At 68.8% G+C, this 108,015-nt stretch carries 91 protein-coding genes, 1 tRNA gene and 1 pseudogene (1 of these 93 running past the window's edge); 50 read left to right on the top strand and 43 right to left on the bottom strand.

Annotated features, from left to right (window positions below; translation table 11 throughout):
• Positions 1-166 precede the first annotated feature (166 nt).
• The 7 genes from ACOOHC_RS19325 to ACOOHC_RS19295 all read left to right on the top strand — a co-directional run bounded on the left by ACOOHC_RS19325 (position 167) and on the right by ACOOHC_RS19295 (position 7,645).
• Entirely contained in the window at positions 167-1,441 is a 1,275-nt protein-coding gene (locus ACOOHC_RS19325) for an ISL3 family transposase (protein ID WP_420451721.1), read from the top strand.
• 66 nt (positions 1,442-1,507) lie between these two features.
• Complete coding sequence (locus ACOOHC_RS19320) at positions 1,508-1,978, top strand: hypothetical protein (protein ID WP_420451988.1); 471 nt, start codon at positions 1,508-1,510, stop codon at positions 1,976-1,978.
• Between the two features lie 462 nt (positions 1,979-2,440).
• A complete protein-coding gene (locus ACOOHC_RS19315) occupies positions 2,441-2,677 on the top strand; it encodes a hypothetical protein (RefSeq protein ID WP_420451987.1) in 237 nt (78 codons plus the stop codon).
• Positions 2,678-2,714: 37 nt separating this feature from the next.
• Positions 2,715-3,440 (top strand): hypothetical protein, encoded by a 726-nt coding sequence (locus ACOOHC_RS19310; protein WP_420451986.1) that lies wholly within the window; start codon positions 2,715-2,717, stop codon positions 3,438-3,440.
• Positions 3,440-4,768 (top strand): hypothetical protein, encoded by a 1,329-nt coding sequence (locus tag ACOOHC_RS19305; protein WP_420451985.1) that lies wholly within the window; start codon positions 3,440-3,442, stop codon positions 4,766-4,768. The genes ACOOHC_RS19310 and ACOOHC_RS19305 overlap by 1 nt, the downstream gene beginning before the upstream one ends.
• Positions 4,761-6,269 (top strand): SCO6880 family protein, encoded by a 1,509-nt coding sequence (locus ACOOHC_RS19300; protein ID WP_420451984.1) that lies wholly within the window; start codon positions 4,761-4,763, stop codon positions 6,267-6,269. Before ACOOHC_RS19305 ends, ACOOHC_RS19300 begins: the two co-directional genes overlap by 8 nt.
• Before the next feature lie 188 nt (positions 6,270-6,457).
• Complete coding sequence (locus ACOOHC_RS19295; protein ID WP_420451983.1) at positions 6,458-7,645, top strand: hypothetical protein; 1,188 nt, start codon at positions 6,458-6,460, stop codon at positions 7,643-7,645.
• A gap of 104 nt (positions 7,646-7,749) precedes the next feature.
• Here ACOOHC_RS19295 and ACOOHC_RS19290 read toward each other — a convergent pair whose 3' ends face one another.
• From ACOOHC_RS19290 to ACOOHC_RS19265, 6 genes are read right to left on the bottom strand one after another with little or no spacing between them, the layout of a single operon-like run.
• Positions 7,750-8,238, bottom strand: a complete 489-nt coding sequence (locus ACOOHC_RS19290) for a signal peptidase II (protein WP_409923385.1) — start codon at positions 8,236-8,238, stop codon at positions 7,750-7,752.
• A complete protein-coding gene (locus ACOOHC_RS19285; protein WP_409923384.1) occupies positions 8,235-9,023 on the bottom strand; it encodes a cation transporter in 789 nt (262 codons plus the stop codon). The genes ACOOHC_RS19290 and ACOOHC_RS19285 overlap by 4 nt, the downstream gene beginning before the upstream one ends.
• Before the next feature lie 7 nt (positions 9,024-9,030).
• Positions 9,031-9,378, bottom strand: a complete 348-nt coding sequence (locus ACOOHC_RS19280; protein WP_409923383.1) for an ArsR/SmtB family transcription factor — start codon at positions 9,376-9,378, stop codon at positions 9,031-9,033.
• Between the two features lie 57 nt (positions 9,379-9,435).
• Positions 9,436-11,145 carry a hypothetical protein gene (locus tag ACOOHC_RS19275; RefSeq protein ID WP_420451750.1) on the bottom strand — a complete coding sequence of 570 codons (1,710 nt, stop codon included), beginning with the start codon at positions 11,143-11,145 and terminating at the stop codon, positions 9,436-9,438.
• On the bottom strand, positions 11,142-11,450 hold the full coding sequence (locus ACOOHC_RS19270; RefSeq protein ID WP_409923381.1) for a helix-turn-helix domain-containing protein: 309 nt from the start codon (positions 11,448-11,450) through the stop codon (positions 11,142-11,144). The genes ACOOHC_RS19275 and ACOOHC_RS19270 overlap by 4 nt, the downstream gene beginning before the upstream one ends.
• Positions 11,451-11,454: 4 nt before the next feature.
• Positions 11,455-12,555 (bottom strand): tyrosine-type recombinase/integrase, encoded by a 1,101-nt coding sequence (locus ACOOHC_RS19265; protein WP_409923380.1) that lies wholly within the window; start codon positions 12,553-12,555, stop codon positions 11,455-11,457.
• A 210-nt stretch (positions 12,556-12,765) separates the two neighbouring features.
• Between ACOOHC_RS19265 and ACOOHC_RS19260 the strand changes: the two genes are divergently transcribed.
• Positions 12,766-13,869: a toprim domain-containing protein gene (locus ACOOHC_RS19260; protein ID WP_420451982.1), complete on the top strand. Its 1,104-nt coding sequence runs from the start codon at positions 12,766-12,768 to the stop codon at positions 13,867-13,869.
• A gap of 153 nt (positions 13,870-14,022) precedes the next feature.
• On the opposite strand, the gene ACOOHC_RS19255 is transcribed toward ACOOHC_RS19260, so the two are convergent.
• Positions 14,023-15,297, bottom strand: a complete 1,275-nt coding sequence (locus tag ACOOHC_RS19255; RefSeq protein WP_420451721.1) for an ISL3 family transposase — start codon at positions 15,295-15,297, stop codon at positions 14,023-14,025.
• A gap of 158 nt (positions 15,298-15,455) precedes the next feature.
• On the opposite strand from ACOOHC_RS19255, the gene ACOOHC_RS19250 reads away from it, so the two are divergent.
• Positions 15,456-17,291: a M23 family metallopeptidase gene (locus ACOOHC_RS19250; RefSeq protein ID WP_420451981.1), complete on the top strand. Its 1,836-nt coding sequence runs from the start codon at positions 15,456-15,458 to the stop codon at positions 17,289-17,291.
• Between the two features lie 76 nt (positions 17,292-17,367).
• Here ACOOHC_RS19250 and ACOOHC_RS19245 read toward each other — a convergent pair whose 3' ends face one another.
• Positions 17,368-18,327: a hypothetical protein gene (locus ACOOHC_RS19245; RefSeq protein ID WP_420451980.1), complete on the bottom strand. Its 960-nt coding sequence runs from the start codon at positions 18,325-18,327 to the stop codon at positions 17,368-17,370.
• A 16-nt stretch (positions 18,328-18,343) separates the two neighbouring features.
• The gene (locus ACOOHC_RS19240) at positions 18,344-19,189 is read right to left on the bottom strand and encodes a hypothetical protein (protein WP_420451979.1); all 846 of its coding nucleotides are present in this window, start codon (positions 19,187-19,189) and stop codon (positions 18,344-18,346) included.
• Positions 19,190-19,478: 289 nt separating this feature from the next.
• Between ACOOHC_RS19240 and ACOOHC_RS19235 the strand changes: the two genes are divergently transcribed.
• From ACOOHC_RS19235 to ACOOHC_RS19220, 4 genes are read left to right on the top strand one after another with little or no spacing between them, the layout of a single operon-like run.
• Positions 19,479-21,641: a type IV secretory system conjugative DNA transfer family protein gene (locus ACOOHC_RS19235; RefSeq protein ID WP_420451978.1), complete on the top strand. Its 2,163-nt coding sequence runs from the start codon at positions 19,479-19,481 to the stop codon at positions 21,639-21,641.
• The gene (locus tag ACOOHC_RS19230; RefSeq protein ID WP_420451977.1) at positions 21,638-22,174 is read left to right on the top strand and encodes an ArdC family protein; all 537 of its coding nucleotides are present in this window, start codon (positions 21,638-21,640) and stop codon (positions 22,172-22,174) included. The genes ACOOHC_RS19235 and ACOOHC_RS19230 overlap by 4 nt, the downstream gene beginning before the upstream one ends.
• 30 nt (positions 22,175-22,204) lie before the next feature.
• Positions 22,205-23,437: a hypothetical protein gene (locus ACOOHC_RS19225; protein WP_420451976.1), complete on the top strand. Its 1,233-nt coding sequence runs from the start codon at positions 22,205-22,207 to the stop codon at positions 23,435-23,437.
• A complete protein-coding gene (locus ACOOHC_RS19220) occupies positions 23,434-23,736 on the top strand; it encodes a hypothetical protein (protein WP_420451975.1) in 303 nt (100 codons plus the stop codon). Before ACOOHC_RS19225 ends, ACOOHC_RS19220 begins: the two co-directional genes overlap by 4 nt.
• A gap of 85 nt (positions 23,737-23,821) precedes the next feature.
• On the opposite strand, the gene ACOOHC_RS19215 is transcribed toward ACOOHC_RS19220, so the two are convergent.
• The 4 genes from ACOOHC_RS19215 to ACOOHC_RS19200 are packed head-to-tail and all read right to left on the bottom strand — an operon-like array spanning position 23,822 to position 27,002.
• Entirely contained in the window at positions 23,822-24,397 is a 576-nt protein-coding gene (locus tag ACOOHC_RS19215) for a YdeI/OmpD-associated family protein (protein WP_420451974.1), read from the bottom strand.
• A gap of 11 nt (positions 24,398-24,408) precedes the next feature.
• Complete coding sequence (locus ACOOHC_RS19210) at positions 24,409-25,281, bottom strand: alpha/beta fold hydrolase (protein ID WP_420451973.1); 873 nt, start codon at positions 25,279-25,281, stop codon at positions 24,409-24,411.
• Between the two features lie 24 nt (positions 25,282-25,305).
• Positions 25,306-26,073, bottom strand: a complete 768-nt coding sequence (locus ACOOHC_RS19205; RefSeq protein WP_420451972.1) for an ABC transporter permease — start codon at positions 26,071-26,073, stop codon at positions 25,306-25,308.
• A complete protein-coding gene (locus tag ACOOHC_RS19200) occupies positions 26,070-27,002 on the bottom strand; it encodes an ATP-binding cassette domain-containing protein (RefSeq protein WP_420451971.1) in 933 nt (310 codons plus the stop codon). Before ACOOHC_RS19200 ends, ACOOHC_RS19205 begins: the two co-directional genes overlap by 4 nt.
• Positions 27,003-27,055: 53 nt before the next feature.
• Here ACOOHC_RS19200 and ACOOHC_RS19195 point away from each other — a divergent pair, with 53 nt between their 5' ends.
• The 3 genes from ACOOHC_RS19195 to ACOOHC_RS19185 all read left to right on the top strand — a co-directional run bounded on the left by ACOOHC_RS19195 (position 27,056) and on the right by ACOOHC_RS19185 (position 29,354).
• Positions 27,056-27,541 carry a MarR family winged helix-turn-helix transcriptional regulator gene (locus tag ACOOHC_RS19195; protein WP_420451970.1) on the top strand — a complete coding sequence of 162 codons (486 nt, stop codon included), beginning with the start codon at positions 27,056-27,058 and terminating at the stop codon, positions 27,539-27,541.
• 227 nt (positions 27,542-27,768) lie between these two features.
• A complete protein-coding gene (locus ACOOHC_RS19190) occupies positions 27,769-29,040 on the top strand; it encodes an IS256 family transposase (RefSeq protein ID WP_420451164.1) in 1,272 nt (423 codons plus the stop codon).
• Positions 29,041-29,177: 137 nt separating this feature from the next.
• The gene (locus ACOOHC_RS19185) at positions 29,178-29,354 is read left to right on the top strand and encodes a hypothetical protein (protein ID WP_420451969.1); all 177 of its coding nucleotides are present in this window, start codon (positions 29,178-29,180) and stop codon (positions 29,352-29,354) included.
• Between the two features lie 167 nt (positions 29,355-29,521).
• Here the strand turns inward: ACOOHC_RS19185 and ACOOHC_RS19180 are convergent, their stop codons facing one another.
• Entirely contained in the window at positions 29,522-30,703 is a 1,182-nt protein-coding gene (locus ACOOHC_RS19180; RefSeq protein ID WP_420451968.1) for a hypothetical protein, read from the bottom strand.
• 296 nt (positions 30,704-30,999) lie between these two features.
• Positions 31,000-35,304 carry a MobF family relaxase gene (gene mobF / locus ACOOHC_RS19175; protein WP_420451967.1) on the bottom strand — a complete coding sequence of 1,435 codons (4,305 nt, stop codon included), beginning with the start codon at positions 35,302-35,304 and terminating at the stop codon, positions 31,000-31,002.
• A 192-nt stretch (positions 35,305-35,496) separates the two neighbouring features.
• On the opposite strand from mobF, the gene ACOOHC_RS19170 reads away from it, so the two are divergent.
• The 3 genes from ACOOHC_RS19170 to ACOOHC_RS19160 all read left to right on the top strand — a co-directional run bounded on the left by ACOOHC_RS19170 (position 35,497) and on the right by ACOOHC_RS19160 (position 37,974).
• Positions 35,497-35,904 carry a hypothetical protein gene (locus ACOOHC_RS19170; protein ID WP_420451966.1) on the top strand — a complete coding sequence of 136 codons (408 nt, stop codon included), beginning with the start codon at positions 35,497-35,499 and terminating at the stop codon, positions 35,902-35,904.
• A 323-nt stretch (positions 35,905-36,227) separates the two neighbouring features.
• On the top strand, positions 36,228-36,878 hold the full coding sequence (locus ACOOHC_RS19165; protein ID WP_420451965.1) for a hypothetical protein: 651 nt from the start codon (positions 36,228-36,230) through the stop codon (positions 36,876-36,878).
• Between the two features lie 10 nt (positions 36,879-36,888).
• Complete coding sequence (locus tag ACOOHC_RS19160) at positions 36,889-37,974, top strand: ImmA/IrrE family metallo-endopeptidase (protein WP_420451964.1); 1,086 nt, start codon at positions 36,889-36,891, stop codon at positions 37,972-37,974.
• 67 nt (positions 37,975-38,041) lie between these two features.
• Here the strand turns inward: ACOOHC_RS19160 and ACOOHC_RS19155 are convergent, their stop codons facing one another.
• From ACOOHC_RS19155 to ACOOHC_RS19120, 8 genes are all read right to left on the bottom strand, one after another.
• On the bottom strand, positions 38,042-40,447 hold the full coding sequence (locus ACOOHC_RS19155; protein ID WP_420451963.1) for a hypothetical protein: 2,406 nt from the start codon (positions 40,445-40,447) through the stop codon (positions 38,042-38,044).
• Positions 40,444-42,105 (bottom strand): Eco57I restriction-modification methylase domain-containing protein, encoded by a 1,662-nt coding sequence (locus tag ACOOHC_RS19150; RefSeq protein ID WP_420451962.1) that lies wholly within the window; start codon positions 42,103-42,105, stop codon positions 40,444-40,446. The genes ACOOHC_RS19155 and ACOOHC_RS19150 overlap by 4 nt, the downstream gene beginning before the upstream one ends.
• Entirely contained in the window at positions 42,102-42,752 is a 651-nt protein-coding gene (locus tag ACOOHC_RS19145; protein WP_420451961.1) for a type III restriction endonuclease subunit M, read from the bottom strand. Before ACOOHC_RS19145 ends, ACOOHC_RS19150 begins: the two co-directional genes overlap by 4 nt.
• A gap of 1,064 nt (positions 42,753-43,816) precedes the next feature.
• A complete protein-coding gene (locus ACOOHC_RS19140) occupies positions 43,817-44,935 on the bottom strand; it encodes a serine/threonine-protein kinase (RefSeq protein WP_420451960.1) in 1,119 nt (372 codons plus the stop codon).
• Positions 44,935-45,396, bottom strand: coding sequence for a hypothetical protein (locus ACOOHC_RS19135; protein WP_420451959.1), 462 nt, complete (start codon positions 45,394-45,396; stop codon positions 44,935-44,937). The genes ACOOHC_RS19140 and ACOOHC_RS19135 overlap by 1 nt, the downstream gene beginning before the upstream one ends.
• 348 nt (positions 45,397-45,744) lie before the next feature.
• Positions 45,745-47,211, bottom strand: coding sequence for a hypothetical protein (locus ACOOHC_RS19130; RefSeq protein WP_420451958.1), 1,467 nt, complete (start codon positions 47,209-47,211; stop codon positions 45,745-45,747).
• 129 nt (positions 47,212-47,340) lie between these two features.
• Entirely contained in the window at positions 47,341-47,877 is a 537-nt protein-coding gene (locus ACOOHC_RS19125) for a DUF2690 domain-containing protein (protein ID WP_420451957.1), read from the bottom strand.
• Between the two features lie 84 nt (positions 47,878-47,961).
• Positions 47,962-49,794: a serine/threonine protein kinase gene (locus ACOOHC_RS19120; RefSeq protein ID WP_420451956.1), complete on the bottom strand. Its 1,833-nt coding sequence runs from the start codon at positions 49,792-49,794 to the stop codon at positions 47,962-47,964.
• A gap of 32 nt (positions 49,795-49,826) precedes the next feature.
• On the opposite strand from ACOOHC_RS19120, the gene ACOOHC_RS19115 reads away from it, so the two are divergent.
• On the top strand, positions 49,827-50,534 hold the full coding sequence (locus ACOOHC_RS19115; protein WP_420451955.1) for a hypothetical protein: 708 nt from the start codon (positions 49,827-49,829) through the stop codon (positions 50,532-50,534).
• Positions 50,535-50,756: 222 nt separating this feature from the next.
• Positions 50,757-50,819 (top strand) — tRNA-Ala (locus tag ACOOHC_RS19110).
• Between the two features lie 114 nt (positions 50,820-50,933).
• Here ACOOHC_RS19110 and ACOOHC_RS19105 read toward each other — a convergent pair.
• Positions 50,934-51,038, bottom strand: a pseudogene (locus ACOOHC_RS19105) (alpha/beta fold hydrolase); the annotation flags it as partial.
• 114 nt (positions 51,039-51,152) lie between these two features.
• Complete coding sequence (locus ACOOHC_RS19100; protein ID WP_420451954.1) at positions 51,153-51,980, bottom strand: helix-turn-helix domain-containing protein; 828 nt, start codon at positions 51,978-51,980, stop codon at positions 51,153-51,155.
• Positions 51,981-52,103: 123 nt separating this feature from the next.
• On the opposite strand from ACOOHC_RS19100, the gene ACOOHC_RS19095 reads away from it, so the two are divergent.
• Positions 52,104-52,505, top strand: coding sequence for a RidA family protein (locus ACOOHC_RS19095; protein ID WP_420451953.1), 402 nt, complete (start codon positions 52,104-52,106; stop codon positions 52,503-52,505).
• A gap of 126 nt (positions 52,506-52,631) precedes the next feature.
• Here the strand turns inward: ACOOHC_RS19095 and ACOOHC_RS19090 are convergent, their stop codons facing one another.
• Positions 52,632-53,408 (bottom strand): nucleotidyltransferase domain-containing protein, encoded by a 777-nt coding sequence (locus ACOOHC_RS19090; RefSeq protein WP_420451952.1) that lies wholly within the window; start codon positions 53,406-53,408, stop codon positions 52,632-52,634.
• 566 nt (positions 53,409-53,974) lie between these two features.
• On the opposite strand from ACOOHC_RS19090, the gene ACOOHC_RS19085 reads away from it, so the two are divergent.
• The gene (locus ACOOHC_RS19085) at positions 53,975-55,135 is read left to right on the top strand and encodes a M24 family metallopeptidase (RefSeq protein ID WP_420451951.1); all 1,161 of its coding nucleotides are present in this window, start codon (positions 53,975-53,977) and stop codon (positions 55,133-55,135) included.
• A gap of 245 nt (positions 55,136-55,380) precedes the next feature.
• Here ACOOHC_RS19085 and ACOOHC_RS19080 read toward each other — a convergent pair whose 3' ends face one another.
• Both ACOOHC_RS19080 and ACOOHC_RS19075 read right to left on the bottom strand, forming a co-directional pair.
• Positions 55,381-56,901, bottom strand: coding sequence for an MFS transporter (locus ACOOHC_RS19080; protein ID WP_420451950.1), 1,521 nt, complete (start codon positions 56,899-56,901; stop codon positions 55,381-55,383).
• Positions 56,902-56,953: 52 nt separating this feature from the next.
• Positions 56,954-57,157, bottom strand: a complete 204-nt coding sequence (locus tag ACOOHC_RS19075; protein WP_420451949.1) for a hypothetical protein — start codon at positions 57,155-57,157, stop codon at positions 56,954-56,956.
• On the opposite strand from ACOOHC_RS19075, the gene ACOOHC_RS19070 reads away from it, so the two are divergent.
• Genes ACOOHC_RS19070 through ACOOHC_RS19060 form a run of 3 tightly spaced genes read left to right on the top strand, consistent with a single transcriptional unit; the run spans position 57,132 to position 59,438 of the window.
• Positions 57,132-57,530, top strand: a complete 399-nt coding sequence (locus ACOOHC_RS19070; protein WP_420451948.1) for a hypothetical protein — start codon at positions 57,132-57,134, stop codon at positions 57,528-57,530. The genes ACOOHC_RS19075 and ACOOHC_RS19070 overlap by 26 nt on opposite strands.
• A gap of 18 nt (positions 57,531-57,548) precedes the next feature.
• Positions 57,549-58,976, top strand: coding sequence for a DHA2 family efflux MFS transporter permease subunit (locus tag ACOOHC_RS19065; RefSeq protein ID WP_420451947.1), 1,428 nt, complete (start codon positions 57,549-57,551; stop codon positions 58,974-58,976).
• A 9-nt stretch (positions 58,977-58,985) separates the two neighbouring features.
• Positions 58,986-59,438 carry a winged helix-turn-helix transcriptional regulator gene (locus ACOOHC_RS19060; protein ID WP_420451946.1) on the top strand — a complete coding sequence of 151 codons (453 nt, stop codon included), beginning with the start codon at positions 58,986-58,988 and terminating at the stop codon, positions 59,436-59,438.
• Positions 59,439-59,529: 91 nt separating this feature from the next.
• Here the strand turns inward: ACOOHC_RS19060 and ACOOHC_RS19055 are convergent, their stop codons facing one another.
• The gene (locus tag ACOOHC_RS19055) at positions 59,530-60,717 is read right to left on the bottom strand and encodes an MFS transporter (protein ID WP_420451945.1); all 1,188 of its coding nucleotides are present in this window, start codon (positions 60,715-60,717) and stop codon (positions 59,530-59,532) included.
• A gap of 172 nt (positions 60,718-60,889) precedes the next feature.
• Between ACOOHC_RS19055 and ACOOHC_RS19050 the strand changes: the two genes are divergently transcribed.
• On the top strand, positions 60,890-61,657 hold the full coding sequence (locus ACOOHC_RS19050; protein ID WP_420451944.1) for a GntR family transcriptional regulator: 768 nt from the start codon (positions 60,890-60,892) through the stop codon (positions 61,655-61,657).
• A gap of 84 nt (positions 61,658-61,741) precedes the next feature.
• On the opposite strand, the gene ACOOHC_RS19045 is transcribed toward ACOOHC_RS19050, so the two are convergent.
• Together ACOOHC_RS19045 and ACOOHC_RS19040 are read right to left on the bottom strand one after the other, a co-directional pair.
• The gene (locus ACOOHC_RS19045) at positions 61,742-62,188 is read right to left on the bottom strand and encodes a hypothetical protein (protein ID WP_420451943.1); all 447 of its coding nucleotides are present in this window, start codon (positions 62,186-62,188) and stop codon (positions 61,742-61,744) included.
• 114 nt (positions 62,189-62,302) lie between these two features.
• Positions 62,303-63,631 carry a S8 family serine peptidase gene (locus ACOOHC_RS19040; protein WP_420451942.1) on the bottom strand — a complete coding sequence of 443 codons (1,329 nt, stop codon included), beginning with the start codon at positions 63,629-63,631 and terminating at the stop codon, positions 62,303-62,305.
• A gap of 102 nt (positions 63,632-63,733) precedes the next feature.
• Between ACOOHC_RS19040 and ACOOHC_RS19035 the strand changes: the two genes are divergently transcribed.
• A complete protein-coding gene (locus ACOOHC_RS19035; RefSeq protein ID WP_420451941.1) occupies positions 63,734-66,310 on the top strand; it encodes a CHAT domain-containing protein in 2,577 nt (858 codons plus the stop codon).
• Between the two features lie 126 nt (positions 66,311-66,436).
• Here ACOOHC_RS19035 and ACOOHC_RS19030 read toward each other — a convergent pair whose 3' ends face one another.
• Both ACOOHC_RS19030 and ACOOHC_RS19025 read right to left on the bottom strand, forming a co-directional pair.
• Positions 66,437-66,901, bottom strand: coding sequence for a hypothetical protein (locus tag ACOOHC_RS19030; RefSeq protein WP_420451940.1), 465 nt, complete (start codon positions 66,899-66,901; stop codon positions 66,437-66,439).
• On the bottom strand, positions 66,898-67,461 hold the full coding sequence (locus ACOOHC_RS19025; protein ID WP_420451939.1) for an RNA polymerase sigma factor: 564 nt from the start codon (positions 67,459-67,461) through the stop codon (positions 66,898-66,900). The genes ACOOHC_RS19030 and ACOOHC_RS19025 overlap by 4 nt, the downstream gene beginning before the upstream one ends.
• Positions 67,462-67,667: 206 nt before the next feature.
• Here ACOOHC_RS19025 and ACOOHC_RS19020 point away from each other — a divergent pair, with 206 nt between their 5' ends.
• Entirely contained in the window at positions 67,668-68,369 is a 702-nt protein-coding gene (locus tag ACOOHC_RS19020) for an RDD family protein (RefSeq protein WP_420451938.1), read from the top strand.
• 27 nt (positions 68,370-68,396) lie between these two features.
• Here ACOOHC_RS19020 and ACOOHC_RS19015 read toward each other — a convergent pair whose 3' ends face one another.
• Both ACOOHC_RS19015 and ACOOHC_RS19010 read right to left on the bottom strand, forming a co-directional pair.
• Positions 68,397-68,873 (bottom strand): Fur family transcriptional regulator, encoded by a 477-nt coding sequence (locus tag ACOOHC_RS19015; RefSeq protein WP_420451937.1) that lies wholly within the window; start codon positions 68,871-68,873, stop codon positions 68,397-68,399.
• Positions 68,874-68,965: 92 nt separating this feature from the next.
• The gene (locus tag ACOOHC_RS19010) at positions 68,966-69,808 is read right to left on the bottom strand and encodes a TauD/TfdA family dioxygenase (protein WP_420451936.1); all 843 of its coding nucleotides are present in this window, start codon (positions 69,806-69,808) and stop codon (positions 68,966-68,968) included.
• A 10-nt stretch (positions 69,809-69,818) separates the two neighbouring features.
• On the opposite strand from ACOOHC_RS19010, the gene ACOOHC_RS19005 reads away from it, so the two are divergent.
• The 7 genes from ACOOHC_RS19005 (at position 69,819) to ACOOHC_RS18975 (ending at position 75,366) form a co-directional block, all read left to right on the top strand.
• Entirely contained in the window at positions 69,819-70,526 is a 708-nt protein-coding gene (locus ACOOHC_RS19005) for a TetR/AcrR family transcriptional regulator (RefSeq protein ID WP_420451935.1), read from the top strand.
• Between the two features lie 70 nt (positions 70,527-70,596).
• Positions 70,597-71,424 (top strand): ABC transporter ATP-binding protein, encoded by an 828-nt coding sequence (locus ACOOHC_RS19000; RefSeq protein ID WP_420451934.1) that lies wholly within the window; start codon positions 70,597-70,599, stop codon positions 71,422-71,424.
• On the top strand, positions 71,421-72,218 hold the full coding sequence (locus ACOOHC_RS18995) for an ABC transporter permease (RefSeq protein ID WP_420451933.1): 798 nt from the start codon (positions 71,421-71,423) through the stop codon (positions 72,216-72,218). The genes ACOOHC_RS19000 and ACOOHC_RS18995 overlap by 4 nt, the downstream gene beginning before the upstream one ends.
• Positions 72,219-72,288: 70 nt before the next feature.
• On the top strand, positions 72,289-73,209 hold the full coding sequence (locus ACOOHC_RS18990) for an ABC transporter permease (protein ID WP_420451932.1): 921 nt from the start codon (positions 72,289-72,291) through the stop codon (positions 73,207-73,209).
• 80 nt (positions 73,210-73,289) lie between these two features.
• Positions 73,290-74,477, top strand: a complete 1,188-nt coding sequence (locus ACOOHC_RS18985) for an ABC transporter substrate-binding protein (protein WP_420451931.1) — start codon at positions 73,290-73,292, stop codon at positions 74,475-74,477.
• Positions 74,478-74,557: 80 nt separating this feature from the next.
• Complete coding sequence (locus tag ACOOHC_RS18980; RefSeq protein ID WP_420451930.1) at positions 74,558-74,824, top strand: hypothetical protein; 267 nt, start codon at positions 74,558-74,560, stop codon at positions 74,822-74,824.
• Between the two features lie 5 nt (positions 74,825-74,829).
• The gene (locus ACOOHC_RS18975) at positions 74,830-75,366 is read left to right on the top strand and encodes a phytanoyl-CoA dioxygenase family protein (RefSeq protein WP_420451929.1); all 537 of its coding nucleotides are present in this window, start codon (positions 74,830-74,832) and stop codon (positions 75,364-75,366) included.
• 22 nt (positions 75,367-75,388) lie between these two features.
• Here the strand turns inward: ACOOHC_RS18975 and ACOOHC_RS18970 are convergent, their stop codons facing one another.
• Positions 75,389-76,303 (bottom strand): SCO6745 family protein, encoded by a 915-nt coding sequence (locus tag ACOOHC_RS18970; RefSeq protein ID WP_420451928.1) that lies wholly within the window; start codon positions 76,301-76,303, stop codon positions 75,389-75,391.
• A gap of 101 nt (positions 76,304-76,404) precedes the next feature.
• Between ACOOHC_RS18970 and ACOOHC_RS18965 the strand changes: the two genes are divergently transcribed.
• The gene (locus ACOOHC_RS18965; protein WP_420451927.1) at positions 76,405-79,047 is read left to right on the top strand and encodes a flavin-containing monooxygenase; all 2,643 of its coding nucleotides are present in this window, start codon (positions 76,405-76,407) and stop codon (positions 79,045-79,047) included.
• Positions 79,048-79,114: 67 nt separating this feature from the next.
• A complete protein-coding gene (locus ACOOHC_RS18960) occupies positions 79,115-79,309 on the top strand; it encodes a hypothetical protein (protein ID WP_420451926.1) in 195 nt (64 codons plus the stop codon).
• 48 nt (positions 79,310-79,357) lie between these two features.
• On the opposite strand, the gene ACOOHC_RS18955 is transcribed toward ACOOHC_RS18960, so the two are convergent.
• The 4 genes from ACOOHC_RS18955 to ACOOHC_RS18940 form a co-directional block, all read right to left on the bottom strand.
• Positions 79,358-80,200 (bottom strand): SDR family NAD(P)-dependent oxidoreductase, encoded by an 843-nt coding sequence (locus tag ACOOHC_RS18955; RefSeq protein WP_420451925.1) that lies wholly within the window; start codon positions 80,198-80,200, stop codon positions 79,358-79,360.
• Positions 80,200-81,102, bottom strand: a complete 903-nt coding sequence (locus ACOOHC_RS18950; protein WP_420451924.1) for a TIGR03564 family F420-dependent LLM class oxidoreductase — start codon at positions 81,100-81,102, stop codon at positions 80,200-80,202. Before ACOOHC_RS18950 ends, ACOOHC_RS18955 begins: the two co-directional genes overlap by 1 nt.
• 64 nt (positions 81,103-81,166) lie before the next feature.
• The gene (locus ACOOHC_RS18945; RefSeq protein ID WP_420451923.1) at positions 81,167-82,432 is read right to left on the bottom strand and encodes a class I SAM-dependent methyltransferase; all 1,266 of its coding nucleotides are present in this window, start codon (positions 82,430-82,432) and stop codon (positions 81,167-81,169) included.
• A 261-nt stretch (positions 82,433-82,693) separates the two neighbouring features.
• A complete protein-coding gene (locus ACOOHC_RS18940; RefSeq protein WP_420451922.1) occupies positions 82,694-83,200 on the bottom strand; it encodes a disulfide bond formation protein B in 507 nt (168 codons plus the stop codon).
• Between the two features lie 71 nt (positions 83,201-83,271).
• Between ACOOHC_RS18940 and ACOOHC_RS18935 the strand changes: the two genes are divergently transcribed.
• The 3 genes from ACOOHC_RS18935 to ACOOHC_RS18925 are packed head-to-tail and all read left to right on the top strand — an operon-like array spanning position 83,272 to position 87,106.
• On the top strand, positions 83,272-83,799 hold the full coding sequence (locus ACOOHC_RS18935; protein ID WP_420451921.1) for a (2Fe-2S)-binding protein: 528 nt from the start codon (positions 83,272-83,274) through the stop codon (positions 83,797-83,799).
• On the top strand, positions 83,796-86,111 hold the full coding sequence (locus ACOOHC_RS18930; RefSeq protein ID WP_420451920.1) for a xanthine dehydrogenase family protein molybdopterin-binding subunit: 2,316 nt from the start codon (positions 83,796-83,798) through the stop codon (positions 86,109-86,111). The genes ACOOHC_RS18935 and ACOOHC_RS18930 overlap by 4 nt, the downstream gene beginning before the upstream one ends.
• A complete protein-coding gene (locus ACOOHC_RS18925) occupies positions 86,108-87,106 on the top strand; it encodes an FAD binding domain-containing protein (protein ID WP_420451919.1) in 999 nt (332 codons plus the stop codon). Before ACOOHC_RS18930 ends, ACOOHC_RS18925 begins: the two co-directional genes overlap by 4 nt.
• A 120-nt stretch (positions 87,107-87,226) precedes the next feature.
• Here ACOOHC_RS18925 and ACOOHC_RS18920 read toward each other — a convergent pair whose 3' ends face one another.
• The gene (locus tag ACOOHC_RS18920) at positions 87,227-88,177 is read right to left on the bottom strand and encodes a class II glutamine amidotransferase (protein ID WP_420451918.1); all 951 of its coding nucleotides are present in this window, start codon (positions 88,175-88,177) and stop codon (positions 87,227-87,229) included.
• A gap of 224 nt (positions 88,178-88,401) precedes the next feature.
• The gene (locus ACOOHC_RS18915; RefSeq protein ID WP_420451917.1) at positions 88,402-89,421 is read right to left on the bottom strand and encodes a 1-aminocyclopropane-1-carboxylate deaminase; all 1,020 of its coding nucleotides are present in this window, start codon (positions 89,419-89,421) and stop codon (positions 88,402-88,404) included.
• Between the two features lie 117 nt (positions 89,422-89,538).
• On the opposite strand from ACOOHC_RS18915, the gene ACOOHC_RS18910 reads away from it, so the two are divergent.
• From ACOOHC_RS18910 to treZ, 9 genes are all read left to right on the top strand, one after another.
• Positions 89,539-91,863, top strand: coding sequence for a transketolase-like TK C-terminal-containing protein (locus ACOOHC_RS18910; protein ID WP_420453830.1), 2,325 nt, complete (start codon positions 89,539-89,541; stop codon positions 91,861-91,863).
• Between the two features lie 35 nt (positions 91,864-91,898).
• On the top strand, positions 91,899-92,306 hold the full coding sequence (locus ACOOHC_RS18905; RefSeq protein WP_420451916.1) for a VOC family protein: 408 nt from the start codon (positions 91,899-91,901) through the stop codon (positions 92,304-92,306).
• Between the two features lie 218 nt (positions 92,307-92,524).
• Positions 92,525-93,043 carry a DUF421 domain-containing protein gene (locus ACOOHC_RS18900; RefSeq protein WP_420451915.1) on the top strand — a complete coding sequence of 173 codons (519 nt, stop codon included), beginning with the start codon at positions 92,525-92,527 and terminating at the stop codon, positions 93,041-93,043.
• 85 nt (positions 93,044-93,128) lie between these two features.
• Positions 93,129-95,501, top strand: coding sequence for a glycogen debranching protein GlgX (glgX, locus tag ACOOHC_RS18895; protein WP_420451914.1), 2,373 nt, complete (start codon positions 93,129-93,131; stop codon positions 95,499-95,501).
• Positions 95,498-97,708 (top strand): alpha-1,4-glucan--maltose-1-phosphate maltosyltransferase, encoded by a 2,211-nt coding sequence (locus ACOOHC_RS18890; protein ID WP_420451913.1) that lies wholly within the window; start codon positions 95,498-95,500, stop codon positions 97,706-97,708. The genes glgX and ACOOHC_RS18890 overlap by 4 nt, the downstream gene beginning before the upstream one ends.
• Positions 97,708-101,076 carry a maltose alpha-D-glucosyltransferase gene (gene treS / locus ACOOHC_RS18885; protein WP_420451912.1) on the top strand — a complete coding sequence of 1,123 codons (3,369 nt, stop codon included), beginning with the start codon at positions 97,708-97,710 and terminating at the stop codon, positions 101,074-101,076. Before ACOOHC_RS18890 ends, treS begins: the two co-directional genes overlap by 1 nt.
• Entirely contained in the window at positions 101,073-102,818 is a 1,746-nt protein-coding gene (locus ACOOHC_RS18880) for a 4-alpha-glucanotransferase (RefSeq protein ID WP_420451911.1), read from the top strand. Before treS ends, ACOOHC_RS18880 begins: the two co-directional genes overlap by 4 nt.
• Entirely contained in the window at positions 102,815-104,764 is a 1,950-nt protein-coding gene (glgB, locus tag ACOOHC_RS18875; RefSeq protein ID WP_420451910.1) for a 1,4-alpha-glucan branching protein GlgB, read from the top strand. Before ACOOHC_RS18880 ends, glgB begins: the two co-directional genes overlap by 4 nt.
• Position 104,765: 1 nt before the next feature.
• Entirely contained in the window at positions 104,766-106,628 is a 1,863-nt protein-coding gene (treZ, locus tag ACOOHC_RS18870; RefSeq protein ID WP_420451909.1) for a malto-oligosyltrehalose trehalohydrolase, read from the top strand.
• A 78-nt stretch (positions 106,629-106,706) separates the two neighbouring features.
• Here the strand turns inward: treZ and treY are convergent, their stop codons facing one another.
• Positions 106,707-108,015 carry the 3' portion of a malto-oligosyltrehalose synthase gene (gene treY, locus ACOOHC_RS18865; protein WP_420451908.1) on the bottom strand. The gene runs 1,097 nt beyond the window's last position, so the window shows 1,309 of its 2,406 coding nt (coding positions 1,098-2,406); its start codon lies off the right edge, out of view — the gene reads right to left on this strand; the stop codon is at positions 106,707-106,709.

The raw sequence follows: 108,015 nt of genomic DNA, 5'->3' as shown, positions 1-108,015 counted from the left end.
CGGACGTGCCGCGATGGGGCGGAGCTGCTGCGCTCGACTGGATTACGGATATGTCGCTCTTCTGCTCTGTCCGTGGGTGAGTTGAGGGCCTATCCGCGGGTGCACCCCGCCTGATTCCTAGGTTTCGCGCTGTCGAAGGCTCGAAACTGAAAGGACGGCAGACGGGGTGCTGAACACCAAGGTATGGGAGAAGGCGTGCGGGTTGACGCGCACGGTCGTGGAAGGGGTCCGTGTCGACGACACCGATGGATCGATCGTGGTGTCGGCACGACCTGATGCGAGGGCTCGTGGCCGCTGCGGACACTGCCATCGACGTTCGCCTCGCTACGACCGTGGTGATGGTCGTCGGCGGTGGCGGGCGTTGGACGCCGGCACGACGAAGGTGTTCATCGAAGCCGACGCACCCCGGGTGCGTTGCCGCACGCACGGACCGACGGTGGTGGCAGTGCCGTGGGCTCGTCATGGGGTCGGCCACACCCGCGACTTCGACGACTTGGCGGCGTGGCTGGCGGTGCGCACCTCGAAGTCCGCGACGTGTGAGTTGTTGCGGGTGGCGTGGCGCACCATCGGTGCGATCGTCACGCGGGTCAATGCAGATGTCGAGGCGCGTGTTGATCGTCTCGACGGGTTGCGACGGATCGGGATCGATGAGATCTCCTACAAGCGCGGACACCGCTACCTGATCGTCGTGGTCGATCACGACACCGGCCATCTGGTGTGGGTCGGCCCTGGCCGCACCGACGCCGACTTGGAGGTGTTCTTCGACGAACTCGGCAACGAACGCGCTGCGGAGTTGACCCACATCTCTGCGGACATGGCGGGCTGGATCGCCCGCGTCGTCGCCAAGCGAGCCCCGAACGCCGTGCGCTGCGCCGATGCGTTTCACGTCGTCGCGTGGGCCATCGAAGCGCTCGACGTCGAGCGTCGCCGAGCCTGGAACCAGGCATCGGGACGAAACGCGATCACGACCGTCATGTCCCAGCGAGGACGCGCACGAGGCACCTCGCTCGGCATCGCACGCGCCCGCTACGCGCTCTGGAAGAACCCCGGCGATCTCACCGAGAACCAACGCGCCCAGCTCGACTGGATCGCCAAGATCGACCCTCGGCTCCATCGCGCTTACCTGCTCAAGGAAGGACTGCGGTTCGTGTTTGCCGTCAAGGGTGACGCCGGCAAGCACGCGCTCGACAGGTGGTTGTCGTGGGCGCGCCGGTCGCGAATGCCGGCCTTCGTCGAACTCGCCCGCAAGATCGTGAAGCACCGAGTGGCGATCGATCACGCCCTCGACTCCGGGCTCTCCAACGCCCTGATCGAGTCGACCAACACCAAGATTCGGCTCCTCACCCGCATCGCGTTCGGCTTCCACGGACCCGAACCCCTCATCGCCCTCGCCCTGCTCGCGCTTGGCAGCCACCCACCCGCCCTCCCAGGCCGAACCTGACCCACGGATACAGCAGAAGAGCGGGATAAGTGTGCCGGTCGGGATGAGGAAGTCCCATGCCGGGTAGTGGTGGTGGGGGTCGTCGAGGGTGCCTTCGCCGATGACGGCTCTCGGTGCGGGGAGTGCCCAGGAGCCGGTGACGTCGGTCGATGCGCACAGCATCGTGTCGTTCTCGTCGGCGGTGGCGAGCTTGTCGTTGTAGATGTCGAGCCACTTGGTCTGGTACTCGCGGACGGTGAGGGTGTTGCCGGCGTCGGGTCGTGGGACCTGGTCCATGATCTGGTCGTCGCCCCAGGCTGCTGGGTAGTACCAGTTGACCGGGACCGCTTCGATGAGGTTGACGTGGTCGGCGAGGATGGCGGTGACGTTGACGCCGGCGACCTGGTCCTGGACGTGGGGAGGGGCGGTGTCCGCGGTCGGGTAGAGCATGGTGTCGATCTCCGCTTCGCTGGCCCAGTGCGTCCAGGTCGTGGTGATGTACTGGTAGGCGCCGGCCGCGGAGGCGTGTGCGTTGCGGACGGTGTAGTCGCCGCTTGATTCGAGGGTGCGGATGGTGTCGAGGATGACGCCGAGTTGGCCGCAGGCGTAGGGAGCGGTGGCGCTCCCGCCGTTGGCGAACACGAGCGGGATCGATATCACGAACCCGACGACGGCGACGAAGAGGGCGGCGACGATCTTCACGTCTTTCCATGCCCCGCGAGCGGCTGTTGCGTTACGTCGTCGGGGACCCGTGTAACGCGTGGCGCCGGGGTGGGCCTTGGGGAGGTGAACGGCCCGAGATCGGACGGGCCCGCACCTCCAGGGGAGTTCGTCATGACCGACCAGACCATCGAACACCGGACACCACGTTCACGTCGCCCAGGCACCCGTTGTCGTCGGGTCGAAGGCTCGGGGCTCCGGCGTCGGGCGTTGACGTCGACCGTGGCCGGTGTCGGGATCGCGATGGTGCCCGGACGGGCGCTTGCTCAGATTGACGACACGGCGCCTTCGAATGCGGGGTTGCCGGGTGCCGAGCTGGTGTCGCAGATCATGGGGTGGGGCAAGTGGGTCGGCCTGGTGGTGTGCATCCTGGCGATCGTCTACGGGGCTGCGACGTGGCGCGGGATGGGTGGCAACACGGGTCGTGGTGTCGAGGGGAAGATGTACGTGGCGGCGGGAGCGATCGGTGCGATGGTGATCGGCCTGGCCACGATCGCGGTCAACACCCTCTACAGCGCCGGGAACGCCGGCGGCTGAGCCGGACACGGTTTACGAAGAATCGGGACGCTGAGCGATGTCGATGTGGAAGCTCGCCGGGGCCGTCGTGCTTGTGGCGATGTTGGTGGCGTGGACGGTGCAGTCGATCGTGATGGGTTCACCGTCGACGTCGCCGCCGGTCGCCTCCGCGCCGATCGCGACCGTCGACTTGGTCGCGGACGAGTCGACCGAGTCGGGCGATCGGTCGGTCGCCGCGGTCGGCGACGTCGCCGGGGTGCCGGTCGGCTATCCCCGGTCGACGGCGGGGGCGACGACCGCTGCGGTGAACTGGGTCGCGTCGGTTCCGTCGTTCGTGCAGATGGGTCCTCTCGTGTTGTCGGACTCGATGGACGCGTTGCTGTCGACGACCGCCGATCGCGCTCTGTTCGACGACACCGTTGCGCTCTACTTCGAGCTGCTCGACGAGTTCGGGCCCGAGTTCCGGAAACGGCTGTGGACCGAGGCGCCGCTGCGCTCGTCGCTGGTTTCGTCGACGTCGGAGCGGGTAGAGGTGGCGGTGTGGTCGGTGCTGGTCACCGGCGACACCGTCGACGGTCCGGTCGAAGTGCTGTGGCGGACGCACCGGCTGGAGCTGGTGTGGGAGCGCTCGGACTGGAAGATCGCGTCGATCTCGATCGTCGAGGGTCCGACACCGATCGGTGTGGAGACGGCGGTGCCGTCCGCCCCGGGTGAATTCGCCGAGCTGAACGACTGGACGCCGGCGGTGTTCGCCGACACGACCGCATCCGGGAAGGAAAAGTGATGCTGGCGATCCCGATAATCGGCGACGTCTTCGACTTCATCACGACACCGTTCCGTGCCGCGGCGGGATGGGCGTGGGACACCGTGGTCGAGGGCATCACGAACTGGGTAATGAACGGCGTGCTGACGCTGCTGATGGCGGTGTGGAACTTCCTCGACACGTCCTCCACTCCGCAGCTCGACTCGGCCTGGTTCTCCGGCGACGAGTCGGCACCGTTCCGTGTCGCCACGTGGCTGGGCGTGCTGATGCTGTCGGTCCTGCTGTTGCTGGCGGTGATCCGGGCGGTGAGCGCCGGTTCTCCCGGCCAGGTCATCCAAGCGGTCGGGCGGGACTTGCCGGTAGCGGTGTTCGCGATGGCGTCGCTGATCGCCGTCACCGCCGCGGCCATCCGGGTCGCCGACGGGTTCTCCGACTACGTGTGGGCGCGCACCCGGCCCCAGGCCGCCGAAGCACTGTCGAACGTCGCCGAGGTGTTGATGTCGACCGGCACGAGCCTGTTCTTCCTCGGCCCGTTGATCGGGATCGCGTTGATCATCGCGATGTTGTTCATGTGGATCGTGCTGCTGGTCCGCACCTCGTTGATCTACCTCGTCGTGATCTACGCCGTGGCGTTCGGGCTGCCGTCGATGCTGTTCCCGCCATTGCGTGACACCGCCAAAAAGGTGCTCGAACTGCTCGCTGCGTTGGTGTTGGCGAAGCCGATCATCGTGCTCGCCGTCTCGGTCGGGGCGAACATGCTCGCCGCACTCGGCGACGCCGGCGAACCCGGTGCTGGCGTCGGGGACAACGCAGCCCGGGAGATCGGGGTGTTGATCGTGGGGGTGATCGTGTTCGGGCTGGCGGCGTTCATGCCGTTCGTGTTGTGGAAGCTGATGCCGTTGATCGCGGCGGCCGTCGTGGCGCAGGGCATCGCGTCGGCACCGATGCGAGCGGCGACGCAGGGGATGCAGATGCAGTACTACGGCCGTCAGGTCACCGGTCGCCTCGCCGGGAGCGGATCCCGTGGCGGCGCTCAGGCCACCGGATCGTCGGGTGCTGCCGCTGGTCTCGGCGGAGCCGGGCCGGCGGGAGCGGGGACCTCGTCACTCGCGAGTGGAGGCGCGAGTACCGCTGGCGGTGGAGCGGCCACGGCCGCGAGCGGTCCGGCCGCTCCGGTGGTCGGCGCAGCGGTCGCCACGAAGGCAGCAGCCGACGGTGCGCGTTCGTCGGTGACGTCGGCGGTCTCGACGATGGGACGGTCGTCGGACTCGGTGGCGGTTGGGACGTCGTCCCCGCGACGGTCGGGCGCCGACTCGGGAGGTTCGGGTGTGGAGGGTCGCGATGGGTGAGTCGAGACGCGCTCGCGGTTATCGGTTCGGTGAGCGTCGTCGGTCCGGTCTTTTCGGAACGGTCCCGCCTGCACTGGCCGCTGCCGGCGGTCTCTCGCTCATCGCAGGGTGGGCGGCGGTGTCCGGGTACGTCCCGATCCCGGCGGCGCTGCTGGTAGCGGTCGCGGCGGCGTGGCTGTGGTTCGGCAAGCTCCACGGCCAGCCGGTTCACGAGATCCTTCCGTGGGCGATCGCGTGGTGGTGGCGCAAGTTGCGTTCGCGGAACCGGTGGTATCGACCCGTCGCTTTGGTGGTCGACGGTGAGGATCAACCGACCGTGGTTCCTGATGTGTTGGCGGGACTCGACCTGTACGAGTTCGAGGTGTCGTGGTTGTCGCCGGGCCAGGACGTGCCGATCGGTGTGGTCCATGATCGTGCTGCAGGATCGGTGACGGCGGTGTTGCGGGTGTCGGGTGACGGCCAGTTTGCGCTCGTCGACTCGGTGGGTCAGGACATGCGCATCGACGAGTGGGGCGCAGCGATCGGTGGGTTCGCACGTGAGCGGTCGCCGGTGTCGAGGGTGACGTTCCACGACTGGACGTCGCCGCAACCGATCCGTGACACCGTCGCCAGACTCGAAGACCGCTGGGCCGACGAGCCCGAGCACCCGTCGCGCCCCGGCTACCTTCAACTGCTCCGGGATACCTCGGCCACGGTCGTGAACCACGAGGTGCTCGTCGAGGTGACCGTCGATCTGGCACGGCTGAGCCGGCACCGTCGGGAGAAGCCGCTGACCGCCGGGCTCCGCTCCGTGGCCGAGCAGACCCGACTCTTCGCCAGCCGACTGGCGACGGCCGGTCTCCGTGTCGAGGGACTGTTGTCGGCCGCGGATCTCGTCTCGGCGACCCGGGTCCGCGGCAACCCGGCCGTCGTCGAACAGCTCATCACGCTACGGCGCTCGCTTGCGGCTGCGACGGGGCGGTCGGCGCCGACCTTCGGTCCGATGGTGATCGACGACCAGCTCTCGGCGGTCGTCGTCGACGGGGTGTGGCACCGGTCGTGGTGGTTCGCATCGTGGCCACGACGTGAGGTCGTCGGCGCGTGGATGGACCCGTTGATGTTCGACTCCGGTTGCACCCGATCACTGACCACGGTGTTCGAGCCGGTCCCGCCGAAGGCATCCGACGCTCACGTCGACAAGGAACGAACCCAGCGCGAAGCGAACCTCGAGACCCGACGCCGGAAGGGCTACATCGTGCGTCGCAAGGACGAGAAAGCGATCGCCGAGGTCGAGGCTCGCGAGGACGAGCTGTCCGCCGGGTTCGCGGAGTGCTACTACACCGGGCTGCTCACTCTTGCGGCTGTCGATGCCGAGACGCTCGAACAGCAGGCTGCCGATCTCGAACAGATCGCCGCGAACGCCGGCGTGGAGCTGCAACGACTCGTCGGCCGCCAGGCCGCCGGCTGGGTCGCTTCGCTACCGCTCGGACGAACCGTCGCCCGCCGGATCGGAGCGGCATGATCCGTCGGCGCCGACACGTCGAGCCGTCTGGCGACGCGTCGCCGTCGCCGGTGATCGCATCGACGAGGGCGTCGGGGATCGTGGGGTTGCGGCTTCCGCGACACCGTGGCACCACGGCGCACGTTGCGTCGATCTATCCGTTCCACGGCGGGCGCGCACTCCAGGACACGCTCGCTCCGTACGTCGGGGTGAACGTCACCGACGGCAACAGCGCCTGGTCCTATGACCCGTTCGAGCTCTACGGACGCGACCTCGGCGGCGGAGTCGTGCTGACGAACTCGAACATGTTGATCCTCGGCGAACCCGGCAACGGGAAATCGTCCGCTGTCAAGACCATGCTCAATCGCCAGGCCGCCTTCTACGGGCACCGACGGTTCATCTCGATCTCGGACCCGAAAGGCGAGTACGGCCCACTCGCCGAAGCGCTCGGCATGCCGATCGTCAAGCTCCACCCCGGAGGCACCGATCGGCTCAACCCGCTCGACCCCGGCCCCGGCGAACGGGCCGAATCGCTCCGCAACCGTCAGGAGTTGTCGACGGGTCTCCTGTCGACGGTGATGCGCCGAGATCTCGATCCGATCGAGGAGGCCCTCCTGACCACCGCCATCGAAGTGCTCGATGACGCACACCGAGACGGTGCAGCCCCGACGCTCGTCGATCTCGCCCACCTCCTCGCCAACCTGCCCGAGGACATCGCATCGCTCGACGAGCTCAAGCTGCTCGCCTCGACCGAGATCTCCGGTGCCGTGACCCAGTTGCGGTTGGCGCTGGCGAAGTTGTTGGACAAGACGTTGCGTGGCATGTTCGACGGTCCCTCCACCTTCACGGTCGACCAGACCGGCCAGCAGGGCGTCGTCGTCGACCTCTCGGCGGTGTTCTCCAACCCCGACGCGCTTCCGCTCGTGCAGATGGCGACCTCGGCGACGCTGGCCGGGCAGATGGCGGCGATGAAGCACGACGGCCGGCGCGGCATCCTCGTCGACGACGAGGTGTGGGCGACGATGGCCTCGGAGCGTGCAGCGAAGGCGCTGCAGGCCCGACTGAAGCTGTGCCGCGATCTCGGCGTCTGGAACGTCCTCATCACGCACCGGCTCTCCGACTTTGCCGCCCAGGCCGACAGCGGTACCTCCGCTGCGAAGGTCGCCGAAGGACTCCTCGGCGACGTCCAGACACGGGTGGTGTTCCGCCAAGCCACCGACCAACTCGAACTGTCCCGCCGTGCGCTGCAGATGAACGACCGCCTCATCAACATCCTCCCCCGACTCACCCGCGGTCGCGCCGTGTGGTGCGTCGCGGGGCGGTGGGCGGTCGTGCAACACGTCATCGGCGCCGACGAGGTCGCCATCTGCGACACAGACCAGGGGATGAAGCCATGACCGGGGTCGTAGGGGCCGAACTCCGGGGTGCTTGTCGGTCTGGTCTGGCTGACTGGTCCGGGGTTGGTGAACTGGGGGTCACCGTAGCGGATGAGTGTGCCGTGTCAGGTCTGGGGTTGCTGTGTGGCGCTGGTTGCTTCGATGGTCGGCGAGATCGAATGGTCGGCGGTCGTGGCGGTGATTGCCCACCAAGCGATGCCGGTGGTGATGTAGATGTCGGCGATGTTGAAGGTGGGCCACCAGCCGGTGTGCAGCATGTCGACCACGGAGCCGGCTTCGAGCCGATCGATGGTGTTCGCGAGCGCTCCGGCGATGATGAGCGTGGCGGGCCCGGTGGGTGTCCGGTTGTTCCATGCGGCTCGGAGGATTGCGAGCGCGATCGTGAGGGTTGCGGCGGTGATCAGCAGGGGTGGGATGTTGGTGAACAGCCCGAATGCGGTGCCGCTGTTGTAGCTGAGTTGCAGGTCGATGGGTCCGGGAAGCGTGGTGGGTGCGTCGTCGAGTGTGGCGGTGGCCCAGATCTTGGTGGCGAGATCGATCGTGATGAGCGCGGCGATCCAGGCGAGCATGGTGCGACGTCGGGTCGGGTTCATCGGCTGATCTTGAGGATGCGTCGGGCGCCGTTGGCGACGACGGCGAAGATCACGGCGCCGGCGATGAGGTCGGGGATGCCGGAGTCGGTGAGTGTGACGCCGATCGCTGCAGCGATGACGAGTCCGTTGACCTTGATGTCGTTGGCAGTGAAGATCCAGCTGGCTTGTAGGTGTGCTTCGCCGGACCGGACGCGATGCAGCACGAGCAGTGTGATGATGTTGCCGGCGAGCGCGAGCACGGACATCACGATCATCGAGGTCGGGTCCGGGAGTTCGTTGTCGGCGAAGAATCGTCGTAGGACCTCGGCGAGACCGAGCGCGGCGAGGCCGATCTGGAGGTATCCGCTCGTGCGTGCGAGTTGTTTCTTGCGTGCGGCAGCGGTCCCGACGGCGGCGAGGCTGAGCGCGTACACGCTGGCGTCGGCGCCCATGTCGAGTGCGTCGGCGATGAGTCCCATGGAGCGGCTGATCAAGCCGACGGTGAGTTCGCCGACGAAGAAGCCGGCGTTGATCACGAACGCAACGATCAGCGCGTTGCGTTCGCGTCGGGTGTCGGGGGCGGGCCCGATCTCGCTGGTGTCGTCGACGAACTCGGCGCCAAGGTTGAGGGTTTGGAGTGCGGTGTCGATGGTGTCGGTGTCGGTCGTGTGGTCGATCAGCACGTCACGTTGGTCGAGGTCGACTTCGATGCGGTTGATCTGGTCGATGTCGGACAGTGCCATGCGCACGAGTTGTTCTTCGGCGGCGCAGTCCATGCCGGCGACGTGGAAACGGCTGACGGTCATCGGCTGCTCACGCGTTGGGGTTGGTGGTGTAGTTCGGACAGAGATCGATGTGTTCGCCGGTGACTGCGAGGAGTCGTTCGGCCGAGCGGACCACGTCGATGACTTCGTCGTGGGCAATGCGGTAGTGGACCTCGCGGCCGACGCGCCGATCGGTCACGAGTCCGCATTCTCTGAGGCACTTGAGGTGACCGGAGATGTTGCCCTGGGAGCCGTTCAGCGCAGTCACGATGTCGCTCACGCGTTGTTCACCGTCGGCGAGTGTGGTGATGATCGCGAGGCGTGTCGGGTCGCCGAACCCGCAGAACAGTTTCGCTGCGGTCGCGATGGGTGCAGCGTGTTGAATCGTGGCGCTCATGCCGGCGGATTGTATCGGCCTGCGCCGATGTATTGGTCCGGGCCGATGCGTCGTGGGTCAGTCGTGCCCGGCTTGGTCGCTGAGAGCGGCGTGGTGTGCGTGGTTGGCGTAGATGTTGGCTTGGGCGACGGAGAGGCCGAACAGGTCGCTGATCTGTCGGAGGTCGCCGCCGGTCGCGAACGCTTCGTCGAGGATGCGGTCTTGGCGGATCTGTTGGGCGGGTGTGCCGAGCAACCGGGTGTGCCAGGAGCTGTCGACCGGGCGTGTGTGGTGGGCGCTGCGGATGTTGATGAACAGGTGCTCGTTGGCGGTGTTCGGCCAGGTGTAGTGCCGGTGGAAGAGGTAGGTGTCGAGGCGTTCGAGGACGGCGTCGGCCAGCACGATGGTCTGGTCGCCGAGGTGGAGGCGCCGGTCGTAGATGTCGGTGAGTCCGATGTGGCGCAGGTCCTTGACGCGGATGGCGTGGTAGCAGAGCAGCGCTGCGGTGAGTGCCCGGGCGGTGTTCGGCGAGTCGAGCAGGTTGCGGATGGTGGCGAGACCAACGGGGGCGGGGATCGGGTGGTTGGTGTGGGGTTGGCGGATGTGGGTGGTGGGGTTGGTGAACACGACCTTGCGGCCCTTGAGGGTCCGGAAGATCGAGCGGAGTCCTTGGAGCATGTGGGTGCGCTGCCATCCGCTCGCCGGCAGCGCTGTGTAGATGTCGTCGCGGGTGACCTCGCGCAGCGAGGTGTGCCTGGTGGCCCAGGTTTCGACGGCGGGCATCGCCGATCGGAGCTGTTGACCAATGGTGAGATCGCTGCGCGGCTTGCTGCGAGGCGGGGTGGTGCTGCCGTGGCGCATGACGTCGAACCACACGCCGAGTTCGGCGGCGATGGTTTCGGGCAGGCCGTTGGTCTTGGTGGCGAACCAGCCAACGATCGATGGTGGTCGGTCGTCGTCGAGCATGCCAGCGGCGTCGAGGGCGTCGCTCAGCGCGACGGTCGACACCTTGAGTTTGGCGATCGCGTCGATGTCGCTGCAGCGAATTGGTGCGCCGATCGTTTCTTGCTGGCCGAGCAGGATGTGCACGCCGTGTTGAACGGTGACGATCTTGCGGCGGTCCCAGCCGTGAGCTCGGCCGAACTCGTCGACGTGTTGATCCAACAGCAACGCCAGGTTCGCGTCGCGGGGATCGAGGTGACCGACCCGGCGGGCGACGCTGAGGTCACGTTCGAAACGGAACAGCGGCAATTGCAGGTGAGTGACCGGGAACCGGGCGAGAGTCCCGACCGCAACCGGTGGTGGCGGCGACTTCGGGCGTCGCGCCGAGGCAGCTTTGCCCATATCGGCGAACCACAGCTGTTGTCCGTTCCGGTTCGCGGCGATCAGATCGGGGAGCGGCAACGGCGGCTTCGTCGCCAGGACCCGGGTGCGTTGCTTGGTGCAGAGCCGGCAGGCGCCGTAGATGTTGATGGGGACTTCGCGGCTGCAGCACGAGCAGACTCCGAGCTTGCGCTTTTCTCGCCAGCCGTTGCACGCGGTGCATCGCCAGGCTCGATGCTTGGACGCACCCCACGCGAAGCAGTCCGGACAGGTGTCGATCGTGACATGGCCCATCCGGTGGCAGCGACCGCACAGCCCGTTGGTGAAGTAGTCCGTCGTCGATCCGCACTCGAGACAAGGTGGCGGAACGGCGGATCCGCCGGGCCAACACCCGAAGCAGAACTTCACCGTGGTGAACGCGACGGGCCACTCGCCGCATGTGGCGCAGAAGCTCTGCCAGCTCACCCCGGCGGCAGCGTTCGGTTCTTCCCCAACCTCGGCGTGACCGTCGCACCAGCGGCGCGCTTCTTGCGCGGTTTGCGGGCCTCGACCTTGTCCGGCTCGCGGATCAACAACTGGTCCGGGTCGCAATCGAGGACCGAGCAGATCACGTCGAGGTCCTCGAGCCGGATCGTGGTTGGCGTTCCCGCCCACAACGACGACATCTTCCCGGCCGAGATCTCCAAGCCGGCGTCCGCGAGCCGGCGTCGCATCTCGGTCGATTTCCAGATGCCCTGTTCGGCAGCGGTCAGTCTCAGATTCCAACGCATCAGTTCACTCCTGTTCGTTGTCCCGGTTCGGGTCGAGGCGGTCGGCAATCCGCTGGTTCGCTTCGGTCCAGGCGCGTTCGATGTGATCGCCGTGCACATGGATGTAGCGGGTCGTGGTCGACAACCACTCGTGGCCGAGCAGTTCCTGGATTGCTTTGAGGTCGACGCCGCGCTGGTAGAGCGACGACGCGCAGAAGTGGCGCAGCGTGTGCGGCGTCAACCGACCGTCGGACCACGCCGGCAACCAACGACCAACCGCTGCGGCGAGTCCGTCACGCAGCGCCTGGTCACCGATCCGGCTGCACGCACCGGTCAGCTTGTCTCGCCGTTCACTCGGGAACAGCGGAGCGTTCGGGTCCTCATAGGCGTCGTCGAACTGGTGGCGAATGTCGCCCAACCACCAATCCATCAGATCCGCCGCGCCGTTGATCGCCGGCACCAGTCGACTCTTGGGTCCGCGGCCTCGGCTGCCTTTGCCGAACCGGACATGGATCTTGCCGAACTCGCCCAAATCACGTCGCCAGTCACGGATGTCGAGCATGTAGGTCTCCTGGATCCGCAGACCGCACCGGCGCCACAACGACGCCGCCATGTAATCCCGTGTCGCCGGCAAGAACTTGCGCGCCTCGGGCAACCACTCACGCCACGCTGCGAACAACACATCGATCTCCTCAATCGACGGCGGTACCCGCACGTTGCTGTAGTCGGCTTTGGTCGGCCGGTTGAACTCGTCGATGATCTGGATCACCACGTGGCCGGTCAAACGTTCGATGTCACCGGAGTAGCGGGCAACGAGGAACGAGTAGAACCGCGCCAGCGACCACGCCTTGTGCTGCACCGTCAACCGGGCCCGATGCAACTCCTTGCGTTGATGGACCAAGAACCGATCAGCGTCGGCCGGCTGCGCCGTCCACACCGGTCGCCCCAGGAACCGGATGAACTCGAAGATCGCACCTCGGTCCTCCACCACCGTCGAGTCACCCGAACCTGCACCCACCGTCGCAAGCAGATACTGATCGACCAGTTCCTGCTCGAAATCCTCAACCTCACCAGGCGCGACAAGCGCCTTCGGGGCGTCCAAGGAGCGGACCACAGCCAACGCCATAGCGTCTCCTCCTGTTCAGCCGGTCGAGCGAATCACCCCGATACCCGGCAAGCCTTCAGGAATCCCGACCAGTTGTCAAGGTTCAGACGAAGTCGGTCAACCGGCACGGCGACTGACCCGCATGCCCACGTTGGAACTCCGGACCGTTCGCGATTCCGGGAAGTTCCTACAACAGACCAGGCGATGGTCGCGTAACGGGATGAGTTCACCATGGGTGACGCACATCGGATCGATCGAGACGAACTGCTCGCCCGAGTCGACCTCGGGGCGGTCCTCGACGCCGTCACCCCCGGCACCGGTAGCGGTCCGCGGCGACGGTGGCGATGTCCGTCGCCGAGCCACGAGGACGTCCACCCGTCGGTGACGGTTTCGATCGACCAGCACGGTGTCCAACGCTGGCGGTGCTGGTCGGGTGGGGAAGGCGGCACGGCGATCGATGCGGTGATGAGCGCCCGCTCGATGGAGGTCGGTGACGCGATCCGATGGCTCGCCGAGCACCACACGAACCTCGACATCCTCCCCCGCCAACCTTTACCTCGGCCTCGGCCGATCGGGCGACCCGCCCCCGAGGTGATCGAGTACGTCGAGCGCTGCGAGAAACTGCTGTGGTCCGGATCGGGTCGGCGAGTCCGCGACTGGCTCCACGTACGCGGCCTCCACGACGACGTGCTGCGAGCCAACCGTGTCGGCGCCGACCCCGGCCGCCGATTCCTCCCACGTGTGAAAGGCCTGCCAGCCGGATGGCCCGCCGCCGTGTTCCCCGCCCTCGACCGCAACGGTGCGGTCACCTACTTCCAAGCCCGATTCGTCGAACCACCGGATGGCCGCGGCAAGTACGACAACCCGTCGCGAACGTTGGCGTCCAACCCACGAGTCGCGTGGACGCAGATGCCAGCCAGAACAGCACGTCACGCGGGCGTGCTGATCGCTGCGGAAGGAATCCCAGATGCACTCATCGCTGCTCAGGCCGGCTTCGCCTCGGTCGGCATCCTCGGCTCGGCGTTTCCCGACGTGCGGGTTGCCGACCAGATCACCTCGTATGCGCATTGCGACGCTGCCACCGTTGCCGTGTGCTTCGACAACGACCCATCAGGATCTGGAGCGAAAGGCGCGGCCCGTTTGCGGGACCTCCTCGACGAACGACGCGTCGACGTTCGGGTCATAGTCCCGCCCGAGAGAATGGACCTCACCGAATGGGCCGCAGCCGAGCCCACCTGGACGAACTCGTTCGACGGAATTGGCGCCGAGTTCGGCCATGCCCAGGAAGTAGCGAGCATCCCCAAGGCCGATGTCTCGATCGATCTCTCCTTGTGACGCAGATGCCGAGGGGTTTCTGGTCGGACCGCTCGGTAGGGCGAAGTCGCCGGGCCGAGACGCCATCGGCAGGAGTCGCGAGCGAGCCGTGTCAACGAGGATCGAGTCCGCTGGACAGCACGTGAAAAGTCGCTCTTCTGCTGTATCCGTGGGTCAGGTTCGGCCTGGGAGGGCGGGTGGGTGGCTGCCAAGCGCGAGCAGGGCGAGGGCGATGAGGGGTTCGGGTCCGTGGAAGCCGAACGCGATGCGGGTGAGGAGCCGAATCTTGGTGTTGGTCGACTCGATCAGGGCGTTGGAGAGCCCGGAGTCGAGGGCGTGATCGATCGCCACTCGGTGCTTCACGATCTTGCGGGCGAGTTCGACGAAGGCCGGCATTCGCGACCGGCGCGCCCACGACAACCACCTGTCGAGCGCGTGCTTGCCGGCGTCACCCTTGACGGCAAACACGAACCGCAGTCCTTCCTTGAGCAGGTAAGCGCGATGGAGCCGAGGGTCGATCTTGGCGATCCAGTCGAGCTGGGCGCGTTGGTTCTCGGTGAGATCGCCGGGGTTCTTCCAGAGCGCGTAGCGGGCGCGTGCGATGCCGAGCGAGGTGCCTCGTGCGCGTCCTCGCTGGGACATGACGGTCGTGATCGCGTTTCGTCCCGATGCCTGGTTCCAGGCTCGGCGACGCTCGACGTCGAGCGCTTCGATGGCCCACGCGACGACGTGAAACGCATCGGCGCAGCGCACGGCGTTCGGGGCTCGCTTGGCGACGACGCGGGCGATCCAGCCCGCCATGTCCGCAGAGATGTGGGTCAACTCCGCAGCGCGTTCGTTGCCGAGTTCGTCGAAGAACACCTCCAAGTCGGCGTCGGTGCGGCCAGGGCCGACCCACACCAGATGGCCGGTGTCGTGATCGACCACGACGATCAGGTAGCGGTGTCCGCGCTTGTAGGAGATCTCATCGATCCCGATCCGTCGCAACCCGTCGAGACGATCAACACGCGCCTCGACATCTGCATTGACCCGCGTGACGATCGCACCGATGGTGCGCCACGCCACCCGCAACAACTCACACGTCGCGGACTTCGAGGTGCGCACCGCCAGCCACGCCGCCAAGTCGTCGAAGTCGCGGGTGTGGCCGACCCCATGACGAGCCCACGGCACTGCCACCACCGTCGGTCCGTGCGTGCGGCAACGCACCCGGGGTGCGTCGGCTTCGATGAACACCTTCGTCGTGCCGGCGTCCAACGCCCGCCACCGCCGACGACCATCACCACGGTCGTAGCGAGGCGAACGTCGATGGCAGTGTCCGCAGCGGCCACGAGCCCTCGCATCAGGTCGTGCCGACACCACGATCGATCCATCGGTGTCGTCGACACGGACCCCTTCCACGACCGTGCGCGTCAACCCGCACGCCTTCTCCCATACCTTGGTGTTCAGCACCCCGTCTGCCGTCCTTTCAGTTTCGAGCCTTCGACAGCGCGAAACCTAGGAATCAGGCGGGGTGCACCCGCGGATAGGCCCTCAACTCACCCACGGACAGAGCAGAAGAGCGTGAAAAGTGCGGTCGCGCGCTCGGTCGCGGACCCCAGCCGAGAACGATGCCCAAGACGTCGGGCCAGCATCAGCGGTTGCCGACCACTACCGTTGCCGGCGTGCGGCGGTGGAGCAGGATCGTGGCGGCAGTGTTCGCCGTGCTGTTGGCGAGCACGCACGTGCTTCCGATCCCCGGGGCAGAGGCGGCTCCCTCGTTCAGCATTCCGTTCTCGTGTGAGCAGACCTCGTGGCGTGCATGGACTCGGCCCGGTCACGTCCCGAGCGAGAACGCAATCGACTTCTTCATCCCGGGAAGCGGCGATGTCGGTCAGCCCGTGCGGGCCAGTGCTTCGGGGACGGTGGTGTTCCCGGCGTACACCAGCTCCGCGAATCCGCTGGCGATCAATCACGACGGCGGTTCGGTCACCAGTGGTTGGTCGTCTCTGTATCTGCACATGAGCAGCCCGGTCGCGAACGGGACGGTAGTTGAGCGAGGCGACATTATCGGGTACGTGAGCGACGTCGGCTCGCCGGGTTCGGTGCACCTCCACTACGAGCAGCGTCTCAATTGGGGCGTGGTGGCGTCGACGTTCTCGAACTGGACCCCGCCGTACGGGTCGGCGATGACTGATCCGAACTCTGTGTCGGTGCCGGATTCTGACTCATGCAGTGGTGTGGTCGGTGAGGGTTCGCTGATCTCGGCGACCGATACCGGGGAGGTATACGTGATCGCAGGTGGCGCTCCCGTCTACATCGGCGACCCTTCGCTCTTGACCCGACCCGTGGCGCAGAGGACGAGGGCCGAGATTCAGGCTCTACGCCGGACGCCGTCGGACGGAACTCTGATCCGAACTGCGAACGGCCCCGACATCGGCCGAGTGTACGTGATGGCTGGCGGCGCGCCGCTGCACATTGCGGACGGGTCGATCATCGGGCAAACACCGATTGACGTCGATCACCGAGCGGTCGATTCGGCCGGCTCGGCACAGTGGTCGAACATCGCCACGTCGCCAGCCGACGGAACCCTGATTCGTACGGCGAACGGACCGTCGCTCGGAAGGGTGTATGTGATGGCCGGCGGCGCGCCGCTCTATATCGCCGACGGCTCGATGCTCGGTGGGGTGACACCGACCAACGTCGATCACGGCGTTGTCGATGCTCCCGGAACTCGATTCTGGACGAATGTGCGACTGTCGCCAGCCGACGGAACCCTGATTCGTACGGCGAACGGACCGTCGCTCGGAAGGGTGTATGTGATGGCCGGCGGCGCGCCGCTCTATATCGCCGACGGCTCGATCCTTGGCGGGGCGATACCGACCAACGTCGACCACCGTGTCGTAGACGCTGCCGGTCAGGGATTGTGGGACAACGTGCAAAGCTCGCCGGTCGACGGCACGTTCGTCCGAACTGCGAACGGGCCGGATGTCGGGCGCGTCTATGTGATCGCTGGTGGCGCGCCGCTCTACATCGCAAACGGCGCAGTCTTGGACGGAGCGACGCCGACTAACGTTGATCACCGCGTCGTTGATGCCGCCGGCCAAGATCTGTGGGACAACATGCGCTTCTACCCGGCGGATCAGACTCGGCTGCGAGAGTGGCCGAACGGCGCTAGCTATTCGGTGCTGGACGGTGTCGCGGTGCCAGCACCGGCGAGTTCAGGCAGTTTCGTTCTCGTCGACCCGCAGACGATCGCACGCGCTGGCGAAGATCGACCGTGGGATCACCTCAAAGAGTACGACCCGCCCGGGTCGGATGACGGAGGTGGCGGCGGAAGCGGCGAAGGTAACGGCACCCGACCTGACGGGGGCGGTGACGACGATGTGCTTGCTCCCGGCGGTATCCACTCAACTGCCAATGGACAGATGAAATCCGCATCACGCTGCTCGATCGCCGACTGCTGAACCCGATCGACCATTCGTCGCCGCTACCGGGTGCGGTACTGCGCAGGAGTATTCGGGGGCCAAGGATAGATCGAGGTCAGAGTTCGATGCCGGGGAGATCAAGTTGGGGTCCGGTGGGGTGGATTGGCTCGGGAGCGGTGTGCGGGATGGCGCCGGGGATGCCGAGTTGGGTGGTGAGCCAGTCGAGGCCGTCGGGGTCGGCGTGCCTGGTGGCCCAGCCGTCGATGTCGGCTTCGAGGCGGTCGGTCGTTCGGTAGCCCACGAGCGGGACGGTGAGTCCGGTTCGGTTGTTGACGGCCTGGAGAAGTTGGTCGCCGGTGTTGTAGCTGACTCGCCAGGTGTCGGGGTTGTGGCGGGTGCGCCATCGCATTCCGTAGTCGATGTCGGGGCCTCGGAGTCGCGGTGAGTGCTGGGTTCGGGCGGTGATCGTCTCGGTGGCTCGGCGGAGGGTCCGGTGGCCGACGAAGAGGCCGGCGTCGACGGCGCGGGCGATGGCGGGATCGAGGTCGACGTCGCCGGTGACGGGTGCGCCGATGGCTCGTTCGAGGTCGTGGTGGGTGAGTGCTCGTCCGGGTTCGTTGACGACAAAGACCTCGTCAGGACGAAGTCCGGTCCGGGTTGCGGCGAGGACGGCGAGGTAGTCGGCTCGGGTGACGAGGATGGAACGTTGGGCGCGTGCCAGGAGAGGGTCGGGTGGGGTGCCGGTGCCGGCGTCGACGATGACGACGCCGGGTTGTTCGACGAGCCAGCCGGCGAGCAGGCGGAGTCGCTCGGGTCGGTGGTTGCCGTGGTCGGGGTCGAGGCGTCCGGCGCCGATGAGGCGTGTGGTGTCGTCGATGGGGTCGGTGAACTCGATGAGCCGCTCAGGCTCGAGGTCGGTTGTGAGCCAGGCGCGCACCCCGAGTTCTCGATCGGCGGCTCCGAGCACGGTGGCGCAGTCGCTGGCGAGGTCGACGAGGAGCACGTCGTCGGGTTCGTGAATTGCAGCCGCGCATGCGGTGACGGTGGTGCCGGCCCCTCCCTTGGCTGCCCACATGACGACGAGGGTGTTGTCATGCCGCATGTTCGACGAGCTCGGCGAGTTTGGTGGCGGTGCGGTGGACGGCGACTCGGTCGGCGGGGCTGGACGCGCCGAGTGGCGTGACGCGGTGGTCGACCAGACGCTGCCATCGTTGCAGGCTGACGGTTCCGGTTCGAACAGCGTCGGCGATGCGTGAGAGTTCGATGCGGCACAGCGCATGGTTCTCGACGTCGTGGAGTTCGTCGGCCCAGCGGCGGTGGTGTTGTTCTTCGACGATCTCGTCGGTGAGGGCGATGATGCGGTTGTCGCCGCCACTTCGGTTGTACCGATGGCGTCGGCGCTCACTGGCGTCGAATTGCCTGCGGGTTCGGAACAGGGCGCCGGCGATCTCTTCGAGGAACGGCTTGGGTCTGCCCCGGTGGTCGATGGGTGGTGTCGGGTCGATCGTCGCGAGGACGTGGCCGAGCGCAGCCCAGTAGTTGGTGGTCTGGGTGCCGGAGGTGCCTTCGGTGGTGGCGCAGCGTTGGGCGTGGCGGACGACTCCGTAGAAGAGGGGTCGACACGCCGAGAGCAGCACGGTGGTGGCGTCGTCGTCGCCGGTCTGGTGGAGGGCGATGAGCGCCGCGAGGATGGGGTTCTGGTCGATGGTTCTGCGCCGGCAGGTGTCGAGCATGTCGGCGATGTCGATGCCGGCGATGGCGGGGTGGGCGGCGCTCCAGCGGTTGGTGATGGTGCGGTGGCGTCGTGGTGCCAGGCAGTGCTGGAGTCGGCGTTGGAGATGGATGGTGACGGTGTCGTCTTTCATGGGTGGACCTCGTTGGGTGTGGTGGATGTGATGAGGTCCACCTTCCGGAAACGGTCTCCCGGAAACCCCCACAGGTCATGTCCGGCCGTATGGAGGAATTCGTGCCTGTTGAGCTGGGGCTTCGCACGATCCGGGGGGTGATCGGCGGGATCCGGGGGTGAGATTTCTCGGTCGTCGGTGATCCGTGGGGTGATCGTCCCGTGCGATCGCGTGGACCGGCCGGGGCGCCGGTTTGAGCAGGTGGTTTGGGCGGGTCGGGGGGTGATCCGGGTGGTGGTTCGGACCGGCGCCGACGATTTTCTTTCGGCGTCGAGTGGATCTGTGGGGGTTTCCGGGAGGGCGTTCGTGCTTGGTGGTCGCCATGAGCACCACCACCACCACTTCGCCGTCGTCGGCACCGACGTCTCCGTTGGAACAGATCCTGATCGCACTCGTCGCAGGCGCTGCGGCGCTCGCCGTCGTGGTGTGGGCCGGTGCGTGGCTGGCCGCCGCATCGACGGGCGAACCGCGACTCGGTGCGGGTCTCGGGGATGCGTTCGCTGCGCTACCGGGCCTGTTCTCGGACCCTCGGTCGCCGGCGTCGGCCTGGCCCGATCCGGCACCCGATCGGTTGCCGGGTCCGGCTGTGTATTGGGTGGCGACGTCGCTTGCCGCCGCGCTCGCTGTGGGGGTGGTCGTCGTCGTGCGGCGGGTGTGGTTGTCGATGTCGGGGTCTCGCCGTCGCCTCGGAGTCGATGCGCATGCTCGGTTCGCGACCAAGCGTGAGTTGCGGCCGTTGATGGTGCGCGAACCGGTGCCGGGTCGGTTCGTGTTCGGGACGTGGCGGGGCTGGTTGCTCGCCACGGAGAGCCGACGCTGGGCACCGAGCGCCCGCAGCGGTATCGGGCGGTGGTGGGCGAGAGCGACTGGGGAACTGCGTCGGGGTCAGGCCGGCGACGTGACGTCGATCGCGATATGCGGGCCGACTCGGTGCGGCAAGACGTCGCAGTGCGCAGTGCCGGGGTTGTTGGACTGGGCCGGGCCGGCGATCGTGCTGTCGGTCAAGCGCGACCTGATGGACACCACCATCGAGCGCCGCCGAGACCTCGGCACGGTGCGCGTCTTCGACCCGGGCGGGTTCCTGTCGGCGTCCCGCTCCCACATCACCGTCGAGCCGCACGAGGTCGGTCGGTGGTCGCCGTTGAGGTCGGCGCACACCCCGTCGGGTGCGAAACGTGCGGGGGAGGCGTTGGCGGCTTGGACACCGCAGGCCGGTGTCGAGGGTGGCATGGACTTCTGGTCGACGCAGGGCAAGTTGCTGTTCACCGGCCTGCTCGGTGTCGCGGCGTTGACCAGGCGGCCGTCGATGCACGACGTGTCGCGCTGGGTGTTCGACATGGCGATGCCCGGCACGAAGAAGGCGTGCCCACCAAAGGAGATCGTCAAGGCCGCCTACATGAACCCGGAGACGAGACAGGCCGCGGAGGCTGCGTCGCGTCACCTCGGGGCGATCTGGAACAAGCCGGACAAGAAGATCGTCGCATCGGTGTACGCCACTGCGCAGACGGTGTGTGATCCGTGGCTCGACCCCGCTGTCGTCGCGGCTACCGACTTCGACGACGACAGCGAGGAGACGGGTGACACCGAGGGGACCGGTGAGTGGCTCGACCTCGACTGGTTGATGGACACCGGCACGGACGGCAAGAACGCGAACACGCTCTATCTGCTCGTGTCACTCGACGACTACAAGCGGCTCTCCCCGGTGCTCGCCGGGCTGCTGTCGGATCTGAAGTCGCAGGCGTACGAGTGGGAGATGCGCGGCGACCGGCTCCCCGCGCCGCTGTTGATGTTGATCGACGAAGCCGGCAACATGCCCCTCGACTGGCTGCCCGAGGTGTCGTCGACGTGCGCGGGGATCGGCATCCAGTTGGTGACGATCTGGCAGTCGTACGCCCAGATCCACGAGGCGTACGGCAAGCGGGCCGACACGCTGCTCACCAACCACGCCACGAAGCTGTTCTTCCCCGGCGCGTCGGACGACTCGACGCTCGGCTACGTGTCGAAGATCGTCGGCGACGAGGAGGTCGAGCGACGTTCCTGGTCCAACGATCTCGGTGGTGGGGGACGCCAGTCGATCTCGGGGCAGAAGAACAGCGAGGCGCTCGTCCCCTACTTCCTGTCGCGGTTGCCGGAGTACGGCTCGGCACTGATGATCCACTCGAACGTGCCGCCCGCCCACGTGCACGGTCGACCGTGGTGGAAGATCCGCCGCCTCGCCGAGATGGTGCCCACACCACCACCGAAGGACGAATCGACCGGAGAGTGGGGGCCGTGGCGGCCGACACCGGAGCGGCGATGTCGCAGCGCCGGGCCGCAGCGTCCGGCGGGCGAGCTCGTCCGAAATCGTGATGCCGTGCCCGACCTGCTCCAACCGGCGGCATCCGTACCGCCCGACCAGAGGGTCGGAGAGGCGACCGAGCCGGGCACCGACTCGGCGACGACGGACGCCGAGGTCGACAGCGACGAGAGCGAGGTCGTGCGATGAGCCGACACCGAGTCGACCACGCCAAGGCGGTCGCCGAACTCCACGAAGCACTCACTGCCCGCCTGGCGCAGATGACGACCAGCGACGACTGGCTGACCTACCTCACCCACGCCCGCAAGTTCCACCGCTACTCACCCCAGAACCAACTGCTGCTCGCCCTCCAGGGCGCCGAGGGGTCGGTCGCCGGCTATCGGAACTGGCAACGCATCCCCGCCCACGGCGGAGGCACCTGCCAGGTCCGCAAGGGCGAGACCGGGCTGAAGATCCTCGCCCCGCTCCAGGGCCGCAGCAAAGAGATCGACGAGGTGTCCGGCGAGGAGGTCACCAGACACTTCTTGCGCGGGTTCCGCACCGTCAAGGTCTTCCACCAGGGCCAACTCGTCGCGCCACCGGACATCGGCCAGGACGCGATCATGCCGAAACTGCTCACCGGCGAGAACCGTCGACACGACATCTGGTCGGCCGTCACCGAACAGCTCACCGACGCCGGCTTCGACGTCGCCCTCCACTCCCGGACTCCGATGGAACGCTAGAACGGGCAGACGAACTACACGACCCGGACGGTGCTGATCGCCGACGACCTCGAACCCCCTCAGCAACTGAAGACCCTGCTGCACGAGTGGGCGCACGTGACCCTCGGTCACGAGAACCGGGCCGGCCTCGCCCGAGACGTACGCGAGGTCGAAGCCGAGTCCGTGGCGTTCCTGCTCGGTCAGACGATCGGCCTCGACACCGAGGTGTACTCTGTGCCCTACATCGCCGGATGGGCCGGCGGTGATCTCGACCTCGTCGCCGCGACCGCCCAACAGGTCCTCACGACGACCAAGCAACTTGTCGACACGCTGCAACGTGACGTCGGCGTCAAGCTCGTCCACGACCCGCTCGACCACGCACTGCCCGAGACCGAGACGAACGTCGTCGAGCTGGCGCCATCGACCACCGCCAGCGAACCTGACATGGCCGACCGAACGAGCCTGGGCGAACAGCCGGCGCTGGCCGACCAGCCTGCGATGTTCGAACGTGACAGTCCGGAGCAGGGCTCGGCGCTCGATGCCGCCGACAGCTCCGACGCCGAGTTCCTACGCGCACTCGGCCACGAACTCGAAGCCGAACAGGCGACCGAGTTCGCCGACGTCATCTACCGAGCCGACGGAACGAACCGGGCAGCCGAGATCCTCGCCGAGTCGGGACGAACCGCCCTCCAGACCGGACGGATCATGCAGCGCTTCGGCATTCCCGACCACCGCATTCGCGACGCCCTCGACCACGACGTCACCGCAACGGATCGGGCGACCGGGCCGCTGTACCCGAGGTCGGAGGTCGACCCGGCGCTGGCCGTCATCGCCCCCGACCTCACCACCGAACGCGACGTGGCGGTCGAGACGTTGAGAGGGGAGAAGACCCAGGACATGAAGATGCTCCAACGCGTCGTCCGGACAGCACCCGACGCACGGCTCGTGGTCGAGTTGGCGGAAGCGCTCGAACTTGAGTCGGTCAACGCGATCCGGGTGTGCGAGTCCGTCGAGGCGCAACCCGGTCTCGCCGTGGCGGTCGCCGTCGGTCTCCACGACGGCGACGGAGCCGCTGCACTCGACACGCTGAAGCGGGCCTGGCCCGACATCGACGGCGGCTGGGAGAGCCACGCCCACCCCTCGATGCTCACAACGCAGCGTGCTCATCTGACCGTCGTGCCCGACCCGCCGGCTGCTCCTGATCCGATCCTGGAGATGTTCGCCGAATGGGACGCGATGGACCCCGCCCCGACCGACCCGACCCCGCAGCCATCGTCGCCATGACGAACACCGACCACGGTCTCGTCGCCCTCGACCGCTTCGTCTCCGCGATCTACTGGGCCGACGACGACATCACACTCGAAGCCGCGCTCACCGAGGCGATCGACGACTGGATCGCCCAAGCAGCCGCCGAATACAACGACAGCGAACCCTTCGTGACCGGCCAGGGTAACGACCCACTCGCCCGCTCGCTGATCGACCTGGTGGCCGCAGTCGAACGACTCGCTGCCGGGGCTCGGCCAGGGCTGAGTGTGGCCAGCGCCGTCGGCGAAGCCCTCGACGACTGGAGCCGGACGGGATGAACGGTGCTGGGGGCCCGTAGCAATTGGCGTTGACGGTGATCTGTTGCTGGTGGGTGTGTGTCACGGGGTGCTCCTTGTGTCGGGTCTATAGGTTGTTGGGTGTTTCGCCGTTTGCTGCGGCGTCGGCGGTCTGTTGGATTCGGCGTTGTCGGGTGTCGTCGCGTTTGGCGAGAACGATCCACTGCAGAATGTTGCGCCGGGTCGAGGGCGGGAGTTGATCGAAGTTGTCTCGGGTCGTGGCGTTGTCGAGTGCGTCGGCGAGGTCGTCGGGAACGATGTGGTTCTCAGCGTCGTCGAGGATCGTCCATGATCCATTGGCCTTGGCTCTCTCGATTGCAGCGGCGCCGGCGGGTTGGATCCGGTCGGCGTCTTGGAGGGCTGCGATCTTGGTCTTGTTGACTTTCGACCAGGGGCTGGTTGGTTTGTGCGGGCAGAAGTACTGCTCGTAGCGGTCGTTGTCGAGCGATTGGATTTTGCTGTCGATCCATCCGTAGCAGAGCGCTTCGTCGACGGCTTCGGACCAGGTGATCGAGGGCGTGTCGGAGTCCTTCCTGAAGTAGATGAGCCATACGGCGTCGGCGGTTTCGTGGTGTTCGTGGAGCCACGCTCGGAACTCGTCGGAGTCGGCGGCGGTTATGCGTTCGATGTCGGAGGTCGACACGATGCCGTTGCTCAGTTGAGGACGGTGTCGACGATGGCGTCGGGCCGTTCGACGTGGAGGAAGTGACCGGCTCCGTCGATGACTCGTTGTTCGATGAGGTTCGAGAACTTGGCTTCGTCGGCAGCGAGGTCGGGTCCGTCTGCCTCGAGAGGATCGGCCGATCCGTAGAGGATGGTGGTGGCAACGTCGACGGTGGGGGCGTCGCCCAGTTCGGCTTCGAGATTGTCGTAGCGGGGGTCGGTCGGGTCGTCTCGGTAGGCGCTGAGAACGATGCGGGCGAAGTCGTCGCTGCCGAGTGCTGCCTTGGCGTTGTCGAACTGTTCGGCGTGGTCGGTGGAGGTCGGTGACCAGATCTTCCACAGATGTTCGCTGAACCCGAGCGGGTCGGCGTGGAGCATTCCTTCGCCCCATCCGGATTGAAGGAAGAACTGATACCAGAGTGATTGGATCTGGTCGTAGGACGGTGGCCCCCCGGTTTGGTCCCAGCTCAGTGCGTATCCGCCGACGCTCACGAGTTGTTCGACGCGTTCGGGCTGGGTTGCGGCGACGCCTTGGACGGCGCGAGCACCCCAGTCTTGGCCGACGAGCACTGCCCGATCGATGTCGAGGACGTCGAGGAGATCGGCGAGGTCTCGGGTGAGCGCGGCGAGTTGGCCCGATCGTGGTGTTGCGTCGTGGTGGAAGCGGGTGGGTCCGAAGCCTCGCAAGTAGGGCGCAAGCACTCGTCGTCCTTGGTCGACGAGTGCTGCGGCGATGGGTTCCCAGTTGGCGGGTGAGTCGGGGAAGCCGTGGACGAGGACCACGGGTGCTGAGTCGCTGGGTGTGTCGGGTTGCCAGTGTTCGTAGGCGATTTCGAGGGTGTCGGTGGTGAGTGTTTCAGTCACGGTGATGGGTCCTTTCGTGGGTGGTCAGGTTCGGGAGGTGGCGGCGATGGCGGTGCGGATCGCCCAGGTCGTGGTGATGGCGGCGAGTGCTGCGGCTGCGGCGATGGCGGCGGTGACGTCGGTGGTGTCCCAGCCGCCGATGAGCAGGGAGCGCATGCCTTCGATGATGTAGGTGACGGGGTTGTAGGTAGCGACGGTCTCGAGCCACCCGCGGAGTTCTTCGCGTGGCAGGAACGCCGGTGCCATGAACAGGAACGGGAAGAACACGAAGCTGGCGCTCTGAACTGCGGCGGCGTTGCGGGTGATGAGGCTGAGCGCAACGGTGTAGGAGGCAAAGCCGATCCCCCACAGCAGCGAGATGGCCAGCACGACGCCGAGGCCGGCGATGCCGGTGGCGGGGTCGACGCCGCGGACGAGTCCGATGGCGATGATGACGGCGACTTGGAACAGCACGGCAAGTGACGCGACTGCGACGGGGGCTCCCACGATTGCGGATCGTTTGACCGACGACGTGAGGAGTCTGGTGTAGTAGCCGGACTGGATGTCTTCGACGAGGAGCTGGCCGGCGAGCGATCCACCGACCGCTGCGGTGAGGATCGGCAGTGGCAACACAAACGCGAGGTAGTCGCCGCCGGTGAGACGTTGCACGTCGTCGGACCCGCCGAGGAGCCCGTCGTAAACGAACAAGAAGAACACCGAGATCGCCAGGTTCGGCAAGGTCGCTTCGGGAGTTCGCAGCACGCGACGGAACAGCGATCCCGACAGTGTGATGGTCTGGCTGAGTGCGTTCATGCCGCCACCGCCTCTGCGTCGTTGGTGAGTTGCTCGAACACGTCGTCAAGGGTCGAGGACTCCGAGCGCACCTCGGCAACGTCGACGCCTCCGCCGGCGAGCAGCGACACGATCTGCGGGATCGAACGCGCAACGTTGTCGACCTCGACACGAACCGTGTCGCCGTCGGCCTCGGTGGCCCATTGCGCGAGCAATTCCAACGCCTTGTCGACGTCATCGACTCCCACGACAATCTGTTGGCGGCCGAGGCGGTCCTTGAGTTCGGGTGCGGTTCCTTCCTCGATCAGTTTCCCGGCCCGCAAGATCCCGATGCGGTCGGCGAGTTGATCGGCCTCCTCGAGATACTGAGTGGTCAGAAAGATCGTGGTGCCGGCGTCGGCGAGTCGGCGGATCTCTCGCCACAGATCGCGACGGGCGCTCGGGTCGAGGCCCGTGGTGGGTTCATCGAGGAACAGGATCGACGGCTCGTGTACCAAGCTCAACGCCAGATCCAGGCGTCGACGTTGACCTCCGGACAAGGTCTTCACTCGATCATCGGCCTTCGATCCAAGGCCAACCACGTCCAGCAGTTCACTTGCGCGTTCGCGACTCGAGGCCCGGTCGAGACCCGACAGCCGACCCTGAGCGACGAGGAGCTCCTGCGTAGTTTGCACCGGGTCAACACCAACATCTTGCAAAGTGACACCGATCGAGGAACGCACATCTTCGGGATCCATCGTGACATCGATGCCCGCCACCCGTGCTGACCCGCTCGTGGCCGCCAACAGCGTCACGAGCATCTTGACGAACGTTGACTTGCCCGAACCGTTCGGGCCGAGCAGTGCGTAGATCTCGCCTCGGTCGACGCGGAGAGTCACTGCGTCAACGGCGAGATCGTCGCCCTCGCCGTACCGTTTGCTCAGCTCTCTCGTTTCGATTGCCAAACTCATTCGCTCTCCTAGTAGCTAGACGGTCTAGTGACCAGAGAAGCTAAGCTATCCGAATGGCGAAAGCAACCTCAGCTGAAGAACGCGCCGAATTCGAGCGCACGCAAACCGACGGCACCGACCTGTCGTGGGCGCTGCGGTCGCTGCTGTGGAACTACAACAACGTTCAACGACACATCGCCGAGCAGATGGAGATGGGGACCCGCGACGTCAGCGCCCTCGAACACCTCGCCGAACGCCCCGAACTCGGGCCCGCCGACCTCGCATCCATCCTCGGAATTTCCACCGCGTCAGCAACCGTGCTGATCGACCGACTCGAAGACGCCGGCCACGTCGAACGACGCGCACACCCCAGCGACCGGCGACGCAAACAGATCAACGTCACAGAACACGCCACGGCCGAAATGTTCAGAACCCTGCAACCGCTCTTCGATGCGCTCACTGCGATCGATGACAACTACACCCCATCCGAAGCCGCCACGATCGCCTCATACCTCCGCGCCGTCACCGACGCCTACGAGACCTACACCACGCCGACCTGAACGCTGCACGCCGAACGCACCGAGAGCCACCGACGGCCAGCAAAGGGCACGCAGCTACTTTCGCTAGGCCCGCCTCGGCATACGGAGCGTTGGATCCTGTGCATTTGCTACGGGCACCTCTGCTGCGGCCCACGCGGTTTCGTTTCGGTCGGGACTGTCAGATCCGCGGTGTAACTGGTCTGGCCTGAAACGCTGAGCGACTCGCTTGGCCGGAAGGACAGACAACGATGACAGACCATGATGTGGCGGTGGTGACACCGTCGGATGAGACAAGCGAGGAGCGGCCAGATCGGTCGCTTGCCGAGCAGCTCGTCGACCAGGCACGATCGGACGGGCGGAATCTCGTCGGCCCCGGCGGGCTGCTGAGCGATCTCACGAAGCAGGTCCTCGAGACGGGTCTCGAGGTCGAGATGGAAGAACATCTCGGCTATCCGAAACACGCCGTCGAGGGCCGCAACGGTGGCAACAGTCGCAACGGGACACGTTCGAAGACGGTGATCACCGAGATCGGCCCGATCGAGCTGGAGGTGCCACGCGATCGTGACGGCAGCTTCGAGCCTGAAACGGTGCGCAAGAACCAGCGCCGGCTCGACGGGGTCGACTCGATGGTCATCTCCTTGACGGCGAAGGGTTTGACGACTGGTGAGGTCGAAGCCCATCTGGCCGAGGTGTACTCGACGAACATCTCCCGCGAGACGATCTCGAAGATCACCGACCGGGTCCTGGGCGAGTTGGCCGAGTGGCAGAACCGGCCGCTCGACCGCGTCTATCCGGTCATCTTCATCGATGCGATCGTCGTGAAGATCCGCGACGGTCAAGTCGCCAACCGGCCCGTGTACGCGGCGATCGGTGTCACCGTTGACGGTCAACGCGACATCCTCGGCCTCTGGGTCGGCACCGGTGGCGAGGGCGCCAAGTACTGGTTGCAGGTGCTCACCGAGATCAAGAACCGCGGCGTCGAAGACGCCTGCATCGTCGTGTGCGACGGACTCAAAGGCCTGCCCGAGTCGATCGAGGCGACCTGGCCGTTGGCGATCGTGCAGACCTGTGTGCTGCACCTGATCCGCAACACCTTCCGCCTCGCCAGCCGCGCCGACTGGGACAAGATGGCACGCGATCTGCGACCCGTCTACACCGCCGTCAACGAAGCCGACGCCGCAGCGAGATTGGACGAGTTCCACACCATCTGGGGCAACCGCTACCCGGCGATCCAGTCGCTCTGGAAGAACGCGTGGGCCGAGTTCGTGCCGTTCCTCGACTACTCACCGGAGATCCGCCGGGTCATCTACTCGACGAACGCGATCGAGTCGTTGAACGCCCGGTTCCGGCGAGCAACGAGGGCACGCGGTCACTTCCCCAACGAGCAAGCAGCGCTCAAATGCCTCTACATGGTCGTGCGGTCGCTCGACCCGAAAGGCACCGGCCAGGAACGCTGGATGAACCGCTGGAAGCCCGCCCTCAACGCCTTCGCCATCACCTTCGAAGGCCGCCTCTTCTAAGGCCCTAAGATCCCAACAACAACCATGAGCCAGGTCAGTTACACCAACGATCTGACAGTCCCTTTCGGTCCACCGACGACGAGGTCGTTGGTGACACGGCGGCTTGCGCATCTGCAGGAATCGGGCAGAATGGGGGCATGACGAACGCAGTTCGGCAGAGCCGCCAGGAGATCTTGGACGAGCTGTACGAGACCGGTGTGCTCGTGTCGAATCCGGCCGACGACGAGATCATCGCTCGGCTGACCTCGACATCGGAGTTCGGAGACGAATTCCGGCGGCGCGGTGAGGTCGACCCGGACTTGCGCGACGCCTGAGTCGTGATCGTCGTCGATGAGTACGTCGTCCTACGCGTCCTCGCGGAGTCTGATCCGGTTGCGGGTCTCCTCGATGAACTGATGGCGGGAAGAGCGCCTTCCAGTGGGGCGTGACGACGGGAGCGTTGTCGAAGCGGGATTCTCGCGAGGCGACCGGGTGTGTTCGCTCAGCGCTCGAAGCTTCGTGGGGGTTCCTGGGTGGCATCGAATCCGACCCGTGTCGGCTCAGATTCGACGACGGCGAACTGGTCGTAGCCGGGAACGGCGCGAAGCACCGCGCGCATCCAGTGATCGGTGTAGTTGACGAAGCCGCGACGCGTTGCTTCGATGACGTCGGCTTTGATGAGCTGGTCGCGGTAGACGTTCGCGTGTTGAGCGCTGATGCCGAGTCGTTTGGCCACGGTGCCAGTCGGCGACGGTCCGTCATCGACTGCCATCGCGACCAGGTAGCGCAGTTGCCCGCGTGTGACGTCGAGCTTGGCGCTGACCGAGGACGCGTACTCGCGAATGGCAGCGGTGGCGGCGTCGGCGACGTCGTCGCGGGTGATCATGTGGCGTTGGCCCTGAAGTGCGCGTTCCACGGACTCGTAGCCGACGAGTTGCATCATGTACGGCACCCCGGCGGCGTGGCGCACGGCGCGCACCAGTGCATCGGGCTCGAACCTCCAGCCCTCGAGCCGACCGGTCTGCTCGAGCCCGGCACGGATCGCGGTGTCGTCGACGAACAGATCGAAGTCCGGTTTGTGGCTGCGGCGAAGGAACGTGGGCTCGGACTCGGCGTTGACCGGCAGACCGGCCATCACGATCGCGATTCGATGACCTTTGCGAGTGAGGTGTTGAAAGGCGTTGCCCAGTTCGTGGATCTCGTCGCGGGTGCCCTCGTGGATCTCATCGACGGTCACCAGGAGTCCGGTTTCGAAGGTGTCGGTGACGAACTCGAGACTCGATCGCAGGTCGCCCCAGTCGAACTCGGCCGGATTCGCCCATGACACCGACCCGCCAACGCCGAGCACACTTGCGGACCCACCGGTCGCACGGCGGCCCGGTGGGTTCTCGCGTTCCACGATCTTGCGCAGCTCGCGAATGATCCGCTCGCCGAGTCCGCTTGTTCGTGTCCCGGCGTCGACCGAGACGGTGTGCCATCCGTTGTGGCCGGCGATCCGCTCGATCGCCTCCAACATGACGGTCTTGCCCGTCGAGCGTGGGCCCACGAGATGGGATCGCCGGAGGCGATGTCGATCGAGGTCGGGGTCCAGCGCGGTGGCGTATGCTTCCAGGACGGCGTCGCGCCCGATGAGCACGGGTGGGCTCTCTCCCCAGCCGGGTGTGAACGGGTTCAGCGCCACCACATCCCAGAGCATAGTATAATGGCGTGTATAAGCGTCGTTCAGGGGTGTGACGACGAGCTATGTCGCACCGTTCCGGATTCCACCAACCCGACTACCAGGGGTTATGTACCCGACAGTCCGGTCGGGCCTCGCAACTGCGAAACCCGAGTAGGCCATCCCTAACGAAACCTAGCCAGGACTAAGAATTTCGCTAGTCCGTCGTAGTGATCGATAGTCGGGATCGATCTCGCTTCGCAGCCGACAGCCAGCGACGTTGCACCTGGTGTGCTCCGTGACCAGGGCGCACCTCGAACTCGTCAGCACATCGTCAAGTCGATCGCGGGTGGATCGAGCTGGAGTCGTTCGGCGAAGTCGTCGTGGGTGGCGGCGAGGGGGTGGTCCCAGGCGGGGCGGTCGCCGAGCGGGTCGCGCCCGGTGATGGCGGCGCGTTCTCGGTAGGCGGCGACGTCTTGTACGAGATGGATGAGTTTGTCGGCGGTGATGGTGAGGTCAGCGTCGTGGGCTTGTTCGGTGAGTCGGGCGACCCAGGGTGCGTGGGTGGTGATGGCGGTGTGGGCGAGGTGACGGGTTCGGCGGGCGATGGCGGCGTCGAGTTCGGGGCTGGGTGAGTCGCCCCAGTCGATGAAGGTCTGCAGCATCTCGTTGTGATCGATGAGCCTGCGCAGGTCCCGGTTGCGTTCTCGGAGTCGGTCGATGTTTTGTCGGGCGATCTCGATGCCGGCCGGGTCGTTCGCTGCGTCGGTGCGGAGCTCGTCGATGTGGCGGTGGTTGGTGTCGAGCTCGGCGCGGTGGGCGGCGGCTTGGGCTCCGGGGCTGGCTTCGTAGCGGGCTTGGTCGAGGTCGTGCAGGGTGCGTGGTTCGGGGTCGTCGACGGCGAGCTGGACGAGTTGATCGTGGAGGTGCTGGACCGGGGCAGGGAGTCGTATCGGCCAGTGGTCGAGGAGACCGGCGGGCTCGCTGATGGCGGTGAGTTCGAGGTGTTCGATGACGTGCGGCCAGTGTTCGAGGATCCAATCGGCGCGGGCCTGCTGGCGCCGGGTTGCATCCGCGAGTTGGGTCTGGCGTTCGTTGGGGTCGAGTTCGGGATCGTGGGTGATGTCGTCGATGAGTTGTTGGACGTCGGGTGGGGCGGTGGCGAAGAGGGCGTCGAGTTCGTCGATGCGGGCCCGGGCGTCGTCGAGCGCAATGGGGTCGACGTGCTCTGGCTCGAGGTCGGGTTGGTGGATGGCGAGCCACGTCCGGGTTTCGAGTGCGGCGTCGACGAGTCGTTTCCACTCGTCGACGAGGTCGGGGTGGTCGGGTCGAGGTCCGTAGCCGGCGACGTGATCGCTGATGTGGTGGGTGTCGCGGTAGGCGGCGAGGTCGGCGAGGTGTTCGTCGTACACGGCGGCGCCGATGGGGTCGTCGGGGCGGTCGCCGACCCACCAGCGCAGCCATTCCGGTGGGGTGGCTCGTAGGGCATGGACTTGTTGGCGTCGGCGGTGTTCGATGGCGGCTTCGACGAGTCGCCGTTCGCCGGTGCTGATGCCGTGTATGCCGAGAGCGCGTTCCCATTCGTAGAGTTCGCCGGTGAGGACTTCGTCGAGTTCGGTGAGGTATCGGGTGGCGGTGTCGGTGAGCGGTGCCGGGTCGGGCTCGTCGATGGGGCGCAAGTCGTGCCATTCGATGACCTTGCTGTAGGTGCGGGCGCCGTCGCTTGTGGTGAAGCGGACGTGGGCGGCGCCGCAGTGGTCGAGGAGGTGGTCGACGACGCCGATGTTGTCGCGGTCGAGGGCGTTGACGCGGCCTCCTTCGTGCATGAGCGAGCGGTGCCTGATAGCTCGGTCGAGGCGTTCGACGGCGCGGGTCGGGTCGGTGTGGCCGTCGCGGCGGAGTTGGGCACAGGTGCGGTTGATGTGAGCGAGGCGGTCGGTGAGCTGTCCGATCGTGCGGGTGTGGGCGAGGTCGGCGATGCGGGTGAGGTCGGGGTGGTCGGCGGTCGCGAACTGATTGGCCTTGGAGAGTCCGAGGGTGCCGACCATGTCGGCTTCGGGGTCGCCGGCGTGTTCGGAGGGCAGTGGGATGCCGGTGGAGTGTCCGCGTTCGCCGATCGTGGCGGCGTCTTTGGTGGTGGCGTAGAGGTGGGCTTCGTTGCGGGCGCGGGAGAGGGCGACGTAGCCGGATTCGCGGTACATGCCGGCGGGGCCGACGACGAACACGTCGTCGCAGGTGAGGCCTTGGGCTTTGTGGAAGGTGGTGGCGTAGCCGTAGGCGACGTGGCCGGCGTCGAGGTAGGCGGTGTCGAGTCGGAGGCTGCGTCCGTTGACCAGTTCGATGTCGATTCTGCGTGCGGTGTGGTCGATGTGGGTGATGGTGGCGATCATTCCGTTGTCGACGCGTGCCGGTCGGCTGGTGTCGAGGTCGAGTTGGCTGCCGGCGTTCTTGGTGAGCACGACGCGGTCGCCGACCTGGAACGGGTTGTGGTCGATGGTGATCGTGGGGCCGGTGATGAGTCCGGCGGCGATGGCGGTGTCGCGTGCGGTGTCGTTGAGGACGTCGACTTCGGCGTTGGTGCCGGCGAGCATGTGCGCGTTCGACCCGTGCCGGTAGGCGTTGAACCAGTCGGCGATCGCGGCCTGTTGGACGTCGCTATGGTGTTCGTCGAGCACGACTCGGTCGTGGTCGAGGTAGGTCTTCCAGAAGGTGGTGATATCGCCGTTTCGGAGGTGGTCGAGGGCGGCGTGTTCCCATTCGTGGCGTTGGCGGCGGTTGATCGTGAGTTCGCAGCGGTGGTCGCCGACGGTGTCGAGGAGGCGCTTGAAGCTGCCGCCGGCTTCGATCTCGGGGAGCTGGTGGTGGTCGCCGACGACGATCACCTTCGCCCCGGCTCGCCGGGCGCGGCCGACGAGTTCGTGGAGCTTCAGGGTGGCGACCATCGCGGCCTCGTCGACGATGAGCACGTGGCGTCGACCGATGGTGCCGTGGGCGAGGAGCTTGTCGATCGTGAACGACTCGATCCCGGCGCCGTCGCTGAGTTCGCGTGCGGCGCGGGCGGTCGGGCATGCGCCGATCACCTCGAACCCCGCCGCGGCGAACACGTGACGGACAGCGTTCATCGTGTACGTCTTGCCGGTCCCGGCCTTGCCGACGACCGCTTCGACACCGAGCCCCTGGGTGGCGAGCCGACGAACCGTGTCGACCTGATCCGCACCCAGCGAACGGCCTGCCGCCGCCATCTGCGCGTGTACGCGCTCGACCACGTCGGGATCGATGGCAGCCACCGGCGTGCCGGGGTCGGCGGTGAACATCTCGACGAGTTCGGCTTCAGCATCCGCGAGCGTTCGGGTGGTCCACGTCTCCTCCCACCCGGCGGTCGTCTCCCCGTTGGTCGGCATCGGGACGAGCTCGGAATGGGCGAGTACGGCGTCGGTGAGCCGTTCGAGGAGCCGGACCGACCCGGCGCTGGTGAGCAGGTCCGCAACGGCGTTCTGGACGTCGAACCGCGACGTGACTGCATCGGTGCGCGGCAGTTCGCGACCGATCCGTGAGGCGATGTCGGCGATCGACAGGTGTTCTTCGTGGACCTCGCCGGTGTGGCGATCGACGCTGCGGACCGCGATCCGGGTGTCCGCGGTGAGCGGCCGTTCGCCGATCTCGGCCGCTTGCCGGCCTCGGCCGTGGGCGAGGAGTTGGTCGATGTCGCCGGGTCCGTAGTCGACGGTGGCGGCCTCGGCGAGCCAGCGTTCGTCGAGCATCTCGGGGTCGGCTTCGGTCTTCGTGGGGCGGGTGTCCAATGACGCTTCGTCCGCTGCAGCAGGCCCTGTTCGGCCCGTGCGGGCGAGTTCGGTCTCGATCTCGCTGCGCCGTTTCGAGAACAGCTTGCGTACCCGTGACGGGATGCCGGCGATCTCGGACAGACCTTTGTGGACCGGCCCCCACTCGACACCGAGCCGCTTCGACAACTCATGTCTGAGCACGCTGCGATACACAGAGCCGGCGGCCATCTTGGACCGGTAGAGCGCCTGCCCGTCGAGCGCCGTCCAGCGTCCGTCGGGCCCCTGGGTGAGGTTCGCGACGAGCACATGGGAGTGGAGCTGTGGGTCGCCGAGGCGGCTTGTGCGGTGCCGGAACTGCGCGGCGATGAACCCTCGGCCTGGGAGTCGACGGGTTCCCCACTTCTCGAACGCCGGTGTCTTCGTCGACCGGTAGTTCGACCCGCGCCGCACGAAGCACGCTTCGCGTTCGAGCCAGGCGAGCGCTTCGGTCACCGCGGTGTCGGTCGCAGCGACCACCTCGGACCGTACGAGTGGGTCGCCGAGGGCGTAGAGGATCGATACCGACTTCGGCGCCGAGAACGTCAGATCGAACCCCGGGACGCGATTCTTGAAGGTGCGGACCTGCTCGTCGTTCGGCGTCAGCCCGGTCCCGGGAGCGAGCCCGGCGAGCACCGCACGGAGACCGTCAGCGTCGACAGCGGCGTCGAGTCCGAGCGCCGATGAGGCTCGTCCGATCCACCGTCCGCATGTCTCCCCGGCGCCCGAGTAGTAGTCATCGAGCCCTTTGGCGACCTGGTCGAGGTAGTAGTCCTCGGCCCCCACCCGCAGCTTCCACAACGACAACATCACCCCCTCAAGGCCCGGCGGCAGCGTCCCGCGTTACGGCCCGGAGGGCCGAGTGCAGCACCCGGTGCACGGGTGTACAAGAGATTTCAGGCCCGATGCCGGTTCCATCGGGTCCGTAGACCGGGGGGTGATCGGGTCGCGCGTGTTGGCGTGCGTTCGGGACCGTGGGTCTGTGTAACGATCGGCGGCCGGATGGGCCTTGGTTTCGTGTATGGCCGGCGACTGGCGCGGCCATCGGAATCGGAGAAGCTGTTGGCACGACGAGCAGAGACACCACGAGAACGAGAAGCGCGAGACCGACTCAAGAAGCGGCACGTCGCCGAGGTGAAGGCGTGCGGCAAGTTCTTCGACATCGCCGACCGGCGCAAAGCACTCGAAGCGGAACTCGATCAGCTCGAACGCGAGGAGGCAGACGTCGTCGCCGAGCTCACGGCGGTCACCGACCCAGGCGCGGTGGCGGAGATGATCGGCTGGTCCATCAGCAAGGTGCGTGCCGCATCGAAGCTCGCCAACGGCCCAATCGTTGATGTCGCCGGTGCAGACGCTGGCACACCGCCGTGCCCGGGACCGTCTTCCGGTCCAGGCGTTCGACCGAACTGAGGTAGGTGAGCTACGACTACCTCTGCCTGATGTGCCGTCAGTTCTGCGAACGGAGCGAGCCGGTTGCGATGAGCCACAGATGCCCGAACACCGAAGGAGACGAAGAGTGGATCGAACTCGAGGCAGGGCGATCATGGCGTGCCTCTTCGCACTGTCTCCACATGCACAGTCCCGCACGTACAACGACCACCGCACCGTGGCTCCAACTGAATCCGAGCGTCGAACGACGAGGTTCGCAGGAGTCTCGGCGCTGAAACTGGTTTCCGGTTCTTCTCGCCTCAATGATGCGCGAGAAACCGGAAACTGGGTGATATGGTTCGGCCATGGACATCGCGCCGACGCCGACCACACCGCTGCTGACCGGAGCGGCGGCAGACCGTCAGCTCGATCACATCGTCGGCGCGCAGCGGAGCCGACACGAAGTGTTCTTGCCGACACTGCGTGCCGCGCACAACGGCTTCGGCATACCTGGACGAATGGCGCCTCCCTCGGCACGAGGACTGCGTGCGTGGCTCGACGGCACCGAGGAGTTGCGGCTGCGACTCACTCAGTTCGGCTGGACCGTTCCGACCGTCGCAGCCCTGGACAGCGCTGGGGTTGTCCTGTCGCCCGATGGCACGGTCGGCATTGCGATGGTCGCGGGCGACGGGTGCACAGGTCGTGCCGGTCAGCCACCTCAGGTCAAGTACTCGCGAGGGCCGGTGGCGTCAGAGTTCGTGCAGGGCAACATGTTCGAAGGCTTCGTCGTTGATAGCGAAGGAGACGTCGCATGGTGGCACCTGCTGCACGAAGTGAAGATCGATGGCTGGCACGCGGAGCTGGCGGCGCCCGCCGAGCTGAAGTCTGGTCGCGTTGTCCGGTGGACGCAGCGGGTCCAGATCGCCGCCGTGGGTCCTGGTGGTGGAGAGCCGTTGCCAAGCGAGGGCGCATCCGATCTTCCGACGCCGACGGTGCGTTGGCGTGAGTCCGCCTGACAGCTCCGCAATGAGCTTCAATCCGACGCGCTTGTCCTTGGCGCGCCACAGCGTGGGCTGGACCAAGACAAAGTTGGCGCAGGAAGTCGGCATCACCTCGCGCCGGCTCGCCGACTACGAGAACCGAGGTGACACACCGCCTACCGAGACGTTGCAGCTGCTCGCCGACAAGTTGGGCGTGACAACCGACTTCTTCTCGATTCCCGAAACGGCTGCGCCCAGCAACGTGAGTTTCCGGTCGCTTCGATCCATGCCCGCCAGAGTGCGAGACATGGCACTCGCAGCGGCTTCGATGACCGTCGACGTCGGGAACTGGATTGGCGAACGATTCGATATGGAGCCTGTGGCGCTGCCTGACGATCTCGCAGGCTCCGACCCAACGATCGCCGCTGGCGTCCTTCGCGAGCAGTGGGGCCTCGGCCTGCAGCCAGCCCCCAACCTGATTCAGTTGGCTGAGCTCATGGGCGTCCGAGTGTTCGCTCTCGCTGTGACTGATCGGACCCTGGACGCCTTCTCCTTCTGGGATGACGCAATTCCATACGTCCTGTTGAATGCTCGCGGCACGGCGGAACGTCGTCGCTGGGACGTTGCCCACGAGATCGGTCATCTCCTGTTGCATGCAGGTGCGCACCACTTGCCTTCCGATCGTGGTCGGGAGGACGAGGCAGACCTCTTCGCCGCAGCACTCCTTCTGCCGCCGGAAGGTCTGCGAAAAAACCCGGTCTATGGCCGATCGCTTGCCGATGTTCGTGAGCACAAGGTCTGGTGGAAGGTATCTGCCGTTGCGCTCATCCGTCAGATGTACCGGCTGGGCCAGCTGACCGAGTGGGAGTACCGCAACCTTGCGATCGAGGCGAGCAAGGCCAAGCTTCGCCGTATCGAAGATGACATCGCAGCCGAGACGAGTCCCACGTTGACACAGGTGCTCGAGGCGATGAGGACTCGGGGACTCGGACCGAGTTCCATCGCCAGCGAACTGCACCTTCGGAAGTCCGACGTGCGCAACATGTTCCATTCCCTTGCCCCGGTTCAAGTGGGCGACAACGGGGAAGCAGCGACGACGGCGCCGAGGTCGGGGCATCTTCGGGTCGTGTGAAACGCCGGCGACTCTGGATCAAGACTCGTGTTCTGGACTGCGATCCGTTGCGATGGAGATCAGATCGTCAGCGGACGGCCTCCAAGCACTTGCGTTCGAAATAACGGAACTTCTGGATCGCATCGTTCATTTGTCCGACGTCGAACACGCCGGCGTCGGTGAGTTTGCGAAAACCCTCAATGCTCAGACCCGTGGCGCGGAGGAACAGCTCGGTGTCGAGAGACTCGATCACATGGTGCAGACGCTCCTCGCGAAAGTCAGTGACGTACATGAAGATGAGCACCTTCGCGCTGACCTTCTTGAGCTTCTCGCGGATCGACTTCCGCTGGGTTGCGAGCTCCGATCTCGGCTTCCGCTGTTCAGATTTCGAGCCACCGGCCCGTTTCGTCGCAGCGAGCTTGTCGGATGCGGTGACGACCCGCTCTGCCTCCTCACGGATGTTCCGGAAGTCCTCGATCTGCTCAAGTTCGGCAATGAGGTCTGGATCTTCCAGGAGGCGCCCCATGGTGACGCCGTTCAGGTTGTAGAGGTCGACCGACCGCCACTTGCGGGCGAGCGAGTTGGCGCTGATTCCCCCATGCGCCCAATCGAGAATCGCATCAGTGTTGAGGCGCTCCATCTGGCCGCCATCGATCGCGAAGATTGGCAGGAAGTTCACCAACTCCCCGAGCACTTCGCGCTGTGTAATGGTCCGATCGGGTGAGTTGTTGGCGAGTTCGGTGCCATAGAGCGCAACGAGACTGAGGGCGCGGTTCGGATCGAACTCGAAGATGAATGCTGTCTGCTTCAGGATCTCGCCGGCCTCGGTCCACGGAGACTGGACACGGAAGGCGGCCTGAAAGTACGACTCGGGCGCCTTGAGTGAGCGAAGCATGAATATCGACGACCATTCAGGCACCGTTACGCCGGTCATGAGCTTTCCGCAAGACAGGGTGATCGACCCGCTCTTCCCCTCGTCAACTGCGTCGGCGATCGCCTTGCGAGCAGGTGCGAGCGCAGCGGCACCGACCTTGGCGTTGGTTCCTGCAGCCACGTAGATCTCATATGTCGAGAAGAATGTGTCGGCGCGCAGCAGGGTCGCCATTGCTTGGCAGGCGGCGATGTCCTGCATGAACCACACCGAGTGCCGGACGCCGTCGGTGAACCGCGACGCCTCATACGGGAACGGCGGCTTCGTCCCTTCGATGATCGCTCCCTTGATCTGCTTCTTGCCTCGGATGAGATCGAGCCATGACTTCACGTGGTCTGGGTGATCGAAGACGTACTCGTCGCCCTTCCTCTCAGCACCGAAGTACGTGTTGAGGTCGAATCCGTCGAACTCGCCGTCCTCGGCCCATGCGCCGGCGGCGTCACCCATCGCGTAGGTGTACATCTCCATCCGCGGCAGCGATGCGTACGGATTATCGCCCCCCGCCTCCACGTGCGCTTGCTTTTCCCTCTGTTCGTCGATGTAGGTCCAATCGAAGACCTGATCCTCTGAGTACTCGCCGTTCGTGATCGCCTTGAACGGCGTTCCGGACAGGTGGAGGTGGCATCGCGTGCTGAGTCCGAAATCGACAGCGACGAGGTCAGCGTCATTGTCGCTGGACTGATCCAGCGCCTTGTCGACGACCCTTGCCAACTCGGCCTCAGCTGGGTCTTGAGGGTCATACAGCTCGCGAGCCGTGGCGGTGGCTGCGCCGAAGGGAAACTCGTCGATGACGATGCAGTCCCAGTCGACGATGTGCAGAGTCTCGTTTCGCAGTTTCGGTTTGCCGTCGGGTGTGCGACCCGTGACGTCCTGGAACGAGGCGAACCACACGAACGGGTCATCGCCGTCGACAAGTGCGTCGGCGTCTGTGGTCGGCGTGTCTCGGTCGATGTAGCGCCAGCCGGCGAAGTCAACATGGCTGAGCAGATCCTCACGCCACTGGCTGCGGACGGCGGGCTTGAAGGTGAGCACCAACACCTTCGTCCAGCCCATCTCGCGTGCCAGTTGGTACGTCGTGAACGTCTTACCGAAGCGCATCTTGGCGTTCCAGAGGTACTTCGGTTCGTCCCCTTCGTTCGCTCGGAAGTAGGCGGCGGTCTCGGCGACCGCCTGCTTTTGTTCCTTCCGCGTTCCGAACTTGTTGATGCGGACGGGGTCGAACGGCAGCCCGGTTTGCAGCGAAACGATGGCACCGCGCACCTCGTCGAGGTTCGCCTCGACCCACTCGCCCCCGGCACTGACCACCCCGGCACTCGCCAGTATCCGCCGGACATCGTGATCCGAAAAGCTCGAACCGTCAGGGCGCTCCGCCGGTTCGGAGTGAAAGAGAATGTCGACGCCAGCCAAGCCGGGAAACGCCGTGGTGAGCTGTTGCTTGACTCTTCCGATGCCTGGCTTCGTCGTCTCGCCCACCTTGATAGGAAACGGGCCGGTCTGGCCCGTCGACCGCTTCCAGCGTTTCGCGTTGCCGACATGGGTGTACGCGTAGATGAACTTGGTCACTCGTCCCCGGCTTCTTGGTCCGCTGCTCCGCCCGTCGCCTTGTGCTTACGGCCCCCCGGCAGGTGCGATGCGGGAACCGGCGAGTCGAGCGAGAGATTGACCGAGCGAGGCTTGATCGACGCTTCGATGTGTGCGATCTCTTCGCCGTCCAGGCCGAAGCGGTCATACAGATCGGAATCGGTCCAGCGCCTCGACATCGTGAGCGCCGGTACGAACCGGAAGCGATCCGAGGTGATGTGCTGGGTCGACTTGCGCTGAAGCACGAGGAACCGGACGAACTTCGTCGCGAGGTAGTGGGCGTAGTGTTGGCAGGCTTCTCGATTCTCCGGCGTTCCTGCGACGAAGTATGACTCAGTGCACACCGATCCGGGTTGCACCGCAATGGGTTCTCCCAGCACCACGTCAACGATCCGGCCTGACTCGTCCTGAGCAGTGTCACCGCTGCTTGCCATGGGGAGCAGAACCTTCCATTCTCCGACGAGGACTTCGTTTCGCTCGAAGTCCTGCATTCTCACGTAGCCGATACCACTATTATGGATCAGTGGAATCCGACCGTCCGCAGGCTCGGTGCTCTCACCGCGGTAGTTCGTCCGCCAGTTCTGGTTGAACGCCAAGCGAGGAAGAAACCAGTCCTCAATCGACTCGTGCTCCTTCGCCAGCACCTTCTCGACGATCGACGACGCCTTGTTGTCCCTCACCAGCACGCCATGCCCTCTTCGCAGGTCTCGGACTGCGCTTGAGACGACGGTGCCGTCGATCCGCGTCGACACCTCGCAGTCACCGTCGTGATCACGGTCCCACAGAAAGTACGAGACCCCGCCGCGAATCTTCGCCTGTGGAAAGCAGTCAAAGATCTTCGGGTTGTCCACGACCTTGGCCAGCCGCCGATCGTTGATCATGCGGTCTCGGAATTCGTCGAGTCCCAAACCGCCCGTGAACCACCTCGACGGGGTGATCATCAGCACGTACTTCGGGTCCATGTCGATCGCTCGTTCCACGAACTGCTGGTAAATCGGCATCGTTCTGTTCGTGCCCTCAGCGCTGATCTGGTAGGGCGGGTTGCCAACGATCACGTCGAACTTCATGTCTTCCATCTCCTGGGTCGGGTAGGTCCCGTGGTTGAACGCGTAGGCGTACGTCTCTCGCTTGTCACGAACGAGCGCCTCCGGAGCGCGGCAGATCTCGCAGCGTCCGTCGTTGCCAATCGTGTGCTCCGTGGCGCTATACTCAATGTTCCCTGCCTCGGTGCCGAACTCGACCACCCAATCGGTAATTGCCGAGTCGACGACGCTTGCACCAGTCGCATCCTTTGTCTGGTACACCGACCGGCGCGCAATGTCAGCCGAGAGCGTCGTAATGGCCGAGCCGTACAGCATGTTGCGGAGGATGTGCCGTCGACGTTGGCCGGGATCGGGTTGCCACGCGGCGAGCCCGATCATGAGGCGCTTGTACGCCTCCCGAAGGAACACTCCGGACTTGGTCGCCGGGTCAAGCCACTTGAACTTCGGTTCGTGCCAAACCTGGTCAGGGAGGATGTCAAGCATTGCGTTTGCCAGCTTCGGCGGCGTGAACACCTCGTCATTTGGAAGCTGCGCAAGCGTCTCCAATACGTCGGGTACGTGCCGGGGCTCGGCTGACGGCGCCTCCTCGCTGCTCATCGAGTGTCGTCTCGACCGAGGTCGGTGTAGTGGATCGGGGCCAGCGGCTCGGGTGGCACGAAGAACAGGTCGAACTCGGGCTCCTCAAGCGAAAACGGTGTTCGAGTGAACGATTCACCGTCGACGACCTTCCACTCGAAGAAGCTGATCTCGGAGGCGCCGTTCAGGGCGTCACCGCAGATGACGTTGGCGCCGAGAATGCTGGCGAGAGCCGACCCGAACGCCGGGGTCGGTGTGCGTCGCCTCCGTTCGAACTCAGATGCAACGACTTCGGTCATTCGCTCATGGGCCTCCGCTACGTTCTCGTCGCTGATGTCGATCGCATAGATCGAAGCCGCCGCCCGCAAGACGGCGACATCGAACAAGTTCTCGCTGGCGCCATGGCGCTGCTCGTCGATGCTCGCGAGCTTGCGACCGAGGATCTCGACGAGGAAGTTGCCGTTTCCGCATGCTGGCTCGAGGAAAGTCGACTCGATCGATTCGAACATGTCCGGTACAAAGGCGAGCATCGCATCGACCTCGCGCTCGTGTGTGTAGACCTCCGCCAGGTCTCGGACACGATCTCGAGACTTGATCTGCTCTCGTCCCATTCGCCGTGACCGCCTCTCGTCGGCCTGCTGGCGCTCGTCGGTCGTGGTCGAGGTCATTCCATTCATCCTTGCATCTGACACGGGCATACTCCGACGTCTCACCTCGGTGCGGCTGGCGTGTTCAAGGTGCTCGGCCTCAATGAGGCCCAATGGCCAGGGGGCAACGGCCTCACGATGTCGACCTCCCAGGGCGCTATCGATCCAACACGGCAGACGATGCACTCGTCTGTGGCCGCTGAGAAATCGCTCAGTCGGCGAGGGAATCGATACCGCTTGGCAGTCGTCTGCTGCCGTGTGCGAGGAGTGGTTCGACCAGGGCCATCCACGGACGGGCAACCGATGCCGCGACCGGCAACACGCATGTCTGGATTGGCCCGGTCGAAGCTCGGGCCACCTCGACTACGACCTGCCGCTGGGCAAGCGCTGGATGACTGGCTGGCGTATCTGCACGCCACGCGAGGACTCCGGAAACATGTCGCCGAGAGGACACGGTCAATATTCATGAATAATCCATGGAATACTGTCGACTATGACCGCACGTCCGAAGCAGTTCCTGCTGACGGCGGCCGTCGATGGCGTGATAGACGATCTTCTGGAAGCAGGTCGTCGGGAGGGAAACCGAATCTCGCGCTCCGATGTCGTCGGTGCCCTGATCTGGCAAGGACGGCATCTTGACGGCGATGCCCTTGGGGTCATCGTGCGCGCCTGTCGTCGAGAGTCATCGATGGGCTCAACGGCGCGTACGGCAACCTTGCAACCTGGCCCTCGCCCATACTCCGACCGGACGACGTCATGATCGACGACTCAGACCTACGTCAGGCCGTAGGACGCCTCGTGGCCGCCGGTGGCCCGAGTGAATGGCCGGCCAACGTGGCGTGGCCGCTTCATCAGGCACTGGCGGAGTTTCGTAACGAGCTAGAACTCGACGTCGCCGCAGTTCCGGCGGCCGGTATCGGCTGGGCGGTTCCCGGTGTAGAGCTCGCTGTCATGGATCTGAGTAGGTGCGGCGTCCTGAGTCTCCGTGACGATGGCTTCGTTGCGTGGTGGTCTGTAGATGCGGCGAGGTTGCCAATTCTCCGTCGAGAGCTGATGCGAGCGAGACCGGAGATAGTTCAGCACCACTACCGAGCTGCGCGCCGGTGGGAGGCACTTGCGGCGACGTCAGCGAAGAACGTCCGGAGGCCAGTGGAGTCGTCGACGGCAACGTCACGATCTGGTATGGCTCGCCTCCATGCGGCGCCTCCGGGGCGTCGATGATGCGCTACGAGACGTTGCAGCCCGGATGAGGGGCCCTTCGTCATCGTCCTTACGGTGACGCGGTACTCGTCTCGATTGTCATCTCGGCTCTGAGGGGGCCACGTACCGAGCCAGCACATCTCACCGGTTTCGGGCTCGGTTTCGTGCCAGTCGATGGAGACCACCTGGTTGAGCGCCCTGAGGAACTCGGCCGCAGTTTGATACCGACGGTCCATTTCGGCGGCGATCGCCTTCCGTACTATTCGGACGAGTCGATCCGGCACGTGGGGCGAGAACGCCGAAGCTGAGTATGCAGAGTCCGGAAGAGCGCGGCGCCCCTCTGTGACTCGACGCTCAACGTCGGCCCGGTCGAGATCTTCCCAGCGGATCCGGCCGCTCAGCAGTTCGAACAGAACCATTCCGGCTGAATAGACGTCCGCTTGTGGGGCGTGGCGCAGATCCGACGCGCACTCGGGTGCCATATACTCGTACGTGCTGAGCACGGCCGGAGCATCGCCGCTGGACTCGATCGCCGCAGCGAGACCGAAGTCCGACAAGAAGCCGGTAGTGCGACCGCCGTCAAGCAACACATTGTCAGTTTTCACGTCCCGATGAACGTAACGCTTGACGGTGTGAAGGTACTCAAGGGCGCCAAGTAGATCGGACATGATGCTGAGCGATCCTGCGAGGGAGAACGGCGGACCCTCGATCAAAGCTCGAGCAACACTTCCGCCCTCGTACCATGGCATAACGAAGGTGACGTGACCCTCGTACTGCGGATCGAACTGGACTTCGCGCACCGGCGTGATCCGCGGGTGGTCCAGTTCCTCGAGTAGCCAGGGTTCGAAAGCTGCCACTGACGTGCCGGACAGCCGGACCGTCTTCTGCGCGCATCGCTTTCCCAGTATTGCGTGCTCGCAGCGATGGACTAGCTGCGATCCATCGAGGACCCGCTCAAGATTGACGTACGTTCGACGGGCCGTTGCCTCTCCCTGGAGTGGCATCAGTGAGCTCCCTCTGCAAGAGCAGCGAGTGCGGCGAGTCCGCGCCCGTCTCTCCAGTATCGACCGACGGGCTCACCCGCCGACTCGAGGTGGTCGTCGAGGCTACCTTTCTTCGGCAGGTCGAGAGCCGCTCGAACACTCGGCCGGGCGATCAAACGGAGGGGGTAGCCCTCGCGTGCCGAAGCAACTCGGAACAGCGTCTCAATGGTCAACCGCGGAGCCACGCTTTGGTACGAAGCGGAGCCTCGCCGCTGGGCCTCCGGAAGGAGGAGCGCCACGCGATCGGGCCGGACCTGTGCGAGCAGCCGCGCCACATCGTCGATGAACTCAAGGAGACGGTCACCCAGTTCGATCCCCTGAGCTGGACGGAGCCGCTCCGGCAAGCCATCAAGCACGTTGCCATCCTGCACGACAGCGACGTTCACCGCCCGGGTCGAACAGTTGGCCCCCAAGACGCGCATGGATACATTCTGCCGGGTCGCGCGTCGTGTACGAGCGAAGCGAGGCTGCGAAGGTGTTGGCCCGTCAACCTCAGTTCTTCCGGAGAACCGCTGACCGTGGACGTCCGGCGTGCCTCTATCGTGCCTGTAGCACCGGCCAACGGGGGTCAGAATCGGTGTTCAGCGACTCTCGCAACGTCGGCGTTTCCCCCGCTCAAGCTGCGTTTCCGCAGGTAGGTGGTGCGGGCCGGATTTGCTTTGCAAGTAGAAGGTCACGGGTTCGATTCTCGTCGTCTCCACCATCATCTACCAGGGGAAACGGGGCTGCATCGAACCCTCCTGGTCGGCCCCCTCAAGTCGGTGCCTCCCTTACCTGTCGATGACACGCATGGGGCGATCTGCGCCTGCGTAGGCCGCACGGTACGCTTTGATGTAGGTGACGATGAGGTCTCGATCGAGTCGTGAGAAGTCTCCGTCGATGTCGCCGTTGATGTCGAACCCGATTTCGACTGAGATGAAGTCGGCTTCGCTCCACCCTCCGCCGAGTACGGGAATCAAGGGCCCGGCCTGGGCGATGTCGCGTTCGATCCCGAGTCGGGAGGCGAGGATGCCATAGGCGATGTTGCCGAACACGTCGTAGTACACCGACGTCTCGGCGTCGATCGGTACATACTCTCCGTAGTCATCGAAGACCTCGGTCTTGGTGTCGAGGTACGCACCTGTGCGGACCCAGCGGATGAGTTGGAGAACCTCGGACTTGAAGAGTGACGGGTCGAGGTCCTCGATCGATTCCACGTGCCGGAGGCGGTGGATGATCATGTCGATCGGATCCACCGGCTCGGATCCGTCGCCGATGAGCGCTCCGGAGGGGTCCCAGGCTGCGTCGGATTCTCCGGGGCATTGTGTGAGGCTGCCTGACCCGGCGAGGTGCCCGAAGTTCTCCATGACGGCGGCGTGGCCCATGGTGTCGTAGTTGCAGATCAACACTTGGTGCGATCGGCCGGCGGCGCGAATTGCCGGGAACAGGTGCTGTTGGAGACCTTGGTGGAGGCGGCCTTCTTCGTCCGGATTGCCCACATCGCGCGTCCAGGCACCGGCCAGCACCAGGAGCCGGCGACTTGGGTCGGCGTCGAGCCACTGCGCCATCAGTTCGTCCTGGTCGTAGCGGGCATCGCATGGGTTGTTGGCGTACTCGTCGAGGTTGCCCGGATCGAACAAGATGATCTGGTCGAGGTTCGCAGCGCGCTGTGGGAAGTGAGACAGCATGTAGGTGATCCCGAGTCGACCCAGGCTCCACCCGCTGGCGCGGGTGACGAGTTGACCGTCGAAGTGAGCAGGCCAGGACCCAGCTGAAGCGATGGCCGAGCAGCTTCCTGCGGCCCAATAGTCCTTCGCTGCTGTGTAGGTGGACGTCGGTGCGAGGGGGTCGCTGAGGTGGAATCGGGGTTGGTAGTAGACGCTCGCTCCGGGGGTGGATGACGGGCGCTCACAGCGGCTGATTCCGTAGCGGTTCGACAGGTCGTCCGAGGTGTTGTAGTCGGCGTCGGAGTAGTAGGCGGTCCAAAAGCCGCGTTCGCCGTTGGCGAGGTCGCTGTAGAACCACACGTTGGTGTCCCAGATCTGCTGGCCGGCGATTGCGCACCTGATGTTCGTAGGGGTGCCGTCGTCGAGTTGCGTGATGATCTGCCCGGACAGGTTGGGGGTGACGCGCACGTTGACGGGCTCGGTCGACAAGATCTCGTCGGGGTCACTCGCGTTGATTTGAGCCGGGGTCGTTGCGATCGTCGGGACGGCGATTGCGAAGACTGTTGCCAAGGTGAGGAGGAATCGCTTCATGGGGTTCTCTCAGGTGTGATGGATGGGCGTTCGATGTCAAGCGGCCATATGCGTGCCTCTGACCGAATCGGGGTTTGGTCAGAGGCACGCCTGGTGGGGACGGCAACTGGAGTGTGGCTCGTCAGCCGCTCACCAGCATGCGGTGCCAGTGGAGCCGGGGGCTCCGGTCCACTTCGCAGAGACGCAGTTGCGGGGCGTGTAGATCATGTTCGTCCACGAGTACTGACCCGAGTGGTGCCGGGCTCGAGTCTGCTTGTAACCGGTGTCCTGAACGGCGCTCAGACGCCACGGGTAGGACTGTCCGTAGTGGTTCGAGACACGCGCCCACTGGGTCTTGCAGGTCGGGGACCACATGTTGTACACGTACGCCCACGTTCCCGGGATCCGAACGTGAGCGACGGAATAGGCACCGCGGTCGCAGCCCGTTGCGACCGGGTCCTTGCCGGAGCACCAGTCGCCATAGCAACCGACCGCCTCGGCAGTCTTGGGTTCGGCTGCCGAGACCATCGCCATCGCCACGAACGCAACGATCGCAACGGCAGCGCCGAAGCGTTGCACGGAGCCCCGCCGTTTGGCTCGAGGCGGGTGCGATTCGGTGGCTTCGACGATGTCGAAGGTCGGGTCGTCGTGGTTGGTGGGTGTGTGCTGGATCGGGGTGGGCCTCATGGGTCCAGGAAACCAAGTGCAACCGAGGTGGTCTATACGAGGCCTCGGGTTGACACCGGTCCACCCTTGCGCTACGGCGCCCGATTAGCACTGGGTGGTTCCGAGATTTCGGATCGAGTCGGCGAGCGCCGATAGTTGGCGATCGGCGGCGGTGAAGCTATCGAGTGCTGTTGCTTGATCGCCTTGCTCGAGCGCTTCCAGTGCGGTGCGGAACGAGGCGAGCATCCTGGTGTTCTGTTCGTTGATGGCGTCGAGAGCGTTCTGCAGGCTGGGTTCGGCAACGTCGGGCAGGTCGGCCAGCAGGGGGTTGGGGACGAACTGATCGAAGACGGCCCGGAGGTCGACGATTCGTGAGAGTTCCGGTGAGCCGATCACAGCTGTCGAGAACTGCTCGCGTAGCGCGATGACCTCGGCCATGTTTTCTTCGCACGCACGGTCGATGATCTCCACGATGCCGTCGAGTTCGGCGCTGGGATTGACGGGCGGGAAGTTCGATGTTGGGGTACCTGGCGTTGGTGTGAAGTCGACAACATCGCACTGGGGCAGGATCAGGCCGCGAGTCCGGTCCTCGGGTGCGATCCAGGTCGACGAGACGTAACCGCGTACGACTGCGCCGACGTTGTTTACCGTTTCCACTCCGAACCAGGTGGTCGATTCGTAGAGCAACGGGTTGTTGTCGTCGATCGGGGATCGGTCTTGGCCGTTCGTGATCCGGTCGCCTTGCGTGACACACACCGCGGTGTCGTAGCGCTCGTTGCTGGAACGCAGCGTTCCAGCAATCACGCAGGCGTCGAGGCCGCAACGCAGCCGGGGTTGGGCGGTGAGCCTGACGAACGAGGTGTCTTCTCGCATTGCGTCGCCGTCGGTCACCAGGTTCTGGACGGTGATCGAGTTGTCCTCGACGGCGATCGTCTGATCGAACGAAGGCTCCGCCTCGGTGAGTACGTTGATGACACCGGCCGTAGCAGCAGCGAAAGCGATCACAGCGATGACCCCCACGAGTTGGCGGCGAGTTCGCCGCAGTGGGCGGCGTCGACGGCGAGTGGTGACTGCATCGAGTCGATCCACGATCTCTTCGGCTTCGGGTCGTGCCGTCGGGTCGGATCGAACGATCTGGACAATGAGTCCCGCGAGACCGATCGGGTCCGCAATATCGTGGCCCCGTGCTGCGACGGCGATTGCGTCGACGTCGATGTCGGCGAGGTCACACGGCGCCTCTTCGCCGAACAGCGACTCGTGCAGCATGATCCCGAGTGGGTAGATGTCAGCAGTGGTTGCTGCCGTGGCACGGGGTAGGCGTTGCTCGGGGGCGATGTAGTGGCGAAGGTTCACATCGATAGCGCCTGCGGATCGAGTTGTTCCGTCGGCGGGGCGAGCGGCTTCGAAGTCGAGCAGGACCACCGAACCGTCGTCGCCGACGCGCACGTTGGATGGTTTCACGTCGAGGTGGGCGAGCGGACCGTTCTCGTTGTGGTGCATTGCGTGCAGTGCGTCGGCGACGCTCGCTACGACTCGGGCCGTTTCAAGCGGTGCGGTCGTGATGGGGTCGAAGTCGTTGCCGTCGATCCAGGAGCTGACGATTACCAGGTCGTCGTTGTAGTCGTCGGGGTCGATGCCGTCGATCGATTCGGTTTCGTACCGAAATGTGCCGACGAAGCAATCGAGCGCTGCGAGCAGTCCTGGATGTTCGAGTTCTGAAATCTGCCGGTGTCGGGCTGCGGTGTCGTGAAGGTCGCCTGCAGTTGACCGCAGCAGGTGTTTGAGGGCAACTGAGTGTCCGGTGCCGTCGACTGCTTTGTAGATCCGGCCGTGGCCGTGGCGGATCTCGATCGTGCCCGCTGGGACCCTGTACCGATCCGGGTCGTTGATGGGTCCGCACCATCTCCCGTTTCCGTCTCCGTGATGCGGTCGATCCACCCGAGCCGAGGGTAGTCGGACAAACTGAGTCCATGGCCATGCCGAACAGCGCCAGCAACCGTCGACCCGAATCCGACCTGTTCGTCTCGTCGGCACGAGCGTTGGTTCGTGTAGCGGGAGCTGAGGACGGAACCGAAGTCGAGATCTTCGACGGCCAGGTCGTTCCGTTCGGACGCCAGAGCCACCCCGACACAGAACACATCAGATTGGGGCACGATCCCACTGACCGAACTGTTCCACGTCGCGTTGGCGCATTCATCGCAGCGAACAATCGCCTCATCGTCGACACGATCGACGGAGGGAAACGTTCCCGACCGTTGCGCATCACCCGCCCGATTGGACCCGAGCTGCTCCTCGATGTTGGTGCAGCCTATGCCCCACCCACCGATCAGTTCGAGGTCCACGTACAAGCACAGACGACCGTGGTGCGGTTGCTGGTCGACGTGCGACCGCGACTCGTTGAACAGTCGAGTGGTGTTTCGTCGCGTCGCGTCGAGATCGAGCTTTCCCAGACTGAGCGAGCGGTGTATCGAGCGCTTCGTGTTCCGATGGATCAAGGGGCAGTCGATCCCGCCACACGAGCGGAAGCCGCGGCACGATTGGATCGCGGCGTCGACCATGTCAGCGAACACATTCGCGAGATCCACCGTCGACTCTGGACGCTCCAGGTACCCATGCACGTTTCCACCAGCCGTATCGACACTGTCGTTCGAACGCTGCTCGCTCATGGAATCAAGTGAACGCCTGACCTGGAGTCGAGTCCGCATTGCAGTGTTCGCATGATCGTGGACAGAAGGATGGTGCCCGCTCGCCGCAGCCGCTTCCGTAGAGATCATCCTCGTCCGCAGGCTGCCTTGCACGCGTCGTGCACGCGTAGCAAGGGCAAACAGCGGCAAAAGGCGGGGTCCTCCGGTCGCCGAGAATCGGATGAAACACCTGGTAGACAGCTATGTAGCAGGGCTGACGCGATTCGGTAGTTCTGCTTTGCAAGCAGGGGGTCGTGGGTTCGATTCCCATCGTCTCCACCGAGCGGTCTTCATCGACTCGCGCCGCGGTCGCACGAGCACGAAGCGAACGACAGATCGTCGATGCCTCGACTGACGGGGAATGACTGACTCGGGCGCTTCGAGGATCGGGCTGTGGCCGACCTCGGGCATCATCACCAGCTCTGAGTTCGGGAGCCGATCAGCGAGTTCGCGCGCCCACGGAGGCGGTCGGACGGGACATTCTTCGCCGGAGATCACCAGTGCAGGCACATGGATGTCAGGAAGCAGAGGATTCGCGTCACACAGTCAACAGATGAACTTCAACGTGGCTGCTCCCACCGGGTGCGCTCGACATGAACGAGCAGGGTCGGCTCATGGTCGGGAAACGACCTGGGCCGCGAGTTGACCGAACCGTTGCTCGCTGACCTCGTCGGCAGCGTGATACACCACCATCCGCTGCCCGGCATCGGCGATGTCGAGGAACTCGACCTCGAGGCGGATCGATCCGACGGCAGGGTGTACGACGTGGTCGATGCAGACCTGGAACGGCGCGATCGTTGCGGAGGCCCAGGACGCTGCGAATTCCGTGCCCGGCTGGTTCAATCGATCGACGATGGCCTGCTTTCGCGCTTGGTTCGCAGCCCGAACCGATTGAGCTTTGAAGTCTGCGACGAGGGCGTCGACCACACGAGGTAGTTCTGCTTCGTGGATTCTTCCTCGCAACTCAGGGTCGGTCACCAGGAGCAACATGAGGTTGCGACCCTCGAATGGGATCGAAGCGAAATCGACGAACAACACCGTTGCGAGATCGTTCCAGGCGAGAATGTCGCCGACGTCGTCCAGTACGAGGCCGGCGCACAGACCGTCGAGTCGATCCAGCAGCTTCATGATGCCGGGGCGGACGGCCACGGTCGTGGTCGGTCCGGTGTCTCGACCCGACAGTCGACGCAGGTGGCGGTGGTTGGCGGGATCTAGCTGTAGCGCTGATGAGATTGCGTCGAGCACTTCGATCGACGGATTCGTGGCTCGCCCCTGTTCGAGTCTTGAGTAGTAGTCGGTGGAGACGTTGGCGATCTGAGCGACTTCTTCGCGACGTAGTCCCGCCGTTCTACGTCGCGCCGTGGTCGAGATCCCGGCCCGATCGGGATCCAGGTTCTCGCGCTTCTCTCGAAGAAACTCGCCGAGTCGGTGGTCGGCCATCGCTCGGACCGTACCAAGGGGTGTTCGCACGCCCGACCGTGTGCTCGACGCAAGGCACGGTCTTGCGGTCCGCGGATCGACGGGGCGTAGGAGAAGCGCCGACCGCTACGGCACGCTCGACCGATGCCACGCACATCAGTTCCCACCCCCGACCTCGCTGAGGTCCCGATGTACTCCCAGGTCGTTCGAGCCGGCGACATGCTCCACGTGTCGGGACAGGTGGCCTGGAACGCCACCGGCGACATCGTCGGGGTCGACGATCCCAACGCACAGGTCGAACAGGTCTTCACCAATCTCGGATCGGCCCTCAGGGCCGCCGACTCCTCGTTCGACGACGTCGTCGACGTCACCATCTTCTACACCGACCACCGAGTGGTCGAGCCAGTCATGGACGCCCTAGCGCGGAGCTTCGCCGTGCCCGGCCCCTGTCTCACAGGAATCGAGGTCACTGCGCTCGCCGGGACCGACCTCATGGTCGAGATCAAACTGACTGCCTACGCTCCGGCTACGCCGGGGGTGCTCTGAGCGCAACGGACACCCTCGGCGCCCGCTGGCGCGATCTGGAGCGGGCCGCCGAGCGCTGAGGTGCCGTTTCCGGAGCGGTGGAGGACGACGCTCGCCGTGAACATCGTCGAGCGGGTTCGCGTTCCCTCAGGTCGGCCAGAGACCGATGTCAGCTTCGAACTGATTCACGATCTCTTCGATCGTCGAGTCCAGATGGTGGGTGATTCGATCGCTCGTCGCGTTCGCGCGTCGCGACGTCCAGTCGAGCAGTTCGCGGAGGTCTCCGGCGAGGTCAGCACGAACCTCGCCCCAACGATCTGCCGCACGCGTCCGGTCGGTGGTCCATGTCGTGTCGTTCACGCTGACGAGGCCTGCGACTGCGAGCAACGTCTTGCGAGCAGCGATGCGTCCGAGGAGTGCTGGGTCGGTGGGAGCACAGCGTCGGCGCCAACGGTCGAGGTGCTGGGCGATGTCGCCGTTGAAGCCGCGCGCGGCGTGCAGATCAGCGGGGAACGGAGATCCCGCGCGATCGATCTCGGGGCCCACGAGTCGTACGCAGTAGTGATGGAGGAAGACGCGGTTGCCGTACGCCTCGTCGGTGGCTCCGGTGAAGTCCGATTCCGCGGCGCTCGCGATCTCCACTCCGCGACAGAGGTCGGAGAAGTCGGTCGAAAGTGAACTGCTGATCGATGCGGCGAGCTCCGTTGGAACTCCGACCGTGAGGAGGTCGACGTCAGAACCAGGCGCGGCAGCGGTCCCCGTCGCCACTGAGCCGTAGACGTACACCGATGCTCGGGGTGCAGCAGCGCTGATCTGGGTCGTGGCCGCATCCAGCACGTCGGAGTAGCCATCTGGAATCCGCTCGCGGCTCGCGCCTGTGATGATCGCTCCCGTCGCAGACACCCCCTCCCGTGGATCAAGCACGGGCGACTCCGGCTGAGGTGGCGGATCGAACGATGGGCACGAACGTGATCGTCGCACGCCACATGGGGCCTGCACGCTCGGGAGCACCTGAGCGAGCGCAGTCGTGCGGTACCGGGCGGGCATCGGTCGCTCGGGGAGGCGTGATCATGCGACGCGGCCCGGCAGCCGTACGTCCCTCCACGTCGCCGGAAGCCGGGTGGCTGTTCCACCGCGTGGATCGGGCAACGTGTGTCTGACTCGCCGAGACGGGGTGTCGGGCCGAGAGCTTGGCGGCGTAGCTGCGCTGAGCGGCTTGCTTGGAGACACCCGACACCGCTCCGATCTGCGACCAAGAACGGTCAGCCTCACGTGCGTCGCGAATCGCGTCAAGCAGTGCGGTGTCGACGTCGTCTCGCTGCTCGCTCGGCTTCGGTGGTGGTCTCGTGCCGTTGATCTGATCGGTGCGACAGAGGTTCCGGACTGGTCGTTCCGTCGCTGTCGATCAGCGGTCATCGAGGGTCTGCCAGACGGTCTCGTCGATAGCGTCGGCCGGATGCGAGGGCACCATCTCTGCCTCGGATGCGCCGATGACCCTGCTTGATCCCGTTGCGGTCGGTCGTCTGGAACGGCTCCGTGCAACGATGCGAGCGGAGTCGGTGCCGGTGGTGATCACGGCCGATCCGATCGATGTCTTCTACGCGACGGGCGTGCGGAACATGACCGTGTTCTCGATGATGGGCGCTTCTCGCTTCGTCGCCGTCTTCGCCGACGGCCCGGTGATCGCATGGGAGTTCGCAGGATCGGAACACCTCGCGACGGACGTCACGACCGTCGATGAGGTCCGCACCGCACCGGGGATCACCGCGGTCGCTGGGAGCCGGTACCGCTCGGCGATCGACGACTTCGCAGCCGAGATCGCGACGCTGTGCGCCGAGTACGGTGCCGACATCGTCGGCGTCGAAGGGTTCGACCACGAGGTCACCGACGCGCTCCGGGCGAACGGCCTGACCCTGTGCTCGGCGACCGAGGTGTTCGTCGAGAGCCGACGCATCAAACTGCACGGCGAGATCGAGGTCATGCGTGACGGGATCGAACGAGTCAGCGACGCCGTCGCGCACATGGTCGAACACCTCCGTGCCGGCACCACGGAGATCGAGGTGTGGTCGCACTTCCATCAACGCCTGATCGCCACCGACGGCGAGTACGTGTCGACCCGTCTCGTACAGGCGGGCGAGCGAACGTTCCCGTACTTCCAGGAGGCCGGCCCACACCCGATCTCCCACGGCGACTTGTTCTGCATCGACACCGACGCCATCGCCTACGGCGGCTACGGCGTCGATCTCTCGCGCTGCTACAGCGTCGGGGCCGAGCCCACCGCCGACCAGCGATCGCTCCACGCGAAAGCACGCGAACAACTCGAACACAACGCCGACCTCCTCGGCCCCGGCGTGTCGTTCTCCGAGTTCGCTCGGAGCGCTTGGGTCGTGCCCGCGCGACATGCGCCGTGGGGCTACTACTGCCTGGCCCACGGGCTCGGGCTCTGCGGTGAGTACCCCTACGTACCGCTCGCTCGCACCGGTGACACGTATGACTTCGACGGTGAGTTCGAGCCCGGCATGGTCATCTGCATCGAGAGCTACATCGGCGACGAGACCCTCCAGCAGGGCGTGAAACTCGAGGACCAGTACCTCATCACCGACACCGGCTCCGAACGACTCACGACGGCACCCTTCGACCCCGCACTCTGAACGATCCGATCGGGTCGCCGAGCGCCGAGGTGCCGTCCTGGTCGGTTGCCGCGCTCTCTGCCGGCAGCGGTCGCGGAGCAGGGTCAGTCGGATCGTTGCCGTTGCCTCGGGTCGTCGGCATCGGGTTCGGCGTGAGGTCGGGTGCGTGCAGCGCTCGTCGCACGACATCGGAGTCTCGTCGGCGGTGAGCCGTGGACTCATCTCGTGAGCTTCGACTCCTTCGACTTCGCCGACCGCGGGCGCCGTCATTCGCGTCGGTCGTCCACGGTTGCCTCGAGGCTCCCGAGGGCCGGGGTCTCGTCTCCTCCTCGGGGTGAGCGGATCAGCACGTAGACAGCGCCGAGGATCGTGGCTGATGCCGACGCCCACATCGCGATGCCGAACCCGCTGTTGACGCTGGTCTGGACGAGTTCGACGATGCGAGGGGCGTCGGGTCCTGCCTCGGCCGCGGCACCGAGTCCGATCCCGGGTGCTTCTCGGACGGTGTCGGCGAGGCCTGGCGGAAACGACGCGCTCGCGTTGTCGATCTCGTTCTTGTAGCCGGCGGAGAAGGCGGAGCCGATGATGGCGATGCCGACTGCTCCCCCGAGTTCGCGCATCACGTCGTTGATGGCGGATGCGACGCCTTGCTCTTCGGCGGGGAGTGATTCGACGATCGCTTCGGTGGCGGGTGGTGCTGCGAGTCCGAAGCCGAGGCCGTAGACGAGGACTGCGGTGCCGAATGCCCAGTAGTTCGATCCGGTGGTCAGCAGCGTGAACATGAACGAGCCGAGAGCGAGGAGGAGGAGTCCGGAGGCGCCGACGATCCCGCGCCCGAGGCGCTTGGACAGGCCGGGTGCGAGTGCGGATCCGAGTGGGATGGTGACCCCGATCGGGAGGAGCGCTGCGGCGACGATGAACGGGCTGTAGTCGAACACGAACGCGAGGTGTTGGGTGGCGACGAAGAAGAACCCGAACGAAGCGAAGAACTGGAGGAAGATCGACACCGAACCCGTCGAGAAGCCTCGCCGCTCGAACAGTTCGAGGTCGAGGAGCGGATGCTCGGTGCGGAGCTCCCAGACGACGAAGCCGAGCAGACCGATGATGCCGGCGACGAAGCCGGCGACGGTGATGGTGTCGGTCCAGCCCTTGACCGGGCCTTCGATGATGCCGAGCACGAGGCCGCCGATGCCGACGATCGACAGGACACTTCCGATCGGGTCGAGGTTGGAGTCGGCGGGGTCGGACGTTTCGGGAACAGCGACCGTCACCACGATCGCGGCGACGACGCTGACGACGGCCATCGCGAGGAAGATCGACCCGAACCAGTAGCGCTCGATGAGGCCGCCGGCACCGAGCGAGCCGAGGGTCCCGCCGAGGCTGGCGCTCGCAGCCCACGCGGCGACCGCTTTGCCTCTGGATTCGTCGGGGATCACGTTGGTGATCGTGGACAGTGTTCCCGGGAAGATGAGCGCGGCGCCAGCCCCGGCGATGCCGCGCATGACGATCAGGGTCGTCGTGTCGGTCGTCGCCGCTGACCACACCAGCGCGGCGACGAAGATCACGAAGCCGATCAGCATCAATCGCTTCCGACCGAACCGGTCGCCGAGCGCACCAGCTGGCAGGAGCGACGCCGCGAGGACGACGTTGAAGGCATCGATGATCCACTGCAGTTCGGACTGGCTCGCCTGAAGCGTCTCGCCGATGAACGGGATGGCGACGGAGATGCCGGCGCCACTCGCGATGATCACGACCACCGCGAGGCACATCGAACCGATGATCAACATGCGTCGGCGGCTGCTCGGCGCTGGTGCCCTCGACTCGTGTCGGAGGTCGAGGTCAGTCACGGGCGTCCTCGATGAACGTGTGGAACGCGGCGAGAGCCAGGTCCTTCGCCTTCGGACGGTGCGTCCCACCGCCGACGCAGATGCGCTCCTCGAAGTCCGAGCGGTGTGCGTCGAACCGTTCTTCGCCGTTGTCGTGCGCCGATCCGTCCAGCAGATCGAAGCTGCGTGCGGTGAAGCCGCTTGCGTTCTCGGTCATTCGTCATCTCTCTCTCGGTGGCCCGGGCTGCGGCCGCTACACCGTGCATCGCCACTTCCCTGAACGGACCGACCTGCTGCGGGACGCAGGCGGCTTCGACCAGGTCGTCGAAGCCGAACGACTGACCGGCGACGTCCGCGCCGACCTCGTCTCACAACTCACCGCGTACCGCGATGCGATGGATGGTACCGAGCTACCCCAGCTGGTGATCTCGGCGATCGAGCGAGCCGAGCAGGACTCATCGGTCGAGGACCTCCGAGCGCGCCTCGCCCGGCGATCTCCATGCGGTGCTCGGCGCGTGGCCCGACAGCGGCGTCTGCGGGCGCCTCGCTGGTCTGCGATCAAGGTTCAATCATTGGACTTTTCCAGCTGATGGTGTCAGAGTGCTCCGATGACCGCCGAGGCCGAGCCGCTCACACCCCCTGCACCGGTGGTCGGAACCCCGCGGGCGGCGAAGCTCACCCTGGCCGTCGCGTCACTCGCCGTGTTGGCGGTGTTCCTCGACACGACCGTGCTGTTCGTGGCGTTTCCCGACATCGTGGCGACGTTCGACTCGGTCGCGCCGACGCAGCTGTCGTGGGTGCTGAACGCGTACACGATCGTCTTCGCTGCGCTGCTCGTACCGGTGGGCAAGATGGCCGATCGCGTCGGGCACAAGCGTGCGTTCCTTGTCGGTTCGGCGTTGTTCACGATCGCGTCGCTGCTGTGCGCGGTGGCCCCGAGCGCCGCCGTTCTGATCGCCTTCCGGGTGGTCCAGGCTGCCGGCGCGGCGGTGCTGATCCCGTCGTCGCTCGCCTTGGTGCTGCGTGCGTTCCCCCCGGCGAAGGTGCCGTTCGCCGTCGCGATCTGGGGCGCGAGCGGTGCTCTGGCCGGTGCCCTCGGGCCGACGCTGGGTGCCGTGTTGGTCGAGGCCGCGAGCTGGCGATGGGTCTTCCTGATCAACCTGCCGGTCGGCGTGTTCACGGTGGTGGCCGGCCGCCGCATCTTGAACGAGTCACGGAACGCCGCCACGGTCCTTCCCGCACCGATCGGGGTGGTCTTGATCGCGGCTGGCGCCGGGCTGGTATCGCTGGGTGTCGTGCAGAGCGAGGAGTGGGGGTGGCTCGGTGTCGGCACGATCGGTTCGATCGTGGCCGGCGTCGCGCTCCTCGTCGCGTTCTGGCTGCAACAGCGCACCACGTCGGCTCCGGTCCTCGACCTGGAGCTGTTCTCGATCCGCGACTTCAAGTGGGGCAACGCCGCGACGATCGCGTTCGGCATCGCGTTCACCGCGATGTTCTTCTCGTCGATCCTGTTCCTCACCGAGGTGTGGCAGTACTCGATCCTGCGAGCCGGGTTCGGCGTCGCGCCCGGGCCGTCGCTGGTGGCGGTCCTCGCTCCGAACATGGGCAACCTCGCCGGGCGCGTCGGCCAACGTCCGCTGCTGATCGTGGGCGGACTCGCGTTCGCAGCGGGCGGAGTCTGGCGCCTCGTCGCGCTCGGCGGTCAACCCTCCTACGTCATCGAGTACCTCCCGTCGATGCTGTTCACCGGCATCGGCGTCGCCATGTGCCTGCCGCAACTGTCGAGCGTCGTCGCCCAGTCCCTGCCCCCTGATCGACTCGGCGTCGGCGGGGCCGCGAACCAAGCGATCCGTCAGTTCGGAGGCACGCTCGGCGTCGCTCTGACGATCGCCTTCGTCGCAGGGTCGACGTCACTCGACGACGCGCTCGACGGGTTCGACGACGTGTGGTGGCTGCTCATCGTCGGCGGGGTCGCCACGTCGGCACTCTCGACTCCGCTCCTCACCCGACGAGCGCTCGCGACGACGGATTCCTAGGCTGGAAGCGTGAGACGCACCTCGTTCGACACGATGCGATGCTCGATCGCTCAGGCCCTCGACGTCGTCGGCGATCCATGGACGCTGCTCGTCGTGCGCGAAGCGTTCTTCGGCACCACGAGGTTCGACGACTTCCAACGCAACCTGAGCATCCCCCGTGCCACGCTGTCATCTCGGCTCTCCAGCCTCGTCGAGCACGGCGTCCTCGACCGCAGTGACGACCCCGATGACCGGAGGCGGCACACCTACACCATCACGACCAAGGGTCGAGCCCTCGACTCGGTGATGGTCGCCCTCCTCCAATGGGGCGACGCGTGGTCCGACATCACCGAACCCCCGGTGACACTGCTCGACCTCGACAGCGACCAGCCGATCGAACCGATCTACGTCGACGCCAGATCCGGAACCCCTCTCGGCGAGCTCCGCATCGGTCGACGCATCAACCCGACCACCGACGGTTGACCCGAACGCGCGATCGTGTCTGCTCGCGCCCTTCTCGCGACCGCAGCGAGCACGAGCTTCCCGCCGGGTCCGCCGAGCGCCGCGCGCCCGCTCAGATCCGCGCCGGGAGCGAGGTGGTGGCGACCAGACCCAGCGCGAGGACGACGGCGATCGCGAGGTACAACGTCCAGAACGACCCGAGGACGAGGGCTCCCCCGGCGAGGACCGGGGTGACCACGAAGGACGCCTCACGCCAGGTCGAGAAGACGCTCGTCATCGCGATCCGCTCGTGGTGGTGCACCGTCCGCATGAACGGGATGTTGCCCACGACGTCGAGCGCGGCACCCCCGGCGGCGCCGGTGAGCCAGAACACCACGCCGACCGGTCGGGGCTCGCCGATCGATGCGAGCGCGACCATGCTCGCCGACATCCACGCGAGAGCGACGAGGATCACCTGCCGCGTCCCGAAGCGTCGAGCTGCGCGACCGACCAGTGGGCTCGTGAACAGCATGGCGCTCGCGACGGAGAGGAAGCTCCCGGCGAGCCAGGTGGCGAGGCCGGCCTCGACGACGTAGATCGGTCCGTAGATGAACAGCGCCGCCCAGAACACCGCGCGCGTCGTGGTGATCGCGTACGCGGTGCGGAGCTGCGGTTGGGAGAAGAACCTCACGACGTTGCGGGCGGGGTTCGTGACCGTGGTCGTCGGGGTCAGCAGAACGGGGTTCCGATGCAGCCGGAGTCGCCAGAAGTAGGCCACGGCCATCGCCGAGAGGCACATCGAGATCACGAACGGCGCGTTCGCGTGCCCGCGGCCGTACAGCGTGACGCCGACCGACGGCCCGATCAGCCAGGCGGCTCCGGAGTACATCAGCCGCAGCGGTTCGGTGCCCGTCAGCTCCCCGCTGCCGATGTGGTCCATGATGTAGAGCGACACGCACACCGAGAACAGCGACGCCTCGGCCGACCGCAGCCCCTCCGCGACGGCGAAGAGGGGGCCGTCCGCGACGGTGAACAGGGCGGCCGCGACGAAGACGGCGGCCATCGCCGAGGTGACGAGCCAACGGCGCTGCAGCCGTGCCTCGAGCCAGCCGGAGCTCAAGGTGAGCGCCAGCGTGATCAGCGCGCCACCGAAGAACACGGCCGAGACGGCCTGCTTCGAGCCCAGGGCCTCGAGCGCGCTCAGCGGGACGACGCCGACCATCATCGAACGCGCCAGGCCCTCGAGGCCGTTGAGGCGCGCCAGCTCGATCCCGGCCCCCGGATCGACGTCCGTCAGCCCCTCGGGTCGCCTCCATCGCACAGCCGGGCGAATCTACGCCCGCGAGGGCTCGCCGTTCGACGCACGTGGAGGGGCGGCGTCCCTGACCGGCGCCCTCGCCGGCGTGCGCCCGGCCATCGACGGTCGGCGCCCGACGGGTAGGATCTCGTGCCGGAGTTCGCAGCGAGCTCGCTGCGCCCGCACGTGGGGGGACATGGCACTCGACAGACGGAGCCCGATGCCGCTCTGGGCGCAGCTCGAGCGGGCGCTGCGCACCCGTCTCGATGCCGGCGAGTTCGACGTGCGCTTCCCGACCGATGCGGAGCTGGTCGCCGAGTACGAGGTGAGCCGCCACACGGTCCGCGAGGCCATCCGCCACCTGAACTCCACGGGCATCCTGCGCCGCGAGCGAGGTCGCGGCACCGTCGTCGACCGCAGCGAGTTCGAGCAACCGCTCGGTGCGCTGTACAGCCTGTTCGAGACGGTCGAGTCGTCGGGCGCGGACCAGCGAAGCTCGGTCCTCGAGATGCGCGAGGTCCGCGACCCGAAGGTCGCGGAGCGCCTCGGGCTCGCCGCCGACGCTCCGATGTTCTTCCTCGCCCGACTCCGCTGCGCGGACGACGAACCGCTCGCGCTCGATCGGTCGTGGCTGCCGATGCACATCGCCCACGACCTCATGTCGAGCGACTTCGAGCACACGGCGCTGTACACCGAGCTGCGCGAGCGCGCCGGGATCGTCCCCGACGCCGGCTGGGAGCGCATCGCCCCGGTGGTACCGACCGCCTCGGAGCGGCGTTTGCTCGGGATGGGCGCTCCCGAGGCCGCCTTCTTCCTGGAGCGACTCGGCACCGCCGACGGCCGGCCGCTCGAGTGGCGGACGACGGTCATCCGCGGCGACCGGTACCGGTTCGTGTCGAACTTCGCCGCCCGGAGCGCACCGGGACTCGTCGCCTCGCCGGCCGACCGAGCCCCTGCGGGCTGAACGCGGCGGACGGGACCCGGCGCCGCCCGCCCACGGGTCGGCGGGTGCGGACCGAGCTCGTCGCCGGACGCCCCCGTCGTCGGGTCAGACGGCGACCAGGGAGATCGACGCCCGCCGATCGACGACCGCCGCCTGGTCCACGGTGATCCAGTCGCCGAGCGCGATCTCGTCGTCGTCGCCGGCGTGAGCAGCGACCACCAACTCACGCACCCCGCCCGAGACGGCCGGGACCGCCACCTCGAGCGCGCAGGCCGTGCCGTCCCACGCGGGCAGCTCGACCGCGGCCACCTCGGCCGGATCCGTGCTCGCGTCCGTCGCGTCGACCACCAGGACCCGCAGGCACGTCGGTGACGGGAGGGCGTCGCCCAGCGGCTCGATCTGCACGAGGACGCTCTCGCTCACCCGCCGCACACGTCCGTGCAGCGGCGCCGCCGGGATCGTCAGCGGGCGGAGGAGGCCGACGGGTTCGACGACGGGGACGTCGCCGATCCCCGGAACCCTCGTCGGCTGGTGCACCTGCGTGTCGTCCATCTGAACCTCCTCCTCAGCGCATCGGTCTGCGGGCGACCGAACTTGAGAGCACGAGTGGTTCGGATCGCGCCTGATACGTGGATCAGACGGATCCCCCGACCGGCGCGCTCGAACCTAGTAGCGCACCCCCGGCAGCTGCGGCTCGAAGTTCCCGGGCGGACCGTCGCCGGGTGGGCAGGAGGTCGTCGCCGGGCGCTGCGCGCCGGTCGGATCGGTCCAGGTGATCGAGAAGGTGTCGGGCGGGTCGGGCGGGGCGGCCCGTTCGACGTCGACGCCCGCTCCGATCAGGGCCGCCGCCTGCGGGGCCGCGAACGAGGTCCCGCTCCACGTCCCCCTCCCCTCCACGAAGACCTCCTCACCGGGGAGCCACGCCTCGACCCAGCCGCCGTGGTTGGAGAAGCAGCTCCGTGCGGCGTCGAGGTCCTCGCGCTCGGTGCCGACGATCGAGCCGACGCTCGTCACGACGTCGTCGAGGCCGAACTCGGTGTCCACGCCGAAACCGGCCGGCCACGAGATCTGATCGGTCTCGTCGTTGCCGGCCGACACGGAGAAGTGCTCGACGCGCTGACCCTCGACCAGGCGGAGCATCGTCTCGGCCAGCTCGACCAGGGGGTCGTCGGGCTCGATCCGATCGTCGCAGCGGTAGGTCCCCAGCGACATGTTGACGATGGTGCGGGTCCTGGTGGGGTCGATCCGCTGCAGGAGGGCGATCACGTCGTCGAGGACGAAGTACTCGCCGGCCGCAGGCGGTGACGGCGGGAGCGTGACGACGTCACCACCCGACATCGACTCGATCACGTCTCCGACGAAGTCGCCGTGGTCGGCCCCGTCGTCGATCACCACGTACCCGGCGTCGGCCGCGGCGCTGCGCTCGTCGTCCGACAGGTTCGGCTCGTGCCCGGGCCCGGCGCCGGGGTCCTGGGTGTCGCTCGGGTGGAAGCGGATGATGCCCTGGGGGAAGAAGACCGGGCGTTCGCCGGCCTCCGTCTCGACGAACGCCTCGGGGAAGCGGTCGTCGGCGCACACCCGGAACCGCAGCGCTTCGTCCCCGTCGGAGCGCTCGCACAGCGACGCCACGAACTGGAGGGCCTGGCTCTCGGGGTCGATGCCCCGACCCCCGTCCTCGCACGCCGTGACCGGCAGGTCGTCGGTCCCCTCGTCGGGCTCGGTGCCCTCGGTCGTCGTGCCGGTGACGTCGGTGGTGCCGGGTCCCGAGCCGCCGGTCGTGTCGGGCGCGGTGCCCGCCGTCGTGTCGCCGGTCGTGGCCTCGGTCGTTCCGGCGGTCGTGATCCCGGTCGTGTCGAGGGTCGTGGCGGTCGCGTGGTCGGTGGAGGGCGCCGAGGCGACGTCGCCGTCGTCGGAGCCGCAGGCCGCGGTCGCGACGGCGAGGGCCAGCGCGAGGGCTGCGGCGAGGCGGCGGCCTGGTGGTGGTGTCGTGGGCATGGGTCGTTCGTCTCCTCGGTGGTCTGCTCCCGCCACGAGTCGGTTCCGGGCGTCCTGATACCGATCGGCCCCGCCTGCCCACCGAGAGTAGCTTCCTCACCCATGGTGACGAACGTGGACGAGCTCCCACGTGACGACGCCGAGGTGCTGGTGCTCGCCAACAGCGACCCCCGTCGCGTCCTCGACGCCGCCGCTGCGGATCCCGGCGCGCCGTCGGTGACGGGGTGGCGGGCGGTCGCCATCGCGCACCGCGTCCTGGGCCACCTCGACGAGGCGCTCGCCGCGACCGCGACCGGGGTCGAGCGCGCCCTCGCCTCGGACGACCGGCGCGGGGCGGCGCTGTGCCGCTTGACGGCGGCACCGATGCTCGCCCAGCTCGGGGAGGTGGCCGGGGCGTTCGCGGCCCTCGACGACGCCGAGCAGGTGCTGCACGGCGTCGATCGGGCTGAGGTCCACTTCCAGCGCGGCGGCGTCCTCGGCCTCGTCGCCGACTACCGGCCGGCGCGCCGCGAGTACACGATGGCGCTCGCGGCCTTCCGGCGGGCCGGCCTGGTCGCGTGGACCGCGGACACCTTGATGAACCGCGGCCTGATGAGCGCCTACCTCGGCGCGACGCGCGCGGCGCGCTCCGATCTCGCCACGGCGGCCGAGCTGTTCGACGCCGAGGGTGACCGCATCGGTGCCGGCGCGGCCATCCACAACCTCGCGCTCGCGGCGCTGATCGCCGGCGAACCCCTCCGTGCGCTCGCCGACTTCGAGCGCGCCGACGAGCGCCTGTCCGCGGCGGGCTTCCCCGTCGAGCTGTTCCACGCCGACCTGTGCGCCGCGCTGCTGGCGGTGGGCCTGCGCGGCGACGCCATCGACGTCGCGACGGCGGGCGTGGCGGCGCTCGAGGCGGCGGGCAACGACCTCGAGGCCGCCACGCAGCGGTTGGTGCTCGCCACCGCGCTGGCGCACGGCGGTGACGTGGAGCGCGCCCGGAGCCACGTCGAGGCGGCGCGCACGGCGTTCGTCGCCCAGGGGCAGGGCCACCGGGCGCGGCGCGCCGAGCTGGCGCGCTGGTCGATCGAGCTCGCCTCCGGGGCCGACCCCGCCGAGGTGGGCGATCGCGTCGAGGAGCTGTGCGGCCGGTTCGCGCTCACCGGTCACGAGGAGTGGCACGGCGCGGCGCTGCTGGTCGCGGTGGACGCTGCCCTCGCCCGCGGCGACCTGGAGGCGGCCGCCGCGGCGCTCGGGCGTCACCGGCGCACGTCGCCGCCGTTCACCCAGCTCGTGCGCCGGTGCGCTCTCCAGGCCGAGGTCGTTCGGCGGCGCGGACGCCCCGGCGAGGCCCTGCGAGCGGCGCGGCGCGGGCTGCGACTCGTCGAGCGCGAGCGCGATCGCGCGACGACGATGGAGCTGCACGACTCGCTGTCCGACCACCTCGTCGCGCTCGGGCGGATCGGGGTCGGGTGCCTGGTGGCGTCGCAGCGGCACCGCGACGCCCTCGTGTTCGCCGAGCGGATCGCCCGGGTGCGCGAGGAGGCGGTCGACGCATCGGCGGAGGTGGGCGGCGCGCCGAGCGCGTCGGCGACGCTCGTCGAGCACCGGGCGGTGACGCGCGCGATCGAGGAGGCGGAGAACGAGCGGCGCGACCCGACGCCGCTGGTTCGCCGCCGACGCGAGCTGCGCCGGGCGGTGCGTGCCGAGCGGGCCCGGCGCGACCGCGGTCGGCGTGGCACGACCGGATCCATCGTGGCCCTGCCCGGCACCGCGACGGTGCGCCGCTTCGCCGTCGACGGGTCGTCGCTGTGGGCGCTCGACCTGGTCGGCGGCCGGGTGAGCGGCCGCCCGCTGGGGGATCTCGACGAGATCGAGGCGGCGTGCCGCGAGCTGACGTTCCGAGCGCGCCGAGCGCTGTTCGGCCGCACCGGGGACGCTGCCCTCCACGGGGTGGCCGCCGAGGTCGACGAGCTCCTCGGCCACCCCGGGGAGCTCGGCGGCGACGACGGCGTGGTGCACCTGGTGGTCGACTCCGCGATCCCGATGATCCCATTCTCGATGCTGCCGTCGCTGCGTTCGACCGCCTGGGCGCACTCGGTCCAGGCATCCGCCCGACCGGGGCCGGACCGCTCCGGGGCGTCCGGGTCGGTCGTGCTCGTGGCCGGACCGGACCTGGACAGCGCGGAGCGCGAGATCGACGCCCTCGCCTCCCTCCACCCCCGGGCTCGGGTGCTCACGGGTCCGGACGCGACCTGCGGCGCCGTGCTGGCGGCGCTCGACGGCGCCGAGCTCGTCCACGTCGCCGCGCACAGCTCGTTGAACACCGACAACCCGATGTTCAGCTCGTTGTCGCTCGCCGACGGCGCGCTCACCGTCCACGAGATGGGACACCTCGTGCGGCCGGCGAGCACGGTCGTGCTCGCGAGCTGCGAGTCCGCGACGTCGGTGGCCGTGGGGACGTCGTCGATCGGGTTGACCAACTCGCTGCTGCGCTTCGGCATCGGGTCCGTCGTCGGGTCGGCGTGCGAGATCCCCGACAGCGAGGCGACGGCCGGCGTCCACCGCCGACTCCACGAGCGCGACCTCCAGGACCTGCCGCGCGCCCTGCGGGACGTGCGCACGGACCCGTCCCTCGGCCACGACGAGGGCCTGGTCGCACGCGTCCTGATCCCGGCCACCCTCGCTCCCCGGGGGTGACCCGCACCGGCGGGCGGGCTCTCGTCGGGATCGCCGCGCCGTGCGGCCGGTCCCCGCGCCGCCGACGCTCGCCGGTGCGCGGTCAGCGCCGAGCCGGCCCGGGGCCGCCGACCGTGCCGGCCGCCGTCAGAGCCGGAGCCAGTCCGTCGTCGTTCGGCCGACGCCGGACTCGACCACGAGGCGCACCCGACCGTCGCGCCGCCCGGTGCGGAACCAGCCTCGGCGGTTGACCTCCAGGTCCGTGAGCTCGCCGTCGCCGGTCTGCAGGGCGAGGCGCAGATCGGGGAGCGCGGGCTCGACCTGGCCCGACACCTCGTCGCCGGTCACCTCGACGCTGATCTCGATGCCGTCCGACTCGAACACGATCGAGCGAGTGTCCGACGTCGAGCGGCTGGCCAGCGGCGAGACGAGGCTGTCGGAGACGATCTCGGCGAGCTCGCTCTCGAGGCGCAGCAGGCGCTGGCTCTCGATCGCGAACCGTCGCGCCGAGGCGGGGACCGGGTCGTGGCGATCGATCGCCTCGGCCAGCAGCTCGAAGGTCCGCTCGAGCTCGTCGCCGGCGCCGTCGGTGGCGTCGTCCGAGCCGCTCACGGCGTCCCTCCGAGGATCTGGGAGACGGCGCTCGTCGCTCGCAGCTTGCGCAGGCACCGCTCGCGGGTGGGTCCGATCGAACCCGTCTTCATGTCGAGCTGCTCGCCGATGACGTCGTAGGGGACCTTCGGTACGGCGACCAGGAGGCGCAGCAGCTCGCGGCAGCGCTCGTCGAGCTCGGCGAACCCCTCCCACACCAGTTCGCTGACCGCACGCTGCTCGGCGCTGGCGGCCGGGCCGGGCTCGGATGCGTCCTCGGTGTCGAATCGGTCGGTCGGCCGTTGGCGCGAGGCGTGGCGGATGACCGCGAGACCCTCGTTGCGCGCCGTCGTCGCGATCCACCCGGCGAGGCGCTCGGGGTCGCGGATCGTGTCGTGGCGCTCGACGAGGCGCAGCCAGACCGTGCCGAAGACGTCCTCGGCCTGGGCCCGGTCGAGGCGGAGCGAACGTGCGGCTCCCCAGATCGCCGGGCTGAGGCGCTCGACGAGCTCGGCCCACGCCTCGTCGTCCCCGTCGACCCCCAGCCGGAGCAGCTCTCCCGTCGAGCGGTCGGTGGACACGCGGGCGATCGTAGGCCCCCGTCGGGTGCGGGCGTGACACCGGGGTCTCGTGGTGGTGCTCATGGCTCCACGAGCGCGGCGGGGCGGTTCCGATACGCGACGGCTCCGGAGACGGCGGTCACGCCGGTCCGCGGATCGCGTATCAGTCGGCTCCCGCGGCTCTCGTCAGGAGGAACCGATCGCCGAGCCCGCACCGAGGAACCGCCATGTCACCCACCGCCCAACTCACGACGTCCGCCACCGTGGTGGCGCTGTCGCTGGCACCGCTCGCCGGGTGCGCCGGCTGGTCCCGGTGCCGGTCGCGACGGGTCGCCCGCCGCGAGCGTCGGCGACGCTGCGTCCCGTCCCCGCTGGCACCGTGGAGGCGGGCCGCCGCCGCGGCGATCGACGCCGGCGGCTGCTGGGGCGTCGCGACCTGGGCGTCGGTGAGCCTCGTCGGCGAGGACGCGGTCCTCGACGCCGCCTACCTGCGGACCTTCGCGACGTCGCTGGTGGCGTCGTGCGTCGCTCTCGCGGTGACCGCTGCGGTGAGCGGTCGCAGCCCGGGGAAGTGGGCGGCGGGCGGCCGCCTCGTGCGCTACTCGGACCCGCGCACGGCCGTGTCGGTGCCGCGAGCCGTCGCGCGCATCGTGCTGGCCGTCGTGGCTCCCGTCGGCGTGCTGCTCGTCGCCGACCGGGGTCGACGTGGGATGCACGACCACCTGACGGACACGATGGTCGTCTCCGCGCGGCGGGTGATCCCGGCGCGGTCCCACGCGGCGACGGTCGCCGACTCGCGGTCGACGGCACCGAAGGGCACCGACGCGACGGTCGGGGACCCGAGGATCGTGCGGTGGAGCGAGCCGTCGGCGCACCTGCGGCGCGACGCTGCGCGAGGCGTCGACGCATCGCTCGGACGTGCCGGCTGAGTCGGGGCCCGCCCGGCGCGACGGTGCTCAGCGGCTCGGTGACGGAGCGGTCGCGGAGGGCTCCGGCGCCGCCGTGACGTCGTCGCCCGACGCGTCCTGGCAGCGCGGGCAGCGGCCCCAGTAGACGACCTCCGCCTCCTCGATCTCGAACCCCGCGTCGTCCTGAGGGGTCAGGCACGGCGTCGCGTCGATCGCGCAGTCGACGTCGGCGAGGGCGCCGCACGACCGGCACACCAGGTGGTGGTGGTTGTCGTCCACCCGATCCTCGTAGCGCGCCGCGGATCCGGCGGGCTGGATGCGGCGGATCAGACCTCGGGCGACCATCGCGGCCAGCGCGTCGTAGGCGGCCTGGCGCGAGATCGCGCCGATCTCGGAGCGGGCGACCTCGGCGAGCTCGTCGGCGGTGGCGTGCGGCCTCGCCGAGATCGCACGCAGCATCGCCATCCGCTGCGCCGTGACGCTGAGACCCGCGTCGCGCAGGATCGTTGCGGAGCGCTCGGTCACCCCACTACTGTGGCCCGGAATTTGGACTCTGTCAAGTTCTGGCCGTCATCGGGAAGATCCTCGCTCCGTCGCGCACGGGTCCGCCGGACGGGTCAGGTGGCTCCCGCGTACCGGCTGTCGGAGTGCAGGCGACCGTCCGGGATGCCGAGCGCCTCGTCCGTCCAGATCCACACGCGCCACATCAGCCGATCGGGATCGGTGTACGGCTCGCGACCGTGCATCATCCGGTAGTTGTCGAACACGACCACGTCGCCGGGCTCCAGCCGGAACCGCGGCGCCTCCTCTCCGGCCGCCGAGACCGCCTCGTGCCAGACGGCGATCATGCGGGCGTCCTCCGCCGGATCCGCGCTGTCGGCGGCCGGGACCTGGAACGGGAAGCGCCGCAGCATCGGGCGACCTCCCGGAGCGCGACCGACGAGCGGGTCGAGGGAGCTGCGCATCCCGGGTTCGGTCTGCTCGATCGCGACGCTCGACATGCGTTCGAGGAGCGCGGCGCCGTCGGGGCGTGACGCGATCCGGTCGAGCACCGCGTGCCCGTCGACGGCGAAGGACTCGCCCCCGTACGGCGACGACCGCTCGCACGCGAGCAGGAAGTGGTCGGGGTACCGGTCGCCGTAGGCGAACCCGTCCGTGTGCGGCGGCAGCGGCATCGTCTCGTCGATCGCATCGGCCGTCTTGTCGCGCACCCCGCCGGCGCGGACCTCCGCCGGCGGAGGGATGCGTCGGATCGCCTCGCCGAACACCTCGTGCGCGACGTCGATCGCGCCCTGCGAGTCGATCTCGTCGCGGCCCGACATCACCGCGACTCCGTCGCGAGCGACCGCTCGGCGGACCTCACGGGGGTCGGGGCTGCGCAGGGGTCGATCGGGTTCCACGGGGCCTCCTCGGGCGTTCGGGACCGATGGACCGGACGGTTCATCGAGTCGGTGGACCACGATCGTCGACGTGCGTTTCGACTCGGTGATCGAGGTGTTGAGAGTGGGTTTCGGGCGCGCCGGCGCCGTGGGTACCGTCCCCGACGTGGCGGGACGGGGCGAGCGCGAGCGGTTGCTCGACCTGGTGACCGCCCACTGCCTCGAGCACGGCGTCGCGGACCTCACCCTGCGTCGGGTCGCGGCCGATGTCGGCACCAACAACCGGATGCTCCTCTACTACTTCACGTCCAAGGAGGGGCTGATCGAGTCGGCGCTGCTGCACGCCGTCGGCCGGTTCCCGCGGGTGGTCGGGGCGATCGACCTGCTGCACGACCGAGCGGCGCCCCTGGAGGAGCGGTTGGCTCGGTGCTGGCGGGAGATCTCGCACCCGGTGAACACCCCGTTCATGCGGCTCTTCTTCGAGGTGTTCGGACTCGCGGCCCACCGTCCCGAACCCTTCCGGACCTACCTCGACCGAGCGGGTCACGAGTGGAACGCCCGGGTCGAGGAGGTCCTCGTCGCGGAGGGGCTGCCACGACCCGACGCGGCGCTGCTCGGGCGCGAGATCGTGGCGCTCTGGCGGGGGCTCCAGTTCGACCTCCTGTCGAGCGGTGAGCGCGACGAGATCGACCGGTCCCACGACCGGGCGGCGACCTGGATCTCGCACCGCGTGCGCCGAGCCATCGGCGACCGTGCGGGCGGCGGCGACGGCGACGCCGCCGCCGCCCTCCGTGAGTGAACCGGACAGTTCAACAGCGCTCAACGAGGAGGAAACACGCAGGACTCGCGGGTCTCCTTGACTGTTCGTCGTGACCTCGACGTCGGCACTCCGGGATCTCGAGGGGCCGGCCCCCGGCGACGGCATCCACGTGCGTGCGCTGTCCAAGGAGTTCGTCCTGCGCGAGCAGATCGTGCGCGCGATCGACCACGTCGAGCTGTCCGCCGACGCGGGATCGTTCACCTCGCTGATCGGTCCGTCCGGCTGCGGGAAGTCGACGGTGCTGCGGGTCCTGGCCGACCTCGAGACGCCGACGAGCGGATCGGTCACCGTCCACGGACGGGCGCCCTCGGCGATCCGCGAGGCGGGCCGCCTCGGCATCGCCTTCCAGGATCCGGCCCTGCTCGGTTGGAGGACGGTGCGTCAGAACATCGAGCTCGCCCAGCGCATCACCGGCCAGACGGTCGACCGCCGCGCGATCTCGGGACTCATCGAGCTGGTCGGCCTGGTCGGCTTCGAGGACGCCCGCCCCGCGCAGCTCTCGGGCGGGATGCGCCAGCGCTGCGCGATCGCACGGGCCCTCGTCACCGAGCCCGACGTCCTCCTGCTCGACGAACCCTTCGGCGCGCTGGACGAGATGACCCGGCGCCAGATGAACCTGGAGCTGCAGAGGATCTGGACCGAGCGGTCGGTCACCACCCTCCTGGTCACGCACTCCATCGAGGAGGCGGTCTTCCTCGCGGACACCGTCGTCGTCATGTCACCGCGCCCGGCGCGGATCGCCGACGCGGTGACGGTCCCGTTCGGCCGGCCCCGAGGAGCCGAGCTGCTGAGGTCGCCGGAGTTCCACGAGGTCGTCGACCACCTCTCCGACGTGCTCTTCGCGGGTGGTAGCGCCCGTGGCGCGAGGTCCGCGTGACCATCGCGCTCGGACACCGGCGCGCCCGTTCGGTCGGGCTGCGACCCGTCCGCGTCGGCGCGCTCGCCCGGTCGACGATCGGGATCGTGGCGTACCTGGTCCTGTGGGAGGTCGTCGGCCGTCGTGGCTGGTTCGGCTCCACCTTCCCGCCGCTGTCGGACATCGTGGCGACGCTCACCGGTGCGCAGCGGCGACCGGTGCTCGCGCGCGCCTTCTCCTCGACGGCGTCCGCCGCCGGCATCGGGCTCGTGCTCGGAGTGGTCGCGGCCGTGTCCGGCGCGGCGCTGTCGCTCGTCGCGCCTCCCCTGCGGCGCGGGATCGACCAACTCGCGATCATCCTGCACGCGGTCCCCGTGATCTCCCTCGCCCCCCTGTTCATCGTGACGATCGGCCGCGAGGGCACCCCGATCGCGATCGCCGCGCTGTCCGCCGGCTTCGCCATGTTCGTCGCGGCGACCGCGGCGGTGGAGGCGGCGCGACCACCCCAGCACGACGTGTTCACGGCGCTCGGGTCGGGCGCGGTCCGTCGCTTCGTGGATCTCCAGCTCCCCGCATCGATCCCGGGGATGGTCGACGGGCTGCGCCTCGCGGCGCCGGCCGCTCTGCTCGGAGCGGTCCTGGGCGAGTGGTTCGGCGCTCCGCGCGGGCTCGGCGTGCTGATCGTGAGCGCGATGCAGAACTACCAGATCGAGCTCCTGTGGGCGGCGGCGCTGGCGACGGCGCTCACCTCGATGATCGTCTACGGGATGCTCACCCGGCTCGCTCGCGTCGCATCGCGCAGGTGGCCGTCGTGACCGGACGGGGCGCCGAGCGTCCGACGGGTGCGACGGCGGCGCGAGCGGCGACGACCCGGGAGGTGCGCCGATGGCGATGATCGAGACCGATCCGGTCGACGCCGACGCGCCGGCGACCGTCGACGCCGTCGCGCAGGACGCGGCGCGCTCGACGGCGTCGCCGCCGATCGACGCCGACGGGCCCGCGACCGCGGGATCGGACCGTGCCGTGGCGACCGCCCCGGCCTCGTGGCCCGTGCGCGCCCGACGGACGGTCGGCGACGCGATCTCACGGTGGTGGGCCGTGGCCGCCGTCGTCGCCGTGTGGCAGCTCTGGGTGCAGCTCGCCGACTTCAACAGCATCGTCCTGCCCACCCCGGTCGACGTCGTGCGCGACATCGTCGCTCACCCGGGCGCCTACGCCGGCGACACCGCTCGGACCCTGGTGCTCGCCCTGCTCGGGATCACGGCGGGGATGGGGATCGGCATCGGGGTCGCGGTCGCGGCGTGGGCGTCGCCGATCCTGGCGGGCGCGACCGGGCCCCTGGTGCTGATGCTGCGCTCGATCCCGATCGTGGCGGTCATCCCCGTGATCGCCCGCGTCGTCGGGTACGGCAACCAGGTGGTCCCCGTCGTCACGGTGCTCCTCGCCTTCTTCCCGGCCTACGTGATGACGACCTCGGGGCTGCGATCGGCGTCGCCCGCATCGCTCGACGTGTTCGCCGCGCTCGGCGCCGGCCGCTCCTGCGTCCTGCGCCGGCTGCTCGCTGGCTCGGCGATGCCGAACATCGCCGTGGCGCTCCGCCTGAGCGCGTCCACGGCCGTGCTCGCCGCGATGGTCGCCGAGTTCCTCTCCGGCACCACCGGCCTCGGGCGGCTCTTCTCGACCGCTCGCACCCGCTTCGACAACGAGCGAGCGTGGGGCGCTGCGCTGATCGCGACCGTCGCCTCCGTGCTGTTCTTCCAGCTCTCCCTCCGGATCGAGCGCGGCGTGCGCCGCCGCTACCGCTGAGCCGAGCTCGCGGGATCGTCCCACCCGACCCCGTCCCCCCGTCCCCCTCCGAACCCCGAACCACGAAACCGAGGAGCTCCGTGCCGTCGACGCCGCCCACCCCCCACCTGATCATCCCCGGCGCTGCGGTCGGACGTCGGCGCTTCCTGCGCCTCGGTGTCGCCGGTCTCACCGCGGTCGGGATCTCACCCCTGGTCGCGGCCTGCGGCAGCGACGGCGAGGCCGATCCGGCTGCGTCCGCCGACACGTCGGCCGCCGACCCGTCGACGGCGGCGACCGCCGGATCGTCGGCGCCGGCCGCGACGGCGTCGGTCGAGACCCGCTCGATCAGCGCCGCGATGGGGTGGATCAAGAACGTCGAGTACGCCGGGTCGTGGCTCGCCATCTCCGACGGCGACTACGAGGCGGCCGGCATCGACCCCACGTACCTGGCCGGAGGCCCGAACGCGCCGCAACCGCCCGTGTCCGTCGCGGCCGGCGACGCTCAGATCGGCATCTCGGCGAACATGCAGAGCCTCCTCGACGCGATGGGCGCGGGCAACGACTTCGTGGTGTTCGCGACCCAGTACCAGGCGTCGCCGGGGGCGGTGCTCTCGCTCGCCGAGCGTCCGGTCCGGACCCCGGAGGACCTGGTCGGGACCACCTTCCTCGGTCAGGAGGGCGTCAACGAGCAGATCGACTCCGTGCTCCAGATCGCGGGTCTGGAGCGAGACTACGAGTTCGTCGTCGCCGGGTTCACCCCCGACCCCCTGCTCGAGGGCCAGGGCGATGCGTACTCCTGCTTCGCCGTCAACCAGCCGATCACGCTCGAGCAGCAGGGGCTGGTCGAGGGGGAGGACTTCTTCGTCACCCCGTGGGCCGACCTCGGGTTGCCGTCGTACGCGAACCTGTTCTTCGCCGAGCGCTCCTACTTGGAGGCCGAGCGCGACGCGATCGTGCGCTTCATGCGGGCGACCATCACGGGGTGGGAGCGCAACGCGCTCGACCCCGAGGTCGGCGCCCGCCTCGCGGTCGAGGAGTTCGGCTCGGACCTCGGGCTCGACATCGACCAGCAGGTGCGCCAGAACGAGCTGCAGATCCCGTTCATGCTCAGCGACCTCACCGAGTCGTCCGGGCTGATGCGCCTCGACGCCGAGCGGTGGGACGGACCGATGGCCGACGCCTACGTCGCCTCGGGCCGCGAGTCGATGCCGGCGGCCGCCGACGTGATCGACCTGACCCTGCTCGACGAGGTGTACGGCGAGTCCACCTCGCTGCTCGACGGCTGACTCGACCCGTCCCTCCACGTCACGAACCCACCGACATCGCCCCGAACCCGCCTCGACCACGAACCCCAGGAGCCCCACCCATGTCCCACTCGATCGACACCGCCGACCGACTCGTGTCACCCCACGACGGCAGCCCGACCGATCTCGACGCCCTCGCGGAGGAGTTCCGACGCGAGGGCTCGGTGATCGTTCGCGGGCTGTTCGACGACGCCGAGCTCGCCGACCTCGAGGACGCCCTCGTCGAGCTGCAGCGAGGCGTCGCCGAGGGCACCCTCGACCGCGCCCGCCACTCCGGGGACTACCTCACCTCGGCGAGGACGGTTCGCTCCCGTTCGTCAACTACGTGAAGGGCGTGACGGACCTGTCGCCGGTCGCGGACGCCGCGTTCCGGCACCCGGTCATCGTCGAGCTCCTGACCCGGTGCTTCGGCGGGGTCGAGCCGTGGATGTTCTCCGAGGCGCGCAGCGAGCGCTTCGGCGTCGTGTACCAGGACGCACGGCCGGGCCAGGAGAGCGGCTACACCCGGATCGGTTGGCACTCCGACCACCAGGCGTACCCCAACTCGGACTTCTTCCCGTCGATCGCGCTGACGTTCCACATCGACGCCACCTCACCGGCGAACGGCTTCCTCCGGGTCGTGCCGGGGAGCCACCTCGGTGGCACCGACGGCATGCCGCTCGGGTTCGAGAAGATCCCCGGGGAGGTCGCGGTCTACTGCGAGCGCGGCGACGTCCTGCTGCACCACAGCGATCTGTGGCACAGCGCGGCGCGCGCCACCGAGGACCCGCCGGGGGGCGTCCGCCGGCACATGCGCGGCGGGTGGAACACGGGCCGCGAGCCCGCCGACGACGAGGTCCTCGAGGAGTTCAACAAGAACGCGGCGCGCTGACGCGCCCGCCGACGGGGCGCGCTCAGCTCGGCGCGGCCCGGTCGTCGCGGTCGGCGAGGTCGTGGGGTCCCGACGCCAGGTAGCCCGCCGCCGCGCGGACCGCCCGCCCCCACGGCAGCAGCAGCTCGATGAGCTCCTCGGCGTCGTCGCCCAGGGCGTCGAGCACCGGGCGCATCTGCTCGTCGGTGCGCACCTCGACACCCTCGCGCAGCTCCCGTCCCGCCTCGGTGAACCCACCGTCGGCGTCGAGCGCCCCGCGGGTGCGCAGGGTCTCGGTGGCGTGGTCGAAGTCGGCGTCGCTCCACCCCCGCGTCCGGGCGTAGCTGCGCTGCGGGAGCCCCCAGAACAGCTCGGTGAGCAACCCGATCTGCACCGCGTCGAGCCCGGCGTCGACCCAGGCGGCGGTGTGGCTGTCGCCGCGGTACTCGCGCAGCAGGTCGCCCCGGCGCCAGATCACCCCCAGCGGGTGGTCGGGAGCGTCGAGCGCCGAGATCCCGGCCGCGAGCGGGCGGCCGCCGATGCGCAGCCCGTCGCTCGCCCGCACCAGCAGCTCCTCGACGCGCTCGCGGCCGTCGGGATCGGCACCGAGCACCCGCTCGAGCTGCTCGAGCGCCCCCGCGTCGCGCGCCGCGCAGATCGTGTCCGCGTCGGTCAGCGTCCAGCCGTGCTCCACGCCCGGGACGACGACCTTCGGGTCGAACACGGCGAAGGCCGCGGCGACGACCTCGCCGCGCACCTGTCCCATCAGCGACCCCCGACTCGTCATGTACGCCGGCCCGTCGGGGAGGGCGACCCCGCCCGAGTCGGCCGGCGACGCGTCGAAGCCGAGATCGACGTAGCGGCGGTGGCACTCGGGGGAGAAGTAGACCTGCCCGATCACGGGCTCGAGCGCTCCGCCCAGTCGTCTAGCGGTCGTGGCGGCGTCGGGGGTGTCCATGGCCGGACCGTAGCCACGGCGCACCGGCCGTTCCCCGATCGGAGGCCTCGGGATCGACCGGAGCGAGGCGTCCGTGGGACGATGGCGCCAGGAGGTCCCAGATGAGTGATGAGTCCGTGCGGGAGACCGTGGAATCCGTGGAGAGCGACGTCGACGTGGACGTGGTGGTGGTGGGAGCCGGCGTGGCCGGGCTTTACCTGCTGCACCGGTTGCGTGCGATGGACCTCTCGGCGCGCGCGTTCGAGACCGGCGACGACGTCGGCGGCACCTGGTACTGGAACCGGTACCCGGGCGCGCGCTGCGACGTGCAGAGCGTCGACTACTCGTACTCGTTCGACCCCGAGCTCGACGAGACCTGGGAGTGGTCGGAGCGCTACGCCACCCAACCGGAGATCCTCGGCTACCTCCAGCACGTCGCCGACAAGCACGACCTGCGTCGCGACATCACCTTCTCCACCCGCGTCGACGGCGCGACGTGGGACGACGACGCGGCGTCGTGGACCGTGCGCGTCGAGCCGGCGGAGGGAGGCGACGTCGAGGCCGTGACCTGCCGGTGGTACGTGATGGCCACCGGGTGCCTCTCGGCGCCGAAGTCGCCCGACGTCGAGGGCCACGAGCGCTTCGCCGGGGAGGTCCACTTCACGAGCCGCTGGCCCCACGAGGGCGTCGACTTCACCGGTCGCCGGGTCGGCGTGATCGGCACGGGGTCCTCCGCGATCCAGTCGATCCCGATCATCGCCTCGCAGGCGAGCGAGATCACCGTGTTCCAGCGGACGCCGAACTTCGCCGTCCCCGCACGCAACGGCCCCGTGCGCGACGACAAGCGCCGCGAGATCGAGGCCGATCGGGTCGCCTACCGCCACGAGGCGCGCTGGTCGCCGGCCGGCGTCCCGCGCGAGGTCCCCGAGGAGAGCGCGCTGCAGGTGTCGGCGGAGGAGCGCGAGCGCCGCTACGAGGAGGCGTGGCAGGAGGGGACCATCTTCTCGATGCTCGGCGCGTTCAACGACCTCATCGTCAACGCCGAGGCGAACGACACGGCGGCGGAGTTCGTGCGGGGGAAGATCCGCGAGACCGTCGACGACCCCGACACCGCCGAGTCGCTGTGCCCGACCGACTACCCGATCGGCACGAAGCGCCTCTGCCTCGACACGAACTACTACGAGACGTTCAACGAGGACCACGTCACCCTCGTCGACCTGCGCGAGGAGCCGATCGCGACGATCACCGAGGCGGGCATCGACACCGCCGAGCGGTCGTTCGAGTTCGACGACCTCGTCTTCGCGACCGGCTTCGACGCGATGACCGGAGCGATCGTCGCCGTCGACATCGAGGGCCGCGACGGGACCGAGCTGAAGGACCGGTGGGCCGACGGGCCGCACACCTACCTCGGTCTGATGACCGTGGGGTTCCCCAACCTGTTCATGATCACCGGGCCGCAGAGCCCGTCGGTGCTGTCGAACATGGCGGTCTCGATCGAGCAGCACGTCGATTGGACGTGCGACGCGATCGCGCACATGCGCGATCGCGGCTTCCGCGTCATGGAGCCCACCGAGGACGCCGAGCGCGGCTGGGTGCAGCACGCCAACGACTACGCCGACATCACCCTGTTCCCCCGGGCCAACTCCTGGTACATGGGGGCGAACGTGCCCGGCAAGGCTCGCGTCACCCTGCCCTACGTCGGCGGGGTCGATCGCTACCGCGGGATCTGCGATTCCGTCGTCGAGCAGGACTACCTCGGGTTCGCGCTCCGCGGTCTCGACGACGAGCGGGTCAACGACGGCGTCGTCGCCCGGGTGCAGCCCGACGTCACGATCATGCTCGAGACGATGGAGGAGCTCCAGATCCCCGAGATCCACACGCTGTCGGTGGACGAGGCGCGCGGCCTGATGCAGGCGATGGGAGCCGAGAGCCCTCCCGGGCCCGATGTCGGCGAGATCGTCGACGGCTCCCTGCCCGGGGCCGACGGTGACCTCGACTACCGCCTGTACCGCCCCGACACCCCGGGGCCGCACGCGATCGTCGCGTACTTCCACGGCGGGGGATGGGTGCTCGGCGACACCACCTCCGACGACCCGCTCTGCCGCGACCTGTGCGTCCGCTCGGGCGCGGTGGTCGTGTCGGTGAACTACCGCCACGCCCCCGAGGACCGGTTCCCGGCGGCTGCCGACGACGGTGTCGCCGCGGTCCGCTGGATCGCCGATCACGCGACCGAGCTCGGCGGCGTCCCGGGCGAGCTCGCGGTGGCCGGGTGGAGCGCCGGGGGCAACGTCGCGGCCGTCGCGTGCCAGCAGCTGCGCGATGCCGGGGGTCCGCTGATCTCCGGTCAGCTGCTGATCAACCCCGTGATCGACTGCGACCTGTCGCGGGCCTCGTACGCGGAGAACGGCGAGGGCTACGGCCTGACGACCGCGTTGATGTCGTGGTTCTGGGACCACTACGCGGACGAGACCGAACGCTGCGATCCGAAGGCGTCGCCGATCCGGGCGGACGACCTGTCGGGCCTGCCGCCCGCCGTGATCGTCACGTGCGAGTTCGACCCGCTGCGCGACGAGGGGCGGGCGTACGCCGAGGCGCTCGAGGCCGCCGGCGTCGACGTCCGCCACATCTCCGGTCGAGGGCTGATCCACACCGCGATCGGGGCGGTCGACGTCCTGTTGTCACCGGTCCCGTACCGCGAGGAGATCGCGGCGGGGCTGCGCGGCTTCTTCCGTTCCCCGGTGTCGGCGACCGCGTCCGTCGGCTGAACGGACGCCGGCGTCGCCCGACCCGGCGCGTCACGGCGCAGCCCCCGGTGCGTGCCACCATGGACGAGTGGACGCCGAACGTTCGGTGACGCCGGCCCGCGGCGTGGGACCGGGTGACCTCGCGGCGCTGATGCGCGTGATCGAGCGACTCGACGAGCTCGCGGAGACCGCGGAGCTGATGGACGACCACGGCGGGGCCGACCGGTTCCGCGTCGTGGCCGCACGGGCGCGAGCCCAGGCGATGCGCACGCTCGACGACTGAGCCGGTGCGACGACGGTCCCGGCGGGCCGGGGCTCGCGATCGGCGACGTCAGCCGACGATGCCGATGCCGTCGGGGCGGGGGTTGACGCCCTCGACGATCTGGCGAGCCCGCTCGACGACCCCGGGCTTGGAGTCGGCGTGGGTGAGGATCCAGAAGTCGTTCCCGACGACGGCGTCGTGGACGGCGTCCGCGACATCGGCGGAGTCCATCCCCGTGTCGATCAGCTGCTGGATCAGGGACTGGGTCGCCGAGTCCTCGTCGTCGCCACGCAGCTCCGCGGGCATGTTGCGCCGGGAGCTCGCGATGCCGGTGCGCACGAACGCCGGGCACAGCACCGACACGCCGACGTCGTGGCCGCCGATCTGCATCTCCTTCGACAACGTCTCGGACAGGGCCACCACGCCGTACTTGGAGATGTTGTAGGGCCCGAGCATGGCGGGCGAGCCGAGCCCCGCCATCGACGCCGTGTTGACCACGTGGGCCGCCTCGCCGTGGGCGATCATCGCGGGGAGGAAGACCTTGCACCCGTGGATCGGGCCCCACAGGTTGACGTCGATGGTCCATCGCCACCGCTCGAGGTCGTCGGGGTCGGCCACGGCGCCGCCGCTCCCGACGCCCGCGTTGTTGCACAGCAGGTGGACGTGACCGAAGCGCTCCCGGGAGAACGACTCGAGCTCGCGGACCGCATCGAGGTCACGTACGTCGACGTGGTGCGCCGCGACGGTCATCCCGTCGTCGGTCAACGAGGCCCGCGCTGCCTCGAGCGGATCGGGCTCGATGTCGGCGAGCACGACGTTCATCCCGGCCGAGCCGAACCGCCGGGCGAGCGCGAGCCCGATGCCGCTCGCCGCTCCGGTGACCACCGCGGTGCGCCCGTCGAGCTCGCGCATCACAGCCTCCCCGCCAGGAACGACCGGGTGCGTCGGCGCCCCTCGGCGTCGGTCGCGAACTCCGAGGCGACGAGGTGCGTGGCACCCGCCGCCTCGAGCTCGTCGAGGCGACCGGCGCACGTGTCCTCGTCGCCGATGACCGCGAGGTCGGCCGGGCCGTCGAGGCCCTCGCGATCGAGCATCGCCCGGTACGACGGCAGCTCGCCGTAGATCGCGAACGTCCGCGCGGCGGCGTCGCGGGCGGCGTCGACGTCGTCGGTCACCCAGATCGGCATGCCGGCGAAGATCCCCGGCGGCGGTCGATCCGCGTCGGACGCGGCCTCGGAGATCGTCGGCACCGTGAGCGCTGCGAGCGTCGCCGCCCCGGTCATCCAGGTGATCGTCCCGGCGCAGCGCTCGCCGGCGAGGCGGAGCATCTGCGGCCCGAGCGCGGCCAGCACGACCGGCGGCTCGGGGGCATCGATCTCGAGCTCCCCGCGGGCGGTGATCGTCTCGCCGACCGCACGTGCCGCCGCACCGCCCACCAGCGGCATCAGCGCGTCCAGGTACTCACGGGCGTGGCGCACGGGCTTGTCGAACGACATCCCCCACATGCCCTCGACGACCGGTCGGTGCGAGAGGCCGATCCCGAGGGTGAAGCGCCCGTCGGCGAGCAGGCTCGTCGTCATCGCCTGCTCGGCCATCACCATCGGGTGGCGGGGGTAGGTGGGCACCACCGACGTCCCGAAGCGGATCCCGTCGACCCGCCGAGCCGCTGCGCCGATCATGGTCATCGCGTCCGTCTGCTGGACGATCTGGCTGAGCCAGTAGGTGTGGAAGCCGCGCTCGGCGGCGTCGCCGGCGTCGGCGACGAGGGCGTCGAACCCGCGACCCGTCACCCCGGAGAAGATCCCGATGTCCATCGCGCCAGCATGACCCATCGCCGTGCGCCGCTCCCAGTCGACGGCGCGGGGCGCGCGGGTGCGATCAGGTCGGGTCGAAGGAGCGACGGGTCGGCGCCATCGCGCTGGCTCCGGAGCCGTCGTCGCGCACCCCGAGGGTCTGGAAGAGCTGCAGGCCCGCGTCGTCGAAGCCGTTGACCGATCCGCCCATGTACAGCAGCCAGGCCCGAGCGCGCCGCTCACCGACGAGCGCGACGGCGTCGTCCCATCGGGCCTCGAGGTTGTCGACCCAGCAGCGCAGGGTGCGTGCGTAGTGCTCGCGCAGGTTCTCCACGTCGCGCACCTCGAGGCCCGCACGGTGCATGGCGGCGACGGTGTCGCCGAGGTCGAACAGCTCGCCGTCGGGGAAGATGTAGCGACCGACGAAGGAGCTCCTCGACAGCCGCGACCCGCCGAACGACGCGATCGCGTGGTTCATCACCCTCCCGTGCGGGCGCAGCAGCTCGTGCAGCCGCTCGAAGTACTCGTCCATCCGCGCCTCGCCGACGTGCTCGGCCATGCCGATCGACGAGATCGCGTCGAACGGACCGTCGGTGATCTCGCGGTAGTCCTGGATCCGGATCTCGACCCGCTCGGCGAGACCGGCCTCGCCGACGCGGCGCCGGGCGAGCGCCGCCTGCTCGTCGCTGATCGTCACGCCCACCACGTCGACGTCGTGGTGCGCCGCCGCGTGCATCGCCATCGTCCCCCAGCCGCACCCGACGTCGAGCAGTCGGGGCCGGTCCCCGTCGCACGCCGCGCGCACCTCGGGGTCGGCCAGCCCGAGCTTGCGGCAGATCAGCTCGTGCTTGGCTGCCTGCGCCTGCGGCAACGTCGTGTCGGAGGTGACGAAGCGGGCGCACGAGTACGTCATCGCCTCACCGAGGACGAGGCGGTAGAAGTCGTTGCCGACGTCGTAGTGGTGCCCGACGGAGCGCTTGTCGCGCCCGATCGAGTGGCGCAGTCCGCGCGGCACGAGCTCCTCGTCGGGTGGTGGCAGCGGGGTGCCGATCGCGCCGAGCTCCCGAGCGGCGACGATCGTGGCGGGCAGCGCCGACACGCCGACCCCGATCTCGTCGGGCATCGAGGTCTGCAACGCCCGCAACGTCTCGGGGACGGGTCCGGTGACGTCGATGTCGCCGACGACGAACGCCCGGGCGAACCCGAGCTCGCCGGGCGCCCACAGGATCCGTCGCAGCGCGTCGGCCGAGCGCAGGTGGAGGGTGCCGACCGACCGGGCGGGACCGAGCGCCGAGCCGTCCCAGAACTCGAAGCGCACCGGGAGCTCGTCGCCGAGCAGCGCTCGGAGCATCGGATCCATCGTCGTCGCCACCGAGCCGACGACCGGCCCCGGCTCCGGTCCGGTCGGCGGTCCGGTCCGCGTCGGCCTGGCGGGGGCGCTCGTTCGCGCGTCCATCGCTCGAGTCACGTCGTCCTCCTGTGCGCTCGTCTCGTTCCGTCCGGGAGAAGTCTGCCAAGTCCGGAGGGCCCGGCCGGACACGACGACCGCCGGTGGCGAGCGCGCCACCGCGCGTCGTCGCATCGGCGCCGGTCGGCTCGCGGGCGCGGGCGGTCAGCGCGCTCGCTGGTGGCGGAGGGTCCACACGCCGAGCGCCGCGACGAGCAGGAACGACGCCCCCGCCATCTCGGGGATGGTGATGAGACCGAACGCGTCGACCCACTTCGCGGTGCACGGGTTGAAGGGGTCGCAGGAACCCGACTCGGGCGGGAAGAGCTGCTCGCGCACGTGGTACGCCGATGCGAGAGCACCGCCCAGCGCGAGCGGGAGCGCGTAGACGAACACCTGGCGGTCCCGGCGCACCGCCGCGATCGTCAGCACCACCGCCAACGGGTACATCGCGATCCGCTGGTACCAGCACAGCTCGCACGGCCTGAAGCCGGCGCTCTCGGAGAACCACAGGCTGCCGAGGGTCGCGGCCACGGCGACCGCGGCGGCCGCGGCCGTGGCCCACCGCGCCAGCAGGCGACGACCCGACGGGCGCGTCCACGCGACCGCGACGGCGACGGACCCGGCCACCAGCGCGACGACGAACAGCTCGGCCACCCGGTTCGGCTCCATCGCTCCAGTCTCGCCGCGCCGAGCGGCGACGCCACCGCGCCCCGCCCGGTGGGTCCGAGCACGGTCGGTGCATGGAACGCGAACGAGGGGGGTATCGGCTGGCCATGTCCGCCGACACGCCCCCCGACCTGCACGAGATCACCGTGGAGGTCAACTCGACGACCCGCCGTGCCTCGTTCGATCCCGGGACGACGCTGCTCGACGCGCTGCGCGAGGAGTTCTCCCTGACCGGGGCGAAGCCGGTGTGCGAGGTGGGCACCTGCGGGGCCTGCACCGTCCTCGTCGACGACCGCGCCGTCTACTCCTGCCTCACCCTGGCCGCCGAGTGCGACGGCCGCCGCGTCGACACCGTCGAGGGCCTCGCGGACGGCCAGGAGCTGTCCGCGCTGCAACGGTCGTTCGCCGAGTGCGACGCCCTCCAGTGCGGCTACTGCACCCCGGGCCAGCTGATGAGCCTGGAGGGGTTGCGACGATCCGACCGCGAACCGGATCGGGAGGCGATCGAGCACGCGGTCCAGGGCAACCTGTGCCGCTGCGGCGCCTACCGCCACATCCTCGACGCCGCCGAGGCCGCGCTGAGCGCGGGAGCCTCGGCGTGAGCGCCCCGGACGCCTCCGCGGAGACGAGCGCGGCCGATCTCGACGAGTGGACGCCCGAAGCGGACCTCGACGCGGTCGGTTCCTCGATCGAGCGCATCGACGCCGTCGACAAGGTCACCGGGCGCGCCCGGTACACCTCCGACGTGTCCCTGCCCGGCCAGCTCACCGGCGTCATCGTGCGTAGCCCCCACCCCCACGCCGAGGTCACCTCGATCGATCGCGACGCGGCCCTCGCCGTCGACGGCGTGATCGACGTGCTCACGGCCGACGAGGTCGACGGCATCGAGTGGTACGCCGACGACGCCCCCCTCCTGCCGGGCACGGTGCGCTTCGTCGGCGACGAGGTCGCCGTGGTGGTCGGCGTGAGCGGCACCGCCGCCGAGCTCGGCGCGCAGCGGCTCGCGGTCGAGTACCGCACGATCGACTTCCTCACCGACGCCACCCTCGCCGGGACCGACGGCGCGCCCGACCTGCTCGGCGACGAGGAGGCCGACGAGCCCGAGGAGGACGGTCGCGGAGACGTCGACGCCGCGATCGACGACGCCGAGATCGTGCTCGAGGCCACGTACCGGACCCCGGTGCAGGTGCACAACGCGCTCGAGCCCCACGGCAGCGTCGCCGACTGGCGCGGCGACACCCTGACCCTGCACACCTCGACCCAGGGCGTGAACGACGTCCGCGAGCAGATGGCGTCGCGCCTCGGGCTCGACCACAACCACGTGCGCGTCGTGTCGGAGTACATCGGCGGCGGCTTCGGAGCCAAGCAGGTCGCCTGGAAGCCGACGATGCTCGCCGCGCTCGCGTCGAGGCGCACGGGACGCCCGGTGAAGGTGATGAACGAGCGGCGCGGCGAGAACCTCGCCGCCGGCAAGCGCAACGGGACCGTGCAGACCGTGCGCCTCGCCGCCGATCCCGACGGGCGGCTGCTGGCGATCGACGTCGAGGCCCGCGCCGACCGCGGCGCGTACTCGGTGCCGGGCGAGGCCAGCGCGCTGTCGGGCCCCTACCTCCACCTCTACCGCTGCGAGAACGTGCGGACCCGGGTGACGCGGGTGCGCACCGACACCGGCCCGTCCGTGGCGTTCCGCGCCCCGGGCTACGTCGAGTCGACGTTCGTGCTCGAATCGATGATGGACGACCTCGCACGGCGGGTCGACGTCGACCCGATCGAGCTCCGACGCCGCAACCACTCGGCGCGCGATCAGCAGCAGGACCTCGAGTGGTCGCACCCCGACGGGATCCTGCGCTCCTACGAGCGCGTCTCCGAGGAGTCGGGCTGGGACGAGGACGACGCCGGCGGGGACGGTGCGACCGGCGTCCTGCGCGGACGCGGCTTCGCGGCGCACGACTGGATGGCGGCCACCGCGATGCCCCCCGGGCACGCGAGCGTGGAGTTCAACTTCGACGGGTCGATCCACGTGTCGACGTCCTCCCAGGACATCGGCACCGGCACGCGCACCGTGCTCTCCCAGGTGGTCGCCGACGAGATCGGCGTCGACGTGTCGACCGTCCGGTTGTCCCTCGGCGACACCTCGACCGGCCCGCCCGCACCGACCAGCGCCGGCAGCACCACGACGCCGACGATGGCGCCCGCCGTGCGCGCCGCCGCAGTCGACGCGGTGGACAACCTGCTGGCCGCGGCCGCCGAGCACCTGGAGGTCGACGTCGCCACCCTCGTCTTCGACGGCAGCCACCTGCGATCGTCGAGCGACGACGTCGACGACATGACCCTCGCCGAGATCCTCGACGAGCTCTCGCCGCGGATGGTCCACGGGTGGGGGAGCCGGGTCGGGACCGCCGAGGACGTCAGCCCCCGAGCTCAGGGATCGGCCGTCGCCGAGGTGATCGTCGACCCGCTGACCGGCGAGGTGCGCGTCACCGCGGTCACCGTCGCTCCGGACTGCGGGCGGATCCTCAACCGGCGCCTGGCCGACAGCCAGGTGCTCGGCGGGGTGACCCAGGGGATCGGGTTCGCGCTCACCGAGGAGCAGGTCGTCGACCACCGCCTCGGGATCGTCGTCAACCCGGACCTCGACGAGTACCTGCTGCCGACGGTGTCCGACCTCTGCGACGTCCGCCACGCGGCGATCGACATCCCCGACCTGCGGGCCAACGCCCTCGGCACGAAGGGGATCGGTGAGCTGCCGCTGATCGCGGTCCCCGCGGCGATCGCCAACGCGGTCCACGACGCGACGGGCGTCCGGTTCCACGAGCTCCCGCTCACCCGTCGGCGGGTGCTCGAGGCGCTCGCCGAGCGCACGGGCACGGGCGTCCCGGGGAGTCCGCACGACGACGAAGGAGGTGCGTCATGACGATGACACCGGTGACCAGGCACTACGCACGGCGAGGTGAGTTCGACGGGTCACCCGCCCAGGGATCGGGGACGGAGTGGTACGCCGGCGGGACCGACGTGATCCCGCTGTCGCGCACGGGGGTGGTCCACATCGAGACCGTGATCGACCTGAAGGTCGGCGACGACGCGGCCGCCGGCGGACCGGGGACGACGATCGAGCAGGTCGACGGATCGTGGCGCATCGGCGCGCTGACGACCCTCGCCGACCTCGCCGGCCACGACGGGATCGCGGACGACCACCCGGCGATCGGCGACGCGATCTCCCAGGCAGCGACCCTCCAGATCCGCCACCGCGCCACCGTCGGGGGCAACCTGCTCCAGCGTCCGCGTTGCTCGTACTTCCGCGACCCCGAGGTCGCCTGCTGGATGAAGGGCGGCGACAGCTGCCCGGCCGAGGAGGGCCGCAACGAGCACCACGCCCTGGTCGACGAGCCGTGCATCGCGACCCAGCCGTCGGACCTCGCCTCCGTGCTCGTCGCGCTCGACGCCCGGGTCGCGATCTCGGGGGCCGACGGCGACCAGCGCGAGGTCGGCGTCGCCGACCTCCTGCAGCGCCCCAGCGCCGAGCGGCGATCGCTGCACACGTTGCAGGCCGGCGAGCTGATCACGTCGGTCAGCGTCCCCGCCGCCACGGCCGGACGGCGCAGCACCTACCTCAAGGCGATGGATCGGGCGGTGTGGCAGTTCGCGCTCGTCGGGGTGGCGGTCGTCGTCGATCTCGACGACGACTCGACCGTCACGGCTGCGTCGCTCGTCGCGTCCGGGTTGGACTCGGTCCCACGCCCGCTCGTCGCGGCCGCCGACTCCCTCGTCGGGTCGTCGCTGGGCGACGACTCGATCGCGGCCTGCGCGGCGCTCGCCGACGACGGCCTCGTCGCGCGCAGCGAGAACGGCTACAAGCGGATCCTGGTGAGCGGGCTGGTGCGACGCGCGCTCGAGGCGATCGCGACCTGACGACGCGTCCCCCCGGGTGCCGTGGGGAGCGGGCGACCGCTCCCCACCGTGCTCGTCCGCGACTCGCTGCTCGGCGTGCGCGGTGGCCGACGAACCCGGGCGGCGGCTCCGACGCGGAGCTCAGGTGTCGAGTTCGGTGACCGTCATCGAGATGCCCTCGCCGACTCGTTCGAGCCGCACCATCTGACCGAACTCGATCTCCGACCAGTCGTCGCGGCTCTCGGTCAGCGGCTCGGACGCGAAGATCGCCGAGGTGGCCTCGTCGGCGGACGTCACGTCGACGTCGTAGGACCGCTCGTACTCCTCGAAGTTCCGTCCCGTCATCACGTACATCGGCTCGAGGAGCATCGAGAGCGAGTGGTCGTCGGTCCCCGGCTCGGCCTCGCCGAGCTCCCGCCAGTCGCCGGCCGGGTGGGCCTCACCGTCGTGGCCCAGGCCGTAGTTGACCCCGATGATGCGGTTACGTGCGACCAGCGCCACCTTCAGCTTGGTCAGCGCGGTGAGATCGAGTCGCTCCATCGCGCGGCCGATGACGCGGAGCATCTCCTCGAAGCCCCGCTGCACCTCGTCGTCGCCGTCGCCCTCGAGCAGCGAGAGGAGCAGCACGTACAGGAACTCGGTGTCGGTCGTGCCGCGCATCTGCTCCAGGAACTCGTCGTCGCAGTGCGCGAGCAGCTCGCGCTGCAGCAGCTGCCACCGCGGCAGCGAACCGTTCTGGGCCATGATGAACGGCGTCCCGCCGAACGAGAACGGGTGGCAGTTCTCGTCCACGAGGACCGTGCCGGCGTCGTACGCGGCCGCTCGCACGTGGGCGAGCAGGGTGCTCGCCTGCAAGCTCGGGATGATCCCCTCGGCGTTGTCGTCGTAGAACGCGGCCATCGGACGTCGGTACCGCAGGGGCTCCTCCGGCTCCAGCAGGTGCTCGCTCCACGCTCCGAACCCCCATCCCGCCAACTGCAGCAGCGGGTGCATCTCGGGGTCGAGCGTCTGGTTGACCAGGCTGTTCTCGGGCGACAGCAGCAGGCTCGCGCACGGGATCTCCGGCCCGACGTAGGCGAGAACTCTGCACATGGACGGCTCCTCGGTGGACGGGCGCGCAGGGGATCCGGCGAGCGGGGCCCGGTGTGCCCCGAACGAGGTGCGCTCAACCACGATCCCGAGCACGCATCCCGATCGGGGGACCCGACCGGGCCGACGACCGCCGTCTCCTCCGGAGCGCCCCGTCTCGATCGAGGTGACGGGCGACGGTCCCGGGTGTCGCCTCGACCCCGTGGGATCGGTCGCGGACCGCAGCGTCAGCCGAGGCCGGGAACCCGCGCGTACGCGGGGAGGGCGGGCTGGCCGCCGAGGTGGCAGTACATCACCCGGCTGCCGGCGGGGATCTCCCCGGAGCGCACCATCCCGATCAGGCCGGCCATCGACTTGCCCTCGTACACCGGGTCCGTGAGCATCCCCTCGGTCCGCGCGCACAGGTGGATCGCCTCGATCGTGCCCTCGTCGGGGATGCCGTAGGCGGGCCCCTCGTAGCCGGCCACGACGGTGATCTCGTCGTCGCGCAGGTCTCGCCCCACCTCGATCGCGTCCGCGGTGGAGCGTGCGATGCGGCTGACCTGGTCGAGGGTCGCGCCGAGGGTGGCCGAGGCGTCGATCCCGACGACGCGCCGGTCGTCGCGGTCCTCCAGGGCGAACCCGGCGATCATCCCGGCGTGGCTCGAACCCGTGACCGAGCACACCACGACGTGGTCGAAGAACACCTCGAGCTCGGCTTCCTGCTGCGCGAGCTCGACGGCCCAGTTCGCGAAGCCCAGGCCGCCGAGGGGGTGGTCGGAGGCCCCGGCCGGGATCGCGTAGGGCGTGCCGCCGGCCTCCTCGACCGAGGCGATCGCCTCCTTCCAGCTGTCGCGCACGCCGATGTCGAAGCCGGCGGGGTCGATCCGCACGTCGCCGCCCATGATCCGGGTGAGCTGGATGTTGCCGACCGTGTCGTAGATGTCGTCGTCCCAGTCGACCCACCCCTCCTGGACCGTGACGCAGCCGAGCCCGAGGTGGCGTGCCACGCCGGTGACCTGGCGGGTGTGGTTGGACTGGATCCCCCCGATCGACACGAGGGTGTCGCACCCGGTGGCCAGGACGTCGGCCACCAGGTACTCGAGCTTGCGCACCTTGTTGCCGCCGAACGCGATGCCCGAGTTGCAGTCCTCGCGCTTGGCCCAGATCTCGACGTCGCCGCCGAGCGCCTCGGACAGCCGCGGGAGGGGGTGGATCGGCGACGGGCCGAAGAGCAGGGGGTGGCGGGGGAAGTCGGCGAGGGCCATCGACGGATCTTCGCACGGGACGGGCCGCCCCCCAGGCGTCCGTGCGAGAGTGGGGCGGTGAGCGACCTCGACACGCTGCGCTCGATCGAACGACGGGTGCTGTGGCTCGCCACGCGGATGATCGATCACGCCAACCGGCGCGACGACGCCGATGCGGACGTGGGGGGTGTGAAGGTCGGCGGTCACCAGGCGTCGTGCGCGTCGATCGTGTCGATCATGACGGCGCTGTGGTTCGGCCACCTCGACGGAGCCGACAAGGTCGCCGTCAAACCCCACGCGTCGCCGGTGTACCACGCGATCAAGTACCTCACCGGCGAGCTCGACCGCTCGTACCTCACGACCCTGCGCCAGCGCGGCGGCCTGCAGGCCTACCCGTCGCGCACCAAGGACCCCGACGTCGCCGACTTCTCCACCGGCTCGGTCGGGCTCGGCGCGGTGGCGCCGCTGTTCAGCGCCCTGACGCGGCGCTACATCGATTCGCACTTCGGCGACCGGCCCCGCTCGCGGTTCATCTCGCTGGTCGGCGACGCCGAGCTCGACGAGGGCAACGTGTGGGAGGCGATCGCGGACCCGGCCACGCAGGGCCTCGGCGACTTCACGATGATCGTCGACCTCAACCGCCAGAGCCTCGACCGGGTGATCCCCGACATCGCCGCGACCCGGTTGATGCGGTTCTTCGCCGACGCCGGGTGGCACGTCGCGGAGGCCAAGTACGGGTCACGGCTGCGCGCGGCCTTCGACGCCGACGGGGGCGACGCGCTGCGCGCGCACCTCGACGAGATGCCGAACGAGGCGTACCAGCGCCTGTTCGGCCTCGACGGCGACGAGTTGCGCCGCACCTTCCTCGACGGTGCCGACCCGGCGGTCGGTCGCCTCGCGGACCACCACGACGACGACGAGCTGAAGGCGCTGATCACCGATCTCGGAGGTCACGACCTCGGCCTCCTGCTCGAGACGTTCCGAGGGTGCGACGAGGTGGAGGATCGACCGTCGGTGGTGTTCGCGTCGACGATCAAGGGCTACGGGCTGCCGATGGCGGGCGATCCGCTGAACCACGCCGCCCAGCTCCCCGCCGAGCGCATCGACGAGCTGCGCGCCGAGGTCGGCCTCGACGCCGCGAGCGAGTGGGACCGCTTCGATCCCGACTCGCCCGAAGGGACCCGATGTCGCGAGGTGGGCGGGGAGATCAACAACGCCCGGCCGGTCCCGCGACCCCAGGTCGCCGTGCCGGTCGCGGCGCGGGGCGTGTCCACGTCGGGATCCACGTCGACCCAGGAGGCCTTCGGACGGGTGCTCGCCGGCCTCGCCGACGTCGACGGCGTCGCCGAGCGCCTGGTCACGGCGGCCCCGGACGTGTCGATCTCCACCAACCTCGGCGGCTTCATCAACAAGCGCGGGGTCTACTGGCACACCGAGCGCGACGACCACGGGGGCGCCGACCGCCTGCTCTCGTGGGCGCCCGGCCCGTCCGGCCAGCACATCGAGCTCGGCATCAGCGAGATGAACCTGTTCACGCTCCTCGGCCAGCTCGGTCTCGGCCACGAGCACCACGGCCGCCACCTGCTCCCCGTCGGCACCGTCTACGACCCCTTCGTGCTGCGCGGCCTCGATGCGTTGATCTACGCGCTGTACAACGGGAGCCGCTTCGTCGTCGCCGGCACCCCGGCCGGGGTGACGCTGGCGCCGGAGGGCGGCGCCCACCAGTCGACGATCACCGCCTCGGTGGGCGCCGAGCTGCCCGGCCTGGTCGCCCACGAACCCGCCTACGCCACGGAGGTCGACTGGCTGCTGTGCGACGCGCTGGCCCGGCTGTCGCACCCCGACGGCGAGAGCGCGTACCTGCGGCTGTCGACGCGCGCCATCGACCAGGCCCCGTTCGGCGCGGTCCTCGACCGACTCGGGCACGACCGGTTGCGCTCCCAGGTGCTCGCGGGCGGCTACCGCCTCGTCGAGGGTCCGCCCGACGGGCGCCCCGGCGTCACGGTGGTGACGACCGGGGTGATGGCCCCCGAGGCGATCGAGGCGGCGCGCTCGCTCGACGACGAGGGCGTCGCGGTCTCCGTCGTCCACCTGACCAGCGCCGACCGGGCCTACCGCAGCTGGCGCGACGGCTTCGCCCGGTCGACGGCGTCGGCGCGCGTGGTGCGCCGCCCCAGCCAGCTGCACCGGCTGGTCCCGCCCGACGAGCGGCGTCGCCCGGTCGTGAGCGTCCACGACGCGGCGAGCCACAGCCTCGCCTGGATCGGTTCGGCCCTCGGCACCCGCCAGTACGCGCTCGGCGTCGACCGCTTCGGCGAGTCCGGCACGATCGCGGATCTCCACGAGCTCTGCGGGATCGACGCCGGCAGCATCGTCAACGCCGCCCTCGTCGCGATCAGCGAGGCCGAGCCCACCGTCGACGACGCGCGACCGGCCGCCCACGAGACCGATCGGTCCTGCTGACGACGCGCCGGGCCGGGATCGTTAGCGTCGCCGCGATGGGTGTGCAACTGGCCAAGTCCGCGATCGACCTCGGCATCGTGGTCGAGCAGAGCGAGCGCTCGCTCGAGTTCTACGTGGGGCTCCTCGGCCTCGAGCACGTCGGCGACATGGCGATGCCGATCGGGGGCGGGGGCACGATGCACCGGATCCGGTGCGGCGACTCGTTGCTCAAGCTGGTCTGCTTCGACTCGACGCCGGCCGCCGCCGCGCCCGGCGGCATCCCCGGGGCGCTGGGCTTGCGCTACGTGACGTTGATCGTGTCGAACCTCGACGAGATGGTGAGCGCCTGCGAGGAGTCCGGGGTCACGGTCGTCACCGCGGCCACCGAGATCCGTGCCGGCGTGCGCATCGCGATCGTCGCCGATCCCGACGGCAACTGGGTCGAGTTCGTCGAGGGCTCGTAGGGCTCACGAACCCCCGGCGGGCGACCGCGCGCGCGACCTGGGCACGTCGTGCGGCCACCTCGGCCCGCCGAGCTCCGTCACCGGGACCCCGATCGTCCGGAGGTCGATCGAACACGACCTCGGAGCGGGTGCTAGCCCGGACGGGTGCCATCACCTGCGACCACCTGTCCCCCGACCGCCCCCGCCCCGACCGTCGGCTCCCACGACCGGAGCGCCCGATGATCGGCGACTGGTTGTGGACGACGTGGACCGAGGCGTGGCTCGCGGTCGTCTCGGCGATCGCGATCCTGGTCGCGCTGATCGCCGTGATCCGCGTGGTCGGCCTGCGCTCGCTGTCGAAGATGTCGAGCTTCGACTTCGCGGTGACCGTCGCGATGGGCTCGATCGTGGCCGGGGTCTCGTCGTCGTCGACCTCGCTCGTCCACGGCGTCATCGCGGTCGCGACCCTCCTCGGAGCGCAGGCGACGATCGCCGTCCTCCGTCGCCGCACCCGGCTGTCGGACGTCGTCGACAACCAGCCGATGTTCCTGATGTGGGAGGGCGAGTTCGTGGAGGCGTCGATGGCCTCCGGTCGGGTCACCCGCAGCGACGTCGTCGCGAAGCTCCGGGAGGCGAACGTGCTCGACCGGTCCCAGGTGCGCGCCGTGGTGCTGGAGACGACGGGCGACGTGAGCGTGCTCCACGGCGACGAGCCGCTCGACGACCTCGTCCTCGAGGGGATCGCGCCGCTGAGCTGAACGAGGTGCGCCGACGCCGCCCGGTGGCGATCGGCGTGACCCACGCTGCTGTTTCGCCGCCGGGAGGGTCGGGAACGGCTGACCGGTGACCGATGCTCGACCCCCCGCCGCCCGTCGCACCTGGGTGGGGCGCCCGTTCCCCCTCGGGGCCACCTACGACGGCTCCGGGACGAACTTCTCGCTGTTCTCGAGCGTCGCGGACGGCGTCGAGCTGTGCCTGCACGGCGACGGGGCCGACGACCGCGACGTCGAGCGCATCTCGCTGACCGAGGTCGACGGCCACATCTGGCACACCTACCTCCCCGACGTCCGCCCCGGGCAGCGCTACGGGTACCGCGTCCACGGCCCCTGGGACCCCGAGCGCGGCCTGTGGTGCAACCCGTCCAAGCTCCTGCTCGACCCGTACGCGAAGGCGATCGACGGCAGGATCGACTGGGATCCCGCGTGCTTCGGCTACGACTTCGACGAGCCCCTCGTCCGCAACGACGACGACAGCGCCCCCCACGTGTGGAAGGCCGTCGTCGGCGACGCGTTCTTCGACTGGGGCAACGACCGACCGCCGGACGTTGCGCTCCACGAGACCGTGATCTACGAGGCCCACGTCCGCGGCCTGACCATGCAGCACCCCGCGGTCCCCGACTCCCTGCGCGGCACCTACGCGGGCATCGCCCACCCGGCGGTCGTCCAGCACCTGCGCGACCTCGGGATCACCGCGATCGAGCTGATGCCGGTCCACCAGTTCGTCAACGACCACCACCTCGTCGAGCGCGGCCTGACCAACTACTGGGGCTACAACTCGATCGCGTTCCTCGCCCCGCACAACGACTACACCTCCTCGGCCGCCCTCGGGCAGATCCAGGAGTTCAAGACGATGGTCAAGGCGCTGCACGCGGCGGGCATCGAGGTCATCCTCGACGTGGTCTACAACCACACCGCGGAGGGCAACCACTTCGGTCCGACGTTGTCGATGCGCGGCATCGACAACCGGGCGTACTACCGGCTGATGGAGGACGACCCCCGGTACTACCTGGACTTCACCGGGACGGGCAACAGCTTGAACATGCGCCACCCGCACGTGCTCCAGCTGATCATGGACAGCCTGCGCTACTGGGTGCTCGAGATGCACGTCGACGGGTTCCGCTTCGATCTCGCGTCCACGCTGGCCCGCGAGCTGCACGACGTCGATCGCCTGTCGGCCTTCTTCGACCTCGTCCAGCAGGATCCGGTCGTGTCCCAGGTGAAGCTGATCGCCGAGCCGTGGGACGTCGGCGAGGGCGGCTACCAGGTCGGCAACTTCCCGCCCCAGTGGTCGGAGTGGAACGGCCAGTACCGCGACACCATCCGCGACTACTGGCGCGGCGAGCCCTCGGCGCTGGCCGAGTTCGGCTCGCGCTTCACCGGCAGCTCGGACCTCTACCAGGCCGACACCCGGCGACCGACGGCGTCGATCAACTTCGTGACCGCCCACGACGGCTTCACGATGCTCGACCTCGTGTCGTACGACGAGAAGCACAACGACGCCAACGGCGAGGACGGCAACGACGGCGAGTCGCACAACCGCTCGTGGAACCACGGGGTCGAGGGCGAGACCGACGATCCGCGCATCGTCGAGCTGCGCGCCCGCCAGCGGCGCAACTTCATGACCACGCTGATGCTCAGCCAGGGCGTGCCGATGATCGTCGGCGGCGACGAGCTCGGTCACACCCAGCACGGCAACAACAACGTCTACTGCCAGGACAACGAGCTGTCGTGGTACCCGTGGGGCGACGACGCCGATCAGGAGTTCCTCGAGTGGTGCCGCCGCGTGATCGCGTTCCGCGCCGCTCACCCGGTGTTCCGTCGGCGCCGCTGGTTCCAGGGTCGCCGCATCCGCGGGATCGAGGATCTGGCGTGGTTCCGCCCGGACGGGATCGAGATGACCGACGAGGACTGGGAGACCGGTTACGCCCGTTCGATCGGGGTCTTCGTCAACGGCACTACCATCCCCACGACGGACACCTACGGTGAGCGCATCGTCGACGACACCTTCCTGCTGCTGTTCAACGCCAGCCCCGAGGCGATCGGGTGGCGGATCCCGGGACCCGAGTGGGGCCGCCGGTGGACGGTCGACCTCGACACCGCGGAGCCGCGACGCGGGGCGAAGCGGACGGTCAACGTCAAGCCGTCGGAGGACTTCATGGTCGTCGAGCGGTCGCTGCTCGTGCTGCGCTCCACGCGGCCCCCGCGCCGGTCCCCCGACGTCGGGCGCCCCTCGATCGGTCGGCGACGCACCGATGCCGCCGATCTCGACGCCTCCGATCTCGACGCCTCCGCGGTGCGATCGCCGAACGACGGCTCCGCGGCGCCGGTCGACGCCGAGCCCGGGACCGCACCCGCCGACGAGCTCGCGCCCCCCGCCGATCCGCCGCCCTCCGGGGACGGCCCGCCGACCGACGACTCCCAGGAGGACGATCGATGACCTCACGCCCGCGCCGCCGCCGCACGCGCACCGACGACACCGCCGAGGCGGCCGATGGCCGGTCCGACGATCCGCGCTCGTCGACCGGGCGACGCCCCGACGCCGCCCCGACCACCCCGATGGACGCGCCGGCCGGGGCGGGCGGCGCCGGCGCGTCGGGTTCGCGCTCGTGGTCCGCGCCCGACACGGCGACCGCCGCCACGCCCGCGGCGATGCCGGTCGACCGACCGTCGCGCACCGTCGTCGAACCGGTCGCGCCGGTCGTCGACGACGGGCGCTTCGCCGCGAAGGCGTCGCTGGGACGACCGCTGTCGATCCGCGCCGACGTGTTCACCGACGGCCACGACGTCGTGTTCGCCGAGGTCGCGCTCACCCCCGACCCCACCCACCAGCCGGCCGCGGACGGCACGTCGACGACCGTGGCGATGCGTGCGCTCGGCAACGACCGCTTCGTGGCGGTCGTCGTCCCGGACCGGCTCGGCCGCTGGACCTACGACGTCCACGGCTGGGTCAGCCACGCCGAGACCTGGCGGCGGGGGACCGTCGCCAAGGACGAGGCCGGCGTCGACGTGACCGTGGAGGCCGCGATCGGCGTCGAGCTCGTCGAGGCGATGGTCGGCGAGCCGCGTGCCGCGGCCACCTCCGACGACCTGGAGGCGTTGCGCGCCCTGCGCGACCGCCTCGCCGACGGCGACGTCTCCACGATCGACGACGACGGGTGGGCCGAGGTGTTCCACCGCGCCGAGCGGCGCGACGCCGACCACCTCGATCGACCGCTGCGCATCGACGTCGACCCGGTCCTCGCGACCGTCGGCTCGTGGTACTCGTTCTTCCCGCGCTCCACCGCGGACGGTCGCACCGAGGGCTCCGCGACCCTGCGCGACGCGATCGACCGCCTCGACCACATCGACGAGATGGGCTTCGACGTGGTGTACATCCCTCCCGTCCACCCGATCGGGCGGACCAACCGCAAGGGGCGCAACAACTCGACCCACGCCGAGCCGGGCGACGTCGGCAGCCCGTACGCGATCGGCTCCGCCGAGGGAGGCCACTTCTCGGTCGCCCCCGAGCTCGGCACGGTCGACGACGTCGCCGCTCTCGCCGCCGCCTGCAGCGACCGCGGGATGCACCTCGCGATCGACATCGCGTTCAACTGCTCCCCGGACCACCCGTGGGTCGCGGAGCACCCCGAGTGGTTCACCGCGCGCCCCGACGGCACGATCCAGTTCGCCGAGAACCCCCCGAAGCGGTACGAGGACATCTACCCGCTGGACTTCGAGTCGTCCGACTGGCAGGGCCTGTGGCGCGAGCTCGCCGACGTGTTCCGCTTCTGGATCGACCACGGGGTCACGATCTTCCGCGTCGACAACCCGCACACCAAGTCGTTCGCGTTCTGGGACTGGGCGCTGTCGACGATCCGCGCCGATCACCCCGAGGCGATCTTCCTGTCGGAGGCGTTCACCCGTCCACGGGTGATGCAGCGGCTCGCCAAGGTCGGCTTCAACCAGTCGTACACCTACTTCGCGTGGAGGCACACCAGCGCCGAGCTGCGTGAGTACTTCGAGGAGCTCGCCACCGAGACGATCGACTTCATGCGGCCCAACGCGTGGCCCAACACCCACGACATCCTCACCGAGCACGTCCAGACGGGTGGGCGAGCGGGGTTCGTCAGCAGAGCGGTGCTCGCCGCCACCCTGTCGCCGAGCTGGGGGGTGTACGGGCCCGTCTACGAGCTGATGGAGACCGCGCCGCGCGAGGGAGTCGAGGACTACCTCGACTCCGAGAAGTACGAGGTCCGCCACTGGGACCTGGACCGCGCCGACAGCCTCGCCCCGGTCCTCGGGCGACTGAACGCGATCCGGCGCGCGCACCCCGCGCTGGGAGACCTCGCGTCGGTCCGCTTCCACGGCGCCGACGACGACGCCCTGCTGTGCTTCACCAAGACCGACCCGGCCGGCGAGGGCGACCCCGTGCTGGTCGTCGTCAACGTCGACCCGCACCGCCGCGCCGCCGGCTTCGTCGACGTCGACCTCGCCGCGATCGGGCTGCCCTACGAGACGGACTACGACGTGGTCGACCACCTGGGCGGAGCCACCTTCCGCTGGTCGGGCGCCCGCAACTACGTCGAGCTGTCACCCGACGGGCCGATGGCCCACGTGTTCACCGTGCGCAGCGACGCCGCCTCGACCGATGGAGGAGCCTCCTGATGCCCGCACCCACCACCACGTCGCACCGGGCGACCCCGGCCGAGTCGTCCCCCGTCACGCCCGGGACGTCGTCCGACTGGTTCAAGGACGCGATCATCTACGAGCTGCACGTGCGCGCGTTCGCCGACTCGAACGGCGACGGCATCGGCGACATCGACGGCCTGCGCAGCCGGCTCGACTACCTCGCGGACCTCGGCGTCAACGCGATCTGGCTGCTCCCGTTCTACCCCTCGCCCGGGCGCGACGACGGCTACGACATCGCCGACTACTGGACGGTCAACCCCGACTACGGGACGACGCGCGCGTTCAAGCGGCTGCTCGACGCCGCCCACGAGCGCGGGATCCGCGTGATCACCGAGCTGGTGATCAACCACACGAGCGACCAGCACCCGTGGTTCGAGCGCGCCCGGAACGCCCCGGCCGGCTCGGCCGAGCGCGACTTCTACGTGTGGACCGACGACCCGACCGAGTACGCCGACGCACGGATCATCTTCCAGGACTTCGAGACGTCGAACTGGACGTGGGACCCCGTCGCCGGGCAGTACTTCTGGCACCGCTTCTACTCCCACCAGCCCGACCTCAACTTCGACAACCCCGCCGTCGAGGAGGCGGTGCTCGAGGTGCTCGACCACTGGCTGGACATGGGGGTCGACGGGCTGCGCCTCGACGCGGTGCCCTACCTCTACGAGCGCGAGGGCACCTCGTGCGAGAACCTCCCCGAGACCCACGACGCGCTCAAGCGCATGCGTGCCCACATGGACGCGAAGTACGAGGGCCGGATGCTGCTCGCCGAGGCGAACCAGTGGCCCGAGGACGCGGCGGCCTACTTCGGCGACGGCGACGAGTGCCACATGAACTTCCACTTCCCGGTGATGCCGCGGCTGTTCATGTCCGTGCAGATGGAGAACCGCACCCCGATCATCGACATCCTCGAGCAGACGCCCGAACCCCCGGAGGGCTGCCAGTGGGCGACCTTCCTGCGCAACCACGACGAGCTCACCCTGGAGATGGTCACCGAGGAGGAGCGCGACCTCATGCTGCGGGCCTACGCCCGTGACGCGGAGATGCGCATCAACCTCGGCATCCGCCGCCGGCTCGCCCCCCTGCTCGGCAACGACCGACGCAAGATCGAGCTGCTCAACGCGCTGCTCTTCTCGCTGCCGGGGACGCCGGTGCTGTACTACGGCGACGAGATCGGGATGGGCGACAACGTCTACCTCGGCGACCGCGACGGGGTGCGCACCCCGATGCAGTGGACGGCGGACCGCAACGCGGGGTTCTCGACCTCGAACCCGCACCGGCTGTACCTCCCGTTGATCACCGAGCAGGAGTACCACTGGGAGTCGATCAACGTCGAGACCCAGTCGGAGAACCCGGCCTCGCTGCTGTCGTGGATGCGCCAGCTGATCGCCCTGCGCAACCGCCACCCGGTCCTCGGGCGGGGGAGCATCACGTTCCACGAGCCGGAGAACCCCCACGTCCTCGCGTTCACCCGGGAGATGCCCGGAGCGGCTCCGATGCTCTGCGTCGCGAACCTGTCGCGGCTCGCCCAGCACGTCGAGCTCGACCTGACCGAGCACATGGGCGCCACCCCGATCGAGGTGTTCGGACGCAACCGGTTCGCGCCGATCGGCGAACTGCCCTACTACCTGACCCTCGTTCCCTACGGCTTCTTCTGGTTCTCCCTCGAGGGGGCCGAGCAGACCGTGGAGCGTGGCGACGTCCCCCACCTGTCGGGCACCCTCGAGGAGGTCGCCCGTCGACGTGCCTCGCTCACCCGCGCCCTCGCGGACTGGCTGCCCGACCGCCGTTGGTTCGCGGGCAAGGACCGCAGGGTCCGTGAGGTCAAGGTGGAGAGCACCGTCCCGCTCCCCGACGACGTCGTCATGGCCGGCGTGGTGGTGTCGTTCACCGAGGGCGACGACCAGCGCTACGCCGTCCCCCTGCTGCGGATCACCGCCGAGACGGCGACGACCGTGGAGAACCTGCACGCCTCGACCGTCGTCGCGCGCCTCGACGACGGGGCCCTCCTCGTCGACGCGATGAGCGACGCCCGCGGCGCGGCGTGCATCATCTCCCACGCCCTCGCCGCTCGGACCCACGAGCAGGGCTCGGGGCGCGTCATCGGCCGGGCGTTCGGATCCGACGGGGTGGCCCTGCCGGGCCCCGACGACGCCGACGCCGGCTCCGGCGCGAGCGACGACGGCGCGACCTCCGACACGGCGATCGACTGGCACTCGGTGACCATCCTCGGCGTGGAGCAGTCGAACTCGTCGGCGATCGTCGACCTCGGTGACCGCCGCCTGATCGCGAAGCTGATCCGCCGCGTCGAGGCCGGGGTGAACCCGGACGTCGCGCTGCCGCTGCACCTCTCCCGGATCGGCTTCGAGGAGGCCCCGGCGCTCGCCGCGACCCTCGACGCGAAGATCCCCGGGGAGCGGGCGCCGGCGACCGTGCTCGTCGTCCACGAGGCGATCCCCCACGAGAGCGACCTGTGGGTGCGGATGCTCGACGACCTGTCGCTGGCGATCGACCGCGACGTCCTCTTCCACGACCCGGCCGACAGCCGCGGCTCGGGGTCGTCGAGCGCGGCGTCGTCGATGACGTCGTCGATCGCCGACCTCCTCGGGCAGCGGACCGCCGAGCTGCACCGGGCGCTCGCGTCCGGCGACGGCGACGACATGGTCCCCGAGCCGTTCACTCTGCAGTGGCAGCGCTCGATCGTGCAGACGGTCCGCAACTCGGTGCGCGCCACCCAGCGCGAGCTGAAGCGGCACCGCCGGTCGAACGAGCTCTCCGCCGCCGACGCGGCGCTGGTCGAGACCGTCGTCGAGCGCGGCGACGAGCTCATCTCGCGCTTCGACGCGCTCGCCACGGCCAAGATGCTCGCGAAGCGCATCCGGATCCACGGCGATCTGCACCTCGGGCAGATCCTGTGGACCGGCCACGACGTCGTCTTCATCGACTTCGAGGGGGAGCCGGGCCAGCCGATGGGGCAGCGCTCCATCAAGCGCTCGCCGCTCGGTGACGTCGCCGGCCTGCTGCGGTCGCTGGACTACGCCGGCCGGGTCGCCGTCGACACCGCGATCGAGCGCGGCCGCGTCGGCGACGCCGAGCGCTCGTCGGTCGAGGCGTGGCGGGCCACGTGGACCGCCGAGATGCAGGACCGCCTCCTCGATGCGTACCGCTCCACGATCGCCGGCTCCGAGCTCGTCCCGGACGACCCCGCCGACATGCGGCTCCTGCTCGAGGTGTACATGGTCACCAAGAGCCTGTACGAGGTGCGCTACGAGCTCGCCAACCGGCCCCGCTGGGTCGGGTGGCCGCTCCAGGCGGTCGTCGAGATGATCGGCGGCGGCCCGTCGTGATCAGCGACGCCCTGCGCCGTCGAGCCGTCGAGCTCGGCGTCGACGTGGAGTACGAAGACGTCGACCAGGTGGTCCACGACGCCGACGAGGCCGTGGTCGAGCGCGTCGTCGAGGTGCTCGACGAGGACAGCTCGCGCGCCTCGGGCGGGATCGTCGAGCCGATCCACCTCGACCCGCGGCGCGCGATCCGGGTGGCGGGACGCGTCGACGACGTGGAGCTGCGCGTCGGCGGGGTTCCCGTCGCGGTCACCACCGAGACCTCCGGCAGCGGCGGCGACGTCGTCGGGACGATCTCCCTCCCCGACGATCTCCCGACCGGGTGCCACGAGCTCGAGGTCGTCTCGGACGGGTCGTCGTCGCGGTGCCTCGTCGTCGTCGCCCCGGCGACGATGCCGGGCGCCGATCCGTCGGAGCTCGCGAGCAGCCTCTTCGTCCCGGCGTACGCGCTGTGGGAGAGCGACGACCCGCTGCCGTCGTTCGGCCACCTGCGCTCCCTCGCCGAGCAGCTCCCGCGCCACGGCGTCGACGTGCTCGCGACCCTCCCGCTGTACGCGACCTTCCTCGACGACCCGTTCGATCCGAGCCCGTACTCGCCGATCAGCCGCCTGCACTGGAACGAGGTGTACCTCGACGACGCCTCGCTCCCCGACGCGCCGCTGCCGACGATCGCGGCCGGGGGAGAGCTCGACTGGCGCGCGCTCGCCGCACGCCGGCGCCGCCAGCTCGTGCAGGCCGCGCTCGAGGCCGCCGACGACGTCGTCGAGGAGCTCGCGCAGTTCGCGGCGGCCCACCCCGACGTCGGCTCCTACGCCCGGTTCATGGCCGAGCGCGAGTCGGGCGGCGACGAGGTCGTCGAGCGCTCCCACGTCCTCGCCCAGTACCTCGCCGATGCCGAGCTCGGCCGGATCAGCGCGGCGGACGGTTCGGCGGCGCTCTCGCTCGACCTGCCGATCGGCTCGCACCCCGACGGTCACGAGACGTGGGCCCACCCCCACCTGTTCGCCGAGTCGATGTCGGTCGGCGCCCCTCCCGACACGTTCTTCACCGAGGGGCAGGACTGGGGGTTCCCACCCCAGCTTCCCGGTGCGATGCGCTCGAGCGGGTACGAGCTGTGGCGCCAGATGGTCGCCCGAGCCGGACGCCACGCCGACATGCTGCGCATCGACCACGTGATGGCCGTCCACCGGCTGTGGTGGATCCCCGACGGCGCACCGGCCGATCGCGGCGTGTACGTGCGCTACCCCCACGACGAGCTGCTCGCGGTGATCGCCGCCGAGGCCGCCGCGGCCGACGTCGCGATCGTCGGCGAGAACCTGGGCACCGTGCCTCCGGCCGTCGATGCGGCGCTGGAGGAGTGGCAGGTGCTCGGGATGCACGAGGAGCAGTTCCACCTCGGCGCCGACCGTCTCGACGCCGTGCCGCCGCGGACCGTCGCCGGGGTGCGCACCCACGACATGGCGCCGTTCGCGACGGTGGAGGTGCCCGAGGGGTACCGCTCCCTGATCGGCGCGGATCCCGACGAAGCGACCCTCGACGCCGTGCTGCGCCGCCTGGCGGCGAGCGACGCGCAGGTGGTCGTCGCCGACCTCGACGACCTCCTGGACGAGACCCGGCCGCACAACCTCCCCGGTCGCGTGGTGCCCGGCATCTGGAGCCGCCGCCTCGACGCCCCCCTGTCGCGGACGCTGGCCGACGAGCGCGTCGGCCGCCGCCTGCGACTCCTCGAAAGGACGACACGATGACGAACGACGCCGAACGCCACCTGGGCGAGCTGGACCTCTTCCTGTTCGGGGAGGGCACGCACCGCTACCTGCACCGCTCCTTCGGCGTGCAGCCCGGCGACGGCGGCGCGCGGTTCGCCGTCTGGGCGCCCAACGCCCGTGGCGTGGCCGTCACCGGCACGTTCGACGGGTGGGAGCACCACCACGACCTCACCGGCAGCGACTCGGGGGTGTGGAGCGGCTGGGTCGACGGCGCGTCGATCGGCGACCGCTACCTGTACCGGGTGACCGGCACCGACGGCCGGGTCGTCGAGAAGTCCGACCCCGTCGGAGCCGCAGCCGAGGAGGCGCCGGGGATCTCGTCGATCATCGCCGATCTCGACCACACGTGGGCCGACGGGGAGTGGATGGAGGCGCGGGGCGAACGGATCGCCCTCGACGCGCCGGTGTCGATCTACGAGGCCCACCTCGGCTCGTGGGGGCGTCACCTCACCGAGGGCCGCCGGTTCCCGCGCTACGACGAGATGGCCGACCCGCTCGCGGACCACGTGCTCGCCCACGGCTTCACCCACGTCGAGTTCCTCCCGATCATGGAGCACCCGTTCTACGGGTCGTGGGGCTACCAGACGACCGGGTTCTTCGCGCCGACGGCGCGCTACGGCAGCCCCACCGACCTCATGGCGATGATCGACCGGCTGCACCAGCGCGGCGTGGGCGTGATCCTCGACTGGGTGCCGTCGCACTTCCCGACCGACGACCACGGCCTCTACGAGTTCGACGGCACCCACCTGTTCGAGCACGCCGACCCCCGTCAGGGCTACCACCCCGACTGGAACTCGGCCATCTTCAACTACAGCCGCAACGAGGTCCGCTCGTTCCTCGTCTCGAGCGCGATGTGCTGGCTCGACCGGTACCACGTCGACGCGCTGCGCGTCGACGCCGTCGCCTCGATGCTGTACCTCGACTACTCGCGCCAGGAGGGCGAGTGGATCCCGAACGAGTTCGGCGGGCGCGAGAACCTCGACGCCATCGTCTTCCTGCGCCAGCTCAACGAAGCGGTGTACGGCGAGTTCGGCGACGTCGCGACGATGGCCGAGGAGTCCACGTCGTGGCCGATGGTCAGCCGGCCGACCTACGTCGGCGGCCTCGGGTTCGGGAACAAGTGGGACATGGGTTGGATGCACGACACCCTCGCCTACCTCCAGGAGGACCCGATCAACCGCCGCTGGCACCACGGCGAGATCACCTTCCGGTCCGTCTACGCGGCCACCGAGCACTTCGTGCTGCCGCTCAGCCACGACGAGGTCGTGCACGGCAAGGGGTCGCTGCTGGGCAAGATGCCCGGCGACGAGTGGCAGCAGTTCGCGAACCTCCGGCTGCTCTACGCGATGCAGTGGTCGCAACCCGGCAAGAAGCTGCTGTTCATGGGCGGCGAGCTCGCCACGCGCAGCGAGTGGGGCCACGACTCCACCCTCGACTGGGGCCTCCACGACGCCGAGATGCACTCCGGGGTGCGTCGCCTGCTCGCGGAGCTCAACGCGCTGTACGCCCGCGAGCCGGCGCTGCACCGCGGTGACAGCAGCTCGGAGGGGATGCGCTGGGTCGAGGGCGGCGACGCCGAGCGCAGCGTCTACGCGTGGCTGCGCCTCGACCCGCCCGACCACGACGACGACGTCGCGCAGGGCGGCTCCGGCGACGGTGCCGAACCGGCTCGCCCGATCCTGGTGGTGCACAACGCGACGCCCGAACCCCAGCACAACTACCGCATCGGGGTGCCCACCAGCGGCCGCTGGGAGGAGCTGCTCAACTCCGACGCCGTCGACTTCGGCGGCAGCGGGGTGGGCAACCACGGCGGCGTCGCGACGCACCCCGTCGACGCCCACGGCTTCCACCACTCGATCGTCGTCAGCATCCCCCCGCTCGGTTCGATCTTCCTCGCGCCGGCCGTGGCGGGCGTCGGGTCGTGACGTGACGTCCGCCGACGCGACCGCCGGCCGCCCGACGCCGCCGCCCGACGCCGTGGCTCCCGGCTCGATCACCCACCGGCGCCTCGGCGCGACGGTGCTCGACGGGGGGACGCGCTTCGAGGTGTGGGCGCCGCAGGCCTCCTCGGTCGAGGTCGTCGTCTCCGTCGAGCACGGCGACGACCGCGTCGCCGCGCTCGAGCCGCCCCCGTCGGAGCTGGATCCGACCCGGCCCGAGGCGACCTGGACGGCGACCGTGGACGGGGTGGGCGCCGGCGATCGCTACCGGTTCCGCCTCGACGGAGGCGAGCTGCTCGCCGACCCCGCGTCGATGCGCCAGCCCGACGGGGTGCACGGCCCGTCGATGGTCGTCGACACCGCGACGTTCCCGTGGAGCGACGACGGCTGGCGCGGGATCGAGCTGGACGACACGATCCTGTACGAGGTGCACGTCGGCACCTTCACCGCCGAGGGCACCTTCGACGCCGCGATCGGCGAGCTCGAGCGCCTCGTCGACCTCGGGGTCACGACGATCGAGGTGATGCCCGTCGCGGCCTTCCCCGGAGCACGCAACTGGGGCTACGACGGCGTGTTCCCCTTCGCGACCCAGGAGACCTACGGCGGACCCGCGGCGTTCGCGCGCTTCGTCGACGCCGCCCACGCCCACGGCCTCGCGGTGGTGCTCGACGTCGTCTACAACCACCTCGGGCCCGAGGGGAACGTGCTGGTGCGCTTCGGGCCCTACCTCACCGACGAGTACGCCACCCCGTGGGGCGAGGCGGTCAACGTGGCCGGTCGCCACAGCGACTCGGTGCGGCGCTACCTCGTCGAGAACGGGGTCGGCTGGATCCGCGACTTCCACCTCGACGGCTTCCGCATGGACGCCGTCCACCAGATCATCGATCCCACCGCGAACCCCTTCGTCGCCGAGTTCGCCGCCGCGGTCCACGACGTCGCCGACGAGCTCGGACGCACGGCGCTGGTCATCGTCGAGAGCTCGGCGAACGAGCCGCGGATGGTCCGCCCCCGCTCGCTGCACGGGTGGGGGTGCGACGCGGTCTGGAACGACGACGTCCACCACGCGCTGCGCGTGGCGCTGACCGGGGAGCGCCACGAGTACTACGCCGGCTACACCGGCGCCGGCGACGTCGCCGAGGCGTTCGAGCACCGCTTCGTGTACCACGGGCAGCACTCCGCTCTGTTCGGGCGACGTCAGGGTGCGGACGCGGGCGACATCGACCACCGGCGCCTCGTCGCCTTCTCGCAGAACCACGACCACGTCGGCAACACCCCGCGCGGGCTGCGCATGCTCCACGACGCCGGGCCGGGCGACCCCCGGCTGCGCCTCGCCGCCGCGACCGTCCTGCTGGGACCGTTCACCCCTCTGCTGTTCATGGGCGAGGAGTACGCCGAGCGGGCTCCGTTCCCCTACTTCGTCGACCACCGCGACCCCGATCTGGTGCGCGCGGTGCAGGACGGTCGACGTCGTGAGTTCGCCACCGCCGACTGGGAGGGGGGGATCGCGGACCCCGGCGACCCGACGACGTTCTCCGACGCGGTGATCGACCCGTCGCAGGCGGACGCCGGTCCGCAGCGCGACCTGCTCGAGACGTACCGCGAGCTGATCCGGTTGCGGCGCCGCCACCGGGTGCTCACCGACCCGTCCGCCCGCCACGTCGTGCGCCTCGCGGGCGACGTCGTCGTCGTCGAGCGAGAGCTCGACGGTGCCCGCTCGACGCTGGTGCTCAACTACGGCGCCGAGCCGGACCCCACCGATCGCACGTCCGCCGGTGCGGTGGTGTTCGACTCCTCGCCGTCCGCCTCGGGGCCGCTGGGCGCGCACTCCGCCCGCCTGCACCTGGCCTGATCCACGGCCGCCCGGCGTCGCCGACGCCCGCCCGCCGTGGCGCGATCTGCGCGCCACCGGGTCGTCGCGACGGACCCGTCAGAGGTCGGTGCGCTCGAGCACCGCGACCCCGGGGTCGCCGTCGGCGCCGAGCACGTCGACGAGGCGCACGGACCCGCCGGTGAGGATGCGCGCGTCGTCGTGGACCACGTCGCGCCACGACCCTTCGGGGAGCTCGATCGAGGTCGACCGGCCGTCGGGGGCGCTCGCGAGCGCCCGGGACACGACCGTCACGACGACCGCATCGCCGGCGTGGGTGCGGGCGAGCGCGATCACGTGCTCGGAGCCGTCTCCGTCGACGGCGACCTCCGCGTAGCCGCCGTCGGGTCCGAACGCGTCGGCCCGGCGCGCCCGCATGCGCAGGATCCGCTCGGTGAGCACCGCCCGTGCGAGGTCGGCGTCGCCCTCGCCGACCGCCGTCGCCGTGTCGCTCGACGCGACGCGGTCGATCAGCGAGCGCAGGCGCTCCCAGTCGGGCTCGGACCGGTTGTCGGGGTCGACCAGGCTGGTCAGCTCCGCCGGCGACCCCTGGTACAGATCGGGGACGCCGGGGCAGGTGAGGTGCAGCGCGAGCATCCGCAGCCCGACCCGCGCCCCGAGGTGCTCGGCGGTGGCCGCGAACTCGCCGAGCGAGGTGGCCGACGTCCGACCGGGGTCGGTCTCGGCGACGAGAACCCCGGCGAGTCGACCGAGCGCCGATTCGATCGCCTCGTCCGGCTCGGTCCACGAGGTGATCACGTCGCCCTCGCGGGCCGCCTTGACCAGGTAGTCACCGAGCCGCTCGACGGTGAGCGGGCGGGCGGTGACCGCCGTCTGGATCGCGAGGCGGACGATGCCGGGGTCGAGGTCCGCGACCTCGTCGTGGTGGTCTGCCAGCCAGGCGTCGACGAGCGACGTCCACCGCTCGGCGTGCGCCGCCAGGGCGAGCGACCGCGCCCTCACGGCCGCCGAGCGCTTGGTGTCGTGGGTCGTCTCCGCGAGCATCGCTGCGGGCAGGTCTCGTTGGCGGTCGCGCTGGGCGTCGTGGAACGCGGCGACGTCGGTCGAGAAGGCACCGGGGGTGCCGCCGACCTCGGCGAGGGAGGCGAGCGCGAAGGATCGGTAGAAGGCGCGGTCCTCGGCGCCCTTGGCCATCACCGGCCCGGTGAGCTGCTGCCAGCGCTCACGCGACGCGTCGTGGGAGCGAACCGCGTCGACGACGAGGTCGAGGTGGGCGTCGCGCCCGACTCCGTCGCCGTCACGATCACCGACGCCGTCGCGGGCACGGCGCGCCGCCTCGTCGAACGCCGGGATCGAGGCCTCGTCGTCGGGGAGGTAGGTGCGGTAGCGGTGCAGACCCAACGTGAGA

Origin of the sequence: Ilumatobacter sp. (assembly GCF_965215205.1) — a bacterium.
Lineage (GTDB): Bacteria > Actinomycetota > Acidimicrobiia > Acidimicrobiales > Ilumatobacteraceae > Ilumatobacter_A.
Note: the sequence above shows the minus strand (reverse complement) of the source record. Positions and strands in the feature narration are given on the sequence as shown.

Coding starts and splice junctions, on each gene's coding strand:
- ACOOHC_RS19310 (WP_420451986.1), top strand. CDS start 2,715: ATGTCGATGTGGAAGCTCGCCGGGGCCGTCGTGCTTGTGGCGATGTTG.
- ACOOHC_RS19305 (WP_420451985.1), top strand. CDS start 3,440: ATGCTGGCGATCCCGATAATCGGCGACGTCTTCGACTTCATCACGACA.
- ACOOHC_RS19300 (WP_420451984.1), top strand. CDS start 4,761: ATGGGTGAGTCGAGACGCGCTCGCGGTTATCGGTTCGGTGAGCGTCGT.
- ACOOHC_RS19290 (WP_409923385.1), bottom strand. CDS start 8,238: ATGAACCCGACCCGACGTCGCACCATGCTCGCCTGGATCGCCGCGCTC.
- ACOOHC_RS19285 (WP_409923384.1), bottom strand. CDS start 9,023: ATGACCGTCAGCCGTTTCCACGTCGCCGGCATGGACTGCGCCGCCGAA.
- ACOOHC_RS19280 (WP_409923383.1), bottom strand. CDS start 9,378: ATGAGCGCCACGATTCAACACGCTGCACCCATCGCGACCGCAGCGAAA.
- ACOOHC_RS19270 (WP_409923381.1), bottom strand. CDS start 11,450: ATGCGTTGGAATCTGAGACTGACCGCTGCCGAACAGGGCATCTGGAAA.
- ACOOHC_RS19265 (WP_409923380.1), bottom strand. CDS start 12,555: ATGGCGTTGGCTGTGGTCCGCTCCTTGGACGCCCCGAAGGCGCTTGTC.
- ACOOHC_RS19260 (WP_420451982.1), top strand. CDS start 12,766: ATGGGTGACGCACATCGGATCGATCGAGACGAACTGCTCGCCCGAGTC.
- ACOOHC_RS19250 (WP_420451981.1), top strand. CDS start 15,456: ATGCCCAAGACGTCGGGCCAGCATCAGCGGTTGCCGACCACTACCGTT.
- ACOOHC_RS19245 (WP_420451980.1), bottom strand. CDS start 18,327: ATGTGGGCAGCCAAGGGAGGGGCCGGCACCACCGTCACCGCATGCGCG.
- ACOOHC_RS19235 (WP_420451978.1), top strand. CDS start 19,479: ATGAGCACCACCACCACCACTTCGCCGTCGTCGGCACCGACGTCTCCG.
- ACOOHC_RS19230 (WP_420451977.1), top strand. CDS start 21,638: ATGAGCCGACACCGAGTCGACCACGCCAAGGCGGTCGCCGAACTCCAC.
- ACOOHC_RS19220 (WP_420451975.1), top strand. CDS start 23,434: ATGACGAACACCGACCACGGTCTCGTCGCCCTCGACCGCTTCGTCTCC.
- ACOOHC_RS19205 (WP_420451972.1), bottom strand. CDS start 26,073: ATGAACGCACTCAGCCAGACCATCACACTGTCGGGATCGCTGTTCCGT.
- ACOOHC_RS19200 (WP_420451971.1), bottom strand. CDS start 27,002: ATGAGTTTGGCAATCGAAACGAGAGAGCTGAGCAAACGGTACGGCGAG.
- ACOOHC_RS19195 (WP_420451970.1), top strand. CDS start 27,056: ATGGCGAAAGCAACCTCAGCTGAAGAACGCGCCGAATTCGAGCGCACG.
- ACOOHC_RS19190 (WP_420451164.1), top strand. CDS start 27,769: ATGACAGACCATGATGTGGCGGTGGTGACACCGTCGGATGAGACAAGC.
- ACOOHC_RS19185 (WP_420451969.1), top strand. CDS start 29,178: ATGACGAACGCAGTTCGGCAGAGCCGCCAGGAGATCTTGGACGAGCTG.
- mobF (WP_420451967.1), bottom strand. CDS start 35,304: ATGTTGTCGTTGTGGAAGCTGCGGGTGGGGGCCGAGGACTACTACCTC.
- ACOOHC_RS19170 (WP_420451966.1), top strand. CDS start 35,497: ATGGGCCTTGGTTTCGTGTATGGCCGGCGACTGGCGCGGCCATCGGAA.
- ACOOHC_RS19165 (WP_420451965.1), top strand. CDS start 36,228: ATGGACATCGCGCCGACGCCGACCACACCGCTGCTGACCGGAGCGGCG.
- ACOOHC_RS19160 (WP_420451964.1), top strand. CDS start 36,889: ATGAGCTTCAATCCGACGCGCTTGTCCTTGGCGCGCCACAGCGTGGGC.
- ACOOHC_RS19150 (WP_420451962.1), bottom strand. CDS start 42,105: ATGAGCAGCGAGGAGGCGCCGTCAGCCGAGCCCCGGCACGTACCCGAC.
- ACOOHC_RS19145 (WP_420451961.1), bottom strand. CDS start 42,752: ATGACCTCGACCACGACCGACGAGCGCCAGCAGGCCGACGAGAGGCGG.
- ACOOHC_RS19140 (WP_420451960.1), bottom strand. CDS start 44,935: ATGCCACTCCAGGGAGAGGCAACGGCCCGTCGAACGTACGTCAATCTT.
- ACOOHC_RS19135 (WP_420451959.1), bottom strand. CDS start 45,396: ATGCGCGTCTTGGGGGCCAACTGTTCGACCCGGGCGGTGAACGTCGCT.
- ACOOHC_RS19130 (WP_420451958.1), bottom strand. CDS start 47,211: ATGAAGCGATTCCTCCTCACCTTGGCAACAGTCTTCGCAATCGCCGTC.
- ACOOHC_RS19125 (WP_420451957.1), bottom strand. CDS start 47,877: ATGAGGCCCACCCCGATCCAGCACACACCCACCAACCACGACGACCCG.
- ACOOHC_RS19115 (WP_420451955.1), top strand. CDS start 49,827: ATGGCCATGCCGAACAGCGCCAGCAACCGTCGACCCGAATCCGACCTG.
- ACOOHC_RS19100 (WP_420451954.1), bottom strand. CDS start 51,980: ATGGCCGACCACCGACTCGGCGAGTTTCTTCGAGAGAAGCGCGAGAAC.
- ACOOHC_RS19095 (WP_420451953.1), top strand. CDS start 52,104: ATGCCACGCACATCAGTTCCCACCCCCGACCTCGCTGAGGTCCCGATG.
- ACOOHC_RS19085 (WP_420451951.1), top strand. CDS start 53,975: ATGACCCTGCTTGATCCCGTTGCGGTCGGTCGTCTGGAACGGCTCCGT.
- ACOOHC_RS19080 (WP_420451950.1), bottom strand. CDS start 56,901: ATGTTGATCATCGGTTCGATGTGCCTCGCGGTGGTCGTGATCATCGCG.
- ACOOHC_RS19075 (WP_420451949.1), bottom strand. CDS start 57,157: ATGACCGAGAACGCAAGCGGCTTCACCGCACGCAGCTTCGATCTGCTG.
- ACOOHC_RS19065 (WP_420451947.1), top strand. CDS start 57,549: ATGACCGCCGAGGCCGAGCCGCTCACACCCCCTGCACCGGTGGTCGGA.
- ACOOHC_RS19050 (WP_420451944.1), top strand. CDS start 60,890: ATGGCACTCGACAGACGGAGCCCGATGCCGCTCTGGGCGCAGCTCGAG.
- ACOOHC_RS19045 (WP_420451943.1), bottom strand. CDS start 62,188: ATGGACGACACGCAGGTGCACCAGCCGACGAGGGTTCCGGGGATCGGC.
- ACOOHC_RS19040 (WP_420451942.1), bottom strand. CDS start 63,631: ATGCCCACGACACCACCACCAGGCCGCCGCCTCGCCGCAGCCCTCGCG.
- ACOOHC_RS19035 (WP_420451941.1), top strand. CDS start 63,734: ATGGTGACGAACGTGGACGAGCTCCCACGTGACGACGCCGAGGTGCTG.
- ACOOHC_RS19020 (WP_420451938.1), top strand. CDS start 67,668: ATGTCACCCACCGCCCAACTCACGACGTCCGCCACCGTGGTGGCGCTG.
- ACOOHC_RS18990 (WP_420451932.1), top strand. CDS start 72,289: ATGGCGATGATCGAGACCGATCCGGTCGACGCCGACGCGCCGGCGACC.
- ACOOHC_RS18980 (WP_420451930.1), top strand. CDS start 74,558: ATGTCCCACTCGATCGACACCGCCGACCGACTCGTGTCACCCCACGAC.
- ACOOHC_RS18970 (WP_420451928.1), bottom strand. CDS start 76,303: ATGGACACCCCCGACGCCGCCACGACCGCTAGACGACTGGGCGGAGCG.
- ACOOHC_RS18965 (WP_420451927.1), top strand. CDS start 76,405: ATGAGTGATGAGTCCGTGCGGGAGACCGTGGAATCCGTGGAGAGCGAC.
- ACOOHC_RS18955 (WP_420451925.1), bottom strand. CDS start 80,200: ATGCGCGAGCTCGACGGGCGCACCGCGGTGGTCACCGGAGCGGCGAGC.
- ACOOHC_RS18950 (WP_420451924.1), bottom strand. CDS start 81,102: ATGGACATCGGGATCTTCTCCGGGGTGACGGGTCGCGGGTTCGACGCC.
- ACOOHC_RS18945 (WP_420451923.1), bottom strand. CDS start 82,432: ATGCTCCGAGCGCTGCTCGGCGACGAGCTCCCGGTGCGCTTCGAGTTC.
- ACOOHC_RS18940 (WP_420451922.1), bottom strand. CDS start 83,200: ATGGAGCCGAACCGGGTGGCCGAGCTGTTCGTCGTCGCGCTGGTGGCC.
- ACOOHC_RS18935 (WP_420451921.1), top strand. CDS start 83,272: ATGGAACGCGAACGAGGGGGGTATCGGCTGGCCATGTCCGCCGACACG.
- ACOOHC_RS18925 (WP_420451919.1), top strand. CDS start 86,108: ATGACGATGACACCGGTGACCAGGCACTACGCACGGCGAGGTGAGTTC.
- ACOOHC_RS18920 (WP_420451918.1), bottom strand. CDS start 88,177: ATGTGCAGAGTTCTCGCCTACGTCGGGCCGGAGATCCCGTGCGCGAGC.
- ACOOHC_RS18915 (WP_420451917.1), bottom strand. CDS start 89,421: ATGGCCCTCGCCGACTTCCCCCGCCACCCCCTGCTCTTCGGCCCGTCG.
- ACOOHC_RS18910 (WP_420453830.1), top strand. CDS start 89,539: ATGATCGATCACGCCAACCGGCGCGACGACGCCGATGCGGACGTGGGG.
- ACOOHC_RS18905 (WP_420451916.1), top strand. CDS start 91,899: ATGGGTGTGCAACTGGCCAAGTCCGCGATCGACCTCGGCATCGTGGTC.
- ACOOHC_RS18900 (WP_420451915.1), top strand. CDS start 92,525: ATGATCGGCGACTGGTTGTGGACGACGTGGACCGAGGCGTGGCTCGCG.
- ACOOHC_RS18890 (WP_420451913.1), top strand. CDS start 95,498: ATGACCTCACGCCCGCGCCGCCGCCGCACGCGCACCGACGACACCGCC.
- treS (WP_420451912.1), top strand. CDS start 97,708: ATGCCCGCACCCACCACCACGTCGCACCGGGCGACCCCGGCCGAGTCG.
- glgB (WP_420451910.1), top strand. CDS start 102,815: ATGACGAACGACGCCGAACGCCACCTGGGCGAGCTGGACCTCTTCCTG.